The following is a 115,343-nucleotide window of genomic DNA, read 5'->3' as shown; positions in this document are numbered from 1 at the left end:
GGTGCACAGCACACCGGCCAGGCAAATGAACAGGGCCAGCACCACTTTGCTTTCGAGTTTTTTTCCGAGCAACACAATGGCCATTACACTCATAATAACTGGGTTTACTGCAACGGCAAGTGCACCAATGCCGGCCGTTACCTCCTGCATGGCGACGACATACAGGCCCAGGTAAACGGCGATATTCAGCGTCCCGTATATGGCGATCTGCCCCCATTCCCGGCCCCGGGGAAGGCGAAACCGTTTGATCACATGTGCGTAAACAAGCATGATCAGGGCCGCGAGCGCAAAGCGGGATACGGCAATAACCATAGGTTGGGCTACCTGCAGGCCAACTTTTGTAGCGGTTGAAGCCGAAGACCACAGCAGGGCAAAGAGCAGTCCGGCGGCAACCCAGGAACTTTTGTGTTCAGTATTTCTCACGTTAGTACGAAGCGCGAAGTTAAGTCTTTTACCATGCGCTGCTGCGGCCTGTTCAATTTTTTTGCCATTGCCTGAAAGAGGCGCAGCGAAACGCGCATGTGCCCCCCAAATCGTTTACTTGCTCAGTTCGAGCGTATACAGGTCAAAGTTGCCGGCATGGGCACGCAGAACCATTCGCTGTAAGCCGGCCCCGAGTTCGATTCCTGCAATGGTTGTGAGCGCCGTGCCACCTTCGGTGCTTTTTTCAAGCCTGGCGCCAGCCTGCATACCGTTTACTGAAACCGAAACGATGCCAGAGCCCAGCGGATTGGCCGTTCGCAGCACAAGTTTATAGCTGCCGGCCTCAGCCACATTGATCGTATAGGCCAGCCACTCGCTGTTTTCAATATGCGTTACATAGATCTGATTGCCCTTTGCAGCCAGGTCGACACCATCGTTTCGGTAAATGCGCCCCCGGTTGCCGGCGGTATTCTTGCCGGTCGATACCCGGTAATTTGCTGTGTCGAGGTCAAAATAGGCATACCGGTTCCGGCCCAAATCGTAATCGGCCGCCTGGATCAGCAGGTTTTTCTCCAGCACATGCGGCCTGAAAGGCCGCGTCTCGGCAGACTGCGGCTGGCGCAGCATGGCATCCAGAACATCCGCCTGTATCAGATTATTTGCTATTCTCAGGTCGGCAAGAAGTTGCTGCAGGCCGCGCCAGGCAACGGCTGCGCCGGGCTGTGTGCCGGCGCCATTCCAGAAAGCCACCAGTTTATCGTAGTCTGCGTTTGAGCGAACCTGCAGCGGGTTGTTAACGCCCAATTTTTTAAGCGGCCACCATGCCCAGCCTATGTTGTGTTTTTCCAGCAAGGTAATGGCCTCTGTAAACCAGACGTTCGAGTTTTCGCCGGTTTCGCCCAGCCAGGCCGGCATGTTGTAGCGTTCCCTCATTGACAACATATGGGCCACAGCGGCTTCGTCGTTAAAGTTCCAATATTTGTGAAAGCTGAGTGCCATATTTTTGTCCCAGGTTGGAACGATGCCATTGTAATTATTGCCCCATCCATTGCCGGCCAGAATGATGAGGTGCTTTTTGTCTACCTGGCGTATGGCTTTGGTGATATCATGCAGAAGTTCCTGCAACGGGCCGTTATTTTTTTCGCCCGTGCCATTTTTATCTGTTTCCGGATTGGTAAAACCCCAGTTCGGTTCATTGATGAGGTCGTAACCGCCTATCCATGGTTCGCGGGCATATCGCTGCGCCAGCTTGCGCCACAAGGCAATGGTTTTTGTCCTGTTGGCTTCGCTTTGCCAGAGCGAAGGCGAAGAAGGGTCGCGGTCTGAAATGTTGAGGTCGTTGCCCTGGCCGCCCGGTGCCGCATGGAGGTCCAGGATCAGGTACATCTCATTTGCCTTGCACCAGGCCAGCAGGCTATCGGTCATGGCAAAGCCTTTGTCCAGCCAGGTTTGTTTTCCCTTTACAGGTTCGCGGTTTACCGGCAGGGTGTAAAGTGCATAATGCATGGGCAGCCTGACCGAGTTAAAGCCCCAGCGCTTCATCGAGTCAATGTCTGCCCGCGTGGTGTGATCGTTTAGCCAGGCCTCGTAAAAGCGTGCAGTTTTCTCCGGGCCAATAAGGGCTTCGATCCGCTCGCGAATTTTGTGCTGCTGTCCGTCGCGGTTAATGCCGAGCATATAACCTTCCTGAAGCATCCATCCCCCCAGGCCGACCCCGCGCAACAGCACATTCTCGTTCTTTTCGTTCACAATACGCTGGCCGTCTGCCCGCAAAAATCCCTGAGCCCGGGCCTGACTGCCAAAACCCAGCCACAGGAGGATCAGCAGCAGCCGCGGCCACCTTTCTTTAAAATGTATTGACTTATTTTTTATCATATCTGTTTAGTCTGCGGAATAAATTCCCACCAGCAACGAGCGCACGCGGTACAAAATCACATTATAACCGCAGCTCCTGCCGGCCAGGCACCAGTTTAACCGACTTGCCGTTCCAGACAAAAGTCCCTGAAACACCTGCCGGAAGTTCAACAATGGCAGCTATCCCCTTTGCGCCCTTTCTTTTCAAGTCGACAGTAAGTTTTCCTGCCGGATGTGGCATTGTACCGCGCAAGGCGGTCAGGGGACCAGGAAAGGGCTCGATCCGCACTTCTTTGAACCCGGGTTTCGCAGGCATGATGCCGCACAGGGTGGCCAGGAAATCGTAATTCGGGCTGGCCGACCACGCATGACAGTCTGAACGCGTCGGATCCGGATTTTCGGCAAACGTGGTTAACCCGTTTTCCAGCATCCCCCGCCAGGGTGCCAGCTGCTCGTAGTAGTCGTTGCCATGTCCACTCATGATCAGTGCCCTGCCCAGATAAAAGCGGTAATAGAAGGTTGCCTGTGTCAGGCTGGGATCGTTCAGAACGCTTTGCAGCACGGTTTCGCGTTCCTTTTCAGGAATGGTGCCGGTCAGAATAGCCATGATACCGGCGTGCTGACTAAAGGTCTTTTTCCCCGGCGTGTTGGCCATCATCATGCGGGTTTGATCAAAGCAGTGCGCATACGTACCGGCTGTCAACTGATCGGCCAGCTGCGCAAACCGCCGGGACTCTTCTTTCCGGCCATAGCCTGCAAATAATGCTGCAGCCTGGCGCAGCGTATAGGCATACTGCAGCGTGATCACCGACGAATTTCCATCGGTCGCACCATCAGGAACACCATTGGGAAAAGCTTTGTTCCAATCTACGAAGTTCCACCACTTCATGGGGCCAAGCATGTTTTTATCGTTGTCTACATGCCCTGCATACCAATCCAGTACACCTGCAGCTCCGTCCAGGTAAGACCTGACGAAAGCTTCGTCGGGGCGGTGCATCCAGTAATCATACAGCATGGAGACCCAAAATAGCGAGAACGGCGGGATGACCTGGAGGCGGCTGCTCGGGTAGCGGCCCTGTGTCAGTCCTTCAGGCACCCTGGAATTGTAAAAATCGTTGATCGCTTTTCGCATCAGCCGGTCATCACCTGCATTGTACAACGAGATCAGCGCCTGTATGCGCGTGTCGCCTTCATATTGCAATTGTTCATAGTAAGGGCAATCGTAATACGTTTCTCCTGCACACAGCCGGGCGGTTCTCCACCCCGTATCCCAGATGGGCTGAAGGCTTGGGTCGCTGCTGGTAAAGGTGGCTTGCTGACGGAAAGGATAGCCCGTATACAAGCCATGCAGGTCTTCTAAAACCAGCGGCGATGCCCCGGTTTCGATGTCGAGTTGCAGGTACCGGTAGGTGCGAAACCATAGCGGACTGAACTCGCGGCTGTTTCCGCCGTCAGGCTGGAAAACATCGAACAGGCCGATAATCTCTTTCCCTTCAATGTCATTGCGGTTGCCTTTTTGCCGAGATTTGTCAAACAGTGCCTCGGCGTAGGTCAGCCTGATCCTGGCGCCCTTGCCGCCGCTGGTTTTCAGCACCGGATAGGCCGTCGTTTCAAAACCCTGGTCAATCAATATGCTGACCTTTTGATTGGCAGGAATACGCGTGGCTTTGCCCTGCAAGAATGCGCTCCCAGTCTCTTTCGCCCCTGTCGTGCGTCTTACGCTGGCCATGCGCTCCACCCGTTCCTCCATCATGGGGATCGATCTTGGTGTCAGCGTCCAGAGGTTATCGGTGCCATAACCGAGAAAAGCTACAGGCGTTCCAATGATGGCGGCCGCGGCCCAGCCTTTCTCTGCAAAACCGGGTTTTTCCCAACCCCAGGGGTATTGCGCGGCGTCGACATCATCGCCCGGACCCACCACGACATAACTGCGCAGCACGCTGCCCATGTTTGTGCCGCAGGGTGTGTAAGCCTTGTTGTGAAGAACTTTCCAGCTGGCGTCTGAGTTGACCTTTGCGCTGACCGCGTCGTCTCCCTGCAGCAAAAAGCCGGTTTGGTTTGAAACCTGGGCTACAGGTGCGTGCTCTGCCATATTCCAGACAACAGCCGCAATAACATTGTTCCCCTGGCGCAGGTAGGGCCGCAGGTCATAACTTTCGAAGTTCCAGTTATACAGGTCGCCGCGCGCAGGGCCCCGGCCAACGGCTGTTCCGTTCACAAATAGGCGGTAGCGGTTGTCTGCGGTCACATGAACCACAAAAGAGGCCGGCAGGCTTGCCAGGTCAAACTGCTTGCGGAAATGGTAAACGCCGTATGTCCGGCCGGGTACATCGGGACAGGTAATCCACCGGGCAGACCATTCGCCTTTACGCAAGTCGGCATTCAGCAGGACTTCCTGGGCAATTGCAGGAAGGAAAAACAACAACAAGAGGAGCGACAAGGCGGTTCTTACCGCAACAGGAGGGATTTTCATGGTTTGGTTCTGGTTATGCCGAAAATAAGATAAAAAATAAAAATGCCCCGGGCCTTTGCGATTTGATTTGTAACAATAGAACAGATCGTTACTTTTATTTCTCTCAAACCACTTACATGAAAAAAATAATATTTGCGCTTGCAGGCATGCTCTTAGCCGCTTCGCTGCAGGCCCAGCTGCGCCTGCCAGCCATGATCGGCTCAGGCATGGTGCTGCAGCAACAGGACTCGGTCAGGCTTTGGGGCTGGTCATCGCCCGGGCAGGAAGTAAGCGTAACGACCAGCTGGGACGGCCAGATCACAACAACCAAGGCCAATGACATGGCCACCTGGGAACTGAAGGTTCGCACGCCGCAGGCCGGGGGCCCATATACCATTGGCATCAATGCAGGCGAGAAAGCGGTACTCGAAGATGTGATGATCGGAGAAGTCTGGATTTGTTCGGGACAATCAAACATGGAATGGAGTTTTCTGAATGGCGAAAAAGATATTGCCGCAGACCTGGCCTTGCCCGTTAACAACAACATCCGGCTTTTTCACGTACCCAAAACCGCCTCAAAAACACCGCAGGACGACCTGAGGGCGCGTTGGACAACAGCAAACAGCGAGACCCTCCGCAGCTTCAGTGCGGTGGGTTACTTTTTCGGAAAGAAACTGCAAAACACCCTGAATGTACCCATCGGACTGATTAACGTAAGCTGGGGCGGCACACCCGCCGAAACCTGGACGCCCGCGCTGTTGGTAGACCAGGATCCCGAGCTGCGTAAGGCGGCAGCGGCGCTGGAAAGCAGCGCCTGGTGGCCAGTTGCACCGGGTGCAGCCTACAATGCCATGATCGCGCCCATGACCAGGGCCAGTATCGCGGGTGTGATCTGGTACCAGGGTGAGAGCAATGTAAAGACCTATGGGAGTTATCAAAAGCTCTTTACGTCTATGATCGATGCGTGGCGGCAGGCGTGGTCCAGGGAGTTTCCCTTTTACTTTGTGCAGATTGCACCGCATACCTACGAGAAACGTTACCAGGGTGCCCTGCTGCAGGAAGCGCAAACCAGGAGCATGGCGCATGCCCGTACCGGCATGGTGGTCACAACAGACCTGATCGACTCCGCTTCAAACATACACCCCTCACACAAACGGCCTGTCGGCGAGCGGCTCGCTGCCTGGGCCCTGGCCGATCATTACAATGTACCGGGGCTTACGTACAAAAGTCCGCAGGTAACGGCTGTTGCGGTCGCGGGCACGAAGATAAAGGTTAGCGTTGGCCACGCCGGCGGCGGTCTTGAGGCACGCAACGGTGCGCCAGCCGGCTTTATGGTCGGCGATGAGACCGGCAACTGGTACCCTGCAACGGCACGCCTGTCAAAAAACAGCATTGACGTATGGAGCAAAGACCTGAAGCGACCAAGGTACATTCGTTATGGTTTCAGCAATACCAAACCCGGAAACATTCAGAGCAAGGAAGGTTTACCGCTTATTCCCTTCAGAAGCGACAGCCAGGTCATTGTCGAAGAAAAAGACCGGTAACTGAATTTTAAAACCGGGTGTCCATGACCCTGCACCCGGTTAGTGTTACTGGCGGTTGCTGCTGAAGGAGTCGCGGAACATCTTCCAGCCTTCGGGCGTTTTTTTCCAGAGCACCAGAAACTTGCCGTCGTCAAATAACCTGCCCTTGCTGTCAAACGATTGCCAAAGTCCTTCTTCAGTTACAAACTCTTTGGCATCTCCGTAAACAGCGGTCGTGATGAACTTTCCGTTCCGGAGGCCAACCTGGTCATATGCCGCTCGGAAAAAGGCTGCCGGTGCCCCGGGCTTGCACATAGCTGGCATACCCGGCGCCATGATGCAGCAATCTTTTGCATACCGGTCAATAAAGATGGAAGAATCGTTTTTAGCGAACGATTCAAAATATAGGGCGTTGCTTGCCGCGATGGCTTTCTTCGCCTCTTCCAATGCCAGGTTCGGTTCAGCAGACACAGAAGCTCGGTCAGTGCAGGCGGTCTTGCTGTAAGAGAGTACAGCGATCAGGGCCACGGAACCGAGCAGCTTAAAACTGTAGCCGGCAAGTTGATGGGTTCTGTCTTTTTTCATGATGCATTTTTAGGTTATCGATTGAATTGATGAATCAAAAAAAGGCAATCGGCTGCACCGAAAATTGTAAAAAGACGAACAACCTGATTCAGGGTTACAAAATTTTGCTGATGGGCTTAAACCTTCTCAGCAACGCTGTCAGCACCCAGCTGCCCGCCAGCGATCCGGCCGAGACAAGGAAAAATTTGACCACCGAAGGTAAGGAAACACCCAGCAATGCATACTGCAGCCAGATGAGCAGCGGATAGTGGCATAGATAGATGCCGAACGCATTTGCGACGAGGCTACCCGACAACACTGCCGGCCGTTGTGCAAACCGCCTGAAAAGCCACATCAATACCAGGCAGCTGAACGGGCATATCGCTGTCAGGAGGAGTTCCAGCAATCCTGCACTGGCACGATCCGGCCCTGCACCCCAGCCGCGGTAGGTGAGTACTTCGAGCACGGTGAAAAACACCGGTGGAAGAGCAACGCATATGCCTGCCGGAAGGCCCGCGAGACGGTTGTCTTTAAATACGAGGGCTTGCCAGTCCATGCCGCCAAGGGCGGCGCCTGTCAGGAAATAAATTAAATAGAAGCCAACCCGGTTTACCTGGAAATCGAACGGGCCAAATCCTGTCCATGCATACCTGCCCAGCCACATACCGAGTGGAACCAGGCTGAGCAGGGTGAATAACCACCAGAGAAAAACGGTGTGTGCGGGCCGTCGCTGCAGGCCTGCATCCAGCCGCCGGAACAGCTTCAGCGGCAGCAGCAGGGCAAAGACATTAAATGCCAGCAGCAGCCAGATAAACCAGGGTGGACCAACCGGCCACTGCTGCCTGAAAATGTAGTCTAAAATGAACTGACCGGTATCTGGCTGGCCCCCGGCAAGAAACCAGGCGGGCAGGTAAGCAAAGGGAATCAGGAAAATTCTGCAAACAAAAACGGAATGGCGAGGCGTCTGAATCGCTCTTTCAGTAAACCGCGGGTGCCCCTGCGGAGGCGGGCGCTATGGAAAAACAACCCACTCAGGAGAAACATCAGCGGCATGAAAAACGTGTCGTTCGCCGCTACAAAAAAATCGAAAGCTCTCCACCGCGCCGAATCAACAACAGGATGGGTCGAGGCAATGTACAGATCGGGGTTAAACTGCGCAAAACAGGCATAGGCCATGGCAGCGTGGTGCAAAACGACCAGGATGGTTACAAAGGCACGAAGATGGTCGATCCAATGATCGCGAAGGGGCACATTAGTCATGCTGTACATGTTTCTGACCCCCGTCTGAAAGATGCTGTAAGATAGACAAAGTTGCACCAAATACCCCGGGTAAAAATTTCGGTGCGCAAGGCCCTCCTACCGGTTTTTTGTCTAGCTTTAGTTAACAAATGAACAAAACATGTCTTACAGAAAAATACTGATATTCTCAGCTGTGGCTGGTATGATTTTTACGATGAGCGGATTTATGCCAAAAGAGGAATCCGGATTTAAAAACCTGAAAGTACTGCCAAAGAACATCAGCAAAGAAAATCTCGGCCGGGTCATGGATGAGTTCAAGGTTGCCCTGGGTGTACGCTGCAGTTTCTGCCATGCGCCCTCAAAAACTGACCCGAAAAAAATGGATTTTGCGAGCGACGAAAACAAGCACAAAGACGTTGCGCGGAACATGATGCGCATGACGGCCAGGATCAACAAAAAATATTTCCATAAAGACCTTAAAGCCGGCGACCTGCCGCAGGTTACCTGCATGACCTGCCACAACGGGAAAAAAGAACCAGCGCGGCCAGGCGGTTCATAATCTTGCAGAGAATGGCTTTGCCATGCGGCATTTTACTTAAATCTTGCAATTTTCTTACAGAAAGCGCCCGGGTCACCTCGTCTTAAAAGCTATCTTTGCGCGTAACCACAAGACCTGGAAATGCGTTACAAGAGTATTGCGACTTTTTTCTGCCTGAAGACGGTCCTGCTTTTTGCAGTTATCCTGCTGGGCACCGGGGCTTCCCGGGCCAATGTAAGCCGGAAAACGTTTCCGCTTCTGCCCCCGGTAACTTCGGCCGATCAGTACGAAACCACGCACAGCTGGGACCATGGCCGGGAAATCATTCAGTGGTCCAAATCCCGGTTCAACCAGAAGCGTCCTGCCATCCGCCGAAAGGCGCAGCGGCTTATTGAAGGCGACGATAAATATGCGCCTGTTGCCAAAACGATCTGTTACAGCCATGCTGCGGTGCCGAACCTGGCAGGCAGTTACGAAGCGCCTTTCTTCCTTTCAGAACAACATTCTTTTCTTTATCGCCTGGCCATTTTCTAACCGCAACGGTTTGCGTTTACCATGCAGCCCGCGCTGCCGGCCTGCCGTGTTTCCTGAACCGGCAGCCGCATTCCCGTTAACACTTTTAGAAAATGAACCGGCACATTTTAGTGCCAAAAGCAAGATATTGATGAACAGATACCGGTTCGCCATCGTTGGTATGGCGGCATTTCTTGGGGCATGCGCTCCCAAAAGCACAGAAAAAAAGGAGACAGACCTTGCAGACATTCCCGTCGTGGTGCTGCATGAAACAGATACGGCGCTGAGTGTAAATTATGTTGCCGACATCCAGGCATCGAGAAATGTAGAGGTCCGCGCGCGCATGCAGGGTTTTGTAGAGCGCATTGCGGTCGATGAAGGGCAGAAAGTCAGGCAGGGACAGCTGCTTTTTAAAATGAGCGACAAGGAATTCCTGATCGACCTGAATAAGGCACAGGCCAGCCTGAGCAGTGCGCAGTCGGCAGTAAAAATTGCCGAAGTAGACCTGGAACGCATTAAAACACTTGTGCAGAAAAAGGTGATTTCGCCTTCCGAACTTCAGCTTGGCGAAGCACGGCTTAGCGAAGCGCGGGCCAAGGTCAGCGAAGCCCGGGCGCAGATCGACGACGCCAGACAACACCTTTCGTATACATCGGTCCGTGCACCTTTCGACGGCATCATTGACCGCATCCCCTTCAAATCGGGCAGCCTGGTCAGCGAGGGTTCTCTGCTCACAACCCTTTCAGACAATCGCAAAATGTACGCTTACTTCGACGTGTCTGAAAACGAATATCTCCAATTCGTTAAAAACGGCAAGGGCGGGTTCGAAGCCAACAAGGAAAGTACACTGGTACTGGCAGACGGTTCTGTTTACCCCCTGAAAGGCCGAATTGAAACCCAGGAATCCTCATTTTCTGATGGTACAGGTTCCATTGCCTTCCGTGCCGTGTTCCCAAACCCGGACCAGATCCTGAAACATGGTGCCTCAGGAAAAATACGCCTGCGTTCAGAACTGGGAACCAGTCTGCTGGTGCCACAAAAATCGGTCTTCGAGATCCAGGACAAGAACTATGTTTTCGTGGTGGGCAAAGACAACCGGGTAACGATGAAAAGTTTCGTACCGCAGATGCGGCTCGCGGAATATTTCGTGGTGCGGTCAGGATTAAAAGCCGGAGACAAAATCGTCTATGAAGGTGTACAGAACATTCGCGACGGCGCTAAAATAAACCCGGTTTCCCGTAACACAGAGAAACTGCTCGTCAACAACTAAGTCCAGATTTTTTACTTCATGGCGGCCCTGTTTGCGCAGGGCCTGCTATCCTATTATTCATCAACCATGGTTGAAACTTTTATCAGAAGGCCGGTTCTATCGCTGGTCATCTCGCTTGTTCTTGTGCTGCTCGGTGTGCTGGCCTTGTTCAGTTTGCCGATCACGCAATTTCCTGACATTGTTCCGCCCTCGGTGGTGGTTACCGCGAATTACAACGGCGCAAACGCAGAGGTTTGTTCAAAAGCCGTAGCCACACCGCTTGAGCGGGCCATCAATGGCGTTCCGGGCATGACGTACATGAATACCGTAAGCAGCAACAACGGGATAACGCTCGTCCAGGTATTTTTTAAGGTAGGCACCGATCCCGACCAGGCAGCTGTAAACGTACAGAACCGGGTAACGACCGTACTGGATGAGCTGCCCGAAGAAGTCATCAAAGCCGGCGTAACAACTGAAAAAGAGGTGAACAGCATGCTGCTTTACCTGAACATCACCAGTACCGACAAGGACATGAACGAGGAGTTCATTTACAATTTTGCCGACATCAACGTGTTACAGGAGTTGAAACGCATTGACGGCGTGGGCTTTGTCGACATTATGGGCGCCCGTGACTACTCCATGCGCGTCTGGCTGAAACCCGATCGCCTGCTTTCTTACAACATTTCAACAGACGAGGTGATCGATCGCCTGCGCAAGCAAAACATAGAGGCTGCACCCGGTGTGGCCGGAGAAAACTCGGGTAAGGGCAACGAAGTGAAGCAGTACGTATTGCGGTACGCAGGCAAGTTCAACGAAAAGGGAGCTTACGAAAACATCGTACTGAAAGCTGACGAGAGTGGTGCAATTATCCGCCTTAAAGACGTAGCAGATATTGAGTTTGGCACCGTCAGTTATGACATGGTTTCCAAAACTGACGGCAAACCCTCTGCCTCGATCATGATCAAACAACGCCCCGGTTCGAACGCCAGCGAGGTAATCGACAACATTAAGTCTAAGATGGCTGAACTGAAACAAAGCAGTTTCCCACCGGGCATGGAATACAATTATGCGTATGATGTATCCCGCTTTCTGGATGCAAGTATTGATGAGGTCATGCGCACCCTGATCGAAGCCTTTATTCTCGTTTTCATTGTCGTATTCATCTTTCTGCAAGACTTTCGCAGCACGCTGATCCCGGCCCTGGCCGTGCCGGTTGCCCTGATCAGCACACTGGCGTTTCTACAGGTCCTGGGCTTTTCGATCAACATTCTGACCTTGTTTGCGCTGGTACTGGCCATTGGTATTGTTGTCGATAATGCCATTGTTGTGGTCGAAGCAGTACACGTTAAGATGACCGAAGAGCACCTGCCGCCCATGGAGGCGACGGTGGCCGCCATGAAAGAAATCAGCGGTGCTATTGTTGCCATTACGCTGGTCATGTCTGCGGTATTTGTACCGGTGGCCTTTCTTTCAGGCCCCGTCGGTGTTTTCTACCGGCAGTTCTCCTTAACCCTGGCCATCTCGATCGTGATTTCCGGCATCAATGCGCTGACATTGACACCGGCCCTGTGCGCGCTTATGCTGCGGCACAACACTGCTCAGAAGAAGAACCTGCTGGGGCGCTTCTTTGGCGTCTTTAATAAAGGTTATGACAAGACAGAAAAAAAATTCAGTCGACTTACCGGCATGATCGTGCGGCGTAAACCGGTTACCCTGGCCCTGCTCGTATTCTTCTTCCTGGCCACCTGGCTGGGCAGCAGCATGCTCCCTTCGGGTTTTATTCCAACCGAAGACCAGGGGATGATCTATGTGAACGTAACCACCCCACCCGGATCTACAGTCGAGCGCACTGAAAAAGTACTGGACCGCATCCAGCAGGCAGCCTCCTCACTTGGTCCGGTTGAGAACATCAGTACCCTGGCCGGCTATAGCCTGATGAGCGACATTACCGGCGCTTCTTACGGCATGGCTATGATCAACCTGGCTGGTTGGGACGACCGCAAAGAAAGTGTTGATGAACTGATCGCCAGTCTCAGGCAGCAGACCCGTGGAATCAGTGATGCTTCTATCGAGTTTTTTTCGCCGCCAACCGTACCAGGCTTTGGCAATGCGAGTGGTTTCGAATTGCGCCTGCTCGATAAAAACAAGAGTGAGGATCTTGGCAAGACTGCCGGCGTAGCCAATGACTTCCTGGCCGAACTGCGAAAAAATCCGGCCATAGCCGGTGCTTTTACCAGCTTTGACCCTAATTTCCCGCAATACATGATCCACATTGACCAGGATATGGCGGCTAAAAAAGGCGTATCTATTGATCATGCGATGAGTACCCTTCAGACCCTTGTTGGCAGTTATTATGCAACCAACTTCATCCGCTTCGGACAAATGTACAAGGTGATGTTGCAGGCCTATCCGCAGTACCGCGGTAAACCCGGCGACCTGCTCCAGCTTTATGTGAAGAACGACCGCGGCCAGATGATCCCTTACTCGAGTTTCATCAGCCTGGAACGGGTATATGGCCCCGAACAGATTAACCGCTACAACATGTATACCTCAGCCATGATCAATGGTGACGCCGCCGCAGGATTCAGCAGTGCAGATGCCATTGCCGCCGTTGAGGAGACTGCGAAAGAGAAACTTCCGCGTGGCTTCAGTATTGAATGGTCAGGGATGACACGCGAGCAGATCCTGTCGGGCAACCAGGCGGTGTATATTTTCATCGTCTGCCTGGTATTTGTTTACCTGTTGCTTGCTGCACAGTACGAGAGTTTTTTGTTGCCCTTACCGGTCTTACTCTCGCTTCCGGCGGGCATAGCGGGCGCGTTTTTTACGTTGAAGGCTGCAGGCCTTGAAAACAACATTTATGCCCAGGTTGCGCTGGTTATGCTCATCGGCCTGCTGGGCAAAAATGCCATCCTGATCATTGAGTTTGCCGAGCTGAAACGAAAGGCGGGAATGGCAGTTGCTGACGCCGCCAGGGCGGGCGCGGTTTCGAGGCTGAGGCCCATTCTGATGACCTCTTTCGCCTTCGTTGCCGGACTGATCCCCCTCTGTATTGCAACCGGCGCCGGCGCCGTGGGCAACCGTTCAATCGGCACAGCCTCTGTAGGCGGCATGCTGATCGGCACACTGTTCGGCGTGATCCTCATACCCGGCCTTTATGCGCTTTTCGCTCCGAGCAAGAAAAAAAATAATGCAGTCCAACCACCTCAACACACACAAGCATGAACAGGAAACAACTGACTTACCTGAGCCTTCCCTTTTTTGCCTGCCTGGTCCTGAACGGCTGCTCCCTGCCGGGGAAGGTCGCAGAACCGCAGCTGGCCAAAATGCCTCAAACCTTTAATGGCAGGCCTTCGGCCGATGTGCCGGAACTGAAATGGGAGACCATATTCAACGAACCCCAATTAAAACACCTCATTGATACGGCCCTCCAAAACAATTATGACCTGAAAACCGGCATGCAACGGGTACTGGTTGCGGGGGCACAGCTGCGCTTAAGTAAAGGTGCCTTGCTGCCCGGACTACACGCGCAGGCAAGCGGTGGCCTGGACCGCTATGGGAATTATACCATGAATGGCGTGGGTAACTACGACACCAATTTTTCACCCAATATCGACAACAACAGGCGGATCCCATATCCCGCAACACCCGATTATTTTGCCGGCTTTCGCAGTTCCTGGGAGCTGGATATCTGGGGCAAACTTTCAAAACGCAGGGAAGCGGCCTACAACCGCCTGCTGGCCAGCAAGCAAGGGGTCCAGTGGTTCCGTACGCAGCTCATCAGCGAAGTAGCCGGCCGGTATTTCGACCTGGCTGCGCTTGACAAGCAGGCAGAGATCCTGACGCACAACGTCGCCCTGCAGCAGAAGGCCGTAGAAATTGTAGAGGCGCAACTGGCAGGCGGCCGTGCCACGTCCCTTGCGGTTAAACAGTTCCGCGCACAACTGCTGGCTACCCAGGGGCGCGCTTATGAGATTCGTCAGACCGTTACCCGCACAGAGAACGAATTGAATAACCTGCTGGGCCGCTACCCTGAAGCCATTCAGCGCGACACTGGCTTTATCAGCCAGGCCGTTCCACGAAAGTTGTTTGCCGGCGTCCCGGCGCAGGTGGTACTTGCTCGTCCAGATGTACGGCAGGCAGAATTTGAACTAAAAGCTGCGCGCGCCGATGTTTCGGCTGCAAGGAAAGCGCTGCTGCCCAGCCTGACGCTCGATGCCTATGCCGGCTACAACTCCTTTAAGCTGCCCCTGCTGTTTTCTCCAGGATCGCTGGCGGCCGGCTTTCTAGGCGGGCTTACCGCTCCGGTCTTTAACCGGGGTGTACTAAAAAACGGCAAGCACATTGCCGACGCTGAACAAATGCAGGCATTTTACAATTACCAGCGGCAGATTATAAACGCCTACCAGGAGGTATCGACCCAACTGACCGCTATGGACAATTTGCAGAAAGCCTATGAACTAAAAACTGCAGAAGTAAAAGAGTTGAACGAAGCTTTAGCTACGGCAAATGACCTTTACCTGGCAGGTTATGCCAGTTACCTGGAGGTCATCGTAGCCCAGGGCAGCGTGCTGAATGCAGAAATGGAGCAGGTAAACATCAAAAGACAGTCTTTCGGCGCCATGATTGCACTTTACCGTGCGCTGGGCGGCTAGCGGGTATCGGTTTTTCGTTGTTCGCAGCCCGCTACTCAATACGAGTCCTGCAAAGTTGGTAACTTTTGTAAAGTTACCAACTTTAAGTTAAAAAAACAAAGCATAAAGAAATTAATTACCAAATCGGCTTCGTAAAACTACTCCGAAGAGGGAGAAAACTATATACTGCCCTGAAATTGCTTGCAAAAGGCGATTCCCGGAAACGTCCGCGGCCCTCGATACCTGAGGAAACATGGATCAGGCAGTCTTTTTCCACAAAAAAGTAGTCGTAAGTGAATTGCCGGCGGGCCGTATTGACTTGTTGTATAACAAGTTGTTTGCCCTGCACGCGGTAGTACCCCTGGAAAAGTGTTCTTCGCCGCAACGCTTCGTTGTTAAACCTGGATATTATGCTGTCTGGATGGGCAGCATGATCAATACCCAGTATCATATTCACCTGTCCGCCGTCATAGAACTTATACAGCCGGTTCTCTGCGGCGCCCTTGTCGACACCAGCCTCGGCCTGAAGCATGTAAACGCCATCGGAACGCGGCAGGGATCCCATGCCATGCGCAGGGGCTTTGCTGTAAAAAGGGTAATCGGCCTGCTGGTAAAAACGCCTGTTTACACAACTTGTTAACACCGATAGGAGCAGCAAACCTATGGCATACCATTTTATCATGATGACAAGATACACATTGAAAATGTAACAGCGCATTGAGCGTCGCGGCTGAACGCGAAAGGCCAGGCTATTGCCACCCACTTCATGAACTTTATCTTGCGGAAGGAGCGGGTACGGCTGCCGCAACACACAATTTCGTGGGCTTTTGTGGCAGCGCTCGCGGTACGTGCCTGCCTGAAGGCGGGACCAAGCTTGGTCTGCCGGAGCAGCCACCTGTTCGGGCACGCTTCAGCGCTGACCGGCGAGGATAATCACCTGCCTTCTTTACGCCACCGCTACCGGCCTTGCGCAGGCAGAACACCATGTACCGGTGCATTTACCTGGAGAACGGCGTACGAAAAGCGGCGAAAGCATAGCTACCTTGCTGCCCGGAAATGAAGAAATAACCGATTAGTTATAATAATATGTTCCGCGTTTACGGGAATACCGAACCGGGACACCGGCCACTTTGAGCAGCTGCAAAAATTCATGCAACGAACGTTTCGATATTTTCAGCCGGCGCGCCAGGTCTTCGGGTGTTCCGGTATTTTCTGTCCTGATCAAAAGATCGGCATGTTCCAGGCGGTCAAAAAATTTTACAATCATAGCTTTTAAGATAGGGACGGCAGGCTTGGCCTGCGCCACGGTACACAACAGACATTTGGTTATCTTAAAGATAATGATTAATCTATAAAATCCAAATAACACGCTGACTATGAACAAAAAAGCACGACTGCCTGAGTCGTACTTTTTTGTTTTCTGCTATACGTTTCCGGGCATAACGCGAGCCGGAAACGCTTTAATTCCAGCCCGGGTTTTGTTTCAGGTTGGGATTAAGCTGCAGATCCTGTATGGGTAGGGGTGCGAGGTAGTCTTTGTTTTCATCGAACACCTTTTTGATCTGGGGGTTCACCACCACAGTACCGCCCGCTTCGCCGTTAGCGAGTGAAACGTCGCTGCCGAGTTTAAGGAGCTGCACGCTGCTGCCCCCGGGTTTGGTACCGGTATAGATCTGTACATCCGGGGTACCGTTCCGGTCAAGGTCAAATTGCCCGGGACCTGTAAAATACATGCCGCGGAACTGCCGGGTAAGCAGTTTGCCCTCTTTCCAGCGCATCAGATCGTCCCAGCGGAAGGATTCCATAACCAGCTCGATCCTTCTCTCCCGCCTGATCTCCAGGATGACACCCTTATTGGTGGCAGAGACGTTCAGGTATTGTCCGGCCAGGAAGGGGTCGGGACTGGCATTGGCTGTTGCCATGACCAGGTGCGGCATACCCACGCGCTCACGCAGTTTATTCAGCGACTTATCCAGGTCGGCCTGTGTCAGTGTGCCCAGCTCTGCTTTAGCTTCAGCGAAGTTCAGATATACCTCTCCCATCCGGAACAGGGGCATATCGTTTTCCGAGCGGTTAAAAACGTCATACTTTACATCGCCTACAAACTTGATGAGCTGGTATCCGGTCGTACTTGCGCCGAACTGCGGCAACTGGGGCGCGGCGCCGCCTATTCTGGTATAGCCAGGCGTCCGTATGGTTTGCGAAAGCCGGGGGTCACGGTTCTGCACTTCTTCGAAAAACTGCATGCTCTGGTAGCCCGGAATGTCGGTAAACCGGCTGCCGTCTTTCATCAGGTAACTTTCAACCAGCTGCTTTTCAAGTCCGGGGCGGCCGTAAGAGGATGTAAGCGTGTAGTAGTTAACATTGTGCCAGATCTGCAGTGCATCACTGAACCGCCGCGCCAGGATAATTTCGTTTGGTTTTGCGCGAAGCGAAGAAAACAATTCGCCGTAAGCCTTATCGGGTGTTGAGGTGTAGACTCCGTACGGGCCGCTGCTGATCAGCTCTTCGGCCGCCTGCGCGCCCTCGGTCAGGAAACGCTGGTGATCAGGAAGGTTGAATTCGGTGTGATATTTCCTGAAAGTTCCCTCAAACAGGCAGAGCCTGGCCTTCAGTGCAAGCGCCGTCCATTTGGTAATCCGTTCAACGCTTTGTTCATTGCCCAGGTTGGCAATGGCGTAATTGATATCAGCCAGGACTGAATCCATGACCAGCGTACGGGGGTCCCGTGGTTTTGTCAGCGCCGCCTGGTCGTCTTCTTTGATTACGTTCGCGTACCATGGCACATCGCCGAAGGTCTTTACCTTATCATAATAAAAATAGGCGCGGAAGAATCGGGCAATGGCGGCATATTTCCGGCTGGTGCTATAGGGTACGTGCCGGGCATAGTTCTCCAGGAAATAATTGATGTTGCGCAGGTTACCCCAGCTCCAGCCGCCGCCGGTCACAGGCGTTACCCGCCTGCCGGTCAGCTGTTCTGAAAGGCTGGTAGTTACGATGTTGTCAATATTTTCGGCGTACACCGCTTCTGCACCGGGCAGCGTATTGTAAAAGGAATTGGTGTACAGGAGCAGGTCATTTTCGGTCTTGAAAAAAGCGTCGGGCGAAACGTCTGCTTCAGGCTGCTTGTCCAGGAACTCGTCTTTGGTGCAGCCGGCTACGGCCAGCAGGCAAAGGCAGGTAAATAGATATATGGTGTTCTTTTTCATGGTGGTTCTGTTGGAATTAAAAGGATACATTAAGGCCAAACGAATAGGTTTTGGAATACGGGTAAATCCGTCCGTTCGTTTCCTGCGAAGCCTGCTCGGGATCAATGTAGTCAGACCGCAGTTTCGTTGCTGTCCACAGGTTGTCGCCGCTGGCATAGATCATAACCTGGGAGAGCGAAAGTTTCTTTACAAAAGTGACCGGCAGCGTGTAACTGACCATCAGGTTCTTGAGCCTGATGTAAGCCAGGTCTTGCAGGTAACGGTCATTTTTCACATTCAGCGAGCCGCGGTCGTTCAGGGCATCATAACCCCTCAGCAGCGGATAATAAGCATTTGGGTTCTCAGGTGTCCAGACATCTGCAGCGAAGTTTTCAGGCACAAAAGAATAGTAAGGGCGGGAATAAGGGCCCCAGAACTTATCGGCGTTTGCACCGGGGTACCAGTTCTGTTTGCCAATGCCCTGAAAGAAAGCAGAAATGCCGAAGCCGTTCCAGTTTGCACCCAGCCTGACGCCGAAATTATACCGGGGAAGGGTATTGCCAATTACGGCCTGGTCGCCCGGGTCGCCAAGGGTGTTTTTTCCGGCATCAACCTTACCGTCGCCGTTCAGGTCGATGAATTTCAGGTCGCCGCCTTTCAGTCTGGACCATTCTCCGGGGGCAGCCAAACGCTGTTTGTTCACATAGTCCTGATTGATCTTCCAGGCGGCAGCTTCTGCGTCTGAGGCAAAATACCCATCTACACGGTAGCCCCAAATATCACCCACACCACTGCCTACAAAGAAATCATTCAGCAGGAACGAGGGATTGTCGAAGCGCGTGATTTTTGCTTTCGAATCGGCCAGCGAAACGTTGAAATCATACGAAAAAGGTTTCCCGGCTACTTTGAACTGGTCTGACCAGCCGGCTGCGATCTCCCAGCCGCGGTTTTCCAGGTCGGCCGCATTCTGTCTTGGCGAGGCCGCGCCAAAAACTGCAGGCAGCGTTTTGCCGGGAATCAGCATATCTAAAGTCTGCCTGCGGTACCAGTCGAAAGTAAGGTTAAAGCGGTTTTTAAAAGCGACCAGGTCTACACCAATGTCAAGCGTACGGGTGCGTTCCCAGGTCAGCCCGGCAGCGATCGGTGTTGGCACAGAAAGATATTGCGTTTTCTGGTCGTCTGTAATGTAGTTCGCTGTACCGCGGCCAAGCAGCGGAATGTATCCGTACACCGCTGCCTCGCCCTGGTTGCCCAGTTCGCCATATGAGCCGCGCAGCTTGAACTCGTTAATCTGCTGCTTGAGTCCTTCAAAAAAAGACTCTTCGCTCAGGCGCCATCCCGCTGACACTGACGGGAAGAAACCGTAGCGGTTGCCGGCAGGGAACCGCGAGGTACCGTCATAACGGCCATTCAATTCGACCAGGTACCTGCCCTTGTAATCATAGTTAATACGTGCAAAACCACCCTTCAGGGCCCAGCTGTTTGCGCCACCGCTTACGGTCATGTCGCCGGTAGCGAGGTTGAGGTCGTTCAGGTCCTCAGAAACGAGGTTGGTGCCTAATCCGTAATTGCGCTTGTAAGAGCTGTGCTCCTGGTTATAGCCCAGGGTAATCTTAAAATTGTTCTGCCCGAATGAGCGCTGGTAGTCGCCAAACACGTTCAGAACATTGTAGTTCGTGGTATAATTTGTCTCTGCCAGCTGGTCAAAACCGAACTGGTCAACAACGCCAGGATAAATTGACCAGGGGGCAATGGTACGGCGGTTGGTCAGGAATGTTGGTGTGTAACTGTAGGAATAATTGCCGGTTACATGCAGTCCCTTTGCAAGCGAAAAAACCGCCTGCAGGTTGTTGATAAATTCCGTTTCATTGCGACGGCCTCTCGACTTGCCATGCTGCAGATCGGCATACACGCCATCGCCGATCGAATAACTGTTCAACTGGGTTTGATAAGTAGCTGTGCCGTCGGGATTGGTCGGCACGTAAGAAGGCAGAGCATGAACGGTTGGCGATACGAAATTCTGATTGCCGTTCTCATCTGTCTGAAAGCCGGGGTATGTATAACTGTTAAAGTTGAATTGCGTATTGTTTGTAACGCGGAGCCAACTTGTAATCTCGGCGCTGACCTTGCTGCGCAGGTTGTACATTTTGTACTTATCTGTAAGCACTTTCATCATGCCGTCTTTCTGGTACATGCGGCCCGACAGGAAAAAATTGAGCTTGTCTGTTCCGCCATTCATGCTTAGTGCATGCTCCATGTTTGGCTGCCAGTCGCGGTAAATGACATGGTACCAGTCGGTGTTTCCATAATAAACATACTGGTTCTTGCCGTTCCGGTTTTGTATAACCACACTGGGCAAACTGGGATCGGTCTTACGTTTAAGCAATTCTGCATAATCATCCTGTGTGTAACCGGTATAACTGTTGCCGGTAGCACGCCTGAAGGCTTCGTCGTTCAGCAAAGCGGCATCATAACCGCTGGTCATGAAATCTGTGCTTACCGTCGGTGTGCCCCAGCCAAAGTTGGTGCGGTAATCGATTTTGACAGCACCTGATTTACCGCTTTTCGTTGTTACAAGCATCACTCCGAAAGCGGCTCTGGCGCCATAAATGGCCGCCGCACCCGCATCTTTAAGCACGGTAATGCTTTCCACATCATGCGAGTTGATGTTGTTCAGGGTACCGGGAACTCCGTCTATCAGGATGAGCGGACCGGCATTTGCACCGTTGATCGAAGCGTAGCCCCGTACATTAACCGATCCCTCGGCACCGGGCCGGCCCCCGCCTGAACCAAACGTCACATTCACGTTCGGTATGGCTCCCTGCAAAGCCTGCGTAATATTGGCCACCGGGCGGTTCTCCAGCGCCTTCCCATCTAACTGGCTAACGGCGCCGGTCAGGTTCGCCTTTTTCTGCGTACCGTAACCCACCACGACAACGTCGTTCAGGTCTGAGCCGTTTACTTCCAATTCGACCGAATGGGTTACCTGCGCACCGTTCTGCACCTGCACATTCGGGATCTGCTTCGACTTGTACCCGACGTAGATGAAGTTCAGCGTGTACGTTCCTGGCGCAAGGCCGGTCAGGCTGTAGGTTCCGCTGGCATTGGTGGTCACCGTGCGACTGGCAGATCCGGCCCGCTCGGCACGCACCGTTGCCCCGACCAGAACCTCGGCTTTTTCATCTTTTACGGTACCTTGAATGGTACCACCCGGCGTTTGTGCATACAGGTTGCCAAAAAGCAAAAGCAGCATCAGGACCATTCCGGGCCATTTTACAAATAGTGGTTTAATCATAGGTCTAAAAATTAACCGGGCACTGCCCGTATAGTGATTTGTGGTTTAATTTCTATGGTTAAGGTGCTTTACACACCTGCAGTTTGCTGGTTCCCTGGCCCTGAATGCCAGAGAAAAGCTGTAAAACTGAGAGCGTTTTATTCCGAAAAGTTGAATTTATAACTTTTTGCGTGACTTTCTGCAACTAATCAGAACAAAACGAAATTTCGTTTCGTTTCCAGTTACGAGGTGTTCAGTAGCATCCCTAAGCCGCCGCAAAACTGCCGGCCGCGTGTAAAAGAGAAGTTAAGACAGGGTTATGTTTCAGAAAAGACGGGGATAAAGCCGGCTCTTTGCTGATCTTGGAGGAACTGCCGCATGCAAGGTTCAGCGACTAACCAGCGCGCTATCGGCGCGCGGGCTTACGGCTGCTCAGGTAAAAGTGCCAAAGGATCATCGTGGCGACCGTACGGTACGGCGCCCAACCGCCTGCCAGCCCAGTAAGCGTATCACGTTTGGTTTCCCGCGGCAGGCTTTTCAGGGTCTTCATGGCATTAACGGCAGCCAGGTCGCCCACAGGGAACAGATCGACGCGCTGTAAGGCAAACATGAGGTAGACATCGATGGTCCAGTTCCCTATGCCCTTCAGCGCCCCGAGCCGCTTGCGAACTTCTTCATCCGGCAGCTGTTCCATTTCGTGAAGACTGACCGCACCGCTTACGAGCGCCTCGGCCAGGATCCTGACATACGCAGTCTTTTGCCGGCTGAAATAACAGGCGCGAAGGGTTTCATCGCTCAGTTGCAGAAACGCTTCGGGGGCTACCGTACCCAACTGCTGCCTGAGCTTGTTCAGTGCCGCCAATGCCGATGCCAGTGAAACCTGTTGTTCCAGGATAATGTGGACCAGCGTTTCGAATGTATTCGGACGGGTCCACATGGGCGGGTAACCGAAGTTTTCCAGCACACGCCGAAGGTCGCGATCACGTGCTGCAAGATCATCGCACAGGTCTCTGTAGCCGGCGGCTGAAAATGTTCTGATCATACGGCTGCAAAATAAACAATCAGAAGCAGAAGTCACCGACCGGACGGTTGATAACCTGCGGGCGAACCTGTACATTAGCCGGTCAAAACTATGCCGCCACAGACACATGTACCGTCCAGCACCAGGCCGATTTGAGCGCAGCCGCATCGCCCCGACACCCAGCGGCTTTTTGCACCTGGGTAATGCATACAACTTTGCGCTGACCGCCGCGCTGTCACGCCACCTGGGTGCACGCATCCTGCTTCGCATCGATGACCTGGACCAGCAACGTGTAGATCCGGTCTACCTGGAAGACATCTTTGAAACCCTCCATTTTCTCGACATTCCGTTCGATGAAGGACCGCAGCATGTTACCGGGCTCCAAGCGATTTATTCCCAACTGCACAGATTAGACCTTTACAACAACCTGCTGTCCAGGCTGCGGTCGGCCGGCTTGCTGTTTGCCTGTAACTGCTCCAGGAAAGCAATTCTGAGTGCCAGCCCAAACGGCGTTTATCCCGGAACCTGCCGCAACAAAGAGCTGCCGTTTGGCGCCGAAGGTGTTGCCTGGCGGATGCGTACCGACCATTCGCTCGTTCTCCAGGTTGCTGAACCTTCGGGAATACGTCAGGCCACCCTGCCCCTGAGCCAACGGGATTTCGTGGTGCGGAAAAAAGATGGTTTTCCGGCTTATCAACTGGCTTCACTGGCCGATGACCTTCATTTCGGTGTTGATTTAATCGTTCGTGGCGAAGACCTCCGGGATTCGACCCTCGCCCAGCTTTACCTGGCCCGGGCTTTAGAAGCCAGTACGTTCCTGAACACCACGTTCGTACACCACCCGCTGTTGTCTGACAGACAGGGCGCGAAACTCTCCAAGTCGGCCGGCTCAACATCTGTTCAACACCTGCGCCGCGGCGGTTTGTCTGCGCCTCAGGTCTATGGTCTGATTGCAGCAGCTGCCGGACTTCAGACGCAGCCCCGCCACTGGCACGATTTCAACACTCAGGCGCTTTGGTCCTGTTCTTCTAACCCAGGCTAATCCCAGACAACACAGCCGCGCCAATACCATCGCTGCGAAAACGGCCTGTCTGCGTTGCGGCCGCAGGTACGTGGAACGGTCTTTGTCCGGGTTTCCGTAAAAAGCCATGAAAAAACAAACCCTGAAAAATATAGCGAGGATTGGCCTGGGTGCGAGCCTTGTCTTCGCGGGCACCAGTCACCTTAGTTTTGGCCGCAAAGACTTTCAGGCGCAGGTTCCTGACTGGGTTCCGCTCAAAAAAGATGATACCGTTGTTTACTCCGGTATAGCCGAAATTGCATTGGGTGCCGCGCTGGTGTTTGCACCAAAGCAATACCGCAAGCCGGCAGGACTCGTTGCCGCCGCGTTTTTTGCTGCCGTATTTCCGGGCAACATTTCCCAGTATGTGAACCACCGCGATGCTTTCGGGCTCGACACCGACCAGAAACGGCTTACCCGTCTGTTCTTTCAGCCACTGCTCGTGTGCTGGGCACTTTGGAGTACCTCCAGAAACAGGCCTGCTGCAAGGGGCCAACAGTAAGGTCACAACCGGGTGCAGTGAAGCAGTAAACCTACCTCCTGCCTGCTGAAGATCCGTTCACTTATAAACAGGAATCACGATGCAAAAAGAAATTCTATGGACCGGACAGGAATACCATTCCCTGGAACGCTGCTACATCCGGTTCAGGCAAACCGGAATGGAAGTAAAATCGACCATCATTGGCTTTTACCAACACGAGATCTACCAGGCAAATTACCACCTCCTAACCGGTGCAGATTGGATAGCCAAAAAGGTTGCCATTGAGATGCATCACCGGGGAAGGCAAGATTCTTACAATCTTGAGCGCATGGAAACCGGCGAATGGCGATCGTCTGATGGCGCTGCGCCTCAGTTTGCCGGCTGTATAGATGTCGACATTTCGTTAACACCTTTCACCAATACCCTACCTGTGAAGCGGCTCGGCTTGCTGCCGGGAGCGGCCGCAACCATCCGCGTTCTTTATTTTGACCTGCTCAACGGGGAGCTCCGTCCGGTTAACCAGCGGTATACCTGCCTTTCCGCAGACAGTTACCGCTATGAAAATGTTCCTAAAGATTTCGAGGCCGTGGTTCAGATTGACCCTGAAGGTTTGGTGACCGACTATCCCGGCTTGTTTTCCAGGACCGCATCAGGAACTTATCCCGACACAAACGATAGCGACAGTCTTTCTTCTGCCTTAGCGTGAGGCGAGCGCAGGCCTGCCGGCCTGTTTGCCACAGTGGCGCTCAATGATATACGCTGTGATTGGCTTGAGTTCCATTTCGGGGTAAACCGGGTGGTATCCAGGCCTGGTATAAAACTCAATGCGGTCCTGCAGGCGTTTATACCAGACTTTTCCAGTTGAAGCCAACGTAATGGTATCGGCCCGCACAATTTTTTTAAGTTGAAGCCTGGAGGTATCGAGCGCAAGAAGCATGCGCCCCGCAACCTGCCCATCACAAGACGCCTGTTCGTAGTGAACAATGCCATCAAAATTCTCGAGAACTTTACCAAACAGCAGTTTGACCTGGCCAGCATCCTGGACTCTGCCGAAGACCTGAAATACATCAAAGCCATCCGGAAGGAATTTGAAAAGGAGATTCTTGCCCCTTCAGACGAGCTGGTACGGCTGCTGGTGAACCGGTTTTTCGGCAAAACGCTTACCGCTAACCGCCTGCTTGCCTTCAAGTACTATAGCCGTAAAGCGCTGGCCCCCTCTATCAATGAGTCGATCAGTGATAGGCTCAAATCAGCCCTGCATATCAATGACAAGCTCGATGCCCCTGAAGAAACGAGCGCCAAATCTGTTGATGCCCAAGTCGACGGGTCAAAAGTCATCACCACCGAAGAGGAACTTGAAGCATTCCATATCGTCAAAGCCATTCTGCGCGAGAAAATCCCCGCCACGCGTATCGCCGCGCGGGATACCCAATCTTACTTTGGCGTGCTGCTAGACAACAACGATCGCAAACCTCTTTGCCGTTTCCATTTCAACGGCACGAAAAAGTATCTCGAAATCTTTCAAAATGGCAAAGATGCTGGGCGAGCGGGTCTTGCTCGGCAGCCTTGACGAACTTTACCATTACCGGGAACAACTACAGCAAACCGCCGCGCTGTACAGCTAAACGCATGTCAGTCGGCGGCAAAAGGGCTGCTGCCTTTCGGCGAAAGATCTTACCTTTGGCCCTCCGTAAAGAAAAGCACTTGATAAAACCAGACAAGATCATCCGCCCGGCACTCCTGCTTCTGCTGCTCTGGCTGGCGCCTGATGTTTGCCCGGCCCAGCGCAAGCCAGGCAGCTCCCCAACGCTGCCAGACCGGCCATTTTCCGCCCGGGTAACCGGAATTACTGATGGCGACACCCTGGAAATCCTTTATAACGGCCAGCCGGTCAAGGTTCGGCTCAGCCACATCGACTCGCCCGAACGCAGCGGCGGGCAGCCTTTCTGGCAAGAGGCCAAACAGGCCCTATCGGCGCTTTGTTTTGGCCAACAGGTTACTGTGCATCCGGAAAAGCGCGACCGGTACAAACGGCTTATTGCAACCATTATAAACGCCGATAAAATCGTCGTGAACGAGCAAATGGTACGCCAAGGCATGGCCTGGCATTTCAGCAGGTATTCAAACAGCCGGCAATACGCCGCACTTGAAACCACCGCCAGATTAAAGCGCGCCGGTTTGTGGCAGGATACACAGCCTGTTGCGCCCTGGGTGTGGCGTAAACAGAAACACCGGCGCATGCCCGCCAGGTAACGATCGGTCCGAACATTTTTGCTTTACAGCTGTATGTACTTGGATGATCGCCGAAAACAAGTACACAGCACTGCCCGCATCTTACCGTTTGCTCATTTTGGGGTTTGTGTTGTGTAAGATTATCCTGCACTTTGCGGCCAACGCCAACTATGGCTTGCACGCAGACGAGCTCTATTACATCGCACTTGGCAAAAATCTGCAGCCGGGTTATCTGGACAACGGACCATTCACTCCCTGGATTGCGGCGCTGTACCCAGCCGGGAGGGATATCTCGGCCTTCGTTTATCGCTTGTTGCCTACGCTTTTTTCGGCAGCTACGGTCGGCCTAAGCGGCCTGGCCGCCTTTCGCCTGGGAGGCGGCAGGCTGGCCGTCGCGATTACCTGTACGGCACTGTTATGTTCACCGGCCTACCTTGCAACGGGGTACTTTCTTCAGCCTGTAGCCTTCGAGCCTTTTTTCTGGACGGCCGGCGCTTTTTTCCTGCTCAGGTATGTGCAGACAGCCCAGCCTGCCCAGGCTGTCTGGGCCAGCCTGGCGTTCGCCCTCGGAATCCTGAACAAATACAGCACACTCCTGTATTTTCTTGCCTTGTTACCCGGCCTGCTGATCTCCTTCCGGCGCACACAGCAGGGTTCTCCCTTTTGGCCGGCGGTTTTGCCAGGCCTATTGCTGCTTCTGCCCAACTTGTTCTGGCAGATACAGCACGATTTTCCGTTTGTCCGGTACCTGTCGGTTTTGAAAGCAAACACCCCTGAAACCGGCGCCTGGAATTTTTTACTGGAGCAGGTGCTCGCACATGGGTCCGGCCTGGCCGTATGGTCGGCGGGTCTGGTTGCCTTACTATTTCTACCCCACTTCCGGCCCTACCGTTTCCTGGGTAGCGCCATGCTGGCGATTCTGGTTTTTTTTATGTACTCAGGCGGAAAGATTTACTACATGCTCGGCGCTATGCCGCTGCTGCTGGCGGCGGGCGGCGTATGCTGGGAAAAACTGCTCGGGCGGCTGGCCGCCTTCTGGACCTATAACCTGTTTGCGCTGCACCTGCTGGTGCTGGCAGCACTGCCGGCGCTTGTCCCCATTCTTCCTTTGCAGGCCATGCTGAACTATTTCAACACAACTGCTTCATATACCGCCAACACCGCACTGCTGGAATGGCCCGATGGTAGAAAGCACCAGCTGCCTGCTTTTTATGCAGACATGCTTGGCTGGGAAACACTGACCATGCAGGCAGATTCAGCCTACCGAGCACTTGATCCGGCCACGAAAAGCCGCCTTACGGTGGTAACCGATGGCTATGCCGTGACCGCGGCACTGATCCACTACAAGCCGGCTTCTTTTCCTGCCGTTCATGCCTGCGACAACAGCGTGCTGGAATGGTCATTTCCGCGGCTGCCCGATGGGCCAATCCTGTTTATAACCGATAAAAGCACAGCCGGGGTCAGCGCGCTCGCCCCGCAGGCCGTCTTGCTTTGCACCTTCAGGCAGCCCACGGCGATTGGCAACGGAACAAACACTTTCCTGCTTCCCAGCCCGCAGCCCGGTTTCAGTGCCTGGTACCGCGCCGAACGGGAAAAATTTACGGGATCGGGTCGCTAGCGCACTTAAGCCATGCCTAAAGGTTCATGCCGCCAGATATCTCAATACGCTGCGCATTGATCCACCTGGCCTCTTCGGTACACAGAAAAGCGACAACTCCACCGATGTCTTCTGGCAGGCCTACACGCCCCAGGGCGGTAACCGATGCAATATGCTTGTTCAGCTCAGCATTATCGCGCACCGCACCGCCCTGAATATCTGTTTCTATCGCCCCGGGCGCAACAATGTTTACCCTGATGCGGCGTTCGCCGAGTTCTTTTGCCTGGTATTTTGTAAGCACTTCCATGCCGCCTTTCATGGCTGCATAGGCAGCAAAACCAGGTGTGGCAAAACGGGTAAGGCCGGTCGATACATTCACAATACCACCGCCATCGTTCAGCAAGGGCAGCAGCGCTTGTGTCAAAAAGAAAGGGCCCTTTAAGTGTATCTGGGCCAGCTCATCATACTGCTGCTCAGTGACCTGCCCGAACGGTGCGGTATAAATAAAGCCGGCATTGTTAATGAGAAAGTCCAGCTTCGCAGTGCCAAAAGTCGCAGAAAACGTAGCCGCAAGTGCTTCGACAAATGCATTATAACCCGCAATGTCGAGCACATCGAACTGCAAAGCGGCTGCTTTCCGGCCCATCCTGCTGATCTCATTGACGACAGCATCTGCCTCGCCTTGTTGCGATTGAAATGTCAGCACCACATCCAGACCTTTTGCGGCCAGTTTAATGGCCATGTCTCGTCCCAGGCCGCGGCTGCCGCCGGTTACCAGTGCAATGCGTTGTGATGCGCTTAAATTTTTTGAATTTTCCATACCCAAAGGTAGGCTGGTTCGCTGCTGTCATGTTTGCAGACATCAATCTGAAATTTGCAAAAATCAATCATCAGACCTGAATTTTTGAGGTGCCAGACCTGTTTGCCGTTTGAAAAAATTGGAGAAATGAGCAATCTCCTCAAATCCAAGTACCCATGCAATTTCAGACACATTCCAGTCGGTTTGTCTGAGCAGGATCTTCGCCTCCTGGATGATCCTGCTGCCAATGATCTCTGTTGTGGTTTTGCCGGTGCTTTCCCTGAGCACTTTGTTCAGGTGGTTGATGTGTACCGCGAGCCGGTTCGCATAATCGCCTGCTGTGCGCAGCAAAAGACGCTGCTGCTGTGACTCGATGGGAAACTGCCTTTCGAGCAATTCGATAAATAAGGAAGATATGCGGTGACCTGCATGATGGCTGGAATATAATTTTGAAGCTGGCTGCAGCTTCTGCCCGAAATGGATCAGTTCCATAACCATGTTTCGAAGCAGGTCGTATTTATACTTATAATCAGACGACAGTTCGCGCTGCATGCGCTCAAAGAGCCCGGCCGCCCCGGCAGCTTCAGTTTCAGAAAGCTGGAAGATCGGGTGCTGCCCCGGACTAAAGATCGGCAGTTCGTCGATCACCACACCAGTTTTGTTGCGGCTTAAAAATTCGGGCGTAAACACACAGAATACTGCCGACTGCTTGTCGTTCTGCGGTATCCAGTTGTATGGAATTTTGGGTGTCGCGAAGAGCAAAGCCCGCCCGTCGATCTCGATTACTTTGTCTGCGTATTCTGCCCGGTTACACCCTTCGATCAGGCTGATCTTATAATAGGCCCGCTTGCTGTAAGGCATGAGGTGTTTGCCCGTGGCCTGATCGTACAGCTGGTCTAAGGCAAACACGTTGAAATGTCCGATTTCCTTGTCAATGGCCCCGGGCAGCAAGCTCTGCAGGTCTCGGCCCGAGGCAGCGGCCATTTCCTGATAAAAATCCTCAAGTGTCGTTTCCATTTGTTCTGCTTTTTGCAAAAATCAAATGTACCTGCTTTCTCCGAAAGCCCGAAACGAAGCTTAGCGTTGTACTTTGCTCCAAACCTCGTAGATCTTGGCGCCCTTGCTGCTCAGACCGCTGTGGTGCCAGTTTCCATCCTGGAGTTTGCCGTCAAAACCAAGTGTAGCCCCTACCCGGCTGGAATCGCGGGAAAAAAACTCGATTTTTTCGGTGTATTTGCCATTGGCAAAGGTATAGGAACCACCACCGGTACCTGAAAATTGTTTCTTTGCCGGATCGATGGCCACCCACTGGAATTTGGTGCCGGTCAGCATTTTATACGTCTGCCTGGTTCCTGACTGGTGAATTGCGGCAACCTTACCGTCATCGCCCGCCCTGCCGGTTATGCGCCATACGCCCGCGAGGGGCGCTTTGCCATCGTCTACACGCGTAAAACTCACTTCCCCTTCAGGCATCTGCAACGTGAGTCGCTCACCAGCTATACTGAACGGTACGTTCAGGCCTGTACCTACGCGCGCGGAGTCTGCAGTATCGTATAACACCGTCGCCGCAACACCCTGGTCTTTGACCTGGAAGGTGCCGCCCTGGCTGGCAATAAACTGGTTACCGTTGTGTACCGTATGAAAATAATAGCCATCCTGGAAGAAAAGGTGGTGCTGGTTATTGCCATCGGCAAGTTGCCAGGCACCTGTCAGGCCTGAAGTCTGTGCCTGCAAGGCAGTTGTTGCGCCCAATACCACAAGGATCAGCAGCATGGCGGATTTTGTAAACCTACTCATTTCGATTGTTTTAATGGTTGATGATCTGAATACTAAAGATAACTAAACCCAGGTATTTTTTATTACCGGCGGCCCGTATATATATTTACGCGCCATTGTTGATTCTGGCCTGACAAGCCCATTCCTAGCCCGCACCGCCAAATATCGGTTTCTCAAACTGGTGCGCCCCTTTACCGGCAAATTGGTTGGGCTGGCCCCGTTTTTCCAGATAGGGCGAGAACGTGCTGACCCGCACCCGGTTTTCCTTTACTGAGAACTGCATAACCCGCAGGTAACCGTTGCCCCCATTTACGCTGGCCGTTGTTCCGTCCGGGCTAAGCGACTGAAAATCGGATATATAAGTGCGAACAGGCGGAAGCGCCCCACGGTCGGTACGGAAATAATTGACGTCGCCATTCAGGTTGGCGATGTGGCCGCCTAGCAACATGACCAGGTTTGGCTGGTCTTTAAGTGCATCGTAAATAAGCTGCCCCTGTTTGCTGAACGCTTTTTGCTTCAGCTTACCCGCGTTATGGGTAACCACGATGGCCGTATGGTCGGCGTATTTTTTGAGCAATTGTAAAGCCCAGCCATTTCGCGCTTCGTCATCTGCCGTATTGTTTACCTGGTCATCGTCAAACTCCAGGTAAATAACGATCCACGCCTTGCCGCCTGCACGGAAGCGGTCGTAATGATCGTCGTAGTTACCGGCCTCGCGGGTTCCCCCGAACCAGGGTTTGCCATCAAACCGGGACCGGGTTCCACCTTGGTTCACAAACCATTTATGAAACAACGCCGTGCTGCTGCCCGAGGCATCGCCGGCCAACGGAAACTGGTCGTGATTTCCCACGGCGATGCCGTAAGGTATTCCCGCAGCATCAAGCGGGCGCATGATGGTATCGCAGGCCCGAAACCGTTCCTCACTGATGGCTCTGGCTGTCGTCTCCTCATGCCCGCCTTTGGCCATGTTGATGCTCTGGCTCAGGTCGCCTAGCTGCGTCACGTAGACAATATTGCGGCTTCGCCGGTTTGCTACGATCCAGTCAACCTGTTCGCGGAACATCTGCCGGTTGGCAATTCGCCGTAAGTTCTGAATATAATTCTGTGTATCAGGTAAAACGACCACGGTAAACGTTGCAGGCGTTTCCGATCTGGCTGCCCGGCTCAGTCTGCCCGGGCTGAGCGACAACAAAAAGACGAACAGCAGCAGTCTCCCGGCTATGGCCCGGATACCTCCAGGTATCTTAAACCGATCAAACAGAAAAATTTTCATGCAATTGAGCGGCAGCTCAGGTAGCTACCGGTTATCTAAGATACAAAAGCGGCGCGCTGTTAAGATGAACAGGCGGTAATATCCTCGTGGCATTTGACAAGCAGCCAAAACAGCCGTTCGGTTATTTGCGTGCCTGTGTAATCTCCGCTTCGGTTGGATGGCGCAGCACCTCAAGGGCATTGCCCTGCAGCCTGATCAATCCCAGCTGAACAAAGGCCTGCAGCCAGCCTGGCATGGGCCATTCCTGCCATTTTTCATTGAAAACGCGGGCGTTTTCAATGATGGCGCTGAAATGGTTTAGCGGTGGCGAGCAACTGCTGTGGTGCTGGTGATAGGCCGTGGCAGCGGCAACCTGGAGTGGCACCCGATTTTTCCGCGCAGCAAAAGCGAAATCGGTATCTTCCGCACCATATCCTTTAAATGCGGCATCGAAACCGCCTATTTTTTCAAATACCGCGGCCGAGCAGGCAAAATTGAGCGACCAGAACCATTCATATGGATAGTGGTCGTGTCCGTCGCGAACCGGATCTGGTTTGCTCAGCTCATGCATGCGCTGAAGCCAGTTATCCGAACCGGTCGCCCCTTCTGGCAGGTAACGGACCTTGCCCGACCACAATACATCATCTGCAGTGGCGAAGCAATCAAGGTACCGCTCAATCAGGTTCAACGCGGGTATACAATCAACATCGAGAAAAATATTCAGGTCAGAGGAGGAGCAGCTCATAGCCCGGTTGCGGGCCATAGCCAGGTTGAGGCTGTCGCCTGTATACAATGTTAACTGATGGACCGGGAAGGGCATCCCGGGCAATGGCACAGGTTCTTCATTCAGGTGCATGACAATGACTTCGGCTGGAAGCACCGTTCCGGCGGCCAGGCCGGCCAGGGTGTTGCGAAGGGCAGCGTTGCGGTTGTGCACAAGTGTGAGTACAGAGACGTTCATGACTGGCGATCGGTTTGTGTATAAAACAATGTGGCGTGCAACGCCTGCAGCTGACGGGCAATAACACCCAGTGCGGCGGGATCGGTCAGGCGGGTAGCGGCTTCATTCTCTTTCAGTGCAATTGCATCAGCGAGGCATGCAGTCCAGTCCGCCTGCACAAACTCTTCCGGCCACACCACCCGGGCCACGCGCAGCCTTTCCAGGTGGGTCGCTTTCGTCTCCTGCTCCTTGAAAGGGCGGCTGTCGGGAACACAAACAAAAGGCAGATCCAGGTCTGCCAGTTCCATAACCGTATTGTGGCCGGCATTGGCAATAACAGCTTCACAGGTCAGGAGCACATCCGATGGATCAGCCAGGTGCTGGTGGAAAACACAATTTGCCGGCCTGTGACCCGGGACGGCCGGCAGTCTGCCGATGACGTGAATCTCAGTGGCCGGCAGCTGGGCGCTCAAGCGCAATAAAAAATTTTCGTCAAAACAGGTGCCACCCTGGCCCATAAAGACCGCTACCCGGGGAAGAACCTGCCGGGAAGCAGCGTGCATGCCCGTATAGCGGGAAAACCCACCGCTAAACAGCGTTTTTTCTGCAAACCGGCCTTCCTGATCGGGCTGCGCCATTTCGGCCGCATAAGGCGCAATGATCATTTCTGCCGCTTCATAGGCCAGCCTGTGCGGCAGATCGTTGCGCAGGCCATGCTGGCGTATATAAACATAGGGAACGCCGCACAAGCGGGCCAACAACGCTACTTCAACCGACACGTCGACAACCAGCAACAGCTGCGGATGCGCAGTGAAAGCAGAAACCAGTTCCAGGCTGCGGCTTTTCAAGCCCTGTATGTGGTAGGGCGCATAGTGTACAAAAGAAGGTGTTGTTCCGGGCGCACCGGCTAACAGGTCGCCTGCACCTGGCAGGTCTGAGGGCAGGTCTATCCACTTCAAACCGGCAGGAATCAAGGCCCGGCGCGCTTCCAGACCGCTGCCGGCAAAGATCACGTCAGCCGCAGGCAGATGCCTGGCAATTGACAGTGCCCGCATCAGGTGACCCGAGCCGTGGTGATGAATGTAAAAACAAAACTTATACGGCATGCGAAAGGTACCGGTTAGCCGCCACTTCCGAAAACAATGCCTCGTAAGACGAGATCATGGTCTCAATGCTTAGCCGGTCTTCGGCCCGGCGGCGACAGGCCCCGCGATCCAATCTGGCAGCTTCGGCAATGCAATGGGCAAGATCCTGCGGATCGCTGCTGCTTGTTAAGCGGCCTGTTTCTGGGCACACCAGGTTCGGCAGGGCACCGCGCGCAAAACCGGCAACAGGCGTCCCGCAAGCCAGGCTTTCGGCAATGACCAGGCCGAAAGGTTCCTCCCAGCATGGCGTAATGACGCTCGCTGCAGCTCCGCCGATCAGTTTGTTAAGCTGAGCGTGATCGAGGTGGTCCAGCAGTTCTGCGCCAGCACCCAGCAAGGGCCTGACGTAGGTTTCAAAATAATGCCGGTCAGCAATGCTCCCGGCTACTTTAATCGGGTATCCGGCCAGCCCTGCCGCCTCAATGGCCAGGTGCGTTCCCTTATCGGGATGAATGCGGCCAAACCAGACTACATAATTCCCGTCATTGCGATCATGGAAGTCCCATTTATCGAGGTTAATGCCATTTGATATGATTTCGCAATCTGAAATATAGGGTTTCCAGGCAACTGCATTCGATTTAGAGACAGACACATAGCGGATCTTGCCGATCTTTTGTTCCTGGGCCGCCGCCCGCTTCATTTCGAATATAGGCGGCGTATGCAGCACGGTCACCATGGGCGTGCTGATCAGCGTAGCCATGGTAATGGGCACATAATTTAGGCTGTTGTTAAAAATAACATCGAAACCCTCCCGGTCTATGTCCTGCATCAGCTCCAGGTAAGCGTGGTGGGTCGATATAAAATCTTCCACAAGCTCGTGCGAAGGAAAGCGGCTCAAGGTTTGCCGGTTGTAATCTTCATCGCTTAAGATCGAACGCAGGCCGAGTTCCGGATCTGATTGTTCGCTCGCAAAAAGGGTTACGTCATGACCGCGTGCAATCAGATGACTAGTCACTTCATGGGTAAAAGCTTCCAGGCCGCCCATAAAAGGCTTACGTATCGGGTGTTTTAAATGTGCAATTATACCTATTTTCATATTCAGTAGCTGACTCCTATATCAAAGTATTTAAACCACGAATTGTTTCATCAATTCTGCGCAGAGTCAGACAAAGACCAGAGCCGTTAGGTGTATAGGCTGGCTAAAAGCCCGGGAACTATTTTTTTAATGTCCAGATGCGCGTCTGGGGAACTGTTTTAAGCATTATTTCCCTGAATTGAGCCGGCTGGTCAAACACCAGCCTGTTAAGTACGCGGTATTCATAACTCACCTCGAACGAGGTGTGTTCAAAGGGCCAGGGCGTTACGGTCAGCTCATTTCCCCGTTGTGAAAGCTGGTGAACTTTGCCATCCGGGCCCTTGCTGATCTCTACTTTTCTGCCTTCTGGCTGATTCTCGTGCTGACAGAGAAGCAGCGAAAGCGCATCGCACCATTCCAGCAGGCTGTAGTCTTTTCTGATTTGTGTGGCCGTTATCCCCAACTGCCTGCGCCAGGCCTCACGCTGCGAAACCTGGTCTTTAAGGAAAGCCTGCACTTGGGCAGGTGCATCCGGGGGGCATACGAAACCCAGGTGCATGGAGCAAAGCAAAGCAATGTATGTACTTTTACTGCGGGCCATCAAAACCGTTTCTTCACAATGGCGAAGGTCGAAACCTTTCATCTTGAAATCGAGCGGTGCACCTGCAGCCGTCAGGATGTCCGGCTGCAGCAGTTCAATCCGGCTGTCGTCGTGCTCGGCAATCGCGGTAAGCAGCTCCAGCCATCTCGGCCCGCGGTATTTCTTTTTCCATTGCGCCGCCAGCGCCGCGGCCAGCAGTCCGTGTGCCCGCTGCGTTATAATCTCCCAACCCTGTTCTGTGTAATTTACAATCATTGTTTGCCACGCAGCGGCTGCTGCGGTCGCTGAAGGAACGTTTCAAAGCCCGAAAGGTTTAACCCTACCGGCAAAACCAGGCCTTAGCCGATCCAGTTGAACGAGCGCGCCACACGGCAGGCCTCGATCGAGTTGCTGACCCGCAGCTTTTCAAGGATGTTCTGGCGGTGCCTGTTTACGGTGTTCAGGCTGATACAAAGCGTACCCGCAATTTCCTTGCTTGCTTTGCCACTGTCAATGAGCGAAAGCACTTCCTGTTCGCGCCGGGACAGCATATTGGCCCGCCCGTCGCCGGCAGGCACAGCCTCGCCGGTACGCGCGTTTACAATACGTCCTTCAAAATGATCAGAGGGAAAATGGTCAAAACCGTACAGGCACAAGGCCATTTCGGTATGGTCATTTCGCAGGTCGAGCAGGTAATACATCCGATGCAGTACAGGTACATACCGGTTCATGGCATTGTACATCCGCAGTTTTCGCACCACATGGTAATCTGAACGTTCAGCCGGCGAAATACCCTTGAGAAAGTGAAAAAAACGAAGCTCCTGCATGTGTTTGGCTTGCAGGTCGTCCGGGTGGATCCTTGCAAAAACCTCCTCTTCCCAGATCGAATCAATCTGAGCACCGCTTAACTGTCCCTGCAACCCAAGCGCGGCTGCTGCCGAACCGTAATACACATAACTTTTGTTGAAAACCAGGTCGCTTAAGACCACGATGGCCTGGTCGGCAGAAGCGTACAGGCTGGCCAGGTGTTTGGCCTGCTCGAGTTTGGTGCCGCCGCCTGCTTGTTCAAAATCCTGCGAAAGCAGCTGGTTGCCCAGAATCACTGCAATATCATTCATGCTGCAAAAATGGTTATTAATCAGTATTGAAACGCCTGTGTACGCCTGGTAATTTTGCAAAAGATAATGATTCCAGGTGCGGGCATCTGAAAACTGTACGGAAGCGAATTGACTATTATATGAAAAGAATCCTTTTTAGCTTACTGGGCCTGGCCCTGACGCAGGTTTGCTCTGCCCAAAAACTCGAAAAAATGCAATGGTTTAACGAACCCGAAAAGTGGGAAATAAAAAACAACGTCCTGACCATGTTCGTTACCCCGCAAAGCGACTACTGGCGTATTTCACACTACGGCTTTACAGTCGATGATGCGCCTTTTTATTTCGGCACCTATGGCGGCGAGTTTGAGGTTAAGGTCAAAATAACCGGCAATTACAAGGCCCGCTTTGACCAGATGGGCATCATGCTGCGCACCGACCAGGAAAACTACATTAAGGCGGGGATCGAGTTTGTAGACGGCAGCTACAATTTGAGCACGGTGGTGACACACAAAACGAGCGACTGGAGTGTTATCAAACAAGATAAAGCCCTCCCTTTTGTCTGGATCAAAGCTGTAAGGCGGCTGGATGCCGTCGAGGTATTCTATTCTTTCGATGACAAAGAGTACACCATGATGCGCAATGCCTACCTGAAAGACAACACACCGGTTATGGTTGGCCTCATGGCCGCTTCGCCAGACGGGAAGGGTTTTGAAGCGCGTTTTGAACATTTCTCCGTGAAACACCTGCCCGATGCCCGCCGGCTCAAATGGCTGAAAGAAAATGCCGGAAACTGAACGCCAATGGCAGTTGCGTGAGCAGTTTCCTAAAATTCTTCGAAAGTAGACCGTTCAGGAACCGGATCTCCGCTAATGCGCAGCGTTGCCTTGATTGTATCGACCTCAAACTGCAGGCGGCGGTCGTCATGAATTGTCAGTTCGATTCCGTCACAGGCATTGTATTGGCTGGCGCGAAAGTTAACCAGGACCGTGCCCCGGAGTTTTTCCGTAAAATCGATCAGCAGCCCGGGCCCGCCGGTCATCCGGTAACGCTCCTCCAAATAGGCATTTACCAGGTCGGCCAACTGAGCAGGATAAGTTTGCAGGTCGGTCTGCAGCAGCGCAATGCGGTCAGGCCGTCCTGCCAGTATGGCATTCAGGGTTTCCTTGCGCAGGGGAATGGCAACAGTCGGATTCATTGGTCTTTTTTTAAGGAATACAATACAGATAAGATGAAGAGCGCTGCTTAAGCGCTACCAGGTTGCGGCAGTTCAAGCATCAGCAATGGGTACGGCTTACCGGCCCCATCCAACTCCCGCCTTGCAAACACTTTGAAGCCAAGCCGTTTATAGAAACGAAAAGCCGCTTCATTTTGTTCATTTACATCGACACGAAAGATCTTTTTTTCTTCAATGGCAAACTGCATGAGCGCCGTGCCCACGCCCTGACCTGCCTTTTCCGGGCGCACAAACAAGGCATGTACCATTTGCTCTTCTGCGCAGACGAAGCCTGTAATGCCATCGGCATCGGCCAAACAGTAGACTTCCATCTCGGGCAGTGCCGACCGCAGCGATTCCCTGTAAAAAATGATGTCAGTCTCGGAAAGGAAATGATGGGTAGCGCGGACGGCGCTTTCCCAGATCGCGAGTACCTCGTCATGGTGATGGGCCGTTGCCTGAAAGATTTGTGTCATGCCGGATAAAAGTAAGGTATTCCTGCGGGAGACCGGTTACATGCGCCGCTCTGTCTATAAATTAATGCTGAGTTCACGATCAAGCGAACCCGCCCTGGCCCGTAGCTGGTTGTCTATCCAAACACAGAGGCCGCCCTGGTTTCCGGGCTTGCCGGAATCCCAGTCTTTTTTCCAGACGATGTCGATGTCATGGCCGTGGTAACGGATGTTTCCCAGATAAAAGTAGTCCCATTTATCTGCTGGCAATAAGGGATGAATTGAAAACTTGTTTTCATGACTTGGCTTGAAGCCGAGCAGATCCTCGATCAGGATGTCGGGGAAAGTGGAATGAAAATAATCCTTCTCACCACCAAAAGCAAGGCCGTTGCTCGGAATGTACCATTCGCCAATGTTCAGGCTTTCCCTGCCATGCATTTGTGCCAGTTTCTGAACGTAGTCATACAGAAGCTGCCGGTCGGCATCTGTGATTTCCTGCTTATAGTTACGAAGGTAGTTTGCATATGCTTTGTAGACAACGGAATTTTGAAAAGGCCAGCCCCGGCCGTTCCAGGCATAGGCCTGCTCGTTGTAGTAAGGGTGCCGGCGTTCTGCAGTCGTCATTCCTGCTGCGTGGTAAAATCCTTGCTGCGAGCGAAACATATCCCAGGCTTTGCTGAAGCGCCGGGCCTGATTTTTCGGCAGCATGTTGAAATACCAGGGCGTGTAGCCTACCGATTCCCGCACGCGCGCCTCATAGTCGCCCTTGCCGAACGCGTTGTCGCCTGCACTGTAGGTGTTAAAAAACTGGTCCTGTTCATTCCATAGCACGTTCAGTACTTTTTGCTGTAAAGCAGTTGCCCGCGCTGCGTACAGTGCAGATTTCTTTTTGCTCTCCGTACCGCCGGGCACACGATCCAGCTCATACAAATCAGACAACGACCGTAGGTTCGCGTAAGCATATCCGTTAACAGAGGGCCTGACCAGGTAAAAATCAGGATATCCTTTGCGGTATGCGCGCGGGTATTGCCTGGCCTGCGCTGAAGCCGCTGCGTTTCCTGTAGTCTCCCAGCCCAGGTAATAGTTTTTCCAGTTTTCGGCCGTATACAGACTGTAAGCGCCATCGCTGGCAATCAAGCCAAGAACTGCCGAAAGACTGAACTCCATGCCATCATATAAATCCAGGATTTTGTACATCCCATCGGTTCTGGCCCCGGGTTTCCTGACCGTAAAAAGGCTGTCCCAAACCTGTTGGTGTTTCTCCATATGCGGTAGCAGGCCATGCAACCACTGCCTGTCCGGATGCACCTTCAGGTAGGCTCCGATTCCGTCGACCATCCAGCTCGAAAAATGGTGGCTTTCGGGCCGACTTAAATAGGTGAGAAAGTTATCATTCTCACGCTGGTTCAGTTTCGAGGCCGACCCGCTCATGAAATAGTCGGCATATGACTTTAAAAACCGCCCATCCCGCAGCCACCTGACGTCGTAAAACTGGTGACCGGCCGGGCAGGTAATCGCGCCGCTCAGCGAAGCCCAGGGCTTTAGGCCGAAAAACTCTGTCACTACCCAGTATTTTCTACGGTCGCGCAGGTCATCGTATTCTTTGAGGTGTTTGCTGATCATCCACCAGCGGTAATTGTACACCCTGCGCATCTGAGTATCGGAACTGATAAACAGGGGAATGTTTTCCTGCAGGAAGGATTTATTGTTGCGGGCATTGAACGGCCCGTCTGATTCAGGACGATCCCTGTAGGCATTGAACTCGTCTATATCGGCAGACAAGCGGGCTGCCGACAGTTCTTTCAGCCGGCGCAATTCCACATCTGGAGCCGGTGCCTTCTGGCTGTGAGCGGATAAGGCGATCAGCAGGATCGACAGGCTAAATAGTGCAGCAGGGAACACCCGGACGGGATTCAGAAAATTTGACATAGCGGATCAGTTACCGGTTCATCTGCGTTGCGAAAGCCGCAGATGTCCCAAACCGAATATAGCTGAATAAAGCGGAAGTGCATAAAATCCTTTTAGCAGCTTAGGCTGCCGGACCCTGTGTCGGGGCTGTCGCAATGGGTACAGTGGCCTTCGGATGAAGGTAAGAAAAACGCATTTCCGCAACGCCTGCGCCGGCCCCGCAGTTTCAGAAGTTTTGGAGGATTCTCAACTGAACAAAATGAACAAAACAGACATACCTGACAGGCTCATCTTAAATAATCAGTATTTAAGCGGCAAAAGGCATTTTCTTTACATGCATGTCATGAACGATTCTTCCTGTCCTGATCCAGGAGATGTCGGGATAAATTTCTTCCTGGTTGTCGCTGGCAATTTCCGATCTTTTTGTAAATTGGTAGTAATCAACCCTATTCCCTATGTCTACCACAATTACCGTTCTCAGCTGGAACGTTGAGAGCTTCGGCGCGGCCAAGGCGGCGATTTTGTCACCAAAAGTCAAAGGCCAGGCAACCCCGCCGCTCTCCAAATCCCAGATCGTAGATTTTATTGCTGCCGTTGCGAAGGGGCTCAACCTTGACGTAATGGGCATCATGGAAGTCAAGTCCGGCATCGGTCAGCTGCTGAACAACTGGCTGCTATCTGCCCTGAACAACAATGGTACCGCCGGCACAACCTGGAAGGGCGCTGTAAGTTCCCGGCAGGATGGGGGTACGCAGGAAGAGTACATTTACCTTTGGAAATCTACCGCTACCTTCGATCTGGACATGACGGCACTCCCGGGGCCGACCTCGCTTCTCAATGTGGCCGATGAACAAGCGTTCGCCGGCCTCTTCCAGGCTGCCAATGTGACCGCCGCTACCGATCAGTCCGATTTCCTTTTGTCGCTCACCGCAAACGGCTACCTGATCAAGGGTATCTGGAGAGAACGTTCATCAAACAAAAGAACCAAAACCTTCCGCGTCAATCCAGACATCTGGCAATCGCTGAAGAACGGCACACCGGTAAAATTTGATGCCACGAAGAACCCGCCCCCACCGGTTACTTTTACAGCGCAACAGCTTACTCAGATCGGGTCAATTCTGACCCAGCTTGACGTGCTGCGTTTTGTTACTTACGGTGACCGGTCCCCCTACCTGATCAACCTCAAGCTCGACACGAAACCTTTAACCCTGGCGCTCTACCATGCCCCGGGACCGCAGGATATTACGCGTTTTGAAGCGATTAACATCATCGGGATGAGCTTGCCGCTCGCCCCGGCTAATCCAGACAAAAACATGATGGTAATGGGCGATTTTAACGTTGCAAGCAATCAGACCTTTACCATGGCCAGGTTGTACCAGCGCGCTCCGGCAACGGGCAACCCCAACGGCGTCGTATTCGGCCCCATCACACCTCAGAAAACAGAACTTATCTTTAATCCAATCATCCTTAGCCCCCTGAGTGCCGGCTTTGCAAGGCTTCCTTACCCCTCCTACACCTCGCTTAGCTCAAGATTCGTAACCAATACGGCCAAACCGCAGGATACCCAGGGGAACATTTACGACAATTTCTACTACCGGACAAGCGGCACGAGTGCCAATCAGTTGTCTATGGTAGCCAATTCGCCCAAGATTACGCTGCCACTCGAAGCTTTTTATCCCGGAACCGGGTTCAATGCAACCATAGCAACGGCGCTTATGGTGTTTTTTCGTGCATTTGGCGGACTTGCGCACGTTCAGAAAGCGCTGGCGACTGCAAACAAGGCGCAGGCCAAGATTGCGGCAGCTGTAAAGCGAGGCACAAACACCTCTAAGACGGCAGCGGCCAACCTGAGCAAGGACCCCAGTAATACCACGCTGCAAAAACGGGCGAAGAATGCGGCTGCCCAGCTGGCGACCTATAATGCAAGACTGGCAAGCACCACCGATGCGATCAGTTCACTGACCGCAACCCAGACACTGTTAACAAACGGGTTCAATGTAACACCTGCCGGTATTGGCGATGCATTGACCATTTACAGACACGCCATCAGCGACCACCTGGCCATCAGCCTTCAACTGCAATCCTGACCTTTAACCCGCACCAGCATGACTCAATCTGATCTGCTTGCCCTCCTGCAGCAAGGTTACCCGGGAGGAGCCGGTTCCGGCAGCATGGATATTTCCACGCTTCAGAACCCCGCCTACACGGCGCTGTTTACGCAACTGGGCATAACCAGTACCACCATACCGCTCAATAACAGCACCGGTTTTGCCGCAGAAGGCGCCAACATTGTCTTCAAAGGAAATGTGAACGGGTCTTTTTTCGGCCTGGTCAACCCCCAGGTCACGATCCAGTTCAGCCCTGATTCTGTGAACAGCGGCGCATTCATCCTGCTGATGCACTTCGCTCTTCCGGGAGCCTGGACCTTCAGCCAGTCGATCCCTTTTTTTGCGGGCAGCATTTATGATACGCTCGTTCTTGACACCTCCGTTGCACCGGCCCTGGTCATGACCTCGGGCCCGGCCACAGATCCGGTCAACAATGCGGCGGCTACCGCCTCCGGACTATATTTCTACGGCTTATTCAGCCACACACAGGGCCCCGCATCGTTCACCCTTGCCCTCAGCCTGCTCGAAGCTTTTACTTCGGAAAGTACCGTTTTCGGCCCGGTCGGCCTGGACATGAGTGTTCCAGGCCAGGAAAGCATCAACATGCAGCTGGCCCTCGGTTCGGGTACCATTTCAAATCTTTTTGGACAGGGTTCGGTCTCGCTGACACTTTCGGTGACGCTTTTTGCCGGCCTGCTTCCCGGCATTGACCAATACCAGAAAGGGGTACTTTTCACCGCGTCACTGGCCTTCGGCCAGTCGACCCTGAACCTGGGCGCGCTGCTGAGTGGCGAAGCCGACGGCGTCTTGAACCTGGAGGTAACCGGCACGGCGCTGGCCATTGATGAATCTGCGATCAACACCTATTTCGGGAGCAACAATGGCATCGTCAGCAGCCTGCCCGGCCAGTTTCAGACCGATGAGAGTCTGATTGCGATTACGGCCATGAATTTCGGCATCGGCCTTACTTCGCATAACCTGGAATATGCCATGATGACCATTTCCGTACTCCAGGGCGAACTCTGGAATGTTTGGATGAATGGCAGCACCCCGGTCATCTCCATCGGTAACCTGGCATTTACGTTCAGTATTTTCCAGCCCTTCGGCGCCTCGCCCCTTTACGAATTCAATTTTGCAGGAATATTTGAACTGGGCGGGGTCGTTCCGATCCTGATCCAGGCGCAGCTTGGCAATGCTGAAGACCTGATTCTGTCGGGCCAGTTGCAACCGGGCGAAGAACCGGGCGTAGCGGCATTGATCGCCGCATTCTATCCGCAGCAGACCACCGTTCCTGCAGACCTGGTCTTTGAAAAGATCGATTTCCAGGCTGACATTTCGCAGGGCACTTTCAACGCCGACCTCGTCATAGCCGGCGAATGGGAATTCGGCTTCGGCGACAACGGCAGCATTGCCTTTGAGGAACTGTCCATGTTTTTCTCTTACGACTCTTCCAACACCCCTTTTATTCAGGCAGGGGTTGAAGGTATTTTCCGGATCGACCAGACCAACCAGTTCGACATTGCCCTGACCCTCTCAAACACTAATTTTACCTTCAGCGGCGCCTGGAAAGACACCGGGACACCTATTACCTATATCGATATTGTCATGGCACTCGGCTTATACGGACTTCCGCAGCTGCCAGACATCGATCTTTCACTTACCGGAGCGAAACTCACCTTCGATTCGCAGAACCTCATATTTACGTTCGAGCTGGATTCCAAATCGTTCGGAGACGCGCTCATCATTGCCGGCAAATCGACGACCGGCGCCTGGGGATTCGTTTTCGGTCTCGAAGCCACCCCAAAAGGAGAACCGATCAATATCGACATCACCAACATCCCGGTTGTGGGCAACCTGGTACCGGCGGGAGATGATACGCTTAGCATCACGAACCTGCGTTTCGTGGGTGCTACAAACAGTTTGCCGGCGGTAACGCTGAGTGCGGCGCAACAGGCCATTGTAGGAACCCAGTTAAGCAGCGGGATCACGCTGTCAATTGACTTTGCCGTAGGCACATTGCTAAGCGAAAGTTTTACTGTCAGGTTTGCACTTTCTGATGGTTCGCAATACGATACACCACCACCGCCGCCCGCGCAGAGTACAACCCTGTGGCAGCCGCCAGCACCGCAGCAGTCTGGCCTGCCGGCTTCGGCCCCGGCAGGTTCCCTGGCTACCTGGGTAAAGGTGCAGCGCAGCTTTGGCCCGGTGCAGATTGACAGCGTCGGTTTCCAGATCGTAAACGGCAACAGCCTGGCTTTGCTTGTTTCGGGTGGCGTTTCCCTGGGCGGCCTGAGTATCGGCCTTACCGCCTTGGAGGCCGTAATTCCGATTTCAAAACCCTTTACACCCTCATTCAGCCTTGGCGGACTGGAGGTCGCCTATACCGGCACAGGCTTCAGTGTGGCCGGGGGACTTTTAACGGTCCCTGGCAAAACGCCTGCCGAGTACCTTGGCAACCTGTCGGTAAATGCCGGCCCGTTCGGCGTTACCGCCTTTGGCATGTACAGCACCGTTGCGGGACAGCCTTCGCTGTTCGCTTACCTGGCTGTCTCAGTGCCCCTCGGCGGTCCGCCTTTTTTCTTTGTGACCGGCCTTGCCGGCGGTTTTGGATACAATGCGCAGATCCAGTTGCCTACGATCGAAAACGTAGCCACTTACCCGCTCATCCAGGCAGTTACACAGACCCCTCCGCAATCTGCCTCGCAGGTACAGGCTGAACTGCAGCAGCTCGTTTCCACACAAAATAACCAGAACTGGCTGGCTGCAGGAATCGGTTTCAGCTCGTTCGAGATGCTGAATTCATTTGCCCTGCTGACCGTTTCTTTTGGAAATACCTTTGCTGTTGCCCTCATGGGCGAATCTTCGCTCAGCGTGCCCCTGTCTACAAAAGACGAAATCAAAGTCGAGCCCATCGCGGAAGCCCAGATGGAAATACTGATTGAATTCCTGCCCTCGAACGGAATCTTCGCGGTCAATGCACAGCTTACGCCCAGTTCATATGTGCTCAGTAAAAATGCAAAACTGACGGGCGGGTTTGCATTTGATCTGTGGTTCAGCCCGAGCCCTTACGCCGGCGACTTCGTCATTACACTGGGTGGATACAACCCATATTATGTTCCGCAAAAATATTATCCGGCCGTGCCGCGGCTGGGCATTTCCTGGCAGCTGTCATCACTGATGTCGATTACCGGAAGCGCCTATTTTGCGTTAACCCCCTCGGTGATCATGGCCGGTGGCAGCCTGAATGCGGTATACCATGCCGGGAACCTGCGGGCCTGGTTTACGGCTGAGGCTGATTTCCTGATCCGTTTCAAACCCTTCAGTTTCATTGTCAGCATCAGCGTAACCGTTGGTGTGTCGATGAAGCTGAATCTCCTGTTCACCACAACGACGATCACGCTGTCTGTCGGGCTGGGCCTGCAGCTCTGGGGCCTTCCTTTCGGCGGTACAGCCCGTATGGACCTGTCGATCATTTCGATCTCCATCAACTTTGGTTCCTCGCTTTCAAAGCCGCCCGAAGTCAACTGGGACATTTTTACCGAGAGTTTCCTCCCTCCGCCGCAGTCTGTACCGCCTGCCGGGCAGGCCTCGCCGCTGGCACCGCAGGCCCTCGACGCAACTGGCGTACCGGTTACCACGACAGACAGCATCCTCTCACTCAGTGCAAGTTCAGGGCTGCTTCAGTCGATCAGCACTTACACCTGGCAGGTAGATCCCGAAACCTTCGTCATGCTGCTCACACTACAGATCCCGGCTACTTCTGCAGTCGTCAATACCACCGACGAGCACAACAATCCGGTCAGTACGCCTGTAAGCGGATCCTGGAACACCAATCTTGGCGTAGGGCCAATGGGTGTCGGGCCCGGCGGTTTAACGGCTGCGCTGACCATACAAATAACAGCGCCAGCGGCCGGCGATGAAGATGTTTGGGTAGCCCAGGCCGTGACCGGACAGGTCGCCAGCGGCCTGTGGGCCAACACCACCAACACCATGAGCACCGATGGCACGCTGCAGAATGTACTGGTGGGCGTGTCCCTGGTTCCTGTGCCGCCGCAGCCGGCCACTACCGCAGCGATAGACCTTTCCCTGCTGCTTTATGACCCCGGCAACCCTGTATCCTGGAACTGGTCTTCCCCCCAGGTCGTGAATACAGATCCCTACGGAAACGACAACCCCATGGCAGAAATGCAGTCTTCACTGATTGACGCTACCGTTGCTGCAACACGCAGTTCCTGGATTAACAGCCTCATTGCGCAGGGTTTTGCACTGAGCAACGAGGTAGACGTTTCAGATTTTTCAAGCAATGCCAACAACCTGCTGCTGAGTGCGCCCGCGCTGCGCCTTGCTGGTGAGGAAAAGGCAGAAAGCGAATAACAACCTTCTTAAATGACAAGAGATGAGCACAGATACCACGCTGACCTTTATACAACACCAGTTGCCGCCTTTAGACAGCGGCGAATATACCGTTAACGTAAGCCAGAAGGTAACCCTGGCCAATGTTGATACAGAAACGTTCCAGACGAATCCGCTCACTTTGTTTGTAAGCGGCAAACGCTTTCAGCTTGATGGTTCTGACATTCAAAGCGCCTTTCCGCCGGCCAATCAACAGGGTTATTACGGAAACGTGTTCGCCCATGTGGTGTTAAATACACCTACGCTGCCCTGGCAGCGCGGAACGGGCGAAGCGGCAAACACCGGCACCGATGATGTCGCTGCCTGGCTGGGCATCATGACATTTGCAGAGACCGACCCTGTGCCCGGTCTCCAAAGCGCCACACTGAACGACCTGGTCAACCCGCCTTCGGGCACCTTTTTCCCTGCGCTGACGCTCGAGCCGGGCCAGCAGCCGACAGATCCGGTAACGATCGTCGACGTGCCCGCCACACTTTTTAACAACATCGCGCCGAGTCTGAACGACCTGGCCTGGCTGGCACACGTACGAACTGTTGACGTTTCAAACAAAGCGACCTCAGGAGACGAACCCGCACCGGGAACCTTAAGCGTGGTGATCGGCAACCGCCTGCCGCCCGTAGGCATGCACACAACTGCTATGCTCGTGTCCTTTGAAAATTATGCTTCGATGCTGCCCGCAGATGATGGGACCCCCGCAACACAGGCGGCAGGCTACCAGTACATGCGCATGGTTGTGCTGTACAACTGGACCTTTCTGGCACAGGCAGAGCCCGTAACGTTCGAGCAGTACCTTGAATCAGTAAACGTAACTCCAGCCGGACTGCAGCAAACGTATAACACTGCTGTGTCCTCGGGCAACGCTGCAGCCGATGCCGCGGTTCAGAACATCATCAATATGGGTTACACCGGTTTTCCGCACTTGTTGAGGGACGGTGGCAATACGGTTTCCTGGTTTCGCGGGCCCTTGCTGCCTTATGGAACGCAGCCTTTTATCCAGGTTCCCTTTGGGGATGCCGATCAGCTCCTGCGATATGACCCTGGTTCGGGCATATTCGATGTGTCGTATTCGGCAGCATGGCAGCTGGGCCGGCTGCTTGCACTGAACGACCGCAATTTTGCGCTTGCCTTGTTCAGGTGGCGGGCCCGGCATACCAGCGAGGCCCTGACGCAGCTTGAACAGGACATGCTCAATGAACAGCTCGACATCCAGATAGACCCCGATCAGCTGCCGAGCGAGCAGAACATTGCCCGGATCAGGCAGTCGCTGCTGCAGGTTATCAAACCCATCACTGAAAATTTCAAAGCCCCGCAATAACATTATGGCTTTTCTCAAACGACCCGACGCCGCCCGGGTAAAGGCACAGTTTGCCAGGCAGCTGCTTCACGCGGTTCAGGATACTGAAAAAGACGACCACAAAACCATGGAGACCTGGTTTAGCCGGCTGCATCTCTTTTACGGCGTGCCCTTCAACTACCTGGTGCCCGACGAGCGCATGCTGCCGCAAGAGTCGCTGCGCTTTTTCCAGGTAGACAGCAATTGGATGGAGGCCCTGATAGACGGGACTTTCAGCATTGGTTCCAGCAAACCTTCGTCTGATTCTGTTCTGCTTGGACACAGCATCGCCATCCGCCAGCAGGCGAAAGAAAAAATTGCCAGTGTGCGCGCCAACATTTTGAGTAAAGCAAAGGGACCCGCAGCAGAAAAAGCCAAAAAGCTCCTGCAAACCTACGTGGCGGCGCCTCCCGGGCCGGTAAGCGGCTTCCTGCTGCGATCAATGGTCATTACCGGCTGGCCAGGCATACAGGTTCACGGATTTTCTGACGCAGCAGGCAGCACGCCGATCCCAATTCTGCGCATGGAAAAGCTGTCTTCCTCCCTTTTATTTGTGTTGTTTGATGGTGTGGTCCAGTCTGTCAATTTCCAGGAGCCTTCTGAAGGCGTACACTTCGGCGTAACGCCAGACACCAGCCCCCCCACTACCGAACTCCGGTATGCGCAAACCGGCGCAGGCGTGACGAGCGGGCAGCTGATTCCTGACCAGGAAAAATATGCAGTACCCATGCGCAGCACCAGCACGCTGAATGTACTCCGCGCCAACACGCTTGCCCAGCAGCTGATCAATCAGCCTACTGTCTGGCCGCCAGGCACCCAGGCTCCGTATCCCACCTTTACCGCGGCACAGTTTGCCCTTGAGTTGATCCAGGGTGTGCAAAGTGTTCAATTTTCCCTATCCGGTAACACCAAAAATAATCCCGAATGAATCTCCCCGGCCCTTCATTGATCGTTCCCATCGACCTACAGGCACTTTGTGTTGGCAGCGCTGATGTTGCCGCGCAGGCAACCGTGCTGTCTCCGGAAGCTGATTTTAGCTTGCTGCCTTACAGCAATTCAGGTTCCTGGGTCAACGCGTCGTCTTATACCAGCTCACGCGTCATGGCGGGCTCAGCTCCTTTCGACGGAGCCGTCCCTGCACAATACGGCATTCACCTGCACTGGGCGCTCCCCGACGGACTCACGCAAGCCAATCCGCCGCAGGACCAGCCCGATGCCGAATCGGTTTTCCCGCAGGTTCCCAATCGCTGGCTGCTTACCCGCATCATCCTTGACTCTGGCAACCCGGCGACACCGGTAACCACAACTGCCAGCTGGGTCATTGAAAGCGACCGCCTGATGGCGGTACAGGATGCTTCGCTGCCTCCGGCTTTTCCGCAGCCCACCGTTCCGCTTGATCCCGTGCCCGGCGGACAAAACTACAACTTCATCGGCCAGGCCTTCCCGCTTGCCAGCTGGGCAGAGTCGACAGCGCAGCGGCTGAGCCCTCTTACTGCAACCGGGTACGGAAGTACTGCCTTTGCGGCTTATTATCCAAATTCAAGTACCGTGTTCGGGTTTCTGGATAATTTTGAAGGCGTGACCTACAACGCGGCCAGTTCAACCGTACACTATCAGGTGGCAGGCTGGTATAGTGATCCTACAAATGACCCCCTGAACGGTCAGCAAACTGATCCCGCAGCCAATCCCTATGGCTGGACATTTACGGCCGGAACAAACCCGCAGAGCATCGTTTGCAATGGCATCATTACCGGCATTACCTGGAACCCCGAGACCGCGTACCTGAGCACAAAAACCAACCCGCTTACTGCTGCCCTGGGCAACGATTCGCCCGAGGCCTTTGCAGCGCTGCTGGCCAATATAAACGGCAATAAAACGGCCTATCCAAATGCCGAGCTCCTGCTCAACCTGCTGCAGTTTAATTACCTGTCTAAACTGGGCCAGATCCCCGATGCCCTTCAAAGCTTCGAGGAAACACTGCACAAAGCTTCTTTTGCGCCCTTCAGGTCGGGTTCCCGCTGGCGTATACTTAGCAACAACCCGGCAAAGAAAGAACTGCATAAAAAGATTGCGGGTTTCCGCGAACCGCTCCAGGCCCTCAACCAGTTGCAGCAGGCTGCAGATGAGCAGTTGCTGTCCTTGAACGCCGAAAGTGCACAGCTGTTTGCAGACTGGTATAAATACCTGGCACTGGCCTACGATAAGCCGGAGGGCATTCCTGCAAACCTGACCGTCAACGATGCGCAGCAGTTCGTGGCCAGCGCGGCGACACCGCTGGCGCAGGCTGTCTCGGCTTATGCGGCAACTTACCTGACGCCTCTGCAAACTGCCGAGGCCGCACTGTCAGCCAGTCTGCCCGGCGACCTTCGCCTGGTGCAAAGTGAGCCGGCAGCGCATTACTGGCAGGCCAACAACCCGGTGCTGATCCTGGCCGGGGCAGATGTTGTACCCCCAGCCCGGTACGGCAACGATGGCTCCGGGAACGACGACAATTTGCTGCCCTGCCGGCTTGACAGCGAACTCCTCACCGGCCTGGCCCTGCAGCCGGGTTTTGTAACCGGCAGTTCGGCTGCGGCACTTGTCATGGCGGGGTTGCCGGCGCTTGCAGCCCAACCTGCAGACGCGCCCGTCGTTTTACTTAACCAGCTTTTCCAGGAGGCATTTCTGCTGACACCAGCCCTTCAAAATACAGTGGCCGCCACCCTGGGCGGACAGGGAGGAGCCGGCAACCCGGCTACCCTGGACTTTGCAGGAACGGTGCAGGCCCTACAGGCCGGCCTGGTCCAACTCATGGCCGGACAGCCGCCCGCAAACGCCACGTACACCGGTCTGGTGCCAGACCCTTCCATGATCTTTCCGTATGCAGGCACGCCCTGGCTGCCGATCAGCATGCAGTACTCTGTTTTTTACCAGCCCGTTCAGTCTGTCGACACGGCAGGAGGGTCGCCCGTCCCCTATCCGCCGGCTTTTATCAACGAGCAGTTTGCCTGGGATAACGACACCATCGAGCTTCAATACCAGGGCACAGGCCTGCAGGCCGGCGCAACTTATACCGGCTCAGTTACCCTGACGCCAAATGCAAGGCAAGACCTGGCCTTTTCCATCCAGCATTACCTGGGCAATGCACCCCACAGTGCAGATAGTACCGAACTCCAGGCCTTACTCACTGAAGTACAGCAGCTGCCCCAGCTGGCACAGGGCATGAGTGGATTTCTCGACTCCATGGCCATGTCTCAGCAAGTTCTGCAGATGCCCGTTTGGGACCCGCTGGCCAATTCCATCATGCAAACCAATTTTGTTAAACCTGTTGCTCAAGCCGTGAACGGCCAGAACTTCGTGGCTCCGCAGCCAGGCCTGCAGTTTAACCCGATACGCAGCGGCGGATTGGAGATTACGCAGATCAGGCTTGTCGACGCTTTCGGTCAATACAAAGACTACCTGAACCCCACGGTTTTCGTCGGGCAAACGCTCCTGCCCCCGCCGGCACTGACAGCTTCCGGGGTGCAGGCTTTCCTGCCGCCGCGCATTACACAACCGGCCCGCCTTGACATTTCCTGGCTGCCCGCCGACGGGGAAGACAGCCACTCGCCACTTATTGGCTGGGTTTTGCCCAACCGGCTGGACAACAGCGTTTTTATATACGACGCTTCAGGTGATGCCATTGGCGAGCTGATGCAACCTCCCGGCACCAACGAGGTGATCTTCATGCCTGCAGCCGGCAGTTCAAACCCGCCGGGCACCACGTTCGCAAACGCACTTACCGGCCTAAACAGCCAGCTGGCCTCGGTCATGACCGCACTTTACAACAATGGCGATTCCAGTTACCTGTCACCCTTCCTGGCTGCCGTAAACCAGGCACTTGGCATGATTTTACCGCCAAAAACATCAGATGACCAGGCCAGCGCACTGCTGATCGGCCAGCCGCTGGTCCTGGCCAACATCGCCATGCAGCTGGACCTGTTGGGTAGGCCGGTCACAGACCAGTCCTGGTATGGTTTTGCAGAGGCCATTAACGGCGGTACGCGAACAGACGGCGGTCTATCGACCGTGCAGTTCCCGGTCCAGTTGGGCGACCTGCTGCAGCTGAATGACGGTCTGGTCGGATTCTGGCCAGGAAACGGTCAAACCTCAGACCTGAGCACTTTTTACAGCCCGGGCGCCCAGGAGACTAGCGGGCCGGTCGTTGCACCGGTGCAAGACACGATCGTGATCACCCCTTCGCCTGCGGCAGATCCGCTCAATTTTCTGCTCTTGCTTGATCCACAAGCGCCGGTACACGCCACCACGGGCATCCTGCCGGTTAAAACGTTCAGCCTGGCACAGGAAACTTATTCGGGGGCACTCGCCAAATTGAAAGTAACGTTCCTGACAGCCCCCATACTCTCGGGAGCAAACGACGGCTCGGTTGCCCTCCCTATTCCAGATGAAACCCAGGGTACCTGGAACTGGATCTCGGTTCAGTCCGGAGCCTGGAACCCCATGGCACTCGAACAGCAAACATCGCAGCAGGCTACCCTGAATTACACACCGCAGCGCATCCTTGACGGCTGGCTGCAGCTCAGCAATTTCGAACCCGAAAAACCATAAGTCTATTCCCTATTTAAAACCAAACAGCTATGCCTTCCTCAACCAAACGCATTTTCGCCCTGAACGAGTCGGGGCAGTCGACCCTCAGTTTCAGCTGGCAGAACTACGACGGTGCCCAGGCCATTTACCTGACCGATTCAGCATCATTAAACAACATTACCATTACACTGACCAACAACACCGAGGGCACGGTTGGCTTCCCCGGCGGGCCGATATACTCGATGGAGGGCTCCGGATCGGCCGGCGTTATTTTTCTTCAGTTCCTGGACCAATATATTCCCGCGGCCGATGTAGCCGTTATGAGCTGGGACGGGCCGACAGATGGTGTAACATGGAGCGCTGCCACCTTTAAAGATTCCAATGGCCAATACCTGGCCATCGCACCGGAATCTGACGTGTATATCAGCTCGGGCAGCTCGGTCACCTTTACCCTCACCAATGTGATGACACCTGACGTCAGCAGCCCGGTAACCGGGGGAAAAGTAGCTTTCACCTACGAAGAGGTAACCGGTCTGCAGCAAAGTTATGGGGCCATACAATTGCCGGTACCACTGCTGAACCCGCCAAACAACGCCAACCAGAACCTGGATCCGCTTGTCGGCTTTGCCGAGACCGACCTGGTGTTCATCGGCACTGAACCGAACTCGCTCACCCTGTACATTACCAATACGCAATCGACGTCCATTACGCTCAACAACCCACCTACGGCACCGGTGTTTTCGGTAAGCTTCGCTTTTGGTACCGGTACAGGAGCGATCACAACGGTAGACAACAGCAATTTCTCCGTAAACATGGCCGGGGGAAATGCGAACAACTGGAAGGTCATCCCGAATACACTGGGGGGCAATCCATATTGGCAATTTGAGCCGCTGACCACGAATGTCCTCGGTACCGGCGTTAATTCGACCGCCGAGATCAGTATCGGCAACATTATTACACAACTCGAACCGGGCGTCTCGTCGGTGATTGTGGCATGGACCGGTATTCCAGGATACAACGACGGTGAACTCGCCGTAGACATGATCAAAGTCAACCCGATCATCATCAGTTCGCTTACCGCATCGCCTGCGGTCATCTCCAATCCAACAGGGCCTACGCCTGTAGCTATTGATTTTGAAGTGCTGAACTCGACGTTTATCGCCATTACCAATACGGGATTTGCCCAGCAGACCAACAGCGCAGATTACACCGGAAATGCGGTGGCGAATATTACAGGGACCACGACATTTACGCTGATAGCCAGCAACATTTACACCAGCCAGCAGGTCGCCCAGTCGGTGACGGCGACCGTAACACCGGACCTCTACAGCCTGCTCCCGCTTGGAACGGTGGTCATGTGGGCCGGGGGCATTAACAATGTCCCGGCAGGCTGGATGCTTTGCATGGGGCAGACTGTGCAGACCCCTGCCCCCGCCGGCTGGGCCGCAGGACCCGGAGTCACAGCACCTGCTTCCGGCTGGATTCTACCCGACCTTCGCGACCGCTTTGTTGTGGGTGCCGGTGGTACCGTGGCCCCGGCTACCGATTCGCAGGGCGGCCCCGATCAACATACCCATAACATTACAGTGAACCCGCAATCATTCCAAACAACAACAGACGGCACGCATAACCACTCTATGACCTTCAATACGACCGGTTGCATGAGCTCGGGCGATACCTCGCATTACACGCTCTATTATGGCATGAACAACGGTAAGGATTTAGGTTGCAACAACGGAACAAACTCGCAGAACACCTCGTCAGATGGCAGCCACAACCATAGCGTAACCGTAGGGTTCAGCAACGTGGTTTCTGCCACACAGAACGGGGGGATCAATCCACCCTGGTATTCACTGGCATTCATCATTAAGATTTTCTGATGAGAAGGACATCTACCGATTCTGCGCCGGTGTCCATTTCCGGAACCCATGCAGGAGCAGTCGCACAGCTTGTGGCGCATGCCTTCGGCCCGGGCTGGCGCATTTCAGGCTGGACCAAACTGAACCACAAAACAGAAGTCCGGGTACTGCGGCTTGGGCTTGCAGGCCCCCCGGGAGCCGAAACGAAGTCTGTCATCCTGAAATGTGCAGCGCGCTACCCGGTTTCAGGGCGATATCCTTCCGATTTCCTGGAAGAGCAGCTGAACTACCAGTACCTTTCCCGGCTCAGGCCCGGTTTTGAGCGTTTTCCCGCAAGCCTGGCCCAGCATCAGGGGCTGTTGCTCATGGAAGACCTTGGGCCCGATACCTATGGTTTTAACTCACTAGAAGAAATCGTAGACGCACTCGTCGGAACGCTGCACAACCTGCATGATAGCAGTTACGGCACCGAGCAGCTGTACCTGGAGCTGCGCGCTGCAGCCGGACTGGGGGACGACGAACGGCGGTACAGCGCCATGGGCTGCGCCCGCATGTTTCAAAAAGGCTGCGATCAACTTTCTGAGTTTTTTACGCTGCTTGGCCTGCGGCAGGAACAGCTGTTGAACCGCTCCCTGGCTGAAGCCGGCCGGCTAATCCTGAGCCCGGGACCTTTCTGGTCTTTCGTTCATGACGACCTGGCCGACCGGCGTCAGTCGGTCGTGCTGAATGGCACCATCAAGTTACTCGACTTTGAGCACGGCAAATTTTTCCATCGGCTCATTGATCTGGCCAAATTGCTGATGGGCAAGATCGAGCGCGACAATGATAAAAAAGCCATGATCTACCACCACCCGAATGTGCCGACCGGCATCGGAGAGGTCTATTACACACGCTGGGCTCAAAGTGCAGCTGCACCCGGCCGGTCTGAATTTACACATCATTTTGCTGCCGCCAACATTTTCCAGACCATGCTAATCATCGGCCGCCTCAGCGAACTGCAGGGTGCTGAGGTACTGTATTCGACGGCCGGAAACCTGAAAATGATCCTGCCAAGGCTTGTGCATCACCTGGAGCAGGGCGCTCCGGGCCATTTCCAGGAACTGAAAGCGCTGCTGGTTATGTTTTGCAGCCGGATCATGATTTAACCGCAGCAACATGGAGTATCGCGGCGTAATCTCTATCTTTCCTCAAAATTTACGCATGAAATTTCTGATCACGCTCCTTATCCTCTGCCTGCCAGACCTGGCTGGGGCACAGGACACCACCAAAATCAAACACGGCGCCCTGATGCTTTCTCAAGCCATGATGAAAGGCGATGTAGAAACGCTCGTGGCTCATACCTATCCCAGAGCGCTGGCCATGACCGGCGGGAAAGAGAAAGTCACTGCTGAAGTACAAAAATTTCTGAAGGAACTGGCCGCGCAGGGAATGTCTTTCAGAAGCGTTGAGTTCGGTAACGTCAGCAAAATTGTGAAAGCCGGGACGGAACTCCACTGCACCATCCCGCACACCATTTCGCTGACGGTTAAGGGCGGCTATGTTTCTGCCCGGTCTTCGATCATCGGCATCAGCGCCGATCAGGGAAAAACCTGGAAATATATTTCTGCCGGCAATATCCCCCTGGAAACGCTGAAAAAAGTGCTTCCAAACTTCAATCCTGAACTAAAGATCCAGCAGCAGACGGCGCCGGTTTTTCATCAGGACAAGGCGGGTACGACAAGTAACTGATCACCCGCCGCACATCAAACGAACCATTTCTGCCTTTGCCTTGCCTGAGTGTTATTCCTGCAGGTTGCTGCGGCTTTGCAGCCTGCATGAAGAAAAAAGTGTTTGCACCCCCTGACATACCGCTGTCACGCCGCTGCGCTATTTTTGTTATACCAAGAGAAAGAAACGCTTCAACCTAATTTTGAATGATATGAAAACTTCAAGCACACTCCGCGGACTGGCCACCTCCTGTTTTTATGCAGACGATCTTGCTGCTGCCCGCGCATGGTATGCCGAATTCTTAGGCGTTGATGCCTATTTCGCGTTTCCCCGTACCGGCGAGCCTGCTTATATCGAATTCCGGCTGGGCGATTACCAGCATGAACTCGGTTTTATCGATTCCCGGTATGCCCCCCAGGGCAAACGTGAGCCAGGCGGCGCGATAACCTATTGGCATGTAGACGACATTGAAGCAACATATGCCCGCCTGCTGGACCTCGGCGCCACTACTTTTGAACCCATTATGCCCAGATCTGACAGTGGTTTCATCACCGCTTCTGTCGTAGATCCGTTCGGCAACGTGCTGGGCATTATGTACAACCCGCATTACCTGGATATGCTTGCCGCAATACAAAGCGGTACTGCAGGTGCATAAAATACCTTCGGCGATGAACCCTGAACTTCACATCATTTATCCTGAGTCGGCCCTGGCCTGGCGTCAGTGGCTTAGCCAACACCATGAAACAAACCAGACGGTATGGGTTGCCTGTGCAAAAAAGCAGGCGTCTAAATACACACTGAATCATGCAGAGGCGGTGGCCGAGGCATTGTGTTTCGGCTGGATTGACGGCACAACGCGTTCGCTCAATGCTGAATATTTTATCCAGTCATTTACCAAACGTAAGTCTAAAAGCATGTGGTGCAGAGCCAACAAGGAAAAGGTTGCAGAGCTTACAGCGAACGGGCTCATGCAGCCCGCGGGGCTGGCTGCTGTGCATGCGGCTAAGAAGAATGGTTACTGGACCATCCTTGATGAGGTCGAGGCTTTAAAGATCCCGGCAGACCTGCGGCATGAACTTCACACAGACATGAGCGCAGAAGCGTTTTTTGACAAGCTTTCCAATTCTGATAAAAAAAGGCTGCTTACCTGGCTGGTACTTGCGAAAAGGCCGGAAACGCGCGCGCAGCGCATCCGGGAAATCGTGAGCTGTGCAGCTGCCGGACTAAAGCCCGGCTTGCTGGCCCGGTAACCGGCACGGCCCTAACTCGTTGGTTTGCAACATTAACGCAGGGAGTTTGGTTGGTCTGCGCTACTGCCTGGCCAGTGACAGCTCGTGCAGCAGGCAAATCAGGGGAACCCATTCCACGCGAATGCTTTTATAGGCCTTTTGGAGCAGGTTATGTACCGATTGTTTGTTGATCTGCATCAGGCTGGCAATTGCATCATAGTCCAGGTTTTCATAGTACCGGAGGTAAACAATTTCTTTCTGACGTGCAGGTAAGCGGTCGAGCAGCATTTTGATCTTCCTGGCGAGTTCGAGGTCTTCTGTATGGGCAATGATCTGTTCTTCAATGCTGTACTCAACCAAAAAATTGAAGTTTTCCTCTTCCAGGCTGGTTCTTTTATGCCACCTTCCCTGTTCCCGCAAGACCCGGTTGCGCAGCGCAATAAACAGGTAGCCTTTAACCGACCGGGGCAGGGGCAGGGATGAACGTTTGTTCCACAACTCCACGAAGAGTTCCTGCAAACAGTCTTTAACCAGGTCACGGTCCTGGCAAAACCGGCTGCCATAACCGAACAAGGACTTACTGAATGAGCGGATGAGCCCGTCAAAAGCTTCCGGCTGCCCATCACACAGGCCTTGCCACAGCGCCTGTTCCTGTACCATCCTTTCGTTTTTATCGAGACCCATTCCTTTTGTTTCCAATCTTACCGCCTTGACCAGGCATCACGATGATTATCAGCCAGAAGTAAATATATAGATAATCAGTTAAAGTCGGTACCCGCAAAAATGGCATCAGAGCCGAAACGCCTGGAAATCACCGTGTTTAATCGAAATTTTCTCTGGGCGAATAATAAATTAAGTGTTTAGTTATCAAGAACTTAAAGGTTTATTAAAATAAACCTAACGTGACGAGGGTAATTTTGGCCCGTCCATGTATCTTCAGTTTAGCACACACAGAAAACCAAACCGCTGTAGCTGACTGATGATTTTCCCGCAAAAAAGAATGCCGTTCCCGGCAGCCGCCTGCAAGCAGCGGCAACGGAGCATGAAAGCGTGCGCAGGCAAGTTTTCCGGAGGCCGTTCCGGAAGCATTCCGGGAAAATCATTGTCCGGCTGCAACCTGATAATTTAACACGACCCCGATGGACAAATATGACCAGTATGAACTGGATGATTTCCTGAACGACGAATCGTTCAGATTTTGGGTAATGGGATGGGACAAGGCGGCAGAAGCGCATTGGGATGCCTGGGCCGACAGCCATCCGGAAAAACGTACCATGATGAACCGCGCCAGGAACATCCTCCTCTCGCTCGAGGCACTGCCCGCTGTTGCTCCCCTTACCGACGAAGAGGTAGAAGAAATTGGGCGCAATACACGGCAGTGGCTGGCCGCACAACCACAGCAGCAACCCGTTAAAAAGCTGGTACACCAGCGCTGGTTCAGGCTTGCCGCCGCCCTCATTCTCATTTGTTCGCTGTTGTTTCTGTATCGAAGCGAAACCGGCGACAGGGAGAAATTATTCGATCTGGCCGCCGCCGAAATACCACCATCTGAAACGGGCTTGCCGGCAGGGCAAACCGCAGGCCGGGCCGCCCGCAAACAAGTGCCGGCTAGCCCGGAGCGAAAAGTGCACAACAAGGATGGTTTTACCACGCTTGTTATCGGTGCCGCTCAGCGTTCGGCAGTTACCCTGTCTGATGGGACGCGCGTCTGGCTGAATTCAGGTTCAAAACTGATCTACCCGGTCAGGTTTTCGGCCGGCAGCCGTGAGGTCTATCTGGAAGGCGATGCATACTTCGATGTAGCCCACAACCCTGCCCGTCCATTCCGGGTGCATGCAAAAAACATGAATATCCAGGTACTTGGCACTGAATTTTACGTGAGTGCCAATTCATCGGCCAGGCCTAATTACGCCGTACTGGTTCGCGGCAGCATTGCCTTCAGCGCCGGCAGCTGGCTGAACCGCATTGAGCAGCGGCTTACATCCGGCCAACAAATCGATTACAACCCTGAAACCAGCAAATTTTCAGTGACTGAGGTCGGTACTGCTGAATTCGAATCCTGGAAAAACGGCTTCGTTAACCTGAAAAGCGAATCGCTTGCTGATATCATCAGGCGTATTGAAAAATATTACAACCTGTCTATTTCTACAAACGGCCTGGACCTCTCTGGCGAAACCTTCTCGGGAAGGCTCGATTTCCAGAATAGTGCCGATGATGTGGTCAGATTTTTATGTGAGGGAACGCCTTATACGTACAACGAGGCAGAAAGGAGGTTGGAACGCAGGTAAGACCGACCTCATAAAAAAAGGAGATGCGGCAACATCTCCCCTAAACAATAACCATTCAAGCTATTATTTAAACTGAACAACAAAAATATGAAAAAACTTCATGTACATGATTCTCATGCACCCGATGGAACGCTCAAAACTAAACTTATCAGGATGATGAAGATAATGACCGCTTTAATGTGGCTGGGACTGATGAGTGCATATGCCGGTTCAAATGCCCAGATCCGCATGAACATCGACCTCACCGGCGGCAACCTGCCGGAACTGTTTCAAAAAATCCAGAAGCAGAGCAACTACCTAATCGTTTACAATGATGAGGTAATGAAACTCAATAAGGAAAAAGAAATCAATTTAAAACTTCAAGACAAAACCGTTGACGAAATTTTACGTACCGCATTAAGAGGAACAAATCTCACCCATCTGGTTTCAGGCAGGCAAATCCTGATCCTCACCAAAGAACGCCTGGCAAAGATGCAGGATACCCTGCTAACCATTCGCGGCCGCGTTTTCGACACACACGAACCACCGGCTGCCCTGCCGGGTGTAAGCATCCGGGTTAAAGGTACCATGCGCGGAACAACCACCGACGCAGACGGCTATTTTACGATCCAGGCCAAAAAAGACGAAGTCCTGGCATTCTCGATGGTCAGCTATACCGGCTTTGAACACACGGTTGTAAAAGCAGACAGGAGCCTGAACGTGTCCCTGAAAGAAAATGTTTCGGCACTAAATGAGGTGGTTGTTGTGGGCCTGAACGAACAGCAAAAGAAACACATTGCCAGTTCACTTTCTACGCTGAACGTTAAGTCGAACATTGAAGGCAAACCCATTACGACACTTTCGCAATCGCTGCAGGGCGGCGTTACGGGCATCAACGTTACACAAGGCTCGGGCTTGCCGGGCGGCGATGCGGCAACGATCAAAATTCGCGGCATCAGCACCCTTGGTAACTCCAACCCGCTGGTTCTGGTAGATGGGATTCCGATGGACATGAACCACATCGACCCGGTCACAGTAGAAAGCGTTACCGTACTGAAAGATGCGGCGGCAGCGGCCAGTTATGGGTCGCGCGGGGCGAACGGTGTAATCGTTGTGACCACCAAACGTGGTGTTGCCGGCAAGATGTCCATCATTTACGATGGTTACTACGGCGTGCAGCAGGCTACCGCCCTGCCGCAAACTGTCGATGCGCCCACTTATATGCGCATGTATAATGAGGCCAGCTTTAACAACAACCCGACCAACACCCTGCCATTTACGCAGGAGCAGATCGACAATACACGAAATGGCATGGACCCCATCGCCAACCCCGCCCTGGCCTTCGCCAATACCAACTGGCTGGACATGCTGATCGATGATGCCGCTCCAATCAGCAGCAACTCCCTCTCCCTGAGCGGCGGCAGCAACGTAGCCCGCTTTGCCTTAACAGGAAACTATACCTCGCAAAAAGGCATTATCCCGCTCAGCAACATGCGGCGGTATAACATCCGCGCAAACACCACCATCTCACTAAGCGAGAAATTCCAGGTAAACCTGGACTTCCTGGCCATTCGGCGGAATACACAGCAGCCCAACCGGCCCAGCGCTTCGGGCAACTCTGGCAACAGGATACTCGAAGACATGTACCGGGTACCGCCTACCATCGTGCCCAAATACCCCGAAAAAGGCGGACGGCTGTTTTATGGCCAGTACCTCGACGTTGTAAACCCCCTGGCTTATGCAGAAGCAGGCGGCACGCGCTCGCTCGAAGCCGGCCAGACCAGCATCAACCTCCAGCCCAAGTGGGAAATAATGAAAGGCCTGAACTTCCGGGGCCAGTTCAGTTTCAGGCTGAACAGCGATGTGAACCGCGATGTACGGGAAAACTTCAACCATTTTGACTACTATACCGGCAACCTGTTGCGCACCTGGGCGCTTCAGCGTGCCAATACAATGGGCAGAACGACCTATTATTACGTAGGCAGCACCCTTGACTATACCCTGAGCAAGAACAACCATCGGATCTTTGCCCTGGCCGGTTACTCGCAGGAAGAAACCAACAGCGGCGCCTTCGAGGTGTTCTCAATGGTTTCTGCCTATGCGAAGTTAAACTACTCGTACAAAGACCGGTACCTGCTGGAAGGCACCGTTCGCACCGACGGTTCTTCGCGCTTCGGGCCTGGCAAAAAATTCGGTGTCTTCCCCTCAGTAGCACTGGGATGGAACCTTCATAACGAAAATTTCCTGTCTGAGTCGAAGGTGATCAACAACTTCAAACTTCGCGCTTCGTATGGCAAGCTTGGTAACGACAACATCGGTCTGTACCGGTACCAGACGCTGATTAATAATGGCTCGGGCGTAGAAACTACTTACGGAAATCCGGACATTACCTGGGAATCTGTCAATATGCTCGATATCGGCATTGATCTAGGCCTGTTTAAAAACAACAAGGTCGAGTTCACGTTCGACTTTTACGACAAACGTACGAACGACATCATCCTGACTCCGGAACTGCCTATGGTAGGCGGCTTCGAATCTGAAGTGCCGGTCAATGCAGGTGTGGTATCAAACAAAGGCTGGGAAGCATCGATCAACTACAATGAGAAGATCGGCGAGAAGTTCAGCCTTTCTTTCAGACCCGGCGTAACTTATAACAAAAACGAGGTGCTCCAGCTGCAGGGCAGGTCTATCGTTACGGCGACAACCATTACCCAGGTCGGCTCGGCGGTAAACAGCGTGTATGGTTACCGCTCGAACGGGCTTCTGCAGCAAAACGACTTCGATGCGAACGGCCAGCCGCGAATCCCGGTGCTGCCCAATTCCAGACCCGGGGATATCCGTTATGTTGACCTGAATGGCGACAATGTGATCGGTGCCGAAGACCAGGGCTGGATCGGAAACGGCGTGCCTGAACTGACCTATTTTGCCAACCTGCGCCTGGCTTACGGCGGCTTTGACCTCGAGGCACTCTTTCAGGGCGTTGGTAAATCTGATGCGACGCTGTTTGGCATGTTTGCCCAGCCACTCGATTTCAGTGCAGACGGCGGCGTACCAACAACCTATTATGCCGACAATTACTGGACTCCGCAACGTACCGACGCCCGGTTCCCGCGCCTATCTGTAGCCCCCGCCAACAACAAGGTGTCGTCAGACTTCTGGTTCCAGAATGGCGCCTATGTACGGGTGAAATTCCTGCAGCTGGGTTACAACTTCCGCGCTGCGCTTGCCCGCAAGCTGGGTGTGGAAGGTGTCAGGGCCTATCTGAATGCGCAGAATCCATTTACGTTTACTTCGGTGAAGATCACCGACCCGGAAAGCAGAGGGTATCAATGGACCTACGGCCTGGTCAAAATGTATACAGTTGGTCTAAACGTTAAATTTTAATTCACCCCGACATGAAAAAGCTTTTTTACTTTACCTGTGCCGTTATTTGCTTGGCATTTGCCGGCTGTGAAAAGTTCCTGACCCATGATGACCCGACCAATATCAGCGACGACATCTGGTGGAATACCCAAACCGACGTCAATAACGCGCTGAACTCGGTGTATGCCGGCATTCCTGATGGCTCATCGGGCCGGCAGCTGATGTTCCTCGATGCGCTCAGCGACAATGCCGTGGCACGTCAAAGCACGCGCGGCGACTATGAAAGTTATGTTAAAGGTCTTCAAGCACCGAACTGGGGCGTAGGCACAGGTGTCTGGCGCGACGATTACCTCGACATCAGGCGGGCCAACCGTTTTCTGGAAAACGTAGACCGCGCCTATATACAGGATACCCAGCTCAAAAACCGGTTCGTGTATGAAGCACGCGCTTTAAGGGCCTACTACCACATGGAACTTGCCATGCTCTTTGGCGGGGTAACCATCATGACCAAGTCGACCACGCCGACCGACAGTTACCTGCCGAGAAATTCGGCCAAGGAAGTTTATGATTTTGTGGTTAAAGAACTGACCGATTGTGCAAGTAACGGCCACCTTCCCGACAAATACATTGACAATGTTGACCTGAAACGCATCTCTGCTGCCACATGCTGGGCGCTGATCTCCAGGTACGCCATGCATATGAAAGACTATGAGCTGGCAAAAACGTCTGCGAAGAAAATTATCGACATGAACATTTACAGCCTGCGCAGAAGTGCCACGCCGAGAACCAGTTATGCCGACCTGTTTTTGTATACCGGCGAAATTAACAATGAGCGGATCTTTTTCCGCGAAATTGGGAGCGGTGGCAACCAATGGCTTACGTTTGCACCACTTGGTACCGGCGGCAAAACGGTTGTTTCCCCGACTGCCTCGATCGTCAATGCATTTGAAACCAAACAGGGCAAAACGCTTGAAGAATTGGGCCCGGACTCGCTTGCCATCTACATGCGCGATCCGAATTACAAGAACAACCGTGACCCGAGAATGCTGGCTTCGATCATTCTTCCGGGCACGACCTATACCGGCGTTGTGCTCTCGCCTTTTGCACCAACTGGCCTGGACAAGCTTGGCGACCAGAACTCTACGCCCACCGGCTACTGGATCAACAAATACCTGGATCCAAAAGACAAAACCGGAACGAGGACGCTTGACTTCATGATCATCCGCTATGCAGAGATCCTCCTCAATTATGTTGAGTGCCTGATTGAACAGGGCGATCACAACAATCCTGACGTGGTGAAATACCTCAATGAGATCAGAAGCCGGGCAACCATGCCCAATGTCAACACGGCTGTTTACAATACGCAGGAAAAACTGCGCGAGCTGCTGCGGCGCGAGCGGCGGGTGGAACTGGCTTTTGAAGGGGTTCGTTACTATGACATCAGAAGGTGGGGAATCTTTGAGCAGGTCATGAACGGACAGGTGCTGGGCGCCGTTAATCCGGCCACCGGTCAGCCGGTCAATGTCGAAGTACGAAAAGCGAGTGCGAACCGTGACATATTGTGGCCGATTCCGCAGGCAGAAATGTTAGCCAATCCAAACATGACACAAAATCCGAATTACAATTAACACATTTGTACCGGAAAATGGAACCTGTAAGAGTGGGCAAATGCCCGCTCTTTTTTTTGGATCGTCCGACCGGGAAATTACATAAAATCGGGCAAGCCTTATTCCGTTACGAACGATCCTGCTTTTACCCGGCCATTGTTTGCCCGGCTCTCGTTTGCAGACGCATCGACTGCCCCTACGCTCAGAATAAGGATCCCCGAAATGACCATCAGGATTCCAAGGTTTCTGATCAGCACCTCCTGGCCAGCCGTAAACTGCTGCTGCTGCGCCGGCACGGAACGCCTCAGCCCGCGGATTCTTCGGCGCAACTGGATGCGTTTGATGGCCAGCAGTGTAATGACGATGCCGAATGCGGCTACAACAATGCCGGAGAGCTGGAGCTGCGTAAGGGGTTGAACGGTTTCTTGCATACATTAATCACAACGGCCACCCCTGAATTGTTTAAATAAATACGAATCTCATCAACATGGCCGAAACATATAGACCATACGATGAAACGCTTGCGCAAATGAAGGCCTGCACACAAGACTTTCATTGCCGGTAAACAAAAAAAGGAGGTGCAGGGCACCTCCGTAGTTAATTATTGCCAGACACCCTATCGCCTGTATGCACCAAGTTCAGCCAGGGCTGAAGCACTGCCATTTTTATAATCTGAGCGTACAATCACTTTGAAATACCTGAATGCGGCGGGCTCGAGCAACTCCAGGTATTGTTTGCCGCGCAGGTTCTCAAATGTATAGGCACCCAGCGACCGCCAGGTCAGGTTGTCAGAACTGACCTGGATTTCAACCAGTTTCACCGCACCGTCGAGCGGTTCACGCTGGTTGTAGGTCAGTCCGTTCACCGTATTGACCGTCTTCATGTCTATGGTGACGGGGTGCGGATAACTTTTGTTCTTGTCCATGTGCCAGATGGTATTGATGTTGTTGTCGAGCAGGTTTTGCGGTACCCTTCCCGTTGGGATATCATAGTCTTCAAGGCCGCCGGTCCAGCCCGTTCTGGTGTATTCAATGGGCGGTCCTGTCACTTTAACAGTTTGAGATGCGGTTGAAAAAATATCCAGCGAAAGGCTGTCGGGCGCGTACAGCGTTCTGTACTCGAACGTACCATACAGCGACATGCTGTAATTCTTTAACGTTGTCGTCATCGAGTCGGGCGGCACACGGACAGACAGACGCGTACCGGATTTGTCCCGATAGCTGATTTCTGCGGCGATTGCGGTTTGATCGGCGATCCCCCAGCTTACAGTTACCTTTTCCTTGTCGAAAACAGCTTGTTTCACAGGCCGGCCCAGCAAAGTATTTACATAGGTATCGCCATAGACTCTGCCGACAACGTTCTTGCTGACCGAGCGGTTATTTTTGTTATCGAACATGAGGATATCGAATGAATAAGTGCCTTCTTTCATATTGTCAAACATCAGCTCCATGAGGTCTGAGCCAGCGGCCAGCTTTACAGGCACCACCAGGGAATCACTTTTGTTATTCCAGTAGACTTTTGCAAGCGTTGCAGAGGGGTCCGATAACCTCCAGGTCATTTTCATTCGCTTGTTACCGGGGTATATTTTAACCGAGTCGGGTGTGCCTACATACGTTATCGAGCCTTTTATGAAACCCACGTGCGTATCTTCCATTTTACTGCAGGCGAAAACCGCGCAACTTAATAAGATCAGGACCAGGCAACGACCGGGGCCTTGCTTTAGCAGGTATTGCATTATTTTAATGTTAAACATGTGAATTATTGTTTGTTGCCCCAGAAAGTCAGTTCGTTCAGATAAATATGGTCAAGCAGGCCCCAGACCCGTTTGGTTTTCCACCTGATGTACCTGTATTTAGGCGTGCCCACAGGTACATCGAATTCTTCGCCATTTACAACTGCAAACTGAAAGTCTTCGCTGGTTACGGTCCCGGCAGGCGATCCCGAGGGTTTAATAGACTCAAATTCTCCGATCAGCTCCCAGCTGTCCCAGGTTCCGTTTGCATTGGGTGCATTGCTGCCGTAGAGTTCGAAAGAACGCGGATCGCCGCCAGCATAGGCGCCGTCACTGCTCTGCTGACCGGCCCCAAGGCGGTGGTACATTTTAAACCGGCTCAATGCGACGCTCTCACCAAGGTCGAAAGTAAACCATTGCGGCAGCCCGGTGCCTGGCTTGGTATGGAAGACGGTGCCGCCATTCCAGGTATTGTCCCATAAGCTCGCCATGCCCGGCCCGTTAATGTGCTGGACGTAGGTATCTGTAGGCAGCCTGAGCTCTTTAAACCTGGTCTTGTCGAGCAGCTGCTCAAGTAGCGGTGTTGCTTCAAAATACAGCGTGTCTGAATAGTTGCTCCAGCGGTCGCGCAAGTAAACGGCAAACTTTTGCCTGGCCGGCTGAAAACCGCGGGCATTGACCGACCCTTCTTTACGTTTGGTGTAAAAAGTCTCTGCCGGAACAAAGCCGCCGAGATCATCCTGTTTAAGGAGGTTGATGACGATATCTGCTTCGGAGGTGTTGGAGAAAAGAACCCGCACCCCGCCAAAAATCGATTCGTATTTCAACGATTCAAAGATGCTTACAATGGGAGGCGTGAGCGGTTTGAATTTAATGACCACAGGCGCAGAGGCATTTTCCCCACGGCTTACCGCATACAGGCTTACTTCATGCTCATTCGTGTCGGCAAAGCCATCAATCGTGATCACGTTTTTATAGTAGGTCGCTTTAACTTCCCGTTGTTCTCCCGGCCTGATGGCATACACTGCTTTTACATACAACATATTTTCAGGACGTGTATAGGTAATGCTTGCGCCACCGGGCAGGCTTTTTACGCTGACGTTACTCACAGGGCCCGGTGCAGCGTCGTCTTTATCAAAGGGCTCAACCTTGCTTTCCTTACAGCCGAGAAAGAAAAGCAGCAGCATTCCGCCCATTATGTATTTTCTTATTGCATTCATCATTTTTGTTTGATTGGGGTATTTACCATCCTGGGTTTTGGTTCATTCGTTTATTACTCAGCAGCTCGCTTTCAGGGATTGGCCAGAAGTAATCGCGCGTGGTAAAGGCCTGGTTAAAGATGACCTTCTCCCGGTAATAAGAGGCGGCATCATCCTGTACCAGGTCCCAGCCGGTGATGGGTTTATTCAGCTCGTTGACAGCTTCTTTCCAACGGCGAAGGTCCCAAAAGCGCTGTCCCTCAAATGCGAGTTCGATCAGTCGTTCGGTCCGGATGATCTCGCGCATGCCTTCTCGGGTGGTGTATTTAGTGGGGTTTCTTGAGTATCCTGACCAGGAAAGCTCAACCGAGGCCAGTCCTGCCCGCTCGCGCACCATGTTAATGTATTTCATTACGTTCGCATTTGGGCCGCTTACCTCGTTTTCTGCTTCGGCATAAAGCAGGTAAATGCTGGCCAGGCGGATCATTGGCCAGGGGTACCGCTGTACAGTATACGCGGTCGCATCGATGACGTTGTTGAAGTTGACAAGTTTCTTAGCCCAATAGCCTGTAACCGAATAACTCGCCTCGTTTTGAGCCGAGGCCGGCTGTCCCTTTTTGCTTGATACAAAAAACAGATTGGCTGAGTCGTCAAATACACCCTGTCCGTACCAGATACCGCCATCAAAGCCGAGGTCGGCATAGTAGCGGGGCTCGCGGTCAAAGTTCAGCGAGGCCGTTACATAACCTTCCTGCAGGTAGCGCCTGTAAGGTGCGGTTACACTCCGCAGCCTGAAACGCCCTGCGTAGTCATATTCTTTATCCTCCCGTATCGGAACGCCGTTTTTGCTGTAGAACATCTCGGCAATCTTAAGCGGGGGCGCAATATTACCGATCGTCTGATTATTTGACGTTCGGGCGGGGTCAAGACCGCGCGGTGTAGCCTGGTTCTGGATCGAGCCTGCCAGGCTGTTCGTGCTTCCCCAGATAATTTCGCTGTTCCATTTATCGCACACCGCGTTACGAATGTTCATCTGGATGCGGGTGGTGTCTGAAATCTTATACTGGAAGAACGCCGGATTGAAGGTGTACAGTTTATGTCCTTTTGATTCTGCAAATTCCAGCGCCGCCTTGGCCGCATCGCGTGCCCTGACCCATTTCTTTTCGTCATAAACCGGATTGAACAGGGCATTCCCTTCAGGGTCCCTGAAACCAGTATAATCAGCGTTCCCGTTAAAAAGCGGGCTGGCAGCGGTAACGAGCAGCTCTGCCTTTACGGCGAGCGCAATGGCTTTGGTTACACGGCCAAGCTCATTCACCTCGTTGTCAATCTGTTCAGGCAGATTGGGAATGGCTTCATCCAGCAGTGCCGTCATGTAGTTGACACAATCATCGACTGGTGAGCGCAGGGGATAGACCTCTTCAACGCCTGCGTTAACGGGCACGTTCACTTTGACCAATGCGATGGGCCCATACATACGGAAAACGTAATAATGGTAGTAGGCCTTTAAAAACTTGACTTCCGCAATCCACCTGTTCCGCTCGTATTCGGTAAGATCAGGCACCTTGCCTACATTGTCGAGAAAAACGTTACACTCCCGGATGCCTTCGTACAGATCTTTGCCCCCATTGTTTCCCTGCCAGTAGTTCATGTACGAATTGGATTTATTTTGCCCGCCGCGGGCAATTCTCCAGCCCAGAGAGGTGTGTGTAGCAGGCAGCCAGAACTCATCACCGGCGGTATGTGCCACGTTTGATTCGAATGCGCCAAGCGCGGGGAGGTAATTGTAACAGGTGAACAGGTAACGTTCTGCGGTACTGCGCAAACGGAACGCGTAATCGATCGTAGCTACGTTATCGGGTGTAATGTCCAGAAATTTCTTGCAGGCCATAAATGGCGTGCTCAGAATAAGGATGTATAATATTTTTTTCAGTTTCATATCCTTGAATTAAAAAGAAGCCAACAGGCCGAGGTTAAACACGCGCTGAACAGGGTAGCCCAATCCGTTTCCGGCCATTTCGATATCCCAGAGATTAAAGCTGCTCCATGACAGCAGGTTGGTGGCACTTGTGTAGACCCTGAACTTTTTCATACTCAGCCGGCTGGTCCATTTTTGTGGCAGCGTATAGCCGATCTCGACCTGCTTGAGGCGGAGAAAGGCACCATTGCGCATAAACCAGGTGCTGGTCTGGGTATTATTTACGTTGCCGGCATCGGTAGTCGTCAACCTTGGCCACAACGCATACGAGTTTTGTACTTCTTCAGACCAGTGGTTGTTGGCATACGCCAGCAGCAACTGGTTCTGCGGCTTGCCTGCCAGTGTTTCGCCTGAGTAGGTATAATTGATGAAAGGTGCGGTGGCATTGGCATTGATCCAGAATGATTCGCGGGCAAGGCCCTGGAAAAAGCTTGAAAAGTCAAATCCCTTAAACCCGAATGAAAATCCGAACCCGTATGTTATCTCGGGCGTCGTTGGGAATCCGATCGGCACTTCATCTAATATGGTGATGGCGCCGTCTCCGTTTACATCATAGAACTTGATATCCCCGCCCCGGTATTCGCCAAACTGTCGCGGCGACCGCAGCGCCTCTTCATCGTCAATAAATAGCCGCTCGGCGATGTAGCCATAATTCTGACTAATGGGCATGTTCTGCCGCCGTTTCCAGGGCGCCTCATCGTAAAACGGCTCTTCATACTTTAGAAATTTGCTGGTGGCATACGTAAAGTTGCTCATGGCCTGCACCCAAAGCCCGCTCGAAAAAGAGTGGTTGTAATTAAAAGAGAAATCAAGGCCCTTGCCTTCGGCTTCGCCGATGTTTGCCTGCGGACGTGCCTGCAAACCCATTGTTGCCGGCGTGGCATTCCTGACCATCAGGATGCCGTTGCGTTGCTCCCTGAACACATCCAGTTGAATGCTGTAGTCCCGAAACAGGTCGAGTTCGAGCGCCAGGTTCGTTTTCCGGGCCGTTTCCCAGGTAATGTCGTTGTTGGCATAGCGCGAAAGAGAAATGCCGTTTTTGCTGTTCCCGTTGTCACGGCCAAAGACGGCGCCACGGCCACTGTCGTTCATGTTTACATTGGAAAGATAAAGAAAGCGGTCGGTAGGCGAACCGATGGCGTCGTTGCCTGAAAGGCCATATGTGGCGCGGAGCTTGAAGCGGGTAGCAAAGCTTTTTAAGGGTTCCCACCACTTTTCATTCGAAACGTTCCAGGCTACGCCTGCAGAAGGAAACAACCCCCAACGGTTGGTCTCATAAAAACGCTCTGAACCATTGTAACCAAAATTGACCTCTGCATAATAACGGTTGTCATAGCCATAGGTTGCGCGTCCGGCGAGGCCCACATTCCTGAACGGCAGGGAAGACTGCAGGTCGGAAACATTGCCCGTCAGTTCGTTCCGCAGCATGAAGACAAACAGCCCGCTCAGCGAGTGTTTATTTCCCAGCATACGGTTGTAATTCAGTGAAGTTTGTACGTAAAACTTAGAGTTGACGATCCGGTCGCCGGGATTGTAGTCCAGGTATTCTGTTCCCGTCAGCTCATTCAGTAGCTGGGCTTTGTAGGTATTGCTGAGCCGGTCATATGATCCGGCCTGGTACCAGAATGGGCTGTAAGACCGCCTTACATCGAACATGGTATTTCGCATGACGTTAAGCAAAGCTTGCAGGCTAAGGCCCTGGGTCAGGAAATTCAGGTCTTGTTTGGCTTCAAACTGCGCAGACATCATGGACCTTGAATAGTTTTTGTATCCTTTTACCAGGTCAGCGTAAGGGTTTAGCAGAAACTGACCACTGCCGTCGTCATAATTGCCGAACATGATGTGTTTGACATGCGCATTTTCGGCTTGCGCCGGGTAATAGGCCGGAAAAAGCACGGGGTTCGTGCGCATAACCTTCCGGTAAATGTCAGCGCCATCTGTGAGCGGGCCGGAATAGTCATCGAAGTTACCGCTCATCCTGATCGTAACCTCTGTGCCTTTGGCCAGATTCACGTTTACGTTCGATCTCAGCGTGTAACTTTTCAGGTTGATGTTGCTGTTGAAGTTATTGCGTTGGTCTACATTGAGAATGCCATTGTCCTGGTTAATCGAACCCGCTACATAGTACCGGGCTACACCGCCGCCGCCCGTTATGTTGAGGTTGGCACGTTGGTTCATCGTATAGTCCTTAAAAAGCGCCGCACGCCAGTCGGTCGAGGGGTACATTTCCGGGTTGACACCGGCAATGGTGTTGTCAATCTTCTGCTCAGAATAAGGCGGTGCACCCAGCGGATCGCGCGTTAGCACCGCTTCGTTGTGCAGCCGCATATACGTGATCGGGTCGGCCAGTTCTACATTTTTTGTTGGTGCCGAGACCGAATTCTCAATGCGTGCGTCGATGGCTGCTTTTTGTGTTTTTCCTTCTTTCGTGCTGATCAGGATAACGCCGTTGGCCGCCCGGCTGCCGTAAAGGGAAGTGGCTGTTGCATCTTTCATGATGGAAAAGCTGGCAATGTCATCGGCCTGCAGCCTGGCCAGATCGGTGGTGGTCACCTCCACATTGTCGATCAGGATCAACGGGTCGCGTTTGTAGCCGAAAGTGGTTACGCCGCGGATAAAGAATTCTGCGTTGTCTGCACCTGGCTCACCGCTGCGCTGATAGGCGATGACGCCGGCCGCCCTGCCGGCCAGGGCAGTCGTGAGGTTACTGGAAGGCACCTTCAGGTCGGCAGGCTTGATGGACGTAACGGAGCCAACAAGGTCGGTTTTCTTTTGTTTGCCAAAAGCTACAACAACGACCTCGTCAAGGTCTTTTCCGGCTGATTTTAAAGTTACATCGATCACCGTTCTCCCGTTCAGCGGAATTTCCTGCGTTTTGTAACCCACCATAGAAAAAGTGAGTACACTGTTGACATTCGGAATATCAAGTACATACTTGCCGTTCAGATCGGTCGTGGTTCCCAGTTGTGTGCCTTTGATCGTTACCGAAACGCCAGGCAGTACATTTGCAGAATCGCGCACGGTGCCGCGAACATCAGCCCTGCGAAGCGCATTGGGAACAGGCTCGGGAACGCTCCGTTTTGGTTCCATGACAACAATCGTCTTGTTGTTAATTACGTAAGTGAGCGGCTGGTTAGAGAAGCACCGGTCAAGCACTTCTTTCACGGTAGCATCCTTAACCCGGATACTGACACGGTTTGCTTTCTTCAGCACATCTGAACTGATGACGAACCTGTACGGCGTCTGGTTGCTGATGTCGTCAAAGACCTCTTTAAGTGATACATTTTCTTTGCTCATGTCGATCTTCTGTGCATACGATGAGCCGTAGGTATGCATGAAGGTAAGGAGCAGAACGATCCAGGTTAGCTTCATTAAGACTAGGAATTTAAAGGCCATGCGGCGGCAACCCGCGCGAGGAGTTACATAAAATTTATACATTTGAAAGTCAGCTAGATTTATAATTGGTTATGAGATTGATTAAGGTCACCCTGACATTTGGCTCCGTGTGTTTCGACCCGCACGGAGTTTTTATTGGAAGACCTTCCTGGGTAATTATTTTGCCATGACGGTCACCCTCCTTCCCTGTATTTTAAACCGTACCATCCCGGTTAGTTCCATGTTTTTCAGCAGTTCACGGATGTCGTCTGAGCGGTTCATCTTTGCATCGAAATTTTTCCCTTCAGTTGATCCGACGTAATCTACCTCGAGGTCGTACCAGCGTGCCACATCGGCCATGATGTCGCGGATATTCTCACCATTGAAAACAAACAACCCGTTTTTCCAGGCTACGGCATTGGCGAGCGCGGCCGGCTGAACGTTCAGTTTGCCATCGTCACCGGCCACACCCTGCTGTCCGGGCCTCAATACAACCTGCCGGTTATGCGCCTTTAGGCGCACGGAGCCTTGAAGCAGCGTTGTTGTCACATCTGCACGGTCTTCGTAGGCGTTGACATTGAAGCGCGTGCCGAGCACTTCGATTTCCCGATCCCTGACAGCTACAACAAAGGGCATGCTTTTATCTTCAGCCACTTCAAGGTAAGCCTCGCCCGTCAGTTCGATCTTTCGCCTGGTGCCGCTAAAGGCGACCGGGAACCTGACAGAAGATGCCGCATTGAGCCATATTTTGGTGCCGTCAGACAAAACGACCTGTGTTTCTGCCCCACGCGGGGTACTGATCATGTTTTGTGCGTATGCTGCTTCCGGTTTGCCGCCGCCTTCTTCATACACGATCTCGCCATTGTCATTTCTGACAATTTCTACCAGGCCCTGGCTTGCCACCGGGCCGTTGCCTGACTTGTCGAGGATCACAGTGGATCCGTCTGCAAGCGTAAGGATGGCCTTATTGGTTCCGGGTTGAATATTTTCGGTCAGCATGCCAGCGCGTTGACCGGAGCCGGGCAGCAGATGCCGGTAAAGGTAAATGGTTGTGCCAACCACGAGGAGTGTTACCGCAGCAGCAAGGATGCGCCGCCACAGCCGGTACTTTGCCGGCCGGGCTATAGAGCTGCTCAGGCGGTTGTAAACCCGGTTTTTAAAGGCCTGTTCATCGCCCATGCTTTCAGGATTCCAGGGGAATTCGGCTAGATCTAATTCGCTGATATACGCCTCAATGTCGTTCTTTTCTGCCTCCGTACAATCGCCTGCCATGTACTTCTCGTACAAACGGATGTATTCTTCCCTTGTCATGGTTTGTATTTGGTTAACTCTATAGTACCCAAAGTGCTGGCTTACACACAGACCGCTGAAAAATATTTTTTTCCGGGCTTTTTTGTTAGATTTGAGTAAACCAAACGTAAACCAGTGCTCTATGCGTACAGACCATGAGCTATGGGAAAACATCGGGGAGGGTGATGAGCGTGCATTTGCAGAATTATTCAACCGGTACTCGTCCAGAACCTATAGTTACGCCTTCTATCAGCTAAAAGATGCGGTTGTCTGTGAGCAGATCGTTCACGACGTATTTCTTACGCTGTGGAACAACAGGAGCCGCCTTGAGGTAAGGTCGTTTTCGGCTTACCTGAAATCAGCCGCCCTGTATCGCGTATATAAACACATCAAAGCCAGCAAAGTTATTCCGATCGATTACCAGGAAGACGTAACGGCGCACCATGTCACCGCAGCATTTTCCGTTCGCAGTGAGGCAGTCGATCAGTTCGAGTATGACGACATCAGGCACCGCCTGAATACCTACCTGGACTTTCTGCCCAAGCGTTGCCGCGAAATTTTCGTTCTCAGCCGCGAAAAGTCGATGAGCAATGAAGAGATTGCCGATCAGCTCGGCATATCCAAACGAACCGTTGAAAACCAGCTGACTTACGCACTGCGGCACCTGCGAAGTTCTTTTAAGGAGGTTTCCGTGTTGTTCGTTATTTTGAAAACACTCAGCGGTTCCTGATCGAGCCATGGAGTGCGCCGGTTACCAGATTCGCGGTTATTCTGACCAAAGCCAGCTGATCAACAATTTCAGGCACTATACAGGCATCACTGCGACGCATTACCTGAAATTGCAACAGCAGATCTGTAACCTCCGGGATGAGTTTACAGACACAACATGCTGCGCTTCTGCCAACTATACGAAAGGGAAATAATGCCGGTGCTGCCACGGCCCACCCAGGTAAGTCCAGAGATCGATTCCCTCGGCCTTAACCCGGAAAGGTTTGAACGTTGCCATCAGGTCTGCCAGCAACGCACGGGCAATTTCGGGCTGAGTTTTATTTTGAATGGTTACGTGCGGACGTAGTTTTTGCCGGTCTTGCGCCACCAGGACCTCGACGAAGCCCCGGGCAACCAGCGCGTGCAATCGCAGCAATTCGGCACTTTCCAGTGTATAGGCAACACCGCTTCCGAGCAACATTAAGCCGTTCACCTCCAGGTGAAAAGTCGGAAAAGATAAATTCTGAAGATAATTCCAGGCCGCTGCCTGATCGGGCAGCTGGTGAAACAGCGTCAGGTGCGCCTGCAGAAAATTTTGCGCGGGCGGAAAATAGCGGCTTCGTTGTGCATCAAAAAAAGTCTGGCTGGCCCCGTCAATGCGCAGCGTTAAAATGAGCGGCTGTTTTTGCTTTTCCTGCATTTATCTGAACAATATTTAACTTCGTTCCAGTTCTCTTCCCATTTTTTGCGCCAACTGAAGGGACGGCCGCAAACCGGGCAGTTCTTCTGCGGCAAGTCCTGCTTTTTAACCCCTCTCATGTTTCCATTTTTTTTTCATGGACGCATACAGGATATTCACTTCAGCGGCTTTCCAGCTTTTGTAAAAAACCCGGGCCGCTTCGGCTTTCTCCGGATCACCTGTTCCGCGCTCAAATTGCGCATAATCGTTTGTGCGGTCGTATTTTTTTCCTCCCCTGTAATTCGCATAGCGACGTGCCCGAGTGTAGCCCATTTGCAAATACTTGCGCGCCATGTCGGCCCCGACAAAGTCCCCCTTTGCCAGGTAATCAATAAACATGCTGAAGATCGCAGCACTGCTCTCGGAGGCAATGGCCGCCGTTCTGAACCGCCAGTATGCACCAATCTCACTTTTGTAGGGCTCACAGATCAGTACCCCCTGTTCCCCTTTGCCAACCCGGTACTGCCCCGGATGTTTGCGGTAATCGATATCCGGTTTCCAGGGATAATCATCGGCATTAAAATGAAGGTAGCTGGGTTGACGCACAGCAAAAAAACAGCGTCTGGGCCAGATGGTTTGCTTCGTGCGGCCATCATTGAACAATTGATTGATTCTGGTGCCTTCTGGCAGTGGCGGATTGTAAATACCTGGCTGATTCAGTAACTTTCCTGCCATTGCAACCGGGTATCTATTCAAGGAGCATAAAAATGAAAGCGGAACTATCAGCAGCAGAAGCGCGCAGGATTGGCCTGACCGCGCAGGGATTTAATGCACTCTCCCGGAGCGGGCCGGTCACGGTTGCGGCGCTGCGCAAAACGATTGGCCAGCTTGGCCTGCTGCAGATAGATAGCGTCAATGTACTGGCGCGGGCACACTACATGCCCCTGTTTTCCCGGCTCGGGGTATATGACCGGGCCATGCTTGATGCGCTGACCATTGCACGCCCCAGGCGTTTTTTTGAGTATTGGGGACATGAGGCTTCTATCCTGCCTGTCGAACTGCAGCCGCTGCTGCGCTGGCGCATGGAGAATGCCTACCAGGGGAAAGGCGTTTGGGGTCAGCTGGCTGTTTATGCAGGGGCAAAAAAAGAAAAAGCAGCAGCCGTTCTGAGCCGCATCAGGACGGGCGGACCGGTGGCTGCATCAGACCTGGCCGGCCCGAAGGCGGGAAAGGGCATGTGGGCGTGGAGTGAATCCAAACACATCCTGGAGTGGCTGTTCTGGGCAGGACAGATCGCCGCAACGCACCGCCGCAACAACTTTGAGCGCGTGTATGACTTACCGGAACGTGTGCTGCCAAAAGCCATTCTCGGGCAGGTCACACCCCATGAAACAGATGCCAAACGCCAGCTGCTGTCGCGCGCTGCAAAAGCCCTGGGCATTGCCACCGCCGATGACCTGCGCGACTATTACAGGATTCCCGCAGCAGATGCCCGGTTGCCCATTGAGCAACTGGTTGAGGAAGGTACACTCAGCCCCGTGCACGTACAGGGCTGGCCACAGCAAGCCTACCTGTACAAAGATGCCCGTGCCGGCCGCAGCCTGCAGGGCGCGACCCTACTCTCGCCGTTCGATCCGCTCATCTGGCACCGTCCGCGAACTGAGCGGTTATTTGGCTTCCACTACCGGTTGGAAATTTACACCCCGGCTCACAAACGGGAGTATGGCTATTACGTGCTGCCATTTTTGCTTGACGGCGTACTTGTGGCGCGGGCAGATCTGAAGGCCGAACGCAACAGCAATACACTACTGGTGCTCCGGCTGCACTTTGAACCAAAGGCGCCACCACATGCCATGGAGTCGCTGCTGAATGAACTGAAGCTCATGGCCCTTTGGCTGGGCCTGGCCCGCGTCACGATTGTTTCTCATGGGGTTGGTCATCAGGCCTATACCGGCTGGACCGGAACTTACGAGGTTCTTTAACCGATTCGTCCTGAAGTACGGCTTCAGTCATAAAAAATTTGATTATGCCGGAAGCGGCCGCATGCTACGGCAGACTAAGTTAAATCGGGTTTATCGCTTTTCCCGGTCGCAATCAGATTATGCAGGCTTTGCCGGATCAACATGCCCCAGGCCCCCGAACAGGCATCGTAACATTCAACGCCCGGATGAATACCCACGTGGGTAAACTTCAGTGCCGTCTGACCGGATCGAGGCGTGATCTGAAAGATCATCTCGGTACCTTTCCACTCCTGTTTATCTTCAAGAAAATTGAGCTGACTATCGGTTACCAGCCATACAACTTTCTGTCCGGGTACCAGCTCGGTCACCTTTTGCGTCGTGCAGTGAATATCCCGGTAGTTATAGGTAAACTCAGCACCCAGTTCTTTGGTATTGCCATTGAAATCGCCCGACCACCATTTTCTGGGCTCTATAATCGCCTCGAAAACTTCGTCAGGCGTCTGGTCGACCAGGATGGTCGTTGAAAAATCTGTTTTTTCCATATCTATCAGTTAAAAAGTTGTTCCTCGGGAGGTTTGACGCCTGCAAGTCTCAGGTAAATGGTTGTCTGGCCACGGTGATGTGTCTGGTGTTCAAAAACCTTTGCGACCGCAATTCGCCGCGACATGTCGAACCGGCCGATCATCTTGACAGGATCACTGAATTGCTGCTGATTTGCTTTTTTGAGGTGGTTGATTATGAAATCATAGCTCGCTGCAACGACTTTCATTACGTTTGATTTTGTTGGCTCACCTTTTTTCTCCAGCTCGCCGGGTTTAAACGCGCTTTGCGTGCCCAAAGCCATGGAGCCAAGTCCGTAATTGGCATCGGCCAGATGTAACATTTGTTCAGCAAAAGAGCGCATCCCCGCCACCGGCCTGAAACTGTATTTGTTTTCAGGCATGGTTTCAAGGTAATGAAGCGTATACGTTTTTGCCCGTCGCCATTCCGCAACCAGTTCGGCTGCAGTCTGTGCTTTTAACACCTGCGATACCACGAGCAGGCAAAACACCAGGTTGATCCTGTTAAATCCTATTTTCATGCGATTTCAATTGTTATTTGTAATGATGTGCGTTTGTGAATGCGTTGTTTTTCTCTTAATTCACGACCAGCCCGGCAGTCAGGTTCAGGACCGTTCCGGTCATAGCCGATCCGTCATCTGAAGACAGGTAAACAGCTGCTCTGGCGAGATCCTGGATCGAGGTGAGCCGTTTGGTATGCGTTTTATTTTGCATGGCGGTATGAAACTGTTCATAACTGATGCCATGTGCGGTTGCGTGCAGGTTGTACACTTCGTCGATCAGCGGCGTATCGGGCATGGCTGAGGTCAGAATACATACCGACCGTACGCCTGCTGAACCGTATTCTGCCGAAATCGTCCTGCTTAAGGCTTCGACCGATGACCAGGCTGACGGCATGCCGCCCATAAATGGCACACTGATGCGGCTCGGACTGGGTGTATTCATCAAAATCAGACCTGCGCCCTGTTTGCACATATGGTCTGCAGCGGCCCGGGCGGTAATGAAATGTGCCTTCGAATAACTCGTAATGGGCCGGAGGAAGTTCTCAACCGTTAGTTGGGTCAGTGCCGTGCCCTGGTGACCGGTTTGCGGAATGCCTGTCGCATTGAAAGAAATATCGATCCTTCCGCTCTCCGCAACTACTTTCATCAAATGAGCCTCAACAGCATCTTCGTCCAGCGCATCCACAGACGCAGTTGTTATCCGGCCGGCTGCTGCCCGCTCAACGGCCTCCAATTGTGCTTTATTTCGTGCAGCCAGGTATACCGTGGCGCCTTCCGCGGCAAATGCCCCGGCAACCGTACTCCCAACACCTCCTGAGCCGTAAATGACGGCGACTTTATCTTTTAATCTGTCCATGCTGATTTCCTGCTTGATGACAGCAAATCTAGAGGCTAATCAGGTCCGCCGGATAGGTCTAAATAGACAATTTGACGGGTTGATCTGGACGCTGCACACTGCCTATCTTTGAAAGAAAAAAGATGAAACACATCACGATACTTGCACCCGACTACCAAACAAATATTGCGACCGTAGCCTGTGTGGCAGGTGCTTATGAAATTTTCAGCCAGGCAAACGAGTATTACAAAAGCAACGGCGGCAGGGAGTTTTATGTGATCGAAATTGCCGGGGTAAACAACAACACGCCGCTGGCAGGCGGATTGTTCTCGGTCAGGACTCATACGCTGATCGCTCAGGTACACAAAACAAACCTGATTATCATTCCTTCGCTCGCAAGTAATTTTGAGAAGGCAGAGAAAAGCAACATTGACCTGGTAAACTGGATCGGGCAGCAGTACAAAAACGGTTCAGAGGTGGCAACGATGTGCAGCGGCGCGTTCATGCTCGCGTCGGCGGGATTATTGCATGGAAAGAACTGTTCCACACACTGGAACTACGCCGATAAATTCAGAAGCCTGTTCCCGGATGTAAACCTGCAGGCTCATGAACTGATCACAGACGAGGACGGGATTTATACAAACGGCGGGGCCTACTCGTTTTTGAATCTCGTACTTTATCTGGTCGAAAAATACTACGACCGGCCAACCGCCATATTTTGCTCCAAGATCTTTCAGATTGAACTGGACAGGCAAAGTCAATCGCCTTTTATCATTTTCAAAGGACAGAAACAGCATGGGGACGAGATGGTGAAAAAGGCACAGGCCTATATAGAAAGCCAGTCGGCAGCCAGGATCTCGGTTAACAGTTTATCGGAACAGTTTTCAATTGGCCGGCGAAACTTTGACCGGCGGTTTATAAAGGCTACAGGCAATACACCTATTGAGTATGCGCAGCGGGTCAGGATCGAGCGTGCTAAAAAATCATTTGAATCGACGCGCAAGACCATTAACGAAGTCATGTACGAAGTCGGTTATGCAGATTTGAAGGCGTTCAGGCAGGTGTTTAAAAAATTCACGGGCGTATCGCCCCTTGCCTATCGACGCAAATACAACAAGGACGGAAAGGGAGAATAGGTTTGGACAAATGAAATACGCAAAGCAGACACCTCTTTAAGAGCATGCAAACCTTTAGGAAAGCCCGACGGCCTGGTTAAAGGTTGATGCTCCTTCTGCCTGCTGTTTTTAACCTGCCGCCGGGACCCCATGATACGCCAGATGCCGGCAGGGCCCACTCGCAGCCCAGGCTCGGATGTCTTCAATTTGTTCGGGACCGGTTTTGCTCAAGGCACGATACTTTCAGACTTCCGCAACTGGTTTTTAGGCTCAACATCTGCTGTCATCTTGCGCTAAAGCAACTGGGTGTATTTTTGCGGCCGGCCGCCATTGGACCGCAGCGGGTCTTCAGTGTTGCGGCGGGAGATGATCGGCAGGCACCCTGATTTTCGCGCGCTGGCCGCGACAGAGCTCGACTCCTGCAAAGTTGGTAACTTTCCCAAAGTTACCAACTTTAAGTTAAAAAATGCCATAAAATAGAAAGTAAATTGCAAAAGGAGAAATTCATATCGCCGTTTTAAACCCAGGCAATTGTCCGCCAGGCAGCGCCGGGGTATTTATCCGGCTTGGAAAGTCATGAATCTAGTCCGAACAGCAATACAGCCGGTTGGAAGGCTTCAGGCAAGCAGGACATCAGCGTCCGGCTCTTCCTGCCCATTCAGCGCGCGCAACGAACTCAGGGTAATCTCAGCAATCTGAGAAAGGGCCTCGTCGGTGAAAAAGGCCTGGTGCCCGGTTACCAAGACATTCGGAAAGCTCATCAGGCGCTGAATGGTATCATCTTCAATGATACTTCCGGAAAGATCTTTGAAAAATAACCGTTCCTCCTGTTCGTACACGTCGATACCCAGACAAGCAATGTGCCCGTTTTTCAGGGCCTCAATCACATCGCCGGTACAAATCAGCGCCCCCCGGCTGGTGTTGATGATTGTACTGCCCCGTTTCATCAGGGCCAGCGTTTCTCTGTTGATCAGGTATTTGTTTTCAGCGGTAAGCGGACAATGCAACGAAAGCACATCGGCAGTTTGCAGCACCGTCTCGAACGCAGCATACCTTAGTCCCAGGCCTTTCAATTCTTCATCCTCAAAAGGGTCGTAAGCCAACACCTGGCAGCCGAAACCGAGCATGATCCGGCAAAATGCCCTGCCGATTTTTCCGGTACCAATTACACCCACAGTTTTGCCATGCAGGTTAAAACCCAACAAACCATTCAGGGAGAAATTTTGCTCGCGAACGCGGTTATAAGCTTTATGTGTTTTTCGGTTCAGCGTGAGCAGCATGGCAACGGCATGCTCGGCTACGGCTTCGGGCGAATACGCCGGCACCCGGCATACGCGGATGCCAAACTGCCTGGCTGCTTCCAGGTCCACATTGTTAAAACCGGCACAGCGTAACGCAATTACCTTCACGCCCTTTGCTGCCAGCACAGCGATTACCTCCGCAGTCAGCTTGTCGTTTACAAAAACACAAACCGCAAGGTATCTTCTGCTACGGCGTTAACAATGTGCGGACCCAGGTGGGTCTCCAAAAATTCCAGTTCAAAGCCATAAGGCTTATTATGCCGGGCAAAAAAGGCTTTGTCATAGGGTTTTGCCGAGAAAAACAAGATTTTGCTCATATTATCGGTTGATTGTTTCTTTTAACCTGTCTCACTTGTTGCGCTAGCCCCAAAAATCAGGCTTAGGCCGCTGCCTGCAAACCTGCGGGCAGGACAATGATATAAAAATTAATTGGCTCCAGGGCTGCCACCTGTTGCCGCAGCGGCAAACACGAAGCTGCCGCATCCGGCAGCCCCTAATGCGCCAAATCTGCTAAAAATATTCAGGCCAACCCGGTGGGTCGGCCTGAAATTATCCACGCCCAGCCCCGGGTTTATGGAAGGGTAGTCAGATTAACAGAAGGTGCTGTTCCGGTTGCCGTTCTGGTTAGTACGGTGCCACTGTTTGTGTAATTGGCAAAGAAACCGCCATTGCGCAGGTAGAAACGGTTGCCGCTCACGCCACCCTGGTAATCCATTCGCTGCTCGTTTGCTGCCGTTGCATCAAAAGTAAAGGTAGCATTGGTTATTTCTGCCCAGCTGCCCGTGGTTGTTTTGTACCATTGGTTGCCATGATAACAGGTTCTTTGCAAATAACCCTGCTCCGGGTTGAAGTTTTCTATAAACGAATACATTCCGGTCAGGTAAGAGTTGATGTTCGGCCTGCGCCATTCTGCAATCAGTTTCCAGGTGGTGGTTCCGCCTGCACAGAACCAGGCTGTATAATTGGTGCCGGTTGCTGATGGGACGGCTTTCAGCAGAAATTTATGCGTGGCATCCGCCGCCCAGTTGTAGACCAGGTAAGATTGTCCGCCGGTACCTTCCCCGCCAAACCCATTGCTTGTTACATCTGCGCCTTTTCTGACCAGCGTCGTCGAACCGGTTTCCGGATCCCATACGGAGAACAAAATCCTGCGTTCGGTGGCAGAGTTCACCTGCATGCCAAAGTAACCGCCGCTAAAACCATTCGCCATAAAATACGAGCCGATTTTGTCCTGCCCTGCAGGCACGTTCAGTTCACTGTAAAAGTATTGGGTACTTGCCGGCACACTGTAACCCAGGTGGCATGATGGACCCCTGCGCGACCAGTAATAATTGGACACATCCGTGGCATATTGCACGCCCGATGCGACGGTAGGCCCGCTGATCACAAGGTCTGATATATCGCCGAAATAACTTCCGGTCTTACTTACACCTTGTATATCAACACGTACGTAACCTGGGCTCGCCACATTGACGGTACCAATGGTCGTTGTGCTGACACTGCTGCCGGTAATGGTTTTATTGAACACCGTGCCATTGATGGTCACTTTGATGTTGCTGCTTCCAGTCGGTACACTGCCTTTCAGTGCAACGGTCAGGCTTCCGGTCAGGCTGAGACGAAACCACACACTGGTAATGGTGCTGGTCGATGTCCAGTTGTGCAGACCTGTATCATTGATCAGACCGCCGGTACCAGCTGTATAGGCATTTCCGCCAAGCCCCACATTCAGCGAGGTGCCTCCCACGCTGTTTACCGCGGCGGCCAGTTTGGTTGATGGAGCCGCTTCTGGCAATTGATCCTTACAGGAGATCAGGGTGAGCAGCACACACAGGCTGCTCAGGAATGATTTGGTTTTTTTCATCTTGTTAAGTTTAGAGTTGATTGTTTAGTGCGCGTTAATAAGAGGTGGTGGCTGGGCCGTAGTGGTTCATGACCTGGGATTTTTTGATACCCGGTCGGTTGTAGGTTACTGAAATGATTGCGTATTGGCCTGATCAGGACGCTGCCTGCAATTCACTTGAAATTACGGGCAATAAAAAAAGGTGTTCCATGCAGGAACACCTTTTTATTTTAGTTGGTCGGATTCTGAGTCAGCTTGCCGGGATATGAGTTGATGGCGCTTTGTGGAATGTAGTACACCACGCGGAAATCTGTAGCCGCAATGTCGGCGGTCTGGTTCTGCGGACCTGGATAAAGCCGGGTTAAAGGTTTGCCGTTCCTAAACACGTCAAAACTGCGCTCTGCCTGGAATGCCAGTTCCAATTGCCTTTCCTTATCGATCAGGCTGCCTGCGTTAGCGGCAGTCAGAGCCGCATAGCCGCCATTCACAATCGAGCGTGTCCTGATCCGGTTCAAATCGTCCAATGCCGAGCCATAGTTTTGCAATTTTGCATAGGCCTCTGCCCTGTTCAGGTAAACCTCTCCCAGCCTGCTGATTACAGGCGAATGAAGGTGTGAGTCTTCGCCTTCGCGCGAAGCTTTCACAATATAGAACTGCGGATAAACACGGTTCAGGCTGATCAGGTAGTCAATGACGCCCGTATAGGTTTTTCCGTTTTTATACACAATGGAATAAACTTCCTGGGCAGCATCAACCGGTGTAAGGGTGTACGAGTCGTTGCCTTCAGTGCAGGTAATGGTGCCCCCGGTTCTGGTAATCGGAGCCTGAACATAATTCAGGGCATTCCCTGCGTCATCCTTGATAAACCTGAACACTTCTGTGTAAGCGCCCGCTGCGTTTTTGGAATAGGTAGGCTCAATAAACGCTGCCCGGGCATCTACTATTTTGTATTTTTCCGGTCTCCAGTCATTTCGGCCGGTTTCGTTCAGCAGGCTGATGTACTTTGCACTCGCATACATTTCTCCCCAACCCTGGCCGCCGATATTTGCATACATGCCGCCAATGCCATAATAATGATCTGCGCCCGAAAATTCAGAAGCCACGCGTTTGATGGCAAAGATGGTCTCCCTGTTATTTTCCGGAATGAAGGTATTGTACTTCATGAAATCGGCACGGGGCAACAGGCTGTACCTGGATCCGTTAATCACCTTTGTGGAATAATCTACTGCCAGCTGGGCATAGGTAGGGTTCGGATTTTCATACGTGCCGCTCATGTACAGGTAGACCCTGGAAAGCAGGGCCTGGGCAGCTTCTTTTGATGCGAAAATAGGGCCCCGGTTTACGCTGATCATTTCCTCGGCCTTTTTCAGGTCTGCAATAACCTGCTCATAGGTCGCCTTCACCGTGGCGCGGTCTGGCAGGTTCAGGTTGATCACATCATCCGGCGTACCATTCACGATGGGCACACCCAAATTGGTTTCCGGATTCTGGTAGTAAGGGCGGCCGAAAGCGCGAACCAGGTAGAAATACATCATGCCGCGGATAAAATAACACTCGCCCAATTTGCTGTCGAGCGCTGCATTCTTGCCCTGCGGAATCATTTTGATGATGTTCGAGGCCTGTGCAACCGCCTTGTAACCACTATCCCAGAACGTAGACAGCCGGCCGTTGTTTGGCGTGCGCGCAAACGAAATAAATTCATAAAACGCATCGGTAGATGAGCCCCTGATCATGATGTTGTCGCCCGCATATTCTCCCAGCCGGTGCATGGGATCTGACCAGGCCTTGAGCTGCGCATAAGTTCCGTTCAGTAAAGCGTCGATAGACTCTTCCGGGTTGTTATTGATGCGGTCAGATTGGAGGGAACCGAAGGGTTCCCTGTCTATCTCGCATGATGCCAATGCTGTAATGGCAAATAGCATGAATATAATTCTTTTCATCCTTTTCAAAATTTAAAATGAAACATTGATACCAAACATGAACTTCCTGGTCATCGGGTAAACCGCAGGGCCTGTTGAGAACAGCACGCTTCCATTGTCTTCATTGACCGGTATCTCAGGATCTACGCCTGAATATTTCGTAAGCACAAACAGGTTCTCGCCAGAAATATAGGCCCTGAAATTCTTCGCCTTGAACTTTTGCAGCTTGAAGGTATAACCCAGCGCCAGCGACCGCATTCTGAAGAAATCATTGCTTTCTATGTAGCGTGACGATACCAGGTTACCCTTGTCCTGGTTGTTGTACCTGGCAACGGGGTGGGTCGCAATATCGCCTGGTTTTTGCCACCTTACCCAATCATCCATCAGGCGCATTTGGTTTCTGTCGGTATAGGTGCCATCTGCATCATACTCCTGGCGTGAGTAATTGTAAACCCGGCCACCCAGCGAGTACCCGAAAACCGCATTCAGGTCAAAGTTTTTGTACTGCAGGTAGGTGGTCGCACCGCCAAACACATCGGGGCTGGCCTTGCCCAGCCTTTCGTCTGTTGCCTTTGAGTAATCTGAAGTGGTGGTGCGTGCAGTTTCATTGCCGCTGGGGTCCCGCGTCACAACGTACCAGGTGGGCTTGCCATCGGCCGGATTGACACCTGCCCATTCCTTCATGTAATAGGTATCAACAGGCAGACCGATTTGGAATACCCTGTTGGCAGAACCGGCTATACCCAGTCCGTCACCAACAATCAGTGGTTTTGCTGTGTAAGTCCCATCGGCATTTCTGGTTTTGTAGATATCGGTCAGCTTGTTCTTATTATGACCAAGGTTAACGTCCAGGCTCCAGACAAAATCTTTGGTTTTGATAATGTCGCCGCCAAGTGCCACTTCAAAGCCCTTATTACTCATTTTGCCAATGTTTTGCGAGATGCTCGTGATACCGGTTAATCCGGTAATGGGAACATTGTACAGGATGTTGTCGGTGCTTTTGTCGTAATAATCCAGGTTTAACCGCAGCCTGTTGTTCAGTGCGGTCAGATCCAGGCCCACGCCAGTGGTATATGTTTGTTCCCAGGTCAGGTTGGGGTTACCCAGCTGGCTGATCAGAAGACCAGGAATACCGTTGTAGCCTGCGGCCGGATTAACGGCATAGAGGTTATACTGCGGATATAAGCTGGCCGGCCTGTTGCCCACAGAGCCGTATGCTGCGCGGATTTTCAGGTTATTGATCTGCTCTGCCTTAAACCAGTCTTCTCTGCTGATGTTCCAGCCGGCGCTTACAGAAAAGAAGTTTCCGTATTTTTTACCAAAATTAGAGGCGCCATCCCTGCGCAGAGAGAACTGGGCCAGGTATTTTCCGTCATAATCATAACTGGAGTTAAATAGAAAGGACTGTACGGCCCATTCTGAAATCCCGCCGCGGGTGCGCTCCGGTTTGGCCGTTACGTCCAACACCTCGAAACCAGGGGCAATACCCGTTCCATAAACATCCAGCGTTTTACTCCGGAAATCGTTAAACTCGTACCCGGCCAACGCACTCAGGTTGTGTTTACCCCACCTGTTCACATAACGCAACAGCTGGTTGGTGTATCGCCTCGTATATTCAGAGCGATAATCAGTAACACGGCCGTTCACGCTCAGACCGCCGTTTGACCGGGGATCTGTATAACCTGCCGCAGCATAATTGTTATAACGGTAGTTATTTACCGACGAAAAAGTCAGCTTTTTGGTCAGTTGAATATCAAAGTCCAGATTGCCCATCAATTCATAGTTCACGTTCGATCCCTTGTTCCATTGCAGGTCATACAGGTAGTTCGTGCTGGCCGTGTTTACCCACAGGCTTGACCGGTGAGGTACCAGGTTGCCGTTGGCGTCGTAGGCACTATCCCAGGGCAGATTCGAATAAATGGATGTTACAGAATACTGCCGGTCATCTACACTTCTGCGCGAACCCACCAGCGAAGGCTTCACCGTAAGCCACTGGAAAGGTTTGTAGGTGCTGTTGAGCCTGAAGTTGTAACGTTCATACTCGTATCCGCGGATAGATCCCGATTCGTCGTAATATCCTACTGACAGCAGGGACTGGAGTTTCTCAGAGCCACCTTGCAGCGTAATGTTGTGATTCTGATTGAATCCGGTCCGGGTGGCCAGATCCCACCAGTCAAAATTGCTGTCGCGCAGATCCGGTTTCCAACGCGGAAAGCTGATGGTGTTGGCATTCGCGAACGATGCAAAATAGTCATACAACTCGGCCCCGTTCATCATTTGCAGGTTTCCGTTGGTTAACTGGGTAAAGCCGTTGCGGGTCGTGATGTCTACACCCATTTGCCCTGCTTTTGCTCTCTTGGTGGTGACCACAATAACGCCGTTGGCACCTTGCGAGCCATAAATGGCGGTCGATGCGGCATCTTTCAATACCGTCATGGACTCAATGTCTTCCGGGTTCAATTCCCCGGGGCTTGAGCCAATAATGACGCCGTCAAGCACCCACAGCGGACTGGTGGTGCCATTAAGCGTAGCTTGTCCGCGAATAATCACCGAGCCTGCTGAACCAGGTCTGCCGGATCCGGGTGCAACGAACAGGCCCGGAGCTTTGCCGGCCAGGAGATTCTGCACGTTTGGCGACGTTACGTTTTTGAGTTTCTCGCCCTGTATGGTACTCAAGGCACCGGTCAGGCTTTCTTTCCGCTGAACACTGTAGCCCACCACGACCAGTTCGCCCAGGCTTTCTGCCGATTCACTCAGTGTAATGCTGCCGACCGATGAACTGCTCACGGTCACTTCCTGTGCGGTAAAACCTATTGAACTGATCAACAGGACCTCGCCCTGCTTTGCGTCTATGCTGAATTTACCGGTATTGTCGGTAGATGCTACGCGTCTGGTGCCTTTTACCGTGATGGTTGCACCTGGTATCGGACTTCCTGCGGCATCTTTGACATTGCCGGTGATCCGGTCCTGGAAGGCATTCGCGGTGCGTATTGCCGCGAGAGCTTCATCGGGTTTAGTGGCCATGGTGGTCCGGGCCGGAAACAGACCATCTTCTTTCATCATCTTGCCCTGGGCTACGGTCGATGCGAACAGCAACGATGACGTTGCGAAAATGCACGTGCAGCACAGTTTGAGCTTCTTTTTCCGGGATGATACGGTCTTGCTCTGATCAGTCTTTTTCATTGGCTGAATTTTTTTGTTCATACTCGTCTGTTTGGCGTTTATCTCTTCCGCGTTGTCTGTAGAATGATCCCCGTTAAGGATCGGCATGCCTGGAGATAGACTTGTTTGGCGCCCGACCGCGATCAATCACGGCAAGGCTATAACAGCCAATTTATGGGAAGTAGAAAGAATAAGCAGTCTCCGACTGAACGCAAACGATTGAGTACCCCTGTCCGGGGGTTTCTGCTGTCTTATTTTCTGCCCTGTAGGCGATGCCGGCACGGCCTGTCAGTGGGCTGCTAATGGCCTCGGTTCAGATGCGTTTCTTCAGATGCTGGCAACGACACCGGTCGAAAACCGGCTCGCGTGCGCGGCGCCTCCCCATAGCCGGCACACCCGGCCGGGTAGGCACGTCCGGTCGGCCCCTGAAAAGCACCCATATCTAACCATTTTATTTGCGATTTTTAACCTATTGATTACAACGGCTGGTGTGAACTCAACAGCCGGGCACCGGCCGACCAGCACATCAGACGCAGCAGCCGCGCCCATCTGGCGGACGGCTGTATGCGCTTCATCGGCACGGCGAGCGGCATGAATGTGCTGCTAAACCATGTTAACTCAAAAAAATGAGTGTCTTGGCAGTTCTTTATGCAACCGTTTGCGTAAACCTTTACACAGTCGTGTGGATAGTCCTGTATGTTCGGCGAAGGCCTTGCCAAACCTCTGAGAAATATTTGGTTTACTTGCTGACATCAGGCACCACAAGGTGAAAGGCGCCGCCTGTTCCGCATGGCACCAGCGATGCGCCTTACCAAAACGGAGGCTAACGCTTAAGCTAATTAAAAGTTTGCCTGAACTGTCCGGGTGTCAGTTTAGTTTTTGTCTTAAACAACCGGCTGAACGACTGGGGGTGCTCAAAACCCAGCTGGTAAGCCACCTCGCTGATGCTGAGGTTGGTGGTTGATAACAGCTCTTTCGATTTTTCGATCAGCTTCTGGTAAATATGCTGCTGTGCATTTAGTCCCGTTAGCGTGCGGAGCATGTCGCTCAGGTAACTGGCAGTAAAGTGAAGACGCTCAGCAAGCAGCTGTACGGTGGGCAGCCCCTGCGCCGTCAGCTGCTCGTCGGTAAAGAAGGTATCGAGCAGGTCTTCTACCCGTTGCAGCAAGTCGTTATGAACGACCTGCCGGGTCAGGAACTGCCGTTTGTAAAGCGCCTGGCATAAGACAAGAGCAATTCGATCTGTGCAATGACTACCTCACGGCTGAATTCATCGATCCGGCTGTTTAACTCCTGTCCAATGATCTGATAAACGGTCAGCATCATTTCTTTTTCCTGCTCAGAAAGATGCAGCGATTCGCTGACAGCATAGTCAAAGAAACCACAGCTTTTGATTGTCCTGTTCAGCGCGTGGCCCTGCAGAAAATCGGGATGAATGAGCAGCCAGTAGCCCTGGTTGCCCTTGTAAGCCTGCGTATTGCCAACAACCTGGTTCGGCCCTGTAAATACAAGGCTTCCCTCTTCAAAATCATAGCTGCCCTGGCCATACTTGAACTGGCCGGCCAGTTTCGTAATGAACGATATCTTATAAAAACCCGAAATGTAACGGGCCGGAAGTTGACTCAGGTTAATCGCGTCTTTCGTGGAGTCCAATAGGGTGATCAGGGGATGAACTGGCCCCGGAAGGCCGAGCATGCGGTGTACTTCTGAAATAGAGTCGAGTTTCCGGATTCTGTGCGTCTCGTTCTTCATCTGTTAAAGATAATAACTATAACCGGCCGCTGCAGCTGTCGCCGGTTATAGCCTGGTGTAATCGCTGGCTTGCGCAGGAAGCTGCAGCACAGGCTACCACTGTAAAGGCCCATCAGGACCTGTAAAGGTCATATTCGGAGCATCGGTATCCAGCGCAACGCGAATGGGCTCCCGCGATCCCACCTCTACGCTGTCGGTACCCTGAAAGTTGTTTAATGCCGTAGCCGTAAAACCGGGGCTCACCGCGTTGACTTTGATGTTTTCCTTTTCGAGCTCTATGGCGAAGGACATGGTTACGGCATTCATGGCCGTTTTAGATGCGGCATAAACGACATCGAAGTGCTGCCTGGCCCAGGTGGCCGGATCGGCAATCCAGGAAAGTGATCCGAGTCCGCTCGAAACATTCACAATGCGCGCTGCCGGCGATTTCCGGAGCAGGGGCAGCATGGTCTGCGTAACAGCAACCACGCCAAACACATTGGTTTCCCAAACCGTGCGAATTTCATCCAGTGAGGCCTTGCTGGCCCGGTTTGCCTCGACCACTTCTTCCAGGGTCCGCCCCGGTTTGCCGGCGTGCGAGATTCCAGCGTTATTAACCAGCAGGTCCAGCTGTCCATGCTCTTGTTGGATGCGCGCGGCTGCAGCCGAAATGGTGCTTTGAACCGTTACATCCAGCTCAACCCCGTGTACTTGCCCGCCCACTTTGGCTGCAGCGCTTTCGCCATTGCTCAGTTTACGGCTGCCGAGGTAAACGATATACCCGTTTGCGGCCAGCGCTTTAACGATCTCAAAACCCACGCCCTGGTTGCCACCCGTTACCAAAGCAACCGGCGGTCTGTTTGTTGATGATTCTCTTGTATGTTCCATGATTCTTGCTGTTGATACACAGCAAATTTCAGCAATCATGAGCCGGCAGAACTAACCGGATCGCGGATATCTGTAACCAAATTGCAGTTGCTTGCGTTCAGGGGTGATGGTGCTTGGTGCGGCTCTGCCGGCCATCCACTGCACATTCTGTTTGTAGCCGCGAGAGGCAAACCAAGTTATGTCAGACAGCAAGCAGGAATCCGCTATGGTTCACGCTTAATCTTTCTCCGGCGGAGTCGTTATCCGGATCGGTCCTTTAAAATCATCCGGATCAACCGGCTGCCCGCCCTGCGTAATGACCACCCTGCCCTGTTTGTGCAAGCGAATGGCGGCATCGCGAATCTCCTGCATGTGGTTTCGCCAGCCGGTCGGGAATAGTTCGCGGGCAATCTCAGAGGGGCAGGTGCTCTTCTGCGAACCGCGCGACGCTGTGGCAGCAAGGATGGCGTTTAGGATATCGACGTTTGATTTCATGGTATTTTACCCCGGCAATGTACCGATTTGCGACGGTCATTTTCGCTACAGACCGGCCGGAAAAACAGAATTGAGCTCTACTATCAACTGCGGCTTTATCTGCTATCAGCCGGTCTATCCGCAAATACTGGAGATCCTGCAGGGTGATGGTTTTTCAGGTCCATAAAGAAGCAAACGGGAGTTAGGCAGTGCCCCTATACGACAAGCCTCGCTAAGACCTATATACATGATTATCTAAATTTCTCATTTGCCACAAGACCAAAAGCAGATCAATGTAACTATTAGCAAAAACAGACGTCCTATGATGAATTTATTCAGCTCACATGAAAAATAAGTTAACGATCCTCATCATTTTATTCCTTAACACCACTGCCTTCAGCCAGGAGAGCAGAAAGCACAAGCAACTGGACAGCGTTTTCTCCCTAATGAACCGCCAGAACCAGTTTAACGGAACTGTGCTGATCTCAGAAAAAGGAAAGGTGATCTATCATAAAGGTTTCGGTCATCTTGACACTGCGTCGGGACAAGCAAATAACAAGACAACGTGCTATGAACTGGCGTCCTGCGCTAAACAGTTCACCGCTGCAGCAATCGTACTTTTACACCGGGATGGTTTGCTGAACTATGAAGACAAATTGTCTAAGTACATTCCAGAACTACGCTCCTGGCAACAGGTCAGCATTTATGATTTGGTCCGGCATACCAGTGGACTACCGGAGTACCTGATCGATATGCCAAAAGGCTGGGACCATCATAAAATCGCGACCAACAACGACCTGATCGCATTTTACGCCAAGCGGCAGGACACGCTGGAATTCAAGCCGGGCAGCCGGCACCGTTATAACAACACCAATTATGCCTTGCTGGCCAGCATCATCGAGCGGGTATCCGGAAAAAGTTATGCCGCTTATTTACAGGAACGAATATTCAAGCCACTGCATATGGACCGGACCCTGGTGTACAATCGGAGATTACAGCCTCGAAAGATGAAGAATTACGCGATAGGCTTTGTGTGGGCGAAAAACTCTTTCGACAGGGTCGTGTCGGAAAACCCGAACTATGGTGACAGTACGGTCTACTATCTTGATGGGATCGTCGGCAACGCGAAGGTTAATTCTACAGCGAATGATATTTACAAATGGCTGGTCGCGCTGCATCAGAACACACTTTTTACCAAGGCAGAATTTGAACTGATGACGATGGTCAGCAAAACTACGGCGGGTAAAGATATCCCTTATGGGTTCGGTCTGGACTTATCAAAAGGGAAAGAAACGTTCTCGTATGGACACACGGGGAGCTGGGACGGTTACGCGACGTTCATCTACCACAATGCGATCAAAGATCGCTCGATCATCACTTTACAGAACTTCAAAATGGGCGCTTACCCTTTCAATAACATTACCCAGATTCTCGATGGCAAACCACTGACGGTAGAATACCGGCCTCTGATCCCGCTTGCAAATGAGCAGATCAAAAAATATGAGGGGGACTATATCGATGAAAAGGATAAGGACGAGGTACAACAGATCACTTTTCTGGGTGGTCATCTTGTATACAACTCCAACAAAATTAAATGGGATATGCGTTTTTTCCCGGTTTCAGTCAACGAGTTCAAAGCAATCAGGCAGGGCGGCACAGACGGTGAATTGAAGTTTACAGAGCTGCCGAACGGCGATACCAAACTCGAAATGCTGCAATATGGTAAAGTGATCGGCGGCGGGATTAGGAAAAAGAGCCATTGACCTACGCTGCATACCTGGCAGGTATTGCTGCGGATGATCCTTATACTTTAAAATTCTCGAAACAGCAACGAATTGAAGGTTCTGATGATCGGCTCATTTTACAAAGGCTTAAATGTTTAAGGACAGCCCGGTAACAATCGCCGTGTTGGTTCGCCATATCTTCGTTGCGGGGCCCTTTACATGAATATTTCCGTTTTACATCAAGAGCAATCTCGATACAGTGACCCATATTGTATCAGATATGATACTTTTAAATATCAGCTGAATTTTTGTAAATTACTTCTGATCAATCCTATAGTTATGAAAGAAAATTCACTGCTTCCCCGTACCGTAGTGGGCGTTAACAGCATGGCGAGCGCTTCAGCCCGCAACCTTACAATGATCGCCAGATATTGTGCGCCAAGATGCAATATATCTAAACGACATGATCGGTTTTAAACACGAGCAAAACATGCACAGCCGGGGCGGTTTTGGCACCCTCGTTAACTATTATAAGTAGGAGTGGATAGCCGGGAGGCGTCTGACGGTTGATGATAACAGTTTGAAAGCATGGCACTATGTCCATTGAAAGCGCATTCTCATTAAAAAGTCTTCCTGCAAACATTCACTCAAATCGGAAACGTTTACCTCCCAGGTACCGCGAATTACATGCCTGTACAGCATAGGCACGTAAATCTGGAAAACCGTATCGCTATCTAACATTCCGATCTGAAGCAATCACGCCTCATGACGTGTTAATAAATACTATACCCTAAATAACGTGAGAAACCAAAAGACTTTTCCAAAGCTGATCCATCATATCGTGGGTCAACCTGCAAATGAAAAAATCCAAAAGTGCCTGAATTCATGGCGCGAAATGGAAAGCAAGGGCTATAAAGTGCGACTTTGGAATGACGATCAAATTCATGCGTTCATGAAAAGAAAGCATCCGTTTCTGGTAGAAACCTTTGTAAACAGCCGCAATTATGCCGAGGCGGCAGACATCGGCAGATATGCAATTGTCTATAGTTATGGAGGCTATTATGCCGACTGGGATGTTGAGGTTCTTGATGCTGAAAGATTGATCAGAATTGAAAATGAAAACCCTGATGGTTATATGTTGGTTGACCCTCCAAATGGTTCGCTTGCCTCGGAGTTTTTTTGCGCGGCGAAAGAAGATCCTTACCTGTTAAGTCTGTTGCGCGACATCGTCGAGATATATGAAACCCAAAAAAGAGATAAGCTTTTCACGCCCAGTTACTCGGGGCCGTTTCGAATGCGCGACAGCCTTGAAAAACATAACAATACAAGGATGAATGTATTACCGGTAAAAAACGTATTTGCCTATAATTATAGCGAGATCAGGAACCCACCTCCGGGCGAGGTGACTCAGCCGCTTATTCATTATTGGTTACACTCCTGGATCAAGCGTTATGATGAATAAATTCATGTTTAATGATTCTGGCATTCGCACAATAGACATAGAATTTGATGCCGAAGCCATTTCACATCTTCGCAACGTTTGGCAAAAGAGCGTTCCAAATTTTCCTGAATTTCCCAGTAGGCGCTTTAGCGGAAAGGGCATTGTCATCGCTGCGGGTGGATTGAGTTACCTAACCTGCACTTACATCACCCTTAAAAACCTTCGACGCTCAGGTTGTAAGCTGCCAGTTGAAGTCTGGCACCTGAGTTATGAATTATCTGAAGAGATGTGTGGCTTGCTTGAGAGTTTGGATGCAAAGTGTCGGGTATTTAACCCGTTGGTAGAGAAGAATTTTAATAGCGTTGCGTTGAAACCTCTGGCGATTATTGAAAGTTCATTTGAGGAAGTACTGTATCTGGATGCAGACAATCTGGTTTTGAGAGACCCTACGTACCTATTTACAACGGAACCCTATAAACAATTTGGACAAATATTTTGGCCCGATTTCTGGCGCACCGACATCAACAATCCGATCTTCAAAGTCATGGATTGCGAAGGCGCGGATGCCAGGGAGCACGAGAGTGGACAACTGCTGGTCGACAAAAGAAGATGCTGGCAAGCGTTAAATCTCGCTCTTACAATAAATAAGTATCATGCCATCTTTTACCATTTGGTTTATGGCGATAAAGACACGTTCAAATTTGCGTGGCTTGCGCTCAGGAAAGAATATTACTTGATTTCGACGCCAGTGGCCTCTATGGGTTATTATTCCGAAAGCGGAGAATTTCATGGATTGACGATGGGCCAGTCAGATGACACAGCCAATCTCCTATTTTTACACAGGAATATGCGTAAATGGGATGCCACGCTGACCACCGAAAGGATCTGGAAGGTTTGCCGGTCTGTGCAATCTGCTGATGTAAAATTTAGCATGCCACTCGGCGAGGACGGTACCCGACATCTTCATATTGGCGGTGATGTTGTAGACTTGCCTGCCGACCCGGCCGTTATACACCTGGAATCAAGTTGTATCAACGACCTGCAGGAGTTAAGGGCGTTATCTTCGTACCAGTTATTCGTTTTACAGGACTATATCCGCACCAAAAGAGGGCTTAAAGACAGCGCGGTATTTCACGCTACTTTTTAAACACAATGATATCTTCCGAGATGTTCTGATCGTACATGAGCTTCAATAAAGGAATGATATCATCCCTGGTTACAAGTTTATTTTTTGAGGGAATAAAAAGAGAATTGAAATCACTCAATATATGGGTCAACTCACGAACATCCTTGCCGGCAACATTGGTAAAATGATGAGGTATAAATTCCATCACCAACATTTTCGCATTCTTCAAAAGTTCAGGCATACCGAGTAAAGCAAAATACTCTGAGCCCTCTATATCCATAAATATCAGATCAAAATGCGCATCAGGAAATTGGGAATCCAGCTGCATGGCCTCGACCTGAAATTCTGAAGGATCATCATAGCTATATAATTCTGAACTAACCAACGGCTTGCGCTTGCTTCCTCCAGAATTGATCCGGTTTTTGATAAACGGAATGGTGCCTTTGCGATCACTGGCTGCGAAATTGTAAGTCTTGCAATTACTTATTTCGTTCATCTTGACATTTAACTTAAGTAACTCGTAAATCTCCGGATTGGCTTCAACAGCCACACATTGGTCTACCAGCTTACAAAGAGGAACGACCAAACTACCTATGTGCGCACCAACAACTAATATTTGACTGGACTCATCAACCAGTGTTTTTAAATATTCAAGCTCGGCTATACTGTACCCAGAGTCAAAACGGAGCTGTCTTCCAACGAACATATCGTCAACTGGCACTGCCAATTTCCCATTCGCAGACTCCGTAATAATTGCTGTCGCAAAAGGGCCTGCAACGACCCTGTTAAAATGTCCCCGGCGCACACTTCCCCTAAACAGCCCGGGTCGAAATTGTTCATCATTACGTTGAAATAGATGCAGTATCTCAGACAGATAATAATTGATTTCCGCTTGCTCCTGATCAGGGAACTGCCGAATACTTTCCAGGAGTTGTTCTGTTAGAATGTTCATAGAGATAATTTGAAGGGGTTATTTTTAATTATTATCAAAATACAATTTTTATTTTTTTTATCCGAGTTCATTTGCTTATATTGTATAGGCTTTCGGCCATAACCAAACAACGGCGGTTTCATATACCGCTTTGATATTACCTAAGCAATTAAACTAATGGGTGACAAGCTTAAAAATCTGATTTTTAGTGCAACCTTCACTACCCGCCTGCCGTCACGATTTTCGCAAAGGATCGCGTTCGTTACCGTGATGGGGGTATCAGATTTTGTCAAAACTTATCTGCCATTTTATCCCCAAATCTCTCCGTTTATACCTCTTACCATGTAAATTTTACCTCAGACATTATCATCAAATCAACCCCTATGTTTTTAATCACCCACTTCCGTTTCATCGTCCCAATTATCTCCAACCAACCATTCAGGTCCTTTCGAAAGCTAAAATTTAGCCATCCGGAAAATGGTTCGTAAACCGTTCCGGTAATTTTCCGCTTCGGCCGCACCTGCCAAGCAATATTAAGTCAGGATTCACCCAGGTATTTGTCCCGAGCGTGAAGAGGATCTTTATTGCTCTTTTTTTCCTCTGCAGCCGGATTTCCTCCCGCATGTTCACCCTAAACCAATACAAAACATGAAAAAACAAATCAAAACCCTAAAGTTTAGTAAGCAAGACATCGCAGATCTTACTAAAGAAGAGCAACTTGGCCTGGTTGGCGGAAACGCGCCGACTGTAACGAATTGTACCTATCAATGCGGCGGATTTACATTGGCCATTGACACGTGCACAGTCGGTTGCACCGGTGCATGTCCAAGTAACTATGGTGGAACAAATTGCGATCCTGCATCAGGTATTGAGAACGCCACTTGTTATATGAGTGCAGCGCATTTATGCCACACGAATCGCGAATGTACGGATACCTACTGTACGCAGAATTGCCCTGCAACCTATGGTGATCAAACTTGTGGAGCCTGCGGCGGACACTAAAAAAGCGGTGCGGGCCTGGTGCCCGCACCTTTTAAACTAAATTCCATGGCATTCAAATTTTTTAATCAACTTAACATACGCGATTGTGGCGTTTCCTGCATCAAGATGATTGCTTATTCCTATGGGAAAAGCTACTCACCAGACTATCTAAGGAAATTGTCAGGATACAATAAGACGGGCACCACCATGTTCGCCTTGAGCAGATTGGCTGAAAAAATTGGATTGCGTCCAAGAGGCGTCAGGTTGGCTATTGATTCACTTCAGCAAATTGACAGCCCTTGCATTATTCACTGGAAACAGAACCACTTCGTAGTACTCTTAAAGGTAAACAAGAGCAGGGAGTACAAAGTGGCCGACCCCGCTGTAGGTATTATATCCTATAACAGACATGAGTTTATTGACGGTTGGTGTGTTGACGACAGGCGACAAGGTCATGTTCTTCTGTTGGAGCCCTCTCCCAAATTTTATGAGGATAAAGAAGATGTCGACGAAAAAGCAGGTGTAAACTGGCAGTTTTTTCTCCAATACCTCAGACACTGCAAGCCGCAGGCGGCGGCGTTGTTATGCGCTTTTCTGTTCGGCCTTGCCATGCAGCTGGTCACGCCTTTTCTAATGAAAAGTTTTATCGATATCGGTATTGAAGGCAGGAACTTCGGATTTATTAAACTCGTCATTATTGCTCAGCTGGTGTTGATCATCAGCTCCACAATCGTCAATTTTGTTCGAACCAGGGTCGCGCTCAGACTATCTAATATCCTGAACCTGTCCATACTATCAGATTTCTGGATCAAAGTAACGAAACTACCCATCTCTTATTTTGATAAGTTTCATACGGGCGATATCATCAAGCGCCTAGGAGACCATAGCATTATACAAAATTTCATGACAAACACCGCGATCAGCGTGTTTTCTTCAGTCATCAACTTTGCAATCTACTCAATTGTACTCGTCCTGTTCAATCCTCAGCTTTTTGTCGTGTTTATGGGCGGCAATCTAATATACTTCCTCTGGATAAAAGCATTCATGCCGGTCAGGCGTAAACTAAATTATCAAAGCTTCGAATTAGGAGCAAAAAATCAAACCACAACGATCCAGCTCATCGAGGGGATGCAGGATATCAAGTTAAACAATGCGGAGCATACCAAGCGGTGGTTCTGGGAGGATGTGCAAACCAAAGTGTTTCGATTTGGCTTCAAAACGATGGACATTAATCAGTTCCAATCGGCCGGCGGACTACTGATCAGCCAAATCAAAGATATTACCTTATCGCTTATTGTTGCCAAGCTTGTTATAGACGGCAACATTACGCTCGGAACAATGGTATCGGTTCAATACATCATTGGCCAGCTCAGCGGGCCGATCAGCACCTTTATCTCTTTGATTCAAAGTACGCAGGATGCAAAAATAAGTTTGGAGCGATTAAACGACATCCATAAGATTAAGGACGAAGAAGACAGTGAAATGGCGCAGGTCAGCCACTTGCCGGAAGATGCTGATCAGATACAAATCCGTTCACTTTCGTATGCATATGCAGGATCTGACGAGCTGGTTTTAAAGAACATCGACCTCGACATTCCGATTGGCAAAACAACGGCGATAGTCGGAACAAGCGGAGGGGGGAAATCAACGCTCATGAAGATTTTAATGAAATCTTACACCGATTATTCCGGCGATATTCATTACGGAGATTTGGACCTGAAAAACGTAAGCCATTCCTTTTGGCGGAGTATATCGGGCTTTGTGGTCCATGAGGGATTTATTTTCAACGATACAATTGAGCGGAACATCGCATTGAGTGAGGAATTTCCGGACGAAGCATCACTGGATAAGTGTTGTCAGATCGCAAAGATACAGGATTTCGTAAGGTCACTTCCGAACGGTTACAAAACCATTATCGGCACCGAAGGCGTTGGGGTTAGCCAGGGGCAGAAACAAAGATTTTTAATTGCGCGTGCATTATACAAAGCACCTAAAATGCTTTTCCTGGATGAAGCGACCAACTCGCTTGACACCAATACCGAGAGCAAAATTATTGAGGACTTGCAGGCCTATACAAAAAGCAAGACAGTTATTGTGATCGCACATCGCCTGAGCACAATTAAAAATGCAGACCAGATCGTCGTCATGGAAAACGGAGAAATCCAGGAAACGGGAACCCATACTTCTCTTATCAGCAAGCGAGGCACCTATTATCAATTGGTTGAAAAGCAAATAGAAACCCTGATATTATGAAAATTATAGAGGCGTTCACTGAGCAAGACATCGCACCCAGAACCGGCAAATCACGCGAATCGCAGGAATTTATCCGGCATAAGCCTTCGTCGGTTGAAAAATACGCTATTCAGGTTATCGCTGTGATCTTTGTGTTGATTTTAACATTTACTTATTTCTTTGAATATGCGGATACGGTAACCCAGCAAACGCACCTTACCGCAGAAAGCGCACCTCAAAAAGTCCGTGCAGGAACGCCAGGCCGAATCAAGGAGATTTTGGTTGCTGACCGCGCACTGGTATCGAAAGGGCAGGTGATCGCCTGGCTGGATTCTGATCTTGACTACAGCGAGTTGAATGCACTGCTGGCCCAACTCAATAAAACGGAAGAACTGCTGCTTCATGACGAAAGTGATCTGAAAGCAACGGCTTACCTGCGTATTATTAACAAATTCGGAGAACAGGAACTGCAGCAAGCTTTTTCTCAATTCCTGAATTCTGCCCTCAAGTACGAAGCATTTAATAACAACGGTTACTACCGAAAACGGCTCTCATATCTTCGGTCACAGGCGGCGCATTCGACCCAGCAACACAATAAAATAGACCTGAAGACTTCCCTCGCCATTGAAGATTACAACAATTCAAAAATGCAGTTTGATCAGGACAGCCTGTTATACAAGCAACAACTCGTCACGATTACCGATCTGGCCAGGGAAAAAAGCCAGCTGATCAGTAAAAAAAACGGCATCTATGATCTGAACATTTCAAGGCTTAATGCACGGTCGAATTACGAGGATCATCTGAATTCGATAGATGAACTGCAGCACCAGAGAAATGAAGCCAAGCTGGCCACGTTGGAAAATCTTGAATCATTGAAAAACGTGCTGGTTAAATGGATGAATAACCATACTATAAAAGCTCCCGGAGACGGCGTTTATGAACCCATGCCCAATGTACAAACCTCACAGTATATGGAAGGCGGTCAAACAGTTGGGTACATTCTTCCTGAGAAAGCCCCGTACTATTTTATCAGCTATCTTTCACAGTCTGCGCTAAGCAAAGTTACCATCGGAGACCGTGTCGATATCCGCCTGGTTTCCTATCCTTACAAGGAATTTGGTCATCTTTCAGGAAAGGTGGCCTCCATCTCAAAAGTGGCGCTGGATAGCGGATACGCCTGTAAAATAAAGCTCCAGAATTCACTCAGCACAAATACAAACAAAAAAATTCCATACCGGGAGAACCTTGTAGGCGAAGCCGTATTTACCACAAAAGAAACGACACTATTTAAAAAACTGACACAGGGATTCCTTAAGACTGAGAAATAGCATGATAGCGAGCGCAGTATCAATACAAGACCAGTTAATACAAAGATTAACCAATAACTTTCTTTATCAGAAATACAACACCCGGCTGTTCACCATTCACCTGCTTATATTAATCGGGCGCGCTGAAACATTTGAAGAGTACTATGAGTTGGGAACGGATTTGCTTTTTGAGCAACTCAAACTTAGCTTTTCAAAATACAGCAAGAATGCCGATGGCCATACAGATGAGCTTTTTGACGTGGTTATCTACATGAACATGCTTTCCCGCGCTAAACTGATCAGGTATGACGCTGAAGAGCTGTTTCAGGAATTGACGACCGCATCTGCTTTTACATCGGCTGTACGGGCAAGTTTCTGCCAATCATCTTTCGAAAACAGTCGCCCAGCTGCATCGTTGCCTGTAACAGGCGCATCCAGACCCGAAGTTTTCGAGGAGTTGGTTATGGCTTACTATACGCAAAAAAGGAAGTATGCTCAGCAGGGGGCTATATTCAGAAGCTCACTTGAAGAAAGTGCACTGAAGGGCTTCCTTTCCGGGCATGAAAACCATGGGCTGGAACGGTGTCTTTTTGATTTGCTCAACAGCCCGCATACGCCAGCCACCAGTTTACCGGAATATTTCGCAGATTGGTCAGGCGGATCGTCTCATTTTGATATCCAGGCTGATCATGTGGAATTGCTGATTAATGAAACCAGCAAAGAGAAGTCGGCAAATCATATCGATTTGCTCATAGCTACCCTATTTATACTGAAAATCAACCTGATTAATGAAGAGCCCAATTAACGTTTTTTATTTTGATTCGAAAGGTTTCAGCACCTTATACGGCATTGGCAGTTACAGAAAAGTGCTGCTCCCGGAGCTTGCTAGAAGCGGAATCATTAATCTGACGCATGTCAGATTTTCATACCGGGACCAGGGTGGTGTAGACTATCGGCAGGCGGATAGCACCCAGGACTATAATACGCTTGACATTATCTTTTCGCTAAAAGACTTTACGCAATACCAAATTGAGGAGAACTATATTGATGGGTTCAGGGCGAGAATCTGCATCACAATGATTCTGCAAATAACAGGCCTGCGTGAAGGTATTTTTCACCTCAACTCGTCTTCAGACCAAGTGATTGCAAAGTATGCGAAAGCAGCCGGCTATAGGGTCATTGGAACCCAGCACGTCCCATTTTCGATCGCCCACACCACGTTTCATTTTTACCAGGAATACCTGGACTGGTCGCTCGAAAAAGAGAAAAGGCACCTTGCAGAATTGGACGGGATGATCTGTTTATGCCCACAGGCGCTGCGGGACATTCAGGCAATTTCACCGACAACTTTTTCGAAGATCATTTACAACGGGGTTTCAACAACCCGCATCAATAAAAGAGCGAACCGTAGTGAGGCCAAGGCTACCCTGGGATGCTCGCAGGACGATTTCATCTTTCTTTTTTCGAGCAGACTGGACAGGCTGAAGGGGCTTTACGAACTTATTGACGCATTCACTGCATTTGCGATCAATAAACGCAACGTTAAACTGATTATAGCCGGGGGCGGCGACTACGACACCGCACTAAAACGTGCGCAGGGCGCGCTGGGCAAAATCATATTCACTGGCTTTTTGGACCATCAAAAGCTAATCAGATTACTGGAAGTAGCAGACGTTGGCCTGCTGCCTTCTCATTCTGAGCAATCCAGCTTTTCGACACTTGAAATGTTAAGCTATGGCCTTCCGATGATCGTAACTGACAGTAGCGGTTTCGAAGTATTCGAAAATGGCAGAGACGTCATTAAAGTAACCGGAGAACGGCTGCCTTCCGGCGACCTGACTTCAGTTCATATCGACAGCCTAACCGGGGCCCTGGAGGTTGTATATAACGATGCGTCACTCCGGGAGCGCCTCGGCAAACAGGGCAAACACCTGGTGAATACAGTGTTCTCGAAAAAGTTAATGGCTGAATCTACAATTTCATTTTACCAAACCATTGCGACGTGATGAAAACAGCAACAATTGATACAAGCACGATTACAGGGTATATCCGCGACCTGATCATTGATAACCGGCAATTTATATCGCCAGACAGAGGCGCGCTGCTCAATAGCGCAGGATGTTCGTTATTTCTCTATCATTATGCCGAGGCCTACGAGGATGACCTGGCGTATGACCAGGCAGGCCTCTTCTCACAGCCGCTGTTCGATGGTGTGCGTAACTATCAACTGGAAGCCCCCGGGACAGTTTCTATCTGCTCTGGGGTGATCGGGAGTGCGTGGGCTTTGAGGCATCTTAAGCAAGAGGGTTTTATTGATTTCGGCAATGAGCTTGACCACATCGATCAGGTGGCTGTCGAGTTCTACAACCGCATGGCCGCTTTAGGAAACTATGACTACCTGCATGGTGCGCTCGGCGCGCTATTCTATCTGTTGTCAGCGACTAAAGACGCGCACCGTTTAAAAGTGCTCCACAGCTTGCTTGGCCACCTGCTCGAAAACTGCAACCGCACCGATGAGTTGCTTTATTTAAGTGACTTTGATATGCAGAAAAACGTTGTGAACAACGGGATTATAAATTTGGGCCTATCGCATGGAACGCCATCTTTAATTCCTGTGCTCTGCAAGGCAGTTCAATACGACACCAGCTTTGCGTACCTCCTGCCAAGCATCGAAAAGCTGTCAAATACCATAATCGCTATGAAAAACCGCTCCAATACCGGATCTATCTATCCATACCGGTCGGTGCTCGGTCAGCATGCGGATTTCAAGACCAGACTTGGCTGGTGTTATGGCGACCTCGGCATAGCGGTAAGCCTTTACCAGGCTGCCGAAGTGCTTAAATCAGGAAGTCTTAAATCACATTGTTACGAGATCTTTGAGCGAGCCAGCAGCCGGCGCAGTCTGGAAGAAGGCCAGGTCAGAGATGCTGCGCTTTGTCATGGTGCCGCCGGTATATCTCACCTCTTCAGGGAGGCCGCTAAATGGTATCAAAACGATCCGGGATTTTCGGCCACAGCAGATTATTGGCTCGATATCTCAAACGATCTTATTCAGCCCTACCAGTCGGTCATAACCGGCAGGTCTAAATTCCACCAGGAACATGGCTTTCTTAATAGTTTTTCATTGTTAGAGGGCTTAAGTGGAATTGGCTTGGCTTATCTGAGCAAGATTCATCACTCATCCAATTGGCAGCACATTTTATTATTACCCTGAACAGACATGAACAACCCGACAAAGACACCCGCTTTTTTTGTAATGAGAACGCCGATGTTCAGCCTTGACACGCTGTTCAATATTTATGACCGATTGAAATCAGAAAGCCATGAGATCGTGTTGAATGATATCCTTGATGAGACCTTCCTGGAAGCAATTTACCTGGCCTCGCCCGTTCTGCATACGGAAATTACCAAGTTAAAAACAACACTACCGGTCAAGGAAAAGGAAACACGGAAAATCTACGAAAGCATCTTGAAGTATCTGATCAGGGCTTCCACCCGCTGTACGCCTTTCGGGCTCTTTGCCGGCACCTCCACGGGACTGATTGCAGCAAATTCAAACCTGGATATGCGAACGGCAAAAATTCTGCGAAATCTGCGAATTGATATGGATTTCTTATGTGGTCTGGCAAACCGGCTCAAGAACAACCGGGCCATCAGGCGAAATTTGCGATTCTATCCCAATACTACCCTGCATAAAAAAGGCCGGAACTATGGATACATAGAATATAAATATGACTCAAGACAAAACAGGACCTTCCATCTTGCGGAAGTAAATATCAATCCGGTCCTGACCCATATTCTTAAGTTGGCCAAAACCGGTCCAGGCTATTCTGACATCATGCAGGATGTGCTTTCTACTTTCGACATTACTGGTGATACGGTCGACGCGTACCTGAACGATCTCATCGAAAACAATGTTCTGTACAGCTCGATTGAACCCAATGTGACGGGCGGCGACTTTTTCTCGAAACTGGTGGCTACAGTGGGCAGTATAGCGCAGCTGGAGCCCTCCCTGTCGCCTTTGGCAGCTACCTTGAACACCATCGAGGAGGAACTTACGGTCTTGAGGTCAGGCACGCCTGCACCTGCAGATTACAAAAGAATTTTCATGCTGTTTTCGGGCCTTGACGCAACAACCTCGTTAGATGAAGGAAAACTGTTTCAGATGGACATGTCCCGAAAAATTGAGGGTTTAACCATTAGTCAGGGTAACCTGGACAAGATCATACGGGTGTTCAGCAAAATAAAGTCCTTGAGCTCACCCTCTCTATACACTACGCAATTGGAACGTTTCAAACGGGCTTTCGCTGAAAAATATGAAGGGCAAACGGTCAAGCTGACCACGCTTTTTAATAACCAAACGGGGTTAGGATATAAATCAGCAACAGCCTTGAGTGATTATTATCACCGCGAGGGACCTGTTCCAAGCCGGCTGGAACAAATTGCTTTGCAAAAGTATATTGAGTTTATCCGCACCGGCGCCGATCAGATCATCATTGAAGAAGAAGATTTTAACACAGAAATTCTCGAATCGCTCGATGAAGACTGCAGCCTGATGTTTTCCATTGTAGACCTTCAGGAAGATCCGGACAAATCTGTGTTTGCCTTGCAAAGCTTTTCCTTGTCCAGCAGCAATCTTCTGGGCCGGTTTGCTCATGCAGACCAGCTGCTGAATACGCAGCTGAAAGCTGCTTTAAAAGAGAGGGAGGAAGGTCAAAGTTCTGTCATTGCAGAAATCGCGCATCTGCCGCAATCCAGAATCGGGAATATCCTTTCCAGACCAACGCTGTCTGCTATGGAAATTGAGTTTCTCGCCTTGTCAGAACTCCCGCAGGAGAACAAGATTTCCATAGATGATCTCTATGTGAAGATTGTAAATAATGAATTGGTCTTGATTTCGAAGAAGCTGGGAAAAAGAATTGTTCCAAGCCTTTCCTCGGCGCACAATTTTTCGAAAGGAAGCCTCGATATTTACCATTTTTTGTCTGATTTGCAATATCAAAACCGCCGCGGCATGGCTATTTGGGACTGGGGCAATCTGCGCAACCAGAAGTTTCTGCCGCGTGTTACCTACAGCAACTGTATCCTTTCGCCGGCAAAATGGGTGCTGGACTGGAAAGAGCTGTCATCTTATCAGGCAGAAAAAAAATGTGACTTTTATGAGTCGTACTTGCAACTGTCTGAAAAATATCGGTATCCAATGGTTTTCATTGTGAAAGAATTCGACAACTACCTAACCCTCGATATGAGCGTGGGGATGTGCAGGGATATCGCAGAAAAAATGCTCAGGAAAAAAGGGATGTTAGAGGTTCAGGAGTTCCTGCACAATGAAAAACTAAATATATCCGACAACTTTGGCTTTGCCAACGAGTTTGTGATCCCCATCTTCGGAAACAAACATATCTCCAATATTCCTCCCGCATTACTGAAGGTGGAAAACAACACTGTTCAGCGCGATTTTCATGCCGGTGATGTATGGCTCTATGCTAAAATATATTGTAAGCCTAAAAACCAGAACCTGATTTTGGGCCACCTGGATAAGATTACGAAGAGGCTGTTGAAGGAAGGAAGTATTTCATCCTGGTTTTTTATCAGGTACAGCGATCCAAAACCACATCTGCGTGTCAGATTACTGAGCAATGGCACCGATTCTTCTCCGCTCGACAAACTTCATTCCGGCATCAGCAGGCTGATATCAGACGGCATCATTACAAATTTCACCATTGATACCTATTCAAGGGAGCTTGAACGCTATGGGGCAGCGGACATTGAAAAGTGTGAACAATCTTTTTACTGGAACACCCATTTTGTTTTGGATTTATTGGGTCATCCATCAGGGAACAGCAAGGCGGCTTTGCAAAAGGTGGCCCTGTACTTTATCGATAAAGTATTGACAGAGCTTTCCTACAGCAATACACGTAAAGCAGCGTTTTTCAACAGAAGCTTCAATTATTTTGCGAGAGAATTTCGTTTCGCAACTGATAAACGGATGAAAGAAACGCTCACAAAGTATTATAGAGGGATCCGCCAGGACATTGACTTTCTGGGAAAGAATCTTAGTTGGACAGAAGGCTCCCCGCTCACCAATAGATTTATAGCCAACCAAATAGATATTTTTAAGAGCCTGAATGGGAAAGGGTCTGATCCTTATGAGGTGCTGACGAGTATCTTCCACATGTTTATCAACCGTTTATTTTTCGAACAGCAACGTTTCGAGGAGTTTACCATATACTTTTTACTGGATAGCCAATTCAGATCTATCCTTGCCAAAGAAAAAGTGTTGGCATGAAGTACATTGCTTTTATATGGGTACTGATTACAGCGGGGATAGCCCACGGTTATGCACAAACAAATGAGCTTGCGCAGCGCTGGCATCTTTCGAGAAAATCCGGCGTTGCTAAAGTCACTTTTGACAAGTATAAGGGTACGGTCAGCCAGATCAAAACAGCCGGTAAATCGAAATTACTGTTGCGGAAGTCACTCAAATTTGATCAGAAAGCTGAAGGTTTACTCCATTCCAAAGTAACCTTTCAGGGAAATATCAAAACCGGAGACACCTGCATCTACATGGCTCAGGTATTCAAGGGCAGTAAGCCTGTTGCTGCTACGTCCTGGCCGGTCCAATTTTCTCAGGACAAATCGGCAGTTTCCGGCAACTTGTATTTTCCTGAACGTGTTGATTCAATCGTTTTGTCCATCGTTACAGCAGGAAAAGTAGATGCCAGGCTTTCAGATTTTTCAGCTGTTATTTTGCAGGGGCCTGCCTTAAAAGACTATTCAACAAAGTTGAACGAACTTGCGCGGAATGCCTCAAACACGACCAAGTTGCGCAATTTAGGGATGATCTGGGGCGAACTCAAGTATCGGTATCCGGCTCAAGACTGGGATCGAATTCTCCTGGACGCGCTGGAGCCGGCTTTTAACCAGAACCCTTCCGAACTTGCATTTGAAAAATCCATCAGTTTTTTGTTGAAACAGATAGATTTCAAACAACGCCACAAATGGGAAAAACCTGATTCCGGCCTTATGGCTTTAAGCGGGCTCTTAGAAGGCAAAAACGAACGTGCACGGATCCAACAAGCCCTATCACATGTTTCGGTTGACTCATCAACATACTTTATCCCGCCTACTGATGAACGACCCGTTCCCATTTTTCAGGAAAAAAACCCAGACCGGAATCCGGTTCCGGAAATTCGTTCGAGGTTACTGTTTTTATTCAGGTACTGGAATATCATTGATAAGTTTTATCCTTATAAAAAGTCGCTTCTTCCCAACTGGACGCAACGCTTACAGGAATTTATTCCGAAAATGATTCTCGCAACCTCCGAACGGCTTTATGCCGGATGTTTAATGGAACTAAACGCGTCTATCGGAGATGGTCATGCCGCTATTCCCATCTCCTTCATCAATTTTGGCGAAACGATGTACGACCGAAAATATACGGTTGTACCGGCAAAATATAGCATTGCCCCGGATAGCAAAATCATCGTATCGGAGATTGATCCCGCTTTTGCCAAACTAAGTGGCATCCAAACAAACGATGTAATAGTCCGTGTAAATGGTATACGGCTGGATTCCCTGGCCCGGGCTTTAAAAAAATATATTGGTCATCCACATGAAGCGGTGAAAAATGTATATCTCCAGCAAAGCAGGTGGCTCAACGTGATCCCGTTTTCGGGTAAAAGTCTTGAAATTGTGTATAGACATGAGGGCGAAGAGCGCACCAAGGTTCTCGACTGGTCGGCGGCAACATTTCAAACCTATGGTGAGTTCATCTTCAGCAGCCTCATGAGGCAGAAACAAGCTGCTGCGAACAAAACCCTCACCTACTTTCCTAAGCAAAGATTGTTACTCCTGAAACCAGATCAGTGGAATGAGGCGCTGGCCGACTCGGCTGCCAGGGCCTTTGCAGAGACTGATCATCTGGTCATTGACTGCCGCGTTTACCCGGATTGGCAGTTTCTGAAGTTCGTTGAAAAAATTCTGGCGGATAATCGCCCCCTGGTTCGCTACAGGTATTGTTCAAAGGTACCGGGCCGGTTTGAAACCCAAATCCAATACGCTGCGGCCGATGGCCAATCATTTGAAAAAGAAATTTATGTCCTGATTTCCGAAGAAAGCGAAAGCCGGTCGGAACTTCTTGCCATGATGCTCAAAAGCGGGGCCAGCAGATGTAAACTGATCGGCAGGCGAACTGCCGGCGCGGATGGGGACGTTGCATCAATACCGCCCATTGGAAATCAAAAAATCCTATTCCGGTTTTCTGCTGTTGGCGTGGAGTTTCCCGACGGGAAACAGACCCAACAAACTGGCATTAATCCGGACATCCACGTAGCGGATAGTGCATCAAATACAGACGAAATTTTTAATGAGGTATTTAAAAGAGTCAATTAGAGGACGGCGGTTGCTATTTGGTTGCCTGATGATGGTCATGGGGCTATCTGTCCGGGCACAGCAATCGTTTACGCTGAAACAGACCATCGACTATGCCGAAACGCACAGCCTGTTGCTGGGAACATCGCGTGTGGAACTAGATAAAAATGTCTTCTTAGAAAAGAACCTGGTAAACAACCTGATCCCAACGCTAACTTTCAACTCTAACCTTGGAGGCTTATGGGGCAGATCTATTGACCCAACTACCAACAACTTTACCACAAATCAAACAATTTTTCAGACACTGGGACTGCAAAGTTCGATTACGCTGCTCAGCAGCAGTACGTTTAACCTTTCGAAACAAATTGCAAAAAGCAATACAGAAATCGCAAGGTACAGACTGGAAAACCAGTTGATGGCGTTGAAAGCGAACATCATACTCAGCTACCTGAATATGGTGGGCGCAAGGGCAAAAGCAGCAATGACCGAAAGATCTATTGAATTTTACGCAAAACAGGTAAGGGTAACCGATACCCTAATTGCTTATCAGCGCAGAACGCTTCCCGACAAAATCCGGTTTCAACAGCAAATTAGTTCAGACAGTGTAACGCTGCTCCGGCAGCAGAGTGCCATCCAGGAAGCAATGATTCAATTGCAGGGTCTTGCCGATCACCAGGCCGATGTTACTTATGACAACACAGACATAAATGACACGACAGCAAACGGCCTATTCGACTATATACAGCAAGTTCGCTTAACCGAACTCGAATCTGCTTTTCTGAAAGATCATCCGGGTGTCAAAGAGCACTACGCATCCATTAACCTGAACAAAACACAGCTTCGTATCGCAAAACGGGCTTGGGTACCTGCCGTTTCTATCAGTTTAGGGCTGGGTTCGAATTATTCAGACAATTATTTTTTGCTGGGCCGACCCATTAACTATTTTGAGCAGGTGATCAGGAACAACATCAGTCAAAGCGTTTTTATAAACCTCAGTCTCCCCATCCTAAACCATAATGCCAACAAGCGAAGCATCTATCAGGCAGAAGCTGGCATCAGGCAACAGGTACTTGAGAGCGAGTCCAACGTCCAGCAGTTGAGAACAAGCATTCGGTCAGCATACAACGACGCATATTATGCGTTCAGGTCGTATCAACAAAGCAACATCAGCCTAAGAAAAATTGAGGCGTTAGTCGATTTAAATACCAGGCTATTTAAAACCAACAGGTTATCAGTAATTGATTTTATTCAATCGGCCAGAGAACTGAATTCCGAATTGCTTAACAACCAGGATTTAAGAACAACAGCACTGTTCAAGATTATCCTGTTAAAATTTTATGCATCAAAAAATCTAAACTTCCTGTAATGCAAAGTCCACTAGTAAGCGTTATCATGCCTTATTTTAACGCCATGCCCTATATCGCTGAATCAATTGCATCCATACTCAATCAGACCTATGGTAATTTTGAGTTGATCCTGGTTGATGACGGCTCCTTTGACAGTTCTGCCTACGTTGTTGCCGGTTTTAAAGATTCCAGGCTTATACACCTGAGAAATGAGACAAACCTGGGTATTACGGCGTCATTAAATATCGGATTGCAGATGGCAAAGGGCGAGTTTATAGCCAGAATGGATGCAGATGATGTATCACACGCTGAAAGGCTGCAGCTGCAAATTGACTTTCTCAGAGAAAATCCCAGTGTAGATATCGTATCTGGGGGCATACAATTCTCAGAAACCAAAAGATATCAGTGCTACGATTACACCAATGACATCCTTGAGATTTTGTTTTTGTTTGAAAATCCGATTTCCCACCCCACGGCAATCTGGCGAAAACAACGCCTTCTTGCGCACCACATTAGTTATGATGAACATGCGCTCTTTGTTGAAGACTATAAACTTTGGATCGACTGTATTTTAAGCGGTCTGCAGTTCAGGATATTGCCAACGCCCGTCTTAACGTATCGCCAGCATGAGAGCCAGATTACCAAAACAAGAAGGGAGAAACAATTCGCAAATTTTCTCAGAATCGCATACCTGTATCTCCAGGCGATTTTTCCGGAAGCGGTTTCATTCTCCGCTCCAAAAAAATTCTATTCCCTGGTTACCAACAAGGTTATGGACAGCCAGGAGCTCAGCGAGTGTATCGATTTTATAGATCGGTTGGTTGAACTTAACCAACAGAAACGCGAATTGAATGCCGAGTTGTTTTCAGGAATTATGCAGGCAAAAAAGGCACAACTTCTTCACTTTGGGTACGCTAAACAGGCCGATCCATCACTCAGGTAAGCCTATCCAGGAATGAGACCAAAAATGAGTCATGATGGCGGCTTTACCATATTCCCTGGCCTGCCTGATTTCTGAATAATTATATTCGAATACATCTTTAAGGGCGATGACATCGAAACGCACGGCCGGATGTCTTCTCAGCGCACTAAGCATTCTGAAGGGCCCGGAATATTGGGGTGTTTCCATCAAACTGCGCTCCTTTTCATCATAGGTGCGGATAATGTCTTTTACCAACCTGATCAGGTACTCTTCGTGTTTCCCCGCCGAAAAATGTTCTGACGCGATCGATTTACTCACCTCATCATACAGGAGGTATCCATTTGGTGCTTCCAGGCACAACTGTTTAAACCCGGACACATTATGCAGCCTGATATCCCAGTCAATATAATAGCCGCCGTAATGATGCACAATCAGATACCTGGCAATATCTGAGGCTTCTGCATGATTCCTGGCGTTCAAAATTGCCGGCAGTGCAATGGGGTATGTATGCTCAATAAACAGATTGATTTCTGCGTCCGTCCAAATTTTTATTTCGTATCCATCCCGCTCAAGAATATTCCAGGATTGCATACAGTCATGGTTTAGTTTGGTTGCCCGGGGCCCTGTAATAAAGTGCAGAATGGCGGGAATCATCATTCACAATTTGTAGGTGATTACTGAAAATATGAAAAAAAAATCACTCGGAGCCTTTTGTAGCTGAACTTCTTTCATTACCCACGTCGCATAGAAGATTAGGTCATTTTTCGCCGTGAGGTTGACAGCGTGTAATCTATCCGTGTAAATTCCAGGTAAGCCAGCTTGACGATCCTTCCTGGTTTGTAGAAGCTAATAGCAGCCTCGGTGGGGCCTTTACGCAGCTGGTTTCGTGAACTTCAGCTATCGTCTTTATTGACTTGTATGCAAACGTTCACGCAGTGTCTCAATGGTCATTTTGGTGTCCCGATGCAACATTCTGTGACAATTTGCGCACACCAAAGCAAGATCGGCGAGCGCAGTTTGGGTATCCATTGCAATTTGGTGTAAAGGGGTTCGGTGGTGACATTCGATATATCCCCTGCCAACTGAACCATAGAATTTGTGGTAATCAAAGCTGCAAACTTCACAATCCAACCGGTGATATTTTTTCCAGTAGCTTTCCTTCTTTTTTTGAATGATGGTGCGGTTGCGTTCGTGCAATTTATGGAGCTTGTAGATGATCTGGCCTTCTCGCACAGTGAAATCCTCATCCTCGACTGAGTAAGGAATGGCGGCAATGGCTGCTCTGCTATCAGGATTATTCGCTATGTTGCGGATTTCTCTAGCGAGCGATTCCAACTTTTCCCGCTCATTTTGAAATTCATAAAATACTTCGCTGTCTAATTTCCCAAAGGCTTCCATACCCTTCCCGGTATAGGTTGGGTCGATGGCAAGAAAATTACTGAGTTTTAAGCCCACCCCGTTCGGATTCCGAAACCGCTCGTAACTATCCTTCAATCCGTGAATAGGGAGTAAATTCAGGATTCTCGAGAGTTCGATGATCTTTGCATTTCGCGCATGCATTTTTCCCGGCTCGGTCTTAAAGTATAAGTCGAGCGCTAAAATTAGCTCATCCCGGTGCCACTTCGGATTTCTCATCGATTACGTTTTCCGAATGTAATAGAAAATATAAGATTTTCGTTATTTCGTCAAACATCAGTTTATTAAAAGAGCGAGTTCCGGGCAAGCAGACCAGCAATGCTCTTTGCGCTCCTTCTTCCAAGATCTTCAGCAGTTGCTCATACGGACCATCTACCTCCTGATCCGAAGCAGCTGCCCTTAGTTTTCAGGACTGAGACAAACCATCGATTTTTTAAAAAGTTGTGATAGCACCATTCTTGTTCACCATATCTTCGTTAAGACCTGTTTTTTGATGGCCAGCATGATGATGCAGTTCTTTGCCAGGGCAATCTCCACGTCAATTTGTCGGAATATTTCTATCGAAGAATTGATCAAAATTGACTTTCTGTGGGCGATAGCCGGCATCATGCCGATGGCCAGCAGGAGCAGGATACTAAATTTTCTCACTGGAATGGAAAGCGTGGTTTAATGGATAGTAAGTTTGTGGGGCACAATATACGGGTTGGGAGGAGAAATATCGCAGGGGCGTGATTAGATTGTATTTTGCTTTCCAGAAGGCAATACGATTATAGTTTATATCAATCAGCTGACTATCAACTTTCAACACATCTAGCTGATCCTATTTCGATTCGATTTCGTTGCGTTGACCAAGAGCGGGCGGTAGCGTTTCAAAATGTTTAAGTTGTATACCTGTTAAGGTTTTCCATTCTAATGGTCCGCTTGCCGATCTTGCAAGCGTTGCTGAAGCTGCTCGGGATGAAGAAGTAAATACATAATCTTTGGTTAGCTGGTAAAATTCTCCAGACTTAACTAGTACTCCTTCAGAAAGCATTCTTTGGCGCTCTAGCCGGATACTATCTGCCAATGATCCCTGCTCTGCAACCATAAGTTTTGATCCCTTAAACATGATAAAACCCTCAGTGGATGGCCTTCCCGCGCCCTCCGCTCCTGCCCCGTTTTTGCAATAAAAGTCCTGCGACTCGGTCTCTGTGTCTTCAACAGTTTCTTCCAGGTTTTCGAATAATTTATGCCCAAGGGCCGGTGCCAGCACCTTGATATTTGATAGGAACTCCTCAAGCTCTGCTTGTTCTGCATCTGAAAGTTTCGGCTTTGTCGGTATATTTTGATCAATTGAATACCGCGCCGCAGATACCGCCAAGTCGTACAGTCTATTTTCCAGGTATTTAACGCTTGCTTTATTTAGATATCGGTCCTTGCTTCCGAAAAACATGACCTCATTCCAAAATTCTTTATCTTGGATCTGTTGTAATAATCGAGGTCCTATTAGCTCTGCCTCGCCAATATAGGAGGCGTCTTCATTATTCTGTCCTTTGCCAATTAAAATGTAAACCCGGGTTTCTGAAATTCCGGTCGGTCTATGTAATCACGAACTTTGATTCTGGGGACCTTTAGCCCTATGCCTGTCCAATTGCTTAACTCAGCGGTTATTAAGCCATTTGCATTTCCATCTACTAGGAAAAGTCGAATTGTTTTGCCGAAAGTTTTCAATTCAATCTATAATATTTTTGAAGGTTTGTTCTAACTACGCTCAATTTTACAAAAAAACAAGCGTTATTTCCTTGTAAGCCTATTGTTATTGCTATCGCTGTTACACCATTTACCACCGATCAACGCAACATCAG

Annotated in this window: 94 protein-coding genes (1 of these 94 running past the window's edge); 43 read left to right on the top strand and 51 right to left on the bottom strand. The window is 51.2% G+C overall.

The window, feature by feature from the left end; translation table 11 throughout:
* From C7T94_RS04315 to C7T94_RS04305, 3 genes are all read right to left on the bottom strand, one after another.
* Nucleotides 1-423: the start of a DMT family transporter gene (locus tag C7T94_RS04315; protein WP_107213931.1), read on the bottom strand. 459 nt of this gene lie to the left of the window's left edge; only the first 423 of its 882 coding nucleotides appear in the window; it begins with the start codon at nt 421-423; the stop codon falls past the left edge of the window.
* Between the two features lie 114 nt (nt 424-537).
* Nucleotides 538-2,298: a cellulase family glycosylhydrolase gene (locus C7T94_RS04310; protein ID WP_107213929.1), complete on the bottom strand. Its 1,761-nt coding sequence runs from the start codon at nt 2,296-2,298 to the stop codon at nt 538-540.
* Nucleotides 2,299-2,359: 61 nt separating this feature from the next.
* Nucleotides 2,360-4,750, bottom strand: coding sequence for an alpha-L-rhamnosidase-related protein (locus tag C7T94_RS04305; RefSeq protein WP_107213926.1), 2,391 nt, complete (start codon nt 4,748-4,750; stop codon nt 2,360-2,362).
* A 116-nt stretch (nt 4,751-4,866) separates the two neighbouring features.
* Here C7T94_RS04305 and C7T94_RS04300 point away from each other — a divergent pair, with 116 nt between their 5' ends.
* Entirely contained in the window at nt 4,867-6,273 is a 1,407-nt protein-coding gene (locus C7T94_RS04300; protein ID WP_107213924.1) for a sialate O-acetylesterase, read from the top strand.
* Nucleotides 6,274-6,318: 45 nt separating this feature from the next.
* Here the strand turns inward: C7T94_RS04300 and C7T94_RS04295 are convergent, their stop codons facing one another.
* From C7T94_RS04295 to C7T94_RS19665, 3 genes are all read right to left on the bottom strand, one after another.
* A complete protein-coding gene (locus C7T94_RS04295) occupies nt 6,319-6,837 on the bottom strand; it encodes a YybH family protein (protein ID WP_204353203.1) in 519 nt (172 codons plus the stop codon).
* Nucleotides 6,838-6,931: 94 nt separating this feature from the next.
* Nucleotides 6,932-7,726, bottom strand: a complete 795-nt coding sequence (locus C7T94_RS04290; protein ID WP_262503097.1) for an acyltransferase family protein — start codon at nt 7,724-7,726, stop codon at nt 6,932-6,934.
* A gap of 14 nt (nt 7,727-7,740) precedes the next feature.
* Nucleotides 7,741-8,076 carry an acyltransferase family protein gene (locus tag C7T94_RS19665; protein WP_162618540.1) on the bottom strand — a complete coding sequence of 112 codons (336 nt, stop codon included), beginning with the start codon at nt 8,074-8,076 and terminating at the stop codon, nt 7,741-7,743.
* 139 nt (nt 8,077-8,215) lie between these two features.
* Here C7T94_RS19665 and C7T94_RS04280 point away from each other — a divergent pair, with 139 nt between their 5' ends.
* From C7T94_RS04280 to C7T94_RS19605, 5 genes are all read left to right on the top strand, one after another.
* Complete coding sequence (locus tag C7T94_RS04280) at nt 8,216-8,614, top strand: c-type cytochrome (RefSeq protein WP_107213918.1); 399 nt, start codon at nt 8,216-8,218, stop codon at nt 8,612-8,614.
* Nucleotides 8,615-8,734: 120 nt separating this feature from the next.
* Nucleotides 8,735-9,127 carry a hypothetical protein gene (locus C7T94_RS04275; protein WP_107213916.1) on the top strand — a complete coding sequence of 131 codons (393 nt, stop codon included), beginning with the start codon at nt 8,735-8,737 and terminating at the stop codon, nt 9,125-9,127.
* A 130-nt stretch (nt 9,128-9,257) separates the two neighbouring features.
* Nucleotides 9,258-10,376 carry an efflux RND transporter periplasmic adaptor subunit gene (locus C7T94_RS04270; RefSeq protein ID WP_107214667.1) on the top strand — a complete coding sequence of 373 codons (1,119 nt, stop codon included), beginning with the start codon at nt 9,258-9,260 and terminating at the stop codon, nt 10,374-10,376.
* A gap of 66 nt (nt 10,377-10,442) precedes the next feature.
* Nucleotides 10,443-13,580 (top strand): efflux RND transporter permease subunit, encoded by a 3,138-nt coding sequence (locus C7T94_RS04265; RefSeq protein ID WP_107214666.1) that lies wholly within the window; start codon nt 10,443-10,445, stop codon nt 13,578-13,580.
* The gene (locus C7T94_RS19605) at nt 13,577-15,010 is read left to right on the top strand and encodes an efflux transporter outer membrane subunit (RefSeq protein WP_107213914.1); all 1,434 of its coding nucleotides are present in this window, start codon (nt 13,577-13,579) and stop codon (nt 15,008-15,010) included. The genes C7T94_RS04265 and C7T94_RS19605 overlap by 4 nt, the downstream gene beginning before the upstream one ends.
* 115 nt (nt 15,011-15,125) lie before the next feature.
* Here the strand turns inward: C7T94_RS19605 and C7T94_RS04255 are convergent, their stop codons facing one another.
* The 5 genes from C7T94_RS04255 to C7T94_RS04230 form a co-directional block, all read right to left on the bottom strand.
* Nucleotides 15,126-15,671 (bottom strand): hypothetical protein, encoded by a 546-nt coding sequence (locus C7T94_RS04255; protein ID WP_162618539.1) that lies wholly within the window; start codon nt 15,669-15,671, stop codon nt 15,126-15,128.
* 390 nt (nt 15,672-16,061) lie between these two features.
* Complete coding sequence (locus tag C7T94_RS04245; protein WP_162618538.1) at nt 16,062-16,256, bottom strand: HTH domain-containing protein; 195 nt, start codon at nt 16,254-16,256, stop codon at nt 16,062-16,064.
* A gap of 193 nt (nt 16,257-16,449) precedes the next feature.
* Entirely contained in the window at nt 16,450-18,198 is a 1,749-nt protein-coding gene (locus C7T94_RS04240) for a RagB/SusD family nutrient uptake outer membrane protein (RefSeq protein ID WP_107214665.1), read from the bottom strand.
* Between the two features lie 16 nt (nt 18,199-18,214).
* Nucleotides 18,215-21,472, bottom strand: coding sequence for a SusC/RagA family TonB-linked outer membrane protein (locus C7T94_RS04235; protein ID WP_107213907.1), 3,258 nt, complete (start codon nt 21,470-21,472; stop codon nt 18,215-18,217).
* A gap of 385 nt (nt 21,473-21,857) precedes the next feature.
* Nucleotides 21,858-22,493, bottom strand: coding sequence for a DNA-3-methyladenine glycosylase family protein (locus C7T94_RS04230; protein WP_107213905.1), 636 nt, complete (start codon nt 22,491-22,493; stop codon nt 21,858-21,860).
* A gap of 106 nt (nt 22,494-22,599) precedes the next feature.
* Here C7T94_RS04230 and C7T94_RS04225 point away from each other — a divergent pair, with 106 nt between their 5' ends.
* From C7T94_RS04225 to C7T94_RS04215, 3 genes are all read left to right on the top strand, one after another.
* Entirely contained in the window at nt 22,600-23,514 is a 915-nt protein-coding gene (locus C7T94_RS04225) for a glutamate--tRNA ligase family protein (RefSeq protein ID WP_107213903.1), read from the top strand.
* A 106-nt stretch (nt 23,515-23,620) separates the two neighbouring features.
* The gene (locus C7T94_RS04220) at nt 23,621-24,034 is read left to right on the top strand and encodes a DoxX family protein (RefSeq protein ID WP_107213901.1); all 414 of its coding nucleotides are present in this window, start codon (nt 23,621-23,623) and stop codon (nt 24,032-24,034) included.
* Between the two features lie 79 nt (nt 24,035-24,113).
* Nucleotides 24,114-24,719: a putative glycolipid-binding domain-containing protein gene (locus C7T94_RS04215; RefSeq protein WP_107213898.1), complete on the top strand. Its 606-nt coding sequence runs from the start codon at nt 24,114-24,116 to the stop codon at nt 24,717-24,719.
* Here the strand turns inward: C7T94_RS04215 and C7T94_RS04210 are convergent.
* Nucleotides 24,711-24,884 (bottom strand): hypothetical protein, encoded by a 174-nt coding sequence (locus C7T94_RS04210; RefSeq protein WP_162618537.1) that lies wholly within the window; start codon nt 24,882-24,884, stop codon nt 24,711-24,713. The genes C7T94_RS04215 and C7T94_RS04210 overlap by 9 nt on opposite strands.
* A gap of 33 nt (nt 24,885-24,917) precedes the next feature.
* Between C7T94_RS04210 and C7T94_RS04205 the strand changes: the two genes are divergently transcribed.
* The 3 genes from C7T94_RS04205 to C7T94_RS04195 all read left to right on the top strand — a co-directional run bounded on the left by C7T94_RS04205 (nt 24,918) and on the right by C7T94_RS04195 (nt 27,863).
* The gene (locus tag C7T94_RS04205; RefSeq protein ID WP_107213894.1) at nt 24,918-25,583 is read left to right on the top strand and encodes a hypothetical protein; all 666 of its coding nucleotides are present in this window, start codon (nt 24,918-24,920) and stop codon (nt 25,581-25,583) included.
* Between the two features lie 134 nt (nt 25,584-25,717).
* Nucleotides 25,718-26,266, top strand: coding sequence for a thermonuclease family protein (locus tag C7T94_RS04200; RefSeq protein WP_239494923.1), 549 nt, complete (start codon nt 25,718-25,720; stop codon nt 26,264-26,266).
* 43 nt (nt 26,267-26,309) lie between these two features.
* A complete protein-coding gene (locus tag C7T94_RS04195) occupies nt 26,310-27,863 on the top strand; it encodes an ArnT family glycosyltransferase (protein WP_107213892.1) in 1,554 nt (517 codons plus the stop codon).
* A 16-nt stretch (nt 27,864-27,879) separates the two neighbouring features.
* On the opposite strand, the gene C7T94_RS04190 is transcribed toward C7T94_RS04195, so the two are convergent.
* The 9 genes from C7T94_RS04190 to C7T94_RS04150 form a co-directional block, all read right to left on the bottom strand.
* Nucleotides 27,880-28,662 carry an SDR family NAD(P)-dependent oxidoreductase gene (locus C7T94_RS04190; RefSeq protein ID WP_107213889.1) on the bottom strand — a complete coding sequence of 261 codons (783 nt, stop codon included), beginning with the start codon at nt 28,660-28,662 and terminating at the stop codon, nt 27,880-27,882.
* A gap of 63 nt (nt 28,663-28,725) precedes the next feature.
* Nucleotides 28,726-29,658 carry a helix-turn-helix domain-containing protein gene (locus tag C7T94_RS04185; RefSeq protein WP_107213887.1) on the bottom strand — a complete coding sequence of 311 codons (933 nt, stop codon included), beginning with the start codon at nt 29,656-29,658 and terminating at the stop codon, nt 28,726-28,728.
* Between the two features lie 60 nt (nt 29,659-29,718).
* The gene (locus C7T94_RS04180; RefSeq protein ID WP_107213885.1) at nt 29,719-30,438 is read right to left on the bottom strand and encodes a membrane or secreted protein; all 720 of its coding nucleotides are present in this window, start codon (nt 30,436-30,438) and stop codon (nt 29,719-29,721) included.
* 124 nt (nt 30,439-30,562) lie between these two features.
* Nucleotides 30,563-31,690, bottom strand: a complete 1,128-nt coding sequence (locus C7T94_RS04175) for a metallophosphoesterase family protein (RefSeq protein ID WP_107213883.1) — start codon at nt 31,688-31,690, stop codon at nt 30,563-30,565.
* 121 nt (nt 31,691-31,811) lie between these two features.
* Entirely contained in the window at nt 31,812-32,630 is an 819-nt protein-coding gene (locus C7T94_RS04170; RefSeq protein ID WP_107213881.1) for a glycosyltransferase family 2 protein, read from the bottom strand.
* Nucleotides 32,627-33,715 (bottom strand): glycosyltransferase, encoded by a 1,089-nt coding sequence (locus C7T94_RS04165; protein ID WP_107213879.1) that lies wholly within the window; start codon nt 33,713-33,715, stop codon nt 32,627-32,629. The genes C7T94_RS04170 and C7T94_RS04165 overlap by 4 nt, the downstream gene beginning before the upstream one ends.
* Nucleotides 33,705-34,790: a glycosyltransferase family 4 protein gene (locus C7T94_RS04160; protein ID WP_107213877.1), complete on the bottom strand. Its 1,086-nt coding sequence runs from the start codon at nt 34,788-34,790 to the stop codon at nt 33,705-33,707. Before C7T94_RS04160 ends, C7T94_RS04165 begins: the two co-directional genes overlap by 11 nt.
* 118 nt (nt 34,791-34,908) lie before the next feature.
* Nucleotides 34,909-35,625, bottom strand: a complete 717-nt coding sequence (locus C7T94_RS04155) for a DUF3891 family protein (protein WP_107213874.1) — start codon at nt 35,623-35,625, stop codon at nt 34,909-34,911.
* 83 nt (nt 35,626-35,708) lie between these two features.
* Nucleotides 35,709-36,467, bottom strand: a complete 759-nt coding sequence (locus C7T94_RS04150) for a response regulator transcription factor (protein WP_107214663.1) — start codon at nt 36,465-36,467, stop codon at nt 35,709-35,711.
* Nucleotides 36,468-36,586: 119 nt separating this feature from the next.
* Here C7T94_RS04150 and C7T94_RS04145 point away from each other — a divergent pair, with 119 nt between their 5' ends.
* Nucleotides 36,587-37,240: a DUF1349 domain-containing protein gene (locus C7T94_RS04145; RefSeq protein WP_107213872.1), complete on the top strand. Its 654-nt coding sequence runs from the start codon at nt 36,587-36,589 to the stop codon at nt 37,238-37,240.
* Nucleotides 37,241-37,269: 29 nt separating this feature from the next.
* Here C7T94_RS04145 and C7T94_RS04140 read toward each other — a convergent pair whose 3' ends face one another.
* Genes C7T94_RS04140 through C7T94_RS04130 form a run of 3 tightly spaced genes read right to left on the bottom strand, consistent with a single transcriptional unit; the run spans nt 37,270 to nt 40,040 of the window.
* On the bottom strand, nt 37,270-37,641 hold the full coding sequence (locus tag C7T94_RS04140) for a hypothetical protein (RefSeq protein ID WP_107213871.1): 372 nt from the start codon (nt 37,639-37,641) through the stop codon (nt 37,270-37,272).
* Between the two features lie 47 nt (nt 37,642-37,688).
* Nucleotides 37,689-38,135, bottom strand: a complete 447-nt coding sequence (locus C7T94_RS04135) for a GNAT family N-acetyltransferase (protein ID WP_107213869.1) — start codon at nt 38,133-38,135, stop codon at nt 37,689-37,691.
* Nucleotides 38,136-38,189: 54 nt separating this feature from the next.
* Complete coding sequence (locus C7T94_RS04130) at nt 38,190-40,040, bottom strand: MGH1-like glycoside hydrolase domain-containing protein (protein WP_107213867.1); 1,851 nt, start codon at nt 40,038-40,040, stop codon at nt 38,190-38,192.
* Between the two features lie 434 nt (nt 40,041-40,474).
* Here C7T94_RS04130 and C7T94_RS04120 point away from each other — a divergent pair, with 434 nt between their 5' ends.
* The 10 genes from C7T94_RS04120 (at nt 40,475) to C7T94_RS04075 (ending at nt 57,255) form a co-directional block, all read left to right on the top strand.
* Nucleotides 40,475-42,106, top strand: a complete 1,632-nt coding sequence (locus C7T94_RS04120; protein ID WP_107213864.1) for a hypothetical protein — start codon at nt 40,475-40,477, stop codon at nt 42,104-42,106.
* Between the two features lie 18 nt (nt 42,107-42,124).
* On the top strand, nt 42,125-46,501 hold the full coding sequence (locus C7T94_RS04115; RefSeq protein WP_107213862.1) for a DUF6603 domain-containing protein: 4,377 nt from the start codon (nt 42,125-42,127) through the stop codon (nt 46,499-46,501).
* 22 nt (nt 46,502-46,523) lie between these two features.
* Complete coding sequence (locus tag C7T94_RS04110) at nt 46,524-47,855, top strand: hypothetical protein (protein ID WP_107213860.1); 1,332 nt, start codon at nt 46,524-46,526, stop codon at nt 47,853-47,855.
* Between the two features lie 4 nt (nt 47,856-47,859).
* The gene (locus tag C7T94_RS04105; RefSeq protein ID WP_107213859.1) at nt 47,860-48,801 is read left to right on the top strand and encodes a hypothetical protein; all 942 of its coding nucleotides are present in this window, start codon (nt 47,860-47,862) and stop codon (nt 48,799-48,801) included.
* Nucleotides 48,798-52,460 carry a hypothetical protein gene (locus C7T94_RS04100; protein ID WP_107213858.1) on the top strand — a complete coding sequence of 1,221 codons (3,663 nt, stop codon included), beginning with the start codon at nt 48,798-48,800 and terminating at the stop codon, nt 52,458-52,460. The genes C7T94_RS04105 and C7T94_RS04100 overlap by 4 nt, the downstream gene beginning before the upstream one ends.
* Before the next feature lie 29 nt (nt 52,461-52,489).
* Nucleotides 52,490-54,319, top strand: coding sequence for a phage tail protein (locus C7T94_RS04095; RefSeq protein WP_107213857.1), 1,830 nt, complete (start codon nt 52,490-52,492; stop codon nt 54,317-54,319).
* Nucleotides 54,319-55,443, top strand: coding sequence for a hypothetical protein (locus C7T94_RS04090; RefSeq protein ID WP_107213856.1), 1,125 nt, complete (start codon nt 54,319-54,321; stop codon nt 55,441-55,443). The genes C7T94_RS04095 and C7T94_RS04090 overlap by 1 nt, the downstream gene beginning before the upstream one ends.
* 55 nt (nt 55,444-55,498) lie before the next feature.
* Complete coding sequence (locus C7T94_RS04085) at nt 55,499-56,026, top strand: hypothetical protein (protein ID WP_162618536.1); 528 nt, start codon at nt 55,499-55,501, stop codon at nt 56,024-56,026.
* Nucleotides 56,027-56,216: 190 nt separating this feature from the next.
* The gene (locus tag C7T94_RS04080) at nt 56,217-56,660 is read left to right on the top strand and encodes a VOC family protein (RefSeq protein WP_107214662.1); all 444 of its coding nucleotides are present in this window, start codon (nt 56,217-56,219) and stop codon (nt 56,658-56,660) included.
* A gap of 13 nt (nt 56,661-56,673) precedes the next feature.
* Nucleotides 56,674-57,255 (top strand): YdeI/OmpD-associated family protein, encoded by a 582-nt coding sequence (locus C7T94_RS04075; RefSeq protein ID WP_107213854.1) that lies wholly within the window; start codon nt 56,674-56,676, stop codon nt 57,253-57,255.
* Nucleotides 57,256-57,315: 60 nt separating this feature from the next.
* Here the strand turns inward: C7T94_RS04075 and C7T94_RS04070 are convergent, their stop codons facing one another.
* Entirely contained in the window at nt 57,316-57,918 is a 603-nt protein-coding gene (locus C7T94_RS04070; protein ID WP_107213853.1) for an RNA polymerase sigma factor, read from the bottom strand.
* A 455-nt stretch (nt 57,919-58,373) separates the two neighbouring features.
* Between C7T94_RS04070 and C7T94_RS04060 the strand changes: the two genes are divergently transcribed.
* The 3 genes from C7T94_RS04060 to C7T94_RS04050 all read left to right on the top strand — a co-directional run bounded on the left by C7T94_RS04060 (nt 58,374) and on the right by C7T94_RS04050 (nt 64,492).
* On the top strand, nt 58,374-59,522 hold the full coding sequence (locus tag C7T94_RS04060) for a FecR family protein (protein ID WP_107213851.1): 1,149 nt from the start codon (nt 58,374-58,376) through the stop codon (nt 59,520-59,522).
* A gap of 87 nt (nt 59,523-59,609) precedes the next feature.
* Nucleotides 59,610-62,885: a TonB-dependent receptor gene (locus tag C7T94_RS04055; RefSeq protein ID WP_107213850.1), complete on the top strand. Its 3,276-nt coding sequence runs from the start codon at nt 59,610-59,612 to the stop codon at nt 62,883-62,885.
* 11 nt (nt 62,886-62,896) lie between these two features.
* Nucleotides 62,897-64,492: a RagB/SusD family nutrient uptake outer membrane protein gene (locus C7T94_RS04050; protein WP_107213849.1), complete on the top strand. Its 1,596-nt coding sequence runs from the start codon at nt 62,897-62,899 to the stop codon at nt 64,490-64,492.
* Nucleotides 64,493-64,590: 98 nt separating this feature from the next.
* On the opposite strand, the gene C7T94_RS04045 is transcribed toward C7T94_RS04050, so the two are convergent.
* The 6 genes from C7T94_RS04045 to C7T94_RS04020 form a co-directional block, all read right to left on the bottom strand.
* Complete coding sequence (locus C7T94_RS04045; protein WP_107213848.1) at nt 64,591-64,902, bottom strand: hypothetical protein; 312 nt, start codon at nt 64,900-64,902, stop codon at nt 64,591-64,593.
* A gap of 185 nt (nt 64,903-65,087) precedes the next feature.
* Nucleotides 65,088-66,125, bottom strand: a complete 1,038-nt coding sequence (locus C7T94_RS04040) for a DUF4998 domain-containing protein (RefSeq protein ID WP_162618535.1) — start codon at nt 66,123-66,125, stop codon at nt 65,088-65,090.
* A gap of 104 nt (nt 66,126-66,229) precedes the next feature.
* Entirely contained in the window at nt 66,230-67,426 is a 1,197-nt protein-coding gene (locus C7T94_RS04035) for a DUF5000 domain-containing lipoprotein (RefSeq protein WP_107213846.1), read from the bottom strand.
* Nucleotides 67,427-67,445: 19 nt separating this feature from the next.
* Complete coding sequence (locus C7T94_RS04030; RefSeq protein WP_107213845.1) at nt 67,446-69,341, bottom strand: RagB/SusD family nutrient uptake outer membrane protein; 1,896 nt, start codon at nt 69,339-69,341, stop codon at nt 67,446-67,448.
* A gap of 9 nt (nt 69,342-69,350) precedes the next feature.
* Nucleotides 69,351-72,752 carry a TonB-dependent receptor gene (locus C7T94_RS04025; RefSeq protein ID WP_239494922.1) on the bottom strand — a complete coding sequence of 1,134 codons (3,402 nt, stop codon included), beginning with the start codon at nt 72,750-72,752 and terminating at the stop codon, nt 69,351-69,353.
* A 180-nt stretch (nt 72,753-72,932) separates the two neighbouring features.
* A complete protein-coding gene (locus C7T94_RS04020; protein ID WP_162618534.1) occupies nt 72,933-74,066 on the bottom strand; it encodes a FecR family protein in 1,134 nt (377 codons plus the stop codon).
* 121 nt (nt 74,067-74,187) lie between these two features.
* Here C7T94_RS04020 and C7T94_RS04015 point away from each other — a divergent pair, with 121 nt between their 5' ends.
* Complete coding sequence (locus C7T94_RS04015) at nt 74,188-74,775, top strand: RNA polymerase sigma factor (RefSeq protein WP_107214661.1); 588 nt, start codon at nt 74,188-74,190, stop codon at nt 74,773-74,775.
* A 7-nt stretch (nt 74,776-74,782) separates the two neighbouring features.
* Nucleotides 74,783-74,968, top strand: a complete 186-nt coding sequence (locus C7T94_RS04010) for an AraC family transcriptional regulator (RefSeq protein WP_107213842.1) — start codon at nt 74,783-74,785, stop codon at nt 74,966-74,968.
* Here the strand turns inward: C7T94_RS04010 and C7T94_RS04005 are convergent.
* The 3 genes from C7T94_RS04005 to C7T94_RS03995 are packed head-to-tail and all read right to left on the bottom strand — an operon-like array spanning nt 74,950 to nt 76,167.
* The gene (locus tag C7T94_RS04005) at nt 74,950-75,453 is read right to left on the bottom strand and encodes a 2'-5' RNA ligase family protein (protein WP_107213841.1); all 504 of its coding nucleotides are present in this window, start codon (nt 75,451-75,453) and stop codon (nt 74,950-74,952) included. The genes C7T94_RS04010 and C7T94_RS04005 overlap by 19 nt on opposite strands.
* Complete coding sequence (locus C7T94_RS04000) at nt 75,420-75,572, bottom strand: DUF2256 domain-containing protein (RefSeq protein WP_107213840.1); 153 nt, start codon at nt 75,570-75,572, stop codon at nt 75,420-75,422. The genes C7T94_RS04005 and C7T94_RS04000 overlap by 34 nt, the downstream gene beginning before the upstream one ends.
* The gene (locus C7T94_RS03995; RefSeq protein WP_204353202.1) at nt 75,559-76,167 is read right to left on the bottom strand and encodes a DUF4385 domain-containing protein; all 609 of its coding nucleotides are present in this window, start codon (nt 76,165-76,167) and stop codon (nt 75,559-75,561) included. The genes C7T94_RS04000 and C7T94_RS03995 overlap by 14 nt, the downstream gene beginning before the upstream one ends.
* 32 nt (nt 76,168-76,199) lie before the next feature.
* Between C7T94_RS03995 and C7T94_RS03990 the strand changes: the two genes are divergently transcribed.
* Nucleotides 76,200-77,414 (top strand): winged helix-turn-helix domain-containing protein, encoded by a 1,215-nt coding sequence (locus C7T94_RS03990; protein WP_107213839.1) that lies wholly within the window; start codon nt 76,200-76,202, stop codon nt 77,412-77,414.
* A 74-nt stretch (nt 77,415-77,488) separates the two neighbouring features.
* On the opposite strand, the gene C7T94_RS03985 is transcribed toward C7T94_RS03990, so the two are convergent.
* The 3 genes from C7T94_RS03985 to C7T94_RS03975 are packed head-to-tail and all read right to left on the bottom strand — an operon-like array spanning nt 77,489 to nt 79,312.
* Nucleotides 77,489-77,935, bottom strand: coding sequence for an SRPBCC family protein (locus tag C7T94_RS03985; protein WP_107213837.1), 447 nt, complete (start codon nt 77,933-77,935; stop codon nt 77,489-77,491).
* A 5-nt stretch (nt 77,936-77,940) separates the two neighbouring features.
* Nucleotides 77,941-78,474, bottom strand: coding sequence for a DinB family protein (locus C7T94_RS03980; protein WP_107213835.1), 534 nt, complete (start codon nt 78,472-78,474; stop codon nt 77,941-77,943).
* A 55-nt stretch (nt 78,475-78,529) separates the two neighbouring features.
* Entirely contained in the window at nt 78,530-79,312 is a 783-nt protein-coding gene (locus tag C7T94_RS03975) for an SDR family NAD(P)-dependent oxidoreductase (RefSeq protein ID WP_107213833.1), read from the bottom strand.
* Between the two features lie 122 nt (nt 79,313-79,434).
* Between C7T94_RS03975 and C7T94_RS03970 the strand changes: the two genes are divergently transcribed.
* Nucleotides 79,435-80,427 (top strand): GlxA family transcriptional regulator, encoded by a 993-nt coding sequence (locus tag C7T94_RS03970; protein WP_107213831.1) that lies wholly within the window; start codon nt 79,435-79,437, stop codon nt 80,425-80,427.
* A gap of 596 nt (nt 80,428-81,023) precedes the next feature.
* On the opposite strand, the gene C7T94_RS03965 is transcribed toward C7T94_RS03970, so the two are convergent.
* The 9 genes from C7T94_RS03965 to C7T94_RS03935 form a co-directional block, all read right to left on the bottom strand.
* On the bottom strand, nt 81,024-81,833 hold the full coding sequence (locus tag C7T94_RS03965) for a 2-hydroxyacid dehydrogenase (protein ID WP_239494921.1): 810 nt from the start codon (nt 81,831-81,833) through the stop codon (nt 81,024-81,026).
* A gap of 29 nt (nt 81,834-81,862) precedes the next feature.
* Nucleotides 81,863-82,024, bottom strand: a complete 162-nt coding sequence (locus C7T94_RS19600) for a hypothetical protein (protein WP_239494920.1) — start codon at nt 82,022-82,024, stop codon at nt 81,863-81,865.
* A 254-nt stretch (nt 82,025-82,278) separates the two neighbouring features.
* Nucleotides 82,279-83,568, bottom strand: coding sequence for a DUF3472 domain-containing protein (locus C7T94_RS03960; RefSeq protein ID WP_107213829.1), 1,290 nt, complete (start codon nt 83,566-83,568; stop codon nt 82,279-82,281).
* Between the two features lie 209 nt (nt 83,569-83,777).
* Nucleotides 83,778-85,487, bottom strand: coding sequence for a RagB/SusD family nutrient uptake outer membrane protein (locus tag C7T94_RS03955; protein ID WP_107213827.1), 1,710 nt, complete (start codon nt 85,485-85,487; stop codon nt 83,778-83,780).
* A gap of 12 nt (nt 85,488-85,499) precedes the next feature.
* On the bottom strand, nt 85,500-88,649 hold the full coding sequence (locus C7T94_RS03950) for a SusC/RagA family TonB-linked outer membrane protein (RefSeq protein ID WP_239494919.1): 3,150 nt from the start codon (nt 88,647-88,649) through the stop codon (nt 85,500-85,502).
* A gap of 814 nt (nt 88,650-89,463) precedes the next feature.
* On the bottom strand, nt 89,464-89,796 hold the full coding sequence (locus C7T94_RS19695; protein WP_317046904.1) for a helix-turn-helix domain-containing protein: 333 nt from the start codon (nt 89,794-89,796) through the stop codon (nt 89,464-89,466).
* A gap of 23 nt (nt 89,797-89,819) precedes the next feature.
* A complete protein-coding gene (locus tag C7T94_RS19690) occupies nt 89,820-90,380 on the bottom strand; it encodes a cupin domain-containing protein (RefSeq protein WP_317046903.1) in 561 nt (186 codons plus the stop codon).
* A 93-nt stretch (nt 90,381-90,473) separates the two neighbouring features.
* Nucleotides 90,474-91,247 carry an SDR family NAD(P)-dependent oxidoreductase gene (locus C7T94_RS03940; RefSeq protein WP_107213825.1) on the bottom strand — a complete coding sequence of 258 codons (774 nt, stop codon included), beginning with the start codon at nt 91,245-91,247 and terminating at the stop codon, nt 90,474-90,476.
* A gap of 216 nt (nt 91,248-91,463) precedes the next feature.
* Nucleotides 91,464-91,721, bottom strand: a complete 258-nt coding sequence (locus C7T94_RS03935) for a DUF3253 domain-containing protein (protein ID WP_107213823.1) — start codon at nt 91,719-91,721, stop codon at nt 91,464-91,466.
* 323 nt (nt 91,722-92,044) lie between these two features.
* Between C7T94_RS03935 and C7T94_RS03930 the strand changes: the two genes are divergently transcribed.
* The 3 genes from C7T94_RS03930 to C7T94_RS03920 all read left to right on the top strand — a co-directional run bounded on the left by C7T94_RS03930 (nt 92,045) and on the right by C7T94_RS03920 (nt 96,012).
* Nucleotides 92,045-93,463, top strand: a complete 1,419-nt coding sequence (locus C7T94_RS03930; RefSeq protein WP_107213821.1) for a serine hydrolase domain-containing protein — start codon at nt 92,045-92,047, stop codon at nt 93,461-93,463.
* Nucleotides 93,464-94,223: 760 nt separating this feature from the next.
* Nucleotides 94,224-94,886 (top strand): glycosyltransferase family 32 protein, encoded by a 663-nt coding sequence (locus C7T94_RS03925; RefSeq protein WP_162618533.1) that lies wholly within the window; start codon nt 94,224-94,226, stop codon nt 94,884-94,886.
* On the top strand, nt 94,876-96,012 hold the full coding sequence (locus C7T94_RS03920) for an alpha-mannosyltransferase (RefSeq protein WP_107213817.1): 1,137 nt from the start codon (nt 94,876-94,878) through the stop codon (nt 96,010-96,012). Before C7T94_RS03925 ends, C7T94_RS03920 begins: the two co-directional genes overlap by 11 nt.
* Here the strand turns inward: C7T94_RS03920 and C7T94_RS03915 are convergent.
* Nucleotides 96,002-96,943, bottom strand: coding sequence for an FkbM family methyltransferase (locus tag C7T94_RS03915; RefSeq protein ID WP_107213816.1), 942 nt, complete (start codon nt 96,941-96,943; stop codon nt 96,002-96,004). The two genes, C7T94_RS03920 and C7T94_RS03915, sit on opposite strands and share 11 nt — an antisense overlap.
* Nucleotides 96,944-97,570: 627 nt before the next feature.
* Here C7T94_RS03915 and C7T94_RS19280 point away from each other — a divergent pair.
* The 10 genes from C7T94_RS19280 to C7T94_RS03870 are packed head-to-tail and all read left to right on the top strand — an operon-like array spanning nt 97,571 to nt 112,104.
* Entirely contained in the window at nt 97,571-97,924 is a 354-nt protein-coding gene (locus C7T94_RS19280; RefSeq protein ID WP_162618532.1) for a hypothetical protein, read from the top strand.
* 45 nt (nt 97,925-97,969) lie between these two features.
* Nucleotides 97,970-100,156 carry a peptidase domain-containing ABC transporter gene (locus C7T94_RS03910; RefSeq protein ID WP_107213814.1) on the top strand — a complete coding sequence of 729 codons (2,187 nt, stop codon included), beginning with the start codon at nt 97,970-97,972 and terminating at the stop codon, nt 100,154-100,156.
* Complete coding sequence (locus C7T94_RS03905; protein WP_107213812.1) at nt 100,153-101,463, top strand: HlyD family secretion protein; 1,311 nt, start codon at nt 100,153-100,155, stop codon at nt 101,461-101,463. Before C7T94_RS03910 ends, C7T94_RS03905 begins: the two co-directional genes overlap by 4 nt.
* Before the next feature lies 1 nt (nt 101,464).
* Entirely contained in the window at nt 101,465-102,247 is a 783-nt protein-coding gene (locus C7T94_RS03900) for a hypothetical protein (RefSeq protein ID WP_107213810.1), read from the top strand.
* Nucleotides 102,231-103,448 carry a glycosyltransferase family 4 protein gene (locus C7T94_RS03895; protein ID WP_107213808.1) on the top strand — a complete coding sequence of 406 codons (1,218 nt, stop codon included), beginning with the start codon at nt 102,231-102,233 and terminating at the stop codon, nt 103,446-103,448. Before C7T94_RS03900 ends, C7T94_RS03895 begins: the two co-directional genes overlap by 17 nt.
* A complete protein-coding gene (locus C7T94_RS03890; RefSeq protein ID WP_107213806.1) occupies nt 103,448-104,656 on the top strand; it encodes a lanthionine synthetase LanC family protein in 1,209 nt (402 codons plus the stop codon). Before C7T94_RS03895 ends, C7T94_RS03890 begins: the two co-directional genes overlap by 1 nt.
* A gap of 6 nt (nt 104,657-104,662) precedes the next feature.
* Entirely contained in the window at nt 104,663-107,731 is a 3,069-nt protein-coding gene (locus tag C7T94_RS03885) for a lantibiotic dehydratase (protein WP_107213804.1), read from the top strand.
* A complete protein-coding gene (locus C7T94_RS03880; RefSeq protein WP_107213803.1) occupies nt 107,728-109,836 on the top strand; it encodes a S41 family peptidase in 2,109 nt (702 codons plus the stop codon). Before C7T94_RS03885 ends, C7T94_RS03880 begins: the two co-directional genes overlap by 4 nt.
* On the top strand, nt 109,811-111,181 hold the full coding sequence (locus C7T94_RS03875; RefSeq protein ID WP_107213802.1) for a TolC family protein: 1,371 nt from the start codon (nt 109,811-109,813) through the stop codon (nt 111,179-111,181). Before C7T94_RS03880 ends, C7T94_RS03875 begins: the two co-directional genes overlap by 26 nt.
* Nucleotides 111,181-112,104, top strand: coding sequence for a glycosyltransferase family 2 protein (locus tag C7T94_RS03870; protein WP_107213801.1), 924 nt, complete (start codon nt 111,181-111,183; stop codon nt 112,102-112,104). The genes C7T94_RS03875 and C7T94_RS03870 overlap by 1 nt, the downstream gene beginning before the upstream one ends.
* Here the strand turns inward: C7T94_RS03870 and C7T94_RS03865 are convergent.
* The 4 genes from C7T94_RS03865 to C7T94_RS03855 all read right to left on the bottom strand — a co-directional run bounded on the left by C7T94_RS03865 (nt 112,093) and on the right by C7T94_RS03855 (nt 114,931).
* Nucleotides 112,093-112,674 carry a glycosyltransferase gene (locus tag C7T94_RS03865; protein ID WP_162618531.1) on the bottom strand — a complete coding sequence of 194 codons (582 nt, stop codon included), beginning with the start codon at nt 112,672-112,674 and terminating at the stop codon, nt 112,093-112,095. The two genes, C7T94_RS03870 and C7T94_RS03865, sit on opposite strands and share 12 nt — an antisense overlap.
* Nucleotides 112,675-112,989: 315 nt before the next feature.
* Complete coding sequence (locus C7T94_RS03860; protein WP_107213799.1) at nt 112,990-113,718, bottom strand: HNH endonuclease; 729 nt, start codon at nt 113,716-113,718, stop codon at nt 112,990-112,992.
* A gap of 243 nt (nt 113,719-113,961) precedes the next feature.
* Nucleotides 113,962-114,147: a hypothetical protein gene (locus tag C7T94_RS19275; protein WP_162618530.1), complete on the bottom strand. Its 186-nt coding sequence runs from the start codon at nt 114,145-114,147 to the stop codon at nt 113,962-113,964.
* A 172-nt stretch (nt 114,148-114,319) separates the two neighbouring features.
* Nucleotides 114,320-114,931: a DUF4357 domain-containing protein gene (locus C7T94_RS03855; RefSeq protein ID WP_239494918.1), complete on the bottom strand. Its 612-nt coding sequence runs from the start codon at nt 114,929-114,931 to the stop codon at nt 114,320-114,322.
* Nucleotides 114,932-115,343: the final 412 nt, after the last annotated feature.

This window comes from Pedobacter yulinensis (assembly GCF_003029735.1).
GTDB lineage: Bacteria > Bacteroidota > Bacteroidia > Sphingobacteriales > Sphingobacteriaceae > Pedobacter > Pedobacter yulinensis.
Note: the sequence above shows the minus strand (reverse complement) of the source record. Positions and strands in the feature narration are given on the sequence as shown.

Coding starts and splice junctions, on each gene's coding strand:
- C7T94_RS04050 (WP_107213849.1), top strand. CDS start 62,897: ATGAAAAAGCTTTTTTACTTTACCTGTGCCGTTATTTGCTTGGCATTT.
- C7T94_RS04245 (WP_162618538.1), bottom strand. CDS start 16,256: ATGATTGTAAAATTTTTTGACCGCCTGGAACATGCCGATCTTTTGATC.
- C7T94_RS04090 (WP_107213856.1), top strand. CDS start 54,319: ATGAGAAGGACATCTACCGATTCTGCGCCGGTGTCCATTTCCGGAACC.
- C7T94_RS03905 (WP_107213812.1), top strand. CDS start 100,153: ATGAAAATTATAGAGGCGTTCACTGAGCAAGACATCGCACCCAGAACC.
- C7T94_RS04145 (WP_107213872.1), top strand. CDS start 36,587: ATGAAAAGAATCCTTTTTAGCTTACTGGGCCTGGCCCTGACGCAGGTT.
- C7T94_RS04255 (WP_162618539.1), bottom strand. CDS start 15,671: ATGATAAAATGGTATGCCATAGGTTTGCTGCTCCTATCGGTGTTAACA.
- C7T94_RS19690 (WP_317046903.1), bottom strand. CDS start 90,380: ATGAAGAACGAGACGCACAGAATCCGGAAACTCGACTCTATTTCAGAA.
- C7T94_RS04100 (WP_107213858.1), top strand. CDS start 48,798: ATGAATCTCCCCGGCCCTTCATTGATCGTTCCCATCGACCTACAGGCA.
- C7T94_RS03935 (WP_107213823.1), bottom strand. CDS start 91,721: ATGAAATCAAACGTCGATATCCTAAACGCCATCCTTGCTGCCACAGCG.
- C7T94_RS04240 (WP_107214665.1), bottom strand. CDS start 18,198: ATGAAAAAGAACACCATATATCTATTTACCTGCCTTTGCCTGCTGGCC.
- C7T94_RS04105 (WP_107213859.1), top strand. CDS start 47,860: ATGGCTTTTCTCAAACGACCCGACGCCGCCCGGGTAAAGGCACAGTTT.
- C7T94_RS03980 (WP_107213835.1), bottom strand. CDS start 78,474: ATGAAAATAGGATTTAACAGGATCAACCTGGTGTTTTGCCTGCTCGTG.
- C7T94_RS03950 (WP_239494919.1), bottom strand. CDS start 88,649: ATGAAAAAGACTGATCAGAGCAAGACCGTATCATCCCGGAAAAAGAAG.
- C7T94_RS04075 (WP_107213854.1), top strand. CDS start 56,674: ATGAACCCTGAACTTCACATCATTTATCCTGAGTCGGCCCTGGCCTGG.
- C7T94_RS03895 (WP_107213808.1), top strand. CDS start 102,231: ATGAAGAGCCCAATTAACGTTTTTTATTTTGATTCGAAAGGTTTCAGC.
- C7T94_RS04010 (WP_107213842.1), top strand. CDS start 74,783: ATGGAGTGCGCCGGTTACCAGATTCGCGGTTATTCTGACCAAAGCCAG.
- C7T94_RS19280 (WP_162618532.1), top strand. CDS start 97,571: ATGAAAAAACAAATCAAAACCCTAAAGTTTAGTAAGCAAGACATCGCA.
- C7T94_RS04310 (WP_107213929.1), bottom strand. CDS start 2,298: ATGATAAAAAATAAGTCAATACATTTTAAAGAAAGGTGGCCGCGGCTG.
- C7T94_RS04085 (WP_162618536.1), top strand. CDS start 55,499: ATGAAATTTCTGATCACGCTCCTTATCCTCTGCCTGCCAGACCTGGCT.
- C7T94_RS04180 (WP_107213885.1), bottom strand. CDS start 30,438: ATGAGTAGGTTTACAAAATCCGCCATGCTGCTGATCCTTGTGGTATTG.
- C7T94_RS19605 (WP_107213914.1), top strand. CDS start 13,577: ATGAACAGGAAACAACTGACTTACCTGAGCCTTCCCTTTTTTGCCTGC.
- C7T94_RS04150 (WP_107214663.1), bottom strand. CDS start 36,467: ATGAATGATATTGCAGTGATTCTGGGCAACCAGCTGCTTTCGCAGGAT.
- C7T94_RS04265 (WP_107214666.1), top strand. CDS start 10,443: ATGGTTGAAACTTTTATCAGAAGGCCGGTTCTATCGCTGGTCATCTCG.
- C7T94_RS04215 (WP_107213898.1), top strand. CDS start 24,114: ATGCAAAAAGAAATTCTATGGACCGGACAGGAATACCATTCCCTGGAA.
- C7T94_RS03875 (WP_107213802.1), top strand. CDS start 109,811: ATGAGGTATTTAAAAGAGTCAATTAGAGGACGGCGGTTGCTATTTGGT.
- C7T94_RS04000 (WP_107213840.1), bottom strand. CDS start 75,572: ATGAGAGGGGTTAAAAAGCAGGACTTGCCGCAGAAGAACTGCCCGGTT.
- C7T94_RS04220 (WP_107213901.1), top strand. CDS start 23,621: ATGAAAAAACAAACCCTGAAAAATATAGCGAGGATTGGCCTGGGTGCG.
- C7T94_RS04055 (WP_107213850.1), top strand. CDS start 59,610: ATGAAAAAACTTCATGTACATGATTCTCATGCACCCGATGGAACGCTC.
- C7T94_RS03995 (WP_204353202.1), bottom strand. CDS start 76,167: ATGGCAGGAAAGTTACTGAATCAGCCAGGTATTTACAATCCGCCACTG.
- C7T94_RS04005 (WP_107213841.1), bottom strand. CDS start 75,453: ATGCAGGAAAAGCAAAAACAGCCGCTCATTTTAACGCTGCGCATTGAC.
- C7T94_RS03890 (WP_107213806.1), top strand. CDS start 103,448: ATGAAAACAGCAACAATTGATACAAGCACGATTACAGGGTATATCCGC.
- C7T94_RS04175 (WP_107213883.1), bottom strand. CDS start 31,690: ATGAAAATTTTTCTGTTTGATCGGTTTAAGATACCTGGAGGTATCCGG.
- C7T94_RS04115 (WP_107213862.1), top strand. CDS start 42,125: ATGACTCAATCTGATCTGCTTGCCCTCCTGCAGCAAGGTTACCCGGGA.
- C7T94_RS03955 (WP_107213827.1), bottom strand. CDS start 85,487: ATGAAAAGAATTATATTCATGCTATTTGCCATTACAGCATTGGCATCA.
- C7T94_RS04230 (WP_107213905.1), bottom strand. CDS start 22,493: ATGATCAGAACATTTTCAGCCGCCGGCTACAGAGACCTGTGCGATGAT.
- C7T94_RS04025 (WP_239494922.1), bottom strand. CDS start 72,752: ATGAAGCTAACCTGGATCGTTCTGCTCCTTACCTTCATGCATACCTAC.
- C7T94_RS03880 (WP_107213803.1), top strand. CDS start 107,728: ATGAAGTACATTGCTTTTATATGGGTACTGATTACAGCGGGGATAGCC.
- C7T94_RS03865 (WP_162618531.1), bottom strand. CDS start 112,674: ATGCAATCCTGGAATATTCTTGAGCGGGATGGATACGAAATAAAAATT.
- C7T94_RS04160 (WP_107213877.1), bottom strand. CDS start 34,790: ATGAAAATAGGTATAATTGCACATTTAAAACACCCGATACGTAAGCCT.
- C7T94_RS04035 (WP_107213846.1), bottom strand. CDS start 67,426: ATGATGAATGCAATAAGAAAATACATAATGGGCGGAATGCTGCTGCTT.
- C7T94_RS03855 (WP_239494918.1), bottom strand. CDS start 114,931: ATGTTTTTCGGAAGCAAGGACCGATATCTAAATAAAGCAAGCGTTAAA.
- C7T94_RS04170 (WP_107213881.1), bottom strand. CDS start 32,630: ATGAACGTCTCTGTACTCACACTTGTGCACAACCGCAACGCTGCCCTT.
- C7T94_RS04040 (WP_162618535.1), bottom strand. CDS start 66,125: ATGGAAGATACGCACGTGGGTTTCATAAAAGGCTCGATAACGTATGTA.
- C7T94_RS03910 (WP_107213814.1), top strand. CDS start 97,970: ATGGCATTCAAATTTTTTAATCAACTTAACATACGCGATTGTGGCGTT.
- C7T94_RS03970 (WP_107213831.1), top strand. CDS start 79,435: ATGAAACACATCACGATACTTGCACCCGACTACCAAACAAATATTGCG.
- C7T94_RS04070 (WP_107213853.1), bottom strand. CDS start 57,918: ATGGGTCTCGATAAAAACGAAAGGATGGTACAGGAACAGGCGCTGTGG.
- C7T94_RS04155 (WP_107213874.1), bottom strand. CDS start 35,625: ATGATTGTAAATTACACAGAACAGGGTTGGGAGATTATAACGCAGCGG.
- C7T94_RS04270 (WP_107214667.1), top strand. CDS start 9,258: ATGAACAGATACCGGTTCGCCATCGTTGGTATGGCGGCATTTCTTGGG.
- C7T94_RS04130 (WP_107213867.1), bottom strand. CDS start 40,040: ATGTCAAATTTTCTGAATCCCGTCCGGGTGTTCCCTGCTGCACTATTT.
- C7T94_RS19600 (WP_239494920.1), bottom strand. CDS start 82,024: ATGAGCAAAATCTTGTTTTTCTCGGCAAAACCCTATGACAAAGCCTTT.
- C7T94_RS04045 (WP_107213848.1), bottom strand. CDS start 64,902: ATGCAAGAAACCGTTCAACCCCTTACGCAGCTCCAGCTCTCCGGCATT.
- C7T94_RS04165 (WP_107213879.1), bottom strand. CDS start 33,715: ATGCCGTATAAGTTTTGTTTTTACATTCATCACCACGGCTCGGGTCAC.
- C7T94_RS03900 (WP_107213810.1), top strand. CDS start 101,465: ATGATAGCGAGCGCAGTATCAATACAAGACCAGTTAATACAAAGATTA.
- C7T94_RS04295 (WP_204353203.1), bottom strand. CDS start 6,837: ATGAAAAAAGACAGAACCCATCAACTTGCCGGCTACAGTTTTAAGCTG.
- C7T94_RS03885 (WP_107213804.1), top strand. CDS start 104,663: ATGAACAACCCGACAAAGACACCCGCTTTTTTTGTAATGAGAACGCCG.
- C7T94_RS03870 (WP_107213801.1), top strand. CDS start 111,181: ATGCAAAGTCCACTAGTAAGCGTTATCATGCCTTATTTTAACGCCATG.
- C7T94_RS03915 (WP_107213816.1), bottom strand. CDS start 96,943: ATGAACATTCTAACAGAACAACTCCTGGAAAGTATTCGGCAGTTCCCT.
- C7T94_RS04015 (WP_107214661.1), top strand. CDS start 74,188: ATGCGTACAGACCATGAGCTATGGGAAAACATCGGGGAGGGTGATGAG.
- C7T94_RS03930 (WP_107213821.1), top strand. CDS start 92,045: ATGAAAAATAAGTTAACGATCCTCATCATTTTATTCCTTAACACCACT.
- C7T94_RS04095 (WP_107213857.1), top strand. CDS start 52,490: ATGCCTTCCTCAACCAAACGCATTTTCGCCCTGAACGAGTCGGGGCAG.
- C7T94_RS19665 (WP_162618540.1), bottom strand. CDS start 8,076: ATGACTAATGTGCCCCTTCGCGATCATTGGATCGACCATCTTCGTGCC.
- C7T94_RS04225 (WP_107213903.1), top strand. CDS start 22,600: ATGTACCGTCCAGCACCAGGCCGATTTGAGCGCAGCCGCATCGCCCCG.
- C7T94_RS03990 (WP_107213839.1), top strand. CDS start 76,200: ATGAAAGCGGAACTATCAGCAGCAGAAGCGCGCAGGATTGGCCTGACC.
- C7T94_RS04120 (WP_107213864.1), top strand. CDS start 40,475: ATGTCTACCACAATTACCGTTCTCAGCTGGAACGTTGAGAGCTTCGGC.
- C7T94_RS04190 (WP_107213889.1), bottom strand. CDS start 28,662: ATGGAAAATTCAAAAAATTTAAGCGCATCACAACGCATTGCACTGGTA.
- C7T94_RS03975 (WP_107213833.1), bottom strand. CDS start 79,312: ATGGACAGATTAAAAGATAAAGTCGCCGTCATTTACGGCTCAGGAGGT.
- C7T94_RS04280 (WP_107213918.1), top strand. CDS start 8,216: ATGTCTTACAGAAAAATACTGATATTCTCAGCTGTGGCTGGTATGATT.
- C7T94_RS03860 (WP_107213799.1), bottom strand. CDS start 113,718: ATGAGAAATCCGAAGTGGCACCGGGATGAGCTAATTTTAGCGCTCGAC.
- C7T94_RS04185 (WP_107213887.1), bottom strand. CDS start 29,658: ATGGAAACGACACTTGAGGATTTTTATCAGGAAATGGCCGCTGCCTCG.
- C7T94_RS03960 (WP_107213829.1), bottom strand. CDS start 83,568: ATGAAAAAAACCAAATCATTCCTGAGCAGCCTGTGTGTGCTGCTCACC.
- C7T94_RS04060 (WP_107213851.1), top strand. CDS start 58,374: ATGGACAAATATGACCAGTATGAACTGGATGATTTCCTGAACGACGAA.
- C7T94_RS04195 (WP_107213892.1), top strand. CDS start 26,310: ATGATCGCCGAAAACAAGTACACAGCACTGCCCGCATCTTACCGTTTG.
- C7T94_RS04275 (WP_107213916.1), top strand. CDS start 8,735: ATGCGTTACAAGAGTATTGCGACTTTTTTCTGCCTGAAGACGGTCCTG.
- C7T94_RS03920 (WP_107213817.1), top strand. CDS start 94,876: ATGATGAATAAATTCATGTTTAATGATTCTGGCATTCGCACAATAGAC.
- C7T94_RS04235 (WP_107213907.1), bottom strand. CDS start 21,472: ATGATTAAACCACTATTTGTAAAATGGCCCGGAATGGTCCTGATGCTG.
- C7T94_RS03940 (WP_107213825.1), bottom strand. CDS start 91,247: ATGGAACATACAAGAGAATCATCAACAAACAGACCGCCGGTTGCTTTG.
- C7T94_RS04140 (WP_107213871.1), bottom strand. CDS start 37,641: ATGAATCCGACTGTTGCCATTCCCCTGCGCAAGGAAACCCTGAATGCC.
- C7T94_RS03985 (WP_107213837.1), bottom strand. CDS start 77,935: ATGGAAAAAACAGATTTTTCAACGACCATCCTGGTCGACCAGACGCCT.
- C7T94_RS04030 (WP_107213845.1), bottom strand. CDS start 69,341: ATGAAACTGAAAAAAATATTATACATCCTTATTCTGAGCACGCCATTT.
- C7T94_RS04305 (WP_107213926.1), bottom strand. CDS start 4,750: ATGAAAATCCCTCCTGTTGCGGTAAGAACCGCCTTGTCGCTCCTCTTG.
- C7T94_RS04135 (WP_107213869.1), bottom strand. CDS start 38,135: ATGACACAAATCTTTCAGGCAACGGCCCATCACCATGACGAGGTACTC.
- C7T94_RS04080 (WP_107214662.1), top strand. CDS start 56,217: ATGAAAACTTCAAGCACACTCCGCGGACTGGCCACCTCCTGTTTTTAT.
- C7T94_RS04110 (WP_107213860.1), top strand. CDS start 46,524: ATGAGCACAGATACCACGCTGACCTTTATACAACACCAGTTGCCGCCT.
- C7T94_RS04300 (WP_107213924.1), top strand. CDS start 4,867: ATGAAAAAAATAATATTTGCGCTTGCAGGCATGCTCTTAGCCGCTTCG.
- C7T94_RS04020 (WP_162618534.1), bottom strand. CDS start 74,066: ATGACAAGGGAAGAATACATCCGTTTGTACGAGAAGTACATGGCAGGC.